This window comes from Anaerovorax odorimutans, from assembly GCF_024459955.1.
GTDB lineage: Bacteria > Bacillota > Clostridia > Peptostreptococcales > Anaerovoracaceae > Hominibacterium > Hominibacterium odorimutans_A.
Genome location: NZ_JANFXK010000002.1, coordinates 1 through 115,343 on the forward strand (window position 1 = coordinate 1; position 115,343 = coordinate 115,343).

Here is a 115,343-nt window from a genome sequence, read left to right on the forward strand (position 1 = left end):
GCAGGGCTTCTTCGTTGATGTCGATCAGCAGGATTTTCTCCACGTCGCTGGTCTCGACGAAATCATAGATGGCGGACAGGCTCTGCCTGCCGGCCCCTCCTGTTATTGCTGCTTTCATTTTTCTTACCTCCTTACAGTCGCATCCCGACTATGGTTTTGATTCTCCGGAAATCACCTACTTAAAACCGCAAAACCTGTGCCAAAATCCAGCTCACATCTAAATTCTCCTGATGCTCCTATAGTTTCAACACTCTTTAACACTGGATAACAAAAAAATTCGCGCAAAAGTAAAATTTTACATGCGCAGGCGCATGTTTATTATGCTTCTGTGCATAATAAACAGTAATCTTTGCCAAAAATTCGTTTGTTTTCCCGGCAATATACGGGATTCAGGCATGGCATGCATTTTGCGTAATATATACTCGAACCAACACTCATACGAAACATAATGGGAGGTGCCTTTTATGAAAATTGCTTCCACGGAAGAATCCATAGAGTCCTTTGTTCAGGATGTTCTGAAACCTTACCGCAAGCTGAGTATCCATCTTGCGGAACAATCGCCGTATAGCGACCACTTTTCTGCAGATTATGATGAGAAGATCGACTGTCTTGTTCATCTGAAAAAGACAGCTCTCGGTTTGATCTGCCGCCAGGACTGCAAGGTATCCATTGAAGCCGACCGTCTCAACAAATGCATTGACCTTTTTGTCGAGGCTATTGATCTGCAGGCGCAGAGACTTCTTCATATGAAAAAAGCGCATGGGCGCTTCAATGGATCGGAACGGGATTATCAGGAACAAAGCCAGCGTTTCCTCACTGCCATGAGCACGCAGCTGGCGGCCCTTAAAAAGGATATAAAAAAAGAAGGCAACCCTTCCAACTGACGTGTTTTTTCCTCTTTAACGCAAGAAAAAAGCTTCGGCGGACCAATGCGGCCCTGCCGAAGCTTTTTTCTTTTATTTACACGTTGATATCCAGTTCCGTAAGTTTTCTGTAAAGGGTCGCTCTGGAAAGGCCCAGCTCTTTGGCTACGGTGTCCTTTGCGTTTCCGCTGCTGCCGTATTTTTTCAGCTTGCGGGTGATAATTTCCTTTTCATAGCGTTTTACCTGCTCGGACAGAGGCAGGTTGGTATCCTGAAATTTCATGATGCTGTCTTCATTGCGCAGCAGTCTTGTGGGCACTTCGTCCATGCCGATGGTGTCTCCAAAGGCCATGTTGGTTCCATACTCCACTGCGTTTTCCAGCTCCCTGACATTTCCCGGCCAGTCGTGATTCACGTAAAGCTCTTCGACCTCTTTTGTAAAGCCAGTGATTTTGCGGTTCATGAAGGTATTGTACTTTCTCAGGAAATGGTACATCAGCAGCTTGATATCATCCCGCCGTTCCCGCAGAGGCGGTATTGTCAGCGGAATAACGCTGAGTCTGTAATACAGGTCCTCACGGAAGTTTCCCTCGCGGATCATGCCCTCCAAATCTTTGTTGGTGGCTGCGATTACCCGCACATCCACAATGATATTCTTATTGCCGCCGACCCGCTCAAAGCGCATGTTCTGCAGCACATGGAGAATCTTTACCTGCAGGTGGGGCGGCATGTCGCCGATTTCATCCAGGAAGATCGTTCCGCCATTGGCCAGCTCGAACTTTCCGGCCTTGCCCTTATCATTGGCGCCTGTGAACGCGCCCTTTTCATAGCCGAACAGTTCACTTTCCAGCAGGTTCTCCGGGATTGCCCCGCAGTTTACCGTTACGAATGGGCCTTCTCCCCTCGGGCTGGCATAGTGGATCGCCTTGGCAAACATCTCTTTTCCGGTTCCGCTTTCTCCGGTAATCAATACCGTTGAATTGCCTTTGGCCGTAATCATCGCCTGTTTTTTGGCTCGCTTTATCTCATCGCTGTTGCCAACAATATCATCAAGGGTGTTTTTCAGCGCACGGGTGTTGATATTATAAACTAATTTCTGAGCTTCCTCGATATCTCTAAAAGAGATAACCACTCCGCCCACCTCGTCGCCGGACATAAAGGGTTTGGCCGTTACGATGAAGTGGTGCTGCCCCCGGTCCGTCTTAAACATCTCTTCATTTTCCGTATAACCTCTGCCTGTCTCAATGACCTCCAGGGCCGGGGTGCCTGCCATAAACTCATTGATATGAGTTCCGATCAAATCGGTTTTTGTGGTCTTGAAGAGTGTGGCCGCCATGTTATTGCAATGTTTAATGTATCCGCCTTTGTCCAGAGCAAAGATTCCCTCGTGGGTCGTTTCCAGGACCGTAGACATTTCGTCTCTTGAAATCTCCACGTCTTCCAGAATTTCTTGCTGTGCTGCCTTTGCGGCTAAAAGATCGGCCATCTTTTCCACAAAAGTAACCATGCTTCTCTTCTTATCCAGCAGAATTCCCCTCTGCTCTTCCGTAAAGGCGACAAGTCCGATGACGCCTACGATCTTCTCCCCCATCTTAATGGGCGTACAGATCTCAGCCAGTTCGCCGAAATGCGTCTGGCCGCTCCCCATATCATCGTAATTTTCTTCGGCTTTCGCGTCTTCTATGTATTCTGTCACGCCGCTTCTGAGAACCCGGGCATACAGATAATTGCTGTCCAGTCGGCCGCTTTCTTCTTTCTTCCCGATCATAGCAGCGTAAATGCCCGTTCCGCCTAAGATCGTTAAGTCCGTATCGACGATCTCAACTTCAACACCAATGGCGATACTGATGGCTTCGGCCACCTGGGTAACGCTATTGGAAATTTCTTCTAATATGGACATCGCTTTCTCCTTTATAATTCACATATAACTCCAACATTATTATACCATGAAAGTTAAGATTTTAATATGGATTTTAAGATTTTTTCTCATTTGTAATACGTTGGAATATTCTTAACAGAAAAAGCCCTCCGCCCTCCCGGGTAAAAAGCCTATTTGCGATCGACAGTACGTACAATAAAATCGCCAAAATCAAATCCATGAAACCATTGAAAAAAGCGCATTCAGAGCTCATCGTCAAAGACCAGTCCCACTGCGCTTTCTCCCGATCAATATTCAAGATCAGTTCTGCGTTTCCGGTTCCATATCCACATGATTGTTGTCTTCTTCCGTCACTGCAGAACCGAGATTTACAGAGTATTTTTCCAGTTCTAATATGATATTATTGATTTCCGCCATCTTTTCAGGGGACAATTTTTCACTCACCGCAAGGTGGGTATTGTAAAGAATTCCTTCCAGCCTTCTGTGGATGTCGGAGATATTCTTTTTGATGCTTTCCAGAGCCTCGCTGTCCATCGCGTCCTGCATCGCCTGCTCTCTATTGACAATCTCATCCTTTTCCAGAACGAATTCGGAGTTGCCGGAAACAACGATCGGCTCATAGCCCAGCTTTTCCTTTACTGTCTTTGCAAAGTCATCCTTTGACTCCTGCTCCCCGTGAACCAGGAAGATATGCTTTGGCTCCTTCTCAAAGCCTGCCAGCCAGGCCAGCAGCCCGTCTCTGTCCGCATGACCGGAGAAACCTTCCAGGTTGCAGATCTCTGCGTTGACCTTAATTTGTTCACCGAAGAGAGTCACTTCCTCCGCGCCTTCCACCAGGAGTCTGCCCAGAGTGCCTTCCGCCTGGTAGCCCACAAAGATTACGCTGGATCTGGCATCCCACAGATTATGCTTCAGATGGTGGCGGATTCGTCCCGCGTCGCACATGCCGCTGGCCGATATGATCACCTTGGGATGACGGTCGTTATTCAAATAAACCGATTCCTCTGTGCTTCTTGTGAATTTAAGGTTTTTGAAGTCCAGCGGATTGTCTCCCGTTGTGATGATTTCTTTCATTTCCTCATCAAAAACCTGGGCGTTTTTCCGAAAGACCTCCGTGGCCGTTGTAGCCATTGGGCTGTCTACGTATACCATGAGGTTTTCCAGGTCGCGGCGGTATTTTTCATCGTTGTAAAAACGGCTGAATTCATAGATCAGTTCCTGGGTTCTGCCCACTGCGAAGGACGGAATCACAACTGTCCCTCCTCTCCTGGCAGTCTTCACTACAATATCCATCAAATTCTTCACGTCCATGGAATTCTGCGGGTGAAGGCGATTGCCGTAGGTGGTTTCCATGATGACATAATCGGCCTTTTTAATGATCGTCGGGTCCCGGAGGATCGGACGGTCCATTACGCCCAGATCACCGGAGAATACAATTTTAGAAACATTGTCTCCTTCCGTTACCCACAGCTCTGTGATCGCCGAGCCCAGGATGTGGCCCGCGTCATTGAACACGATACGCATCTCCGGGTTCAGTTCAATGAGCTGATCGTAGAGCACAGGTTTTATGTATTTGAGCGATTCCTCCGCGTCGCTGACCGTATAGAGAGGAGCAATCGGCGGCCGTCCCGCCCGTTCGTTCTTGCGGTTTTTCCATTCGGTTTCTTTTTCATGTATGTAGCCGCTGTCTCTGAGCATGACTTCCAGCAGATCCGCCGTAGCGTCGGTACAGTAGATATCTCCCCGAAATCCCCGCTTCACAAGGAGGGGAATTCTGCCGCAGTGGTCGATATGCGCATGGCTGAGGACCACGTAATCAATCTCGGACGCATCAAATGGAAACGGCTCATGATTCATCGCCTCCATCGCTTTTCCGCCCTGGAACTGGCCGCAGTCCAGGAGGACCTTGTGATTCTCCGTTGTTATCAGATGACAGGAGCCGGTGACGCCTGACGATGCTCCGCAAAATTGTATTTTCATAAATATAAACCACCTTTCTGCGAAAGGCACCGATGGGGTTATGAAACACTTTGAATTCCATCTTCCTTTCGCTCTTTTTTGTGTTATCCTCCTCTTGTAGGATACTGGCATACTACACAACCTGTGGAGGTGAGTGGCGGGGCTGTATAGCGGCAACCCCGCATAAATATATAGGTCGATCATCCGTTAAGGTATCAATGAATGGCGCAAAAACGTAGCCCGTAAACTTATCTCTTCCGAAGTTGACTCGATTTCGCCGGATGACCAGTCCCTGCCAGCCCTACTACTATTTTTGTAGGAGGTACTCTATGTTTAAAATCTTTCGCAAAAACTGTTGTGGGCTCGATGTCCACAAAACCTGGATTTATGCCTGCGTCGGCATTACCGATTCCAACGGCCTCACCGAGTACAAACAAGCCCGCTTTTCTTCCTTTTCCAAAGGTCTCAATGAATTAGCTGCTTGGCTTGCCAAATACTCCTGTACCGAAATCTGCATGGAATCTACTGGCAAGTATTGGATCCCTGTCTTTAATGTCCTTGAAAAGACCTGCTTTGTCACCCTTGCCCATCCCAAGTATACGAAACCTCAAAAGGGCAATAAAACCGACCGCAAAGATGCTAAATGGATCTGTGACTTATTTATGTGTGATATGGTCAAACCCAGCTTCATCCCATCTCCTGAAATCCGTAATCTACGCGACCTGATCCGCTACCGGACCAAACTTACAAATATGCTGACCGGTGAGAAGAACCGCGCACAAAACTGTCTGACTGTTTCCAATCTCAAACTGGATGATGTTTTCAGTGATGTATTCGGGAAATCTTCCAGGTCCATCACCAACTACATACTCGACCATCCAGGAGAAACGTTTGATGTTGCTCCCTTTGTCGATGGACGCTGTAAGACACCCGTTTCTGAAATACAGGCCGCGGTTGATGGAGCGATTTCTCCTGAACAGGTCGTCAAGCTTCGCCAATGTCTCGCACACATTGATGAGCTTGAAGCCCACAGGAAGGAAATCGAGCAGGAAATACTTCTACTTGCGGAACCTTTCTCCGTTGTTTTGGACTTACTTTACACGCTTCCTGGGTTAAATAGGAATCCGATGACCGCGATTGCCATTCTCTCTGAGATTGGTCCCGACATGTCGGTGTTTCCGTCATCTAAAAACCTCGTTTCCTGGGCTGGCTGCTGTCCACGTAATGGCCAAAGCGACAATCGAGTCAAATCCAGACGTATTTCCCGTGCCGGGTGTTATTTGAAACCTCTTCTTGTTCAAGTTGCCAATGCCCTGATCAAATCAAAAAAGCACCCTGAATTTAAAGAGAGGTATCACAGAATCAAATCCCATCGTGGACATAAAAAGGCTATCATCGCCGTTTGTAAAATGCTCCTGACCGCTATCTGGAACATGTTAAGCAAACTGGAGCCTTACAATCCACAGGGATTCTTAGAGCACAGACCTGTCAACGAGAAAAAAGTTTTAACTAAGTCGCAGGCTCTTGAACTTTTCAGACTTAGAGGATATACCATTACAGATGATTAATGCTTATTATATCTAAGTCCGTTTCGATAACTTTTAGTTATTGCCACCCATTAATTTGTGAGCGGCTTGTTTGCTATGCTCTTTTTTATTGGTTTACCTCTACTTCTTTGTTTCAAACTTAGGACCTCCCTTTTTTATAAGGTTTCAACTTATATCGCTTAATGCTAATATTATATACCCTATTCCCGTAAAGAACAACACAAAACAACCCCGGGGAATCGCTCCGCCGGGGCTGTCCGTATGTTTTGGGAAGGTAGGTTTTCTTTTATAACAGGAATCCGAAGGCAATAAAGAGAATGATCGCCATTGCCGCTGAGATTGCTGCGTATGGAAGCTGGGAAAGGGCATGATCCAGATTTTCCATTTTGCATGCCTGAGATGTCAGAGCCGTACAGTCTGAGTAGAAGCACGCATGGCTGCCAAAGGTGCCGCCTGAAAGAATCGCGCCCAGTACCAGAAGTTCGTTGGTACCGATGGCTGCTGCCAGAGGAACTAAGATGGGTACGGTGATTGCCGGTATCCCCCAGTTGCTCCCTGTAACAAAGGCCAGTCCCGCAACTACGATAAAGGCAATTGCCGGGAAGAGTCCGGCGCTCATGTATGGCAGTACCGCATTTATTACGTAGGCAGGAAGCCCGATTTCGTCCAGCGCCGTTTTCATAGTCAGGGCGCAGGCGATGATAAACAGCATCGGAGTCATGGAGGCGAAGCCGTTGACGAAGGCGTCTCCAAACTCGGTAAAGGTCAAAGTTTTCGATGGAAGATACATCACAAGGGCCACCAGAATCGCGGCAATCAGTCCGTATAGCACTTCACTCGTAACAACCGCCACTCCAATGAGAACCAGCATGGGAATCAGAAAGTTCATAATTTTTCCGTCCTGCTCTTCCAGTTCTTCCTGGCTCAGAACTCTTTCTGACAGATTGAACTTTTCACTCTGCTTTGAATAAACATTTCCGCCGTCCGCGACTCTCTGATAGGCTTTTTTCATGGTCCCCAGTTTGGGAACAACTCCATAGATGGCCAGCGGAACTACGATCAAAGCGGTGATCGCATAGAAAATGAAGGGCATGGAATGGATATAAATCGACATTCCGTCACCGTATTGCTGCAGTTCTTTCTGGTCAGAGAAAATACCCGCGAAGAAAATCGCCCAGGTGGACAGAGGCAGCAGTACGCATACCGGCGCTCCTGTGGATGCCGTCACATAGGCAAACATTTCTCTGGGGATCTTCTGCCTGTCGCATACGCCTCTCATTGCAGAAGTCAGCGTCATGATGTTAAGGGCGTCATCCATAAATACAATAATTCCTAAGAAGAAGGTCGTCATCAGAGATTTCTCCGGTTTGTTCGCCAGCCTCTCCACAATTTTCGAAAACCCAAAAGTTCCCTTTGACTTTTCGAAAAGCATGACCAGGCTTCCGAACAAACCCATAGTGACAAGCATCGAAGCGTTGTCCGAAATCGTAAAATATAATGCTTCCAGATAAGCCGGAATAAATCCGATGCCTTTTGATACTACAAAGGCAAGTACTCCGCCTATAATCAGCGGTTCAATCGTTCTCTTCGTCAATAGCGCCATAACGATTACTACAAGCGGCGGTACCAACGTCAATAATCCATAATCTACAGCCTGTTCCAAGTCATTCACCTCATTTCATCGGAGCCGGCCGTTTTCAAAGGCGGCCGGCTCCTTATGCCGCAATACAAGCTATCCTTCAATACATTCTTCTTTCCATTTGTACGGGTATCCCGTATCCATCATCCGCTTCAGGAAATCTTCCGGATCCAGCTGATCGGAGAATATGATTCCTTTATCCAGCTGTGTATCGCCAAGGATGATTGTGCCGATTGCCAGAGGCAGCGCTACATATACCAGCGCAGTGCCGTATAGTTTTTTCAGTTCCGGACCAGGAGCGTTCATCTTCGGACAGTTTGCCTTGTAAGTAACCTTTTTGCCGTCCTTCTGTCCCGATACTTCTACAATCAACTCGATGAAAGCTGTTTTGTCCGCTTCCGCAAGCTGTTCGTCGGTGGCGCCGAATATATTGTTCTGTGGAGGCGGTACCATTGCGGAGATTACATCAATGGGAGCGACTTCCACGCCGCCTACGTTCACCTTTTCCTGTGAGCACAGTCCTGACGCGTAGAACATGGCCGGCTGGTACATCAGGTAATATTTAAAGTCCAGATCCTTTACGCCTTTAAACGTTGAAGGCATGCTGTAGATTTCTTCGTGAGAATGGTGAGTTACAGGCAGTGTTCCCACAGGTTCAGGGAAGTCGCACATTTCCAACCCGCCAAATGGTTCATATTTAACGAACTTACCATCTTCCAGGGCGTATGTAGGGCTGGCGCAGTCCACCAGTGCCTGCTTTGGAGACCATCCCGGATTCCATGGGCGCAGCACCCAATCATATGGCGCTTCGTTGGGCAATACTGTAGCTTTACCGATTCTCATCTTGATGCTGTCCACCTGATCCAGCTTATTGGCGAATTTTCTGGCCAGCACATTGGTCATTCCCGGAGCAAAGCCGCATCCGAACAGTGCGGTAAGCCCTGCTTCCTTAAACTCTTTATACAGGGTCAGTTCTTCAATCGGCCGTCCTTCTAAAAATTCATCCCAGTATGGGTCGTCAAAAGCGGTATTAATATAGTTGGCTTTTGCCTTGAGAGCGCCCTTCATAACATAGGTCACCATCCACGGCATTACCATATCCACAACCACATCAACGCCTTCCGCTGCTCTTGCCACATCTTCCGGGTCAGTGGCGTTTACGGCTCCGGTCTTTACCTTTGGGCTGCCGATTTGTTTTGCTACGGCCTGAGCCGTTTCCTCTTTCAGATCAACCAGACGAATTTCCTCAACTGCGTCCTGTCTTGCGAGTATCGATGCGCACGCACCGCCCTGTCCTCCTGCACCTACGATTAAAACTTTCATTATTTGAATCCTCCTTTTCTTATCCCTGGTAAGGGTAATCCTTATACTTTGTATCGCGATGCCTATATATAACGCAAGGACCGTGCCATCTTGCCTTCAACCCTTGTAAACGTTTAAATTTCAACATTTATAAAATTTGTCTTTTAAAGCACAGAAAAAAACGGCGTAAAAAAACAGGAAATTGTTTCATCTCTGAAACCCCTTCCTGTTTTTTCCGAAAATCGCTCTTTTTTGTTTCATTTTTAAAATAAACTGTTTCATAAATGAAACTCTCACTCGATATGATACTTTTTCAGCCTCCTGGACAGCGTTGACTTATTCATCTTCAGAGCCCTGGCTACATCGCTGGCCCGCTTGCATTTGTTCATCATGGACTCCAAAATATATTTTTCGTATTCTTCCAGAAGCTCCTCCATACTTTTATCTCCCGTTACTACCTCCGTTGTCGCTGTGGTTTCAATGGGAATTCCGATCGCTCGCTCCACCTGAAATTTTGTGATCCTGTCACCGTCAAAGCTAATCATGATTCGTTCTATAACGTTTTCCAGTTCCCGGATATTTCCCGGCCACTGAAAGCGCTGCAAAACTTCGACAGCCTCTTTGGCAATGCTTTTATTTAATTTATATTTTTGATTAAACTGACGAACAAAATACAAGGTCAGCGCTTTGATGTCCTTCTTTCTTCCCCGCAAGGGCAGAAGCTCCAGGGGCATGATATTCAGCCGGTAATAAAGATCACCTCGGAAGGTGCCCTCTTCAATGGCTTTTTTCAGGTCCCGGTTGGTGGCCACGATCAGCCGGATATCGAGGGGAATGGTCTTGGAACCTCCGACCCGCATAATTTCTCTCTCCTGCAGAACTCTCAGCAGTTTTGACTGCAGATGGATCGGCATTTCTCCAATCTCATCTAAAAAGAGCGTGCCGTTATTGGCCATCTCGAACAAGCCCATTTTGCCATTCTTATCCGCTCCGGTAAAAGCGCCGCTCTCGTAGCCGAACAGTTCCGATTCCATGAGGTTTTCGGGGATTGCCGCGCAATTGACTTTAATAAAAGGCTTGCCAACCCGCTTGCTGTTCTCGTAGATGAAGTTGGCAAACACTTCCTTTCCGGTTCCCGATTCTCCGGTCAAAAGCACAGTAGCGTCCAGTTTGGCAATGCGCATGGCCTTCTCCGCCAGCAGCTTGGACTCTTCATCCTCGGCAATCATATTTCCCCACATAATAATATTCTGGCGCTTTAAGTATTCGATTTCCTCTTTAATTTTTACATGGTCCTTATCCTTTTCCTTTAACAGCTCTTTCAGGGTAAGGGTTTCTGTAATATCGCGCTCCGTACATATCACCAGTTCGATTTTGCCGTCGCGGTAAAGGGGTGTCCCTGTCACATAGACCTGATCCCCGTCACCCAAACTCTGAATGATCTCTTCCTCCTTACCGCTTTCCAGTGTCTTGAGGGTGATGGAATCGGCTATAAACCCCATCTCTTCCAGTTCCTTCATGTTTTTTCCCAAAACCTCTCCCCGGGTAAGACCTCCCGTCTTACAGGATTCGTTATTAAGAAAAAGGGTGTTTCCCTTGCCGTCTGTGATATATACGCCCACTTTCAGGCAGTTGAGTATATCTAAAAGCGCATTATAATTGTCCTTGATAAACTTTTTATACATGATAAAATCTCCTTACCTTCTCGTCATTGCCGCTTTATTTCCGCTGCTTTGTCCTGTATTTTTATTCTATAATAGTTTAAACATTTCGTCAATTTGTTCGAAATTCAGGCACCGTAATATGGTGCAAAGGGGAGGAGGCGCTTTCACACTATAATTTGCGAAAGCGAATCCGGCACTTTTTGTAATAAAATATGTAAAAAGCGGATCTTTTTTCAACGTTTCGCAGCTTCACCAGCAAATTTCGGATGAGAATTCCCGGTAAACAAAACGGCATTCCCGATAAATCCACTCTTTTCGTCCGCTTTCAGGACAGCTGAGCGCAAAAAGCGCCAGGGCGGCGAAGCAGCGAGGGGCATCATTCAGGACCACAGGGTTGGCGGCGGAGATGAGAGTCCTTCGGAACCGCATGGGCTGCATCCCAAACGCCACGATAAAAAAACGGAGCCTGCCGTCTCAGATATTTCAACCTGAAGCGGCGGCTCCATTTTATGCTTTCCATATGCCGTTCGTTTTCTAATTACTTAGTTTTCAGCTTATCTCCGGCCGCTTTGCTGTCTTTAGCCATTTGTATAATATCTCTTCCGCCGAGGATTGCCAGCATGAAAATCATGAGGCCGCCGACGATAAAGGACATCCATACCATTGTGATTCCCAGGCCCTGGTTTGCGAAGCCCAGAGACAGAACATAGTGTCCCAGGAAGATGACTGCGATGACAACCCAGAATACCTTCCAGCCAGTGGTATTGGCGCAGAGCCAGCCGAATATGCCTTTTCTCTGCGGTTTATCTTCTTCTGCGATCAGCTTGCTTGCCTGCATCTCATCGCCGAGAACTTTGTAGTTGGTGGCTTTGGCCATTTCATAATCCGGTTTTGTGGCCAGGCTGACGATTACCATCAGAGGAATGGAAACCGCTACACCTACGTGAACCGCATGAAGTCCGAATACCAGACCGCCCGGGCTGCCTGTGGTGGCCCATGCGTACATTGCCCAGCAGAGGGCTACTACGCCGCCGCCTATGGTCGCAGCCAAAGCGCCTGCCGTTGTGGAACGTTTCCAGAACCATGCGCTCATGGTTGTCGCAAACAGTCCGGAAAGACCGATGGCCTGTGCCAGAGCCCACAGCGGAACCAGAATCGGCAGCCAGAGCGCACTGGCAATACCGATAGCAACAACAACGATCAAAGAAATTCTGCTGGCGAACAATACCTGTTTGTCCGTAGCGTTCTTATTGATGATCTTCTGATAGATATCTCTTGTAAGGATTGTTACACCGTTCATAGCGAAGGACGATCCGCAGGAGATAATGGTCATCATAAGTCCCGTCAGGATCAGTACGCCTACCGCCGTGTTGGAGAAGTTAATTGTAAACCATGCGTACAGGGAGTCTCCTGCCAGTCCGTCCGGCATTGAGAATTTGCCGATGGTCACGCCTACCAGAATGGCCATGCCGCTGAGGAACGGCAGCACGTTGTAGTAAGAGCCGCCCAGTACAGCCAGCATACCGTTGGAGCTTACTCTTGGAGATTCTCCCACATAAGCCCACATGTACATCCATGGGTCCGCCAGATAGAACAGGCCCAGGGTCAGAGCGTATACTGTAAAGGTTGAAGTATCAATTGCCCAGAAGTTGGTAAAGCTCTTGGGCAGCACGTCGTAAAAGGCCACGCTGACCGCATTCGGATCACCGATTACTTTGAACGCCACGAGCGCGAAAAGAATAATGCCCGCAGCCTGCAGAATAGACTGGAACCACTGGGTAATCAGCGCGGAATACTGCCCTGCCGTGATCAGATACAGCAGAATGATAACCGAGGAAACTACTACGCCGAACTCTGTGCTCGTACCGAACACGACCTTCATAGAAACGGAAATCGCTAAAAATTGCATGCCTGTCAGGATCGCAGGTCTTGTGAGGGAAACGATCGCAGAAGGCACCCGGAGTTTTTCTCCGTATCTGGCGCAGATAAAGTCTGAGATCGTAACCGCATTGGTCTTTCTTCCGAAGTAGTTCAGTCTCCTTGAGAATAAAAGTATAAAAATTACGCTTCCGGTAACAACGAAGAGGGATGCCCACATTTCAGATATACCGGAGTTATAGCCGTTTCCCACATATCCGGAAACGCTGGCGCCTCCCACATAGCCGCCCAAGTAAGCTGTGGCCAGCAGCCAGAACGGTGCTTTTCTTCCCGCCAGGAGGAAGTCATCGGAGGTTGTGGCAAGCCGTTTGAACCACATACCGGCTCCGATGAATGCGATAACCAGTATGACCAGTACCACGAGTGATATTGTGACTGTTGTATTCATTTTTCTCTCCTTTCTTATAAATTACCTGTACTTTGCCATAACGTCTTCATTGAGATGGATCGGTGGCTCGTAATCGTCCGGCAGCAGACATTTGTACGTGCGGCCTTCCATCCTCTCATCAAATTCGGCCTTTGCTCTTGCCAGCAGATCTTCATCGCACAGCAGGTCCACCGCTGACAGAGAAATTACCTTCGCTGCCGTATCCAGACTCTTCTGTCCCATGGTATCCGCTGCGCATCTGGCAACGCCCCAGTGGTGCCAGCCGCAGTTTTCCATGCCCATGGCAATCCACGGTGAAGCGTACGGCGCGTTCCAGCTGAATTCGGAAGTGTCGCAGACTACCGTATATCCGCCCTCAAACGGAGAGATTTCTTTCGGCAATCCGGTTTCCGGCGTACCCAGCTCTCTCTGTATTGCCCTGGCTTTTTCATGCTCCTCTTCGGTAAAATCGGGAGGTCCTACCATCTGAAGATTTTTATGTACGGCTTCCGCAAGGGCTTTGTTGGGGATCTTGTGGTGGGTGGCGGTAATCAGCTCCGTCTCCACTTCCGTCTCCGTAGCCAACGCCGCGCCTTCCGCGCACTTGGTAATTCTCGCAAGAGCGTTCTGAGCGTCCTCCGTGGTTATGAATCTGCCGATATACCAGGCTGTCGTCACATCGGGGACCACGCTTGGAAATTCCGGACCGGTATTGGTCAGGGTGTAATTAATCGTATTAGCCGCATCCGGCGGACATCCCGGATAGATATGCTCCCGCATCAGCTCTACGCCGTGTGCCTGGAGCATGGCCGCATCGAGGGCGCTCCGCCCGTGCCACGGGGAGTTCCCATGGGAGGTTCTTCCCTTAAAATGATATTTGACGCTGAAATACGCGCAGCAGCTGTCATAGTTGGCTTTGGTGTAAGACCATGGATGCCAGTCTAAAAAAGCGTCGAATCCGTCAAAACATCCGGCCTTGCCCATGAATGGCTTTCCAAGGCACAGCTCCTCTGCCGGAGTTCCCAGAACCTTGACCGTTCCCTTGAGTCCGAATTCCTCCATGGCATTCTTGATGGCAACCGCGGCCTTTACGCCGCCTGCGCCCAGCAGATTGTGACCGCAGCCCTGCCCGGGAGCACCCTCAACGACCGGTTCCTTTTTCAGGGAATCCTCTTTCTGGGAAAGACCCGGAAGCGCATCGTATTCCGCGTTTATGCCGATAACGGGTCTGCCTTCACCATAGCTGGCAATAAAGGCGGTGGGCATGCCTGCCGCGCCCCGCTGAACCTGAAAGCCGTTTTCTTCAAGCAGATCCATCAGCACTGCTGACGACTGGAATTCCTGCATGGACAGTTCCGGCGTGCTCCAGATCTTATGCTCCGCCTCGTAAAAAGCGTCTGTGTTCTCTTCATTCCATCTGATTAGATAGTCTTTGATCTTGTTTAATTCACTCACTTGATGACTCCTTTCCTTTCAACTTACGATCTTAATCAGCGCAATATGTATGCCAAACAAGATTTTCCACTTTTTCAGATTCTTGCAAATTGCCTGAAAATACAGGGCTGGAGCTATTTTTAAAAAAGCTTCCGGCCCCTGCGCTTCATTCAAATTATCTTTCTTTTTAATTCATATTCGACTGACTTAAGTCAAAAAGACTCAAACTGTTTCCTTATCCAGCTTTAGCAGAACATCAGCAGTCAGCTCCGCACCTGATACCAGGTCCTCCCATTTTGTATCTTCCTGCGGACAATGACTCATTCCCTTGATGCTGGGGACAAAAATCATACCTGTGGGAATGATTTCGTTGATAAACACAGCGTCATGACCCGCCCCGGAAATAATCTTCATCGCAGACAATCCCTTTTCCGCCGCCGCTTCCTCCACGCAGCGAACGATGGTCTCGTTGAAAATTGCCGGCTTTGCCCGCCAGTACTGCTCAATTTCCGCAGTGGTGCCCAGTTCGGCGCAGGTCTTATGGATGATATCCTTTGTCTGTTTCTCCAGCTCCGCCATGCCTTCGTCTGTGTGATACCGCAGGTCAATGCTGAAATATACGCTTCCCGGCACAATATTTTTGCTGGCTGGCTGGGCATTGATAATGCCGTTTGTGATTACCGCCGGTTCTCCAAAGTCAATGCAGTTCTTGCGGATTCGCGAAATAGCCTCCGCCGCGGCAACCAGCGCGTCCTTTCTGTGGGACATGGGCGTTGTTCCCGCATGGTTGGCCTCTCCTGAGATGGTTACGTCAAGTCCCGTGATGCCCAGGGCCCCTGTAACGATGCCGCAGGAAATTCCTTTGGCGTCCAGCACCGGTCCCTGTTCGATATGGGGTTCCAGATAGGCCTTTGCTTTTGTCAGCCTGTTTTCTTTATCTCCTTTGTAACCGATCCGCTTCAGTTCATCTTCGTAACGGATTCCCTCCGTATCCTGCCGGTCGTATACCCACTGGGCTGTAAACTGCCCGGCGTTGGTACCGCTGGCCAGCATGGGCGGAACGAATCTGGCGCCTTCTTCATTGGTCCAGTCGGCCACCATCAGATCGCTGTCAAACTCCGCTCCGCTTTCCTTTATGGTCAGGATGGCTTCCAACCCGGCCATTACGCCGAAAAAGCCGTCGTACCTTCCGCCGTTGGGCTGGGTGTCCATATGCGACCCCACACAGATGGGCAGCGCCTTTTCATCCCTTCCCTTCATCACGCCGTAGATAGTTCCCATGTCGTCGACCCGCACGGACATGCCGGCCTCCTCCATCCATGAAACCAGCAGGTCTCTCGCTTCCTTGTCCGCGTCGGACAGGGCCAGCCGCATCATGCCATCCTCCTCAGTTACCGCGATGCTGTTGATCCTCTCCATTCTCTCTTTCAGCCTCTCTTCGTTTATACGCATCTTTTAAGTCTCTCCTTTCAGAATTTTGATTTGCCCTATTTATTTCGCAACATCTGTGCCAGATCCCACCCGCTTTTGCGTCAAGTATTCTGAAAATACTAAGAAATAAAGGCTTAAACGAATTAAAAAAGAGCTGTATGCGAAACGATTACATTTGCATACAGCTCTTCGTAATTCCAGTCTGAATTAATACAATTCAATTCTGACTTTCTTTTATGTACTTTTTAATTCTGCGATATGCGGTGGACTGACTGATTCCCAGAACCTCTGCCACTTTATAGCTGCTCTTATACTGTTCATAGGCTTTGATAATGATATCCTTTTCCACCTCCTCAACGGTTTTATTGAGGGCGTCTTTCTTACCGTTTTCCTGTGTCATCCCATCCTGCTCCAGACTGAGAACCCATCCGGATTCATTGGTGACAACCATCCGTTCGATATAGTTTTCCAGTTCCCGCACATTTCCTCGCCAGTCATGATTCATGATAAAATGCATGGTCTCTTCGTCCATTTTCATTTTTTTGTTGTATTTCTTCATGTATATATCTAAAAAATGCTGGGTAATTGCTCCCAAATCGTCCCGTCTTTCCCGCAAAGGCGGTATATAGATGGGGATCACGTTGATCCGGTAATAGAGATCCGAACGGAAGGTTCCCCGTTCCACCTCCAGCTCCAGAGCACGGTTGCTGGCGGCAATGATTCTGGTATCAATGGGAATTTCCCTCGTTCCCCCTACTCTTGTCAGCTTTTTGGTCTGAAGGAAATGAAGGATCTTCACCTGGAGCATCAGCGGCAGTTCGCTGATCTCGTCCAAAAACAACGTGCCCCCGTCGCTCAGCTCGATGAGTCCGGGTTTGCCCTTCTTGTCAGCCCCTGTAAATGCTCCGCTCTCATAGCCGAAGAGCTCCGATTCCAGCAGGTTTTCCGGTATGGCTCCGCAATTGATGCTGACCATTCGTTTTTCCGCCCGGTTGCTGGTCTCATGGATATAGGCCGCCAGAACCCCTTTCCCCACTCCCGTTTCTCCGGTTATGAGCACATTGGACTCCGTATTTTTAATGACGTCGGCCAAAGCCAGGACTTCCTTCATGGCCTTGCTTTCGGCGATGATCTCCTTCTTTTCTTTTTTATGCTCGCGATTTTCGCACTTCTCTTTCCCGCGCATATAACGGGTAAGGGAGTTCATTTCATCCACCTTGACCGCATTGGTGACCACCCGGAAGAGTGTGCCGTTTTCATCAAAGACCGGCACGCCGGTTACGGCCATGCGCTTGACATCGCGAATGTCCTGCAGCACGGAGATGGGGCGCTTTTCTATAAGGGTCAGAAGGCATACGGAGGGCCTGAATATACCGTCGCTGTCCAGGTCCGCCACGTTCTTTCCCAGCACCTCATGGCGGCTCATTTTAACCATTTTCTCGTAGGATTTGTTAACTCTGAGGCATTCGCCGTCAGCGTCGCAGACGAAAAAGCTGTTGGGGGATTCTTCGAAGATCATGTTCAGTTCCTTACTGGATTCAAAGATAACGTCCAATGCGGCCAGCAGCTCTTCCTCTGTCTGCGGGCTTTTTTGTATTTTCGATTTTTCGTATTGGGCGATACCGATGTTCTCCAAAGCTTTCATGTAGTTCTCTACTTTTACCTTGATTTTTTCAAACAGACTTTGCTCCATATCATTATCTCCTTTGAGTTCATGCTAAACGAGGATCCTATTTTTGTCAAGGCGGCTGCTTTTTCATGGGCGCGCTCAAAAAACAGGAAAGCACCCCTGATGAGGTGCGATCCCGTTGTGTATGGTAACTTTGTGTGAAGATTACTCGTAATGATGTTTGATTGCGATATCTACCGGATTTCTTCCGTCTTTCCATTTGATCTCTCCCGGTGTGATGCATTCCTGTACAGGACATACATTGATACACAGGTGGCATCCTACGCAGTTGTCATTGAGTTCCGGCCTTCTCTTTTCTTCATTCCAGTCGATAGCCTGATGTGCGCCGTCATAGCAGGAAACATAACATCTTCCGCAGCCGATGCACTTATCTTCATTAAAGTCAGGCAGAATTTTAAAGTCACGGTTCAGGTCTTCCGCAGGGATGATATTCGGCAGTGCGCAGCCGATGAAGTCATCCAGTTTATTGTAACCCCTCTCGTCCATAAAGTGCATGAGGCCGTTTGCCATGTCTTCTACGATTCGATAGCCATACTGCATGATCGCAGTGGTGACCTGAACGTTTCTGCATCCCAGAGCCAGGAATTCCGCAGCGTCTCTCCATGTTTCGATACCGCCGATACCGGAAATTTCCAGATCCTTAAGCTTTTCATTCTGCAGCATCTGAGCGATGAATCTCAGCGCAATCGGTTTAACTGCCGCGCCGGAGTAGCCGGAAATGGATGATTTGCCGTTTACTACAGGCATGGCTGTCATATTTTCAAAATCAATGTTGGTGATGGACTTAATCGTATTGATCGCCGATACGGATGCTGCTCCGCCTTCGATCGCCGCGATGGCCGGCTCTTCCATGTTCTTGCAGTTAGGAGTCATCTTAGCGATGAACGGGAGCTTTGTGCTCTCAGAAACTGCCTTGGAATAGGATCTTACCAGCTCAACGTTGGTTCCTACATCAGACCCCATATCGTGGCTGGTCATCTGAGGACAGGAGAAGTTTCCTTCAATCAGGTCCGCTTCAGCCTGCTCCGCCATCTTGGCCAAGTCTCTCCATTCCTGCTCGTTGCTTCCCATGATGGAAGCTACCATGATTTTTTCCGGATAAGCTCTCTTGAGCTTACGCATATTTTCAAAGTTCAGTTCCGTCGGCTTGTCGGAGATCTGCTCCATATTTTTAAAGCCAACCCACGGAAGCCCTTCTTTATTCACGTTATCGAATCTGGGTGAGCATTCGTCAGCAACGAAGATACCTACGGTCTTGTAAAATACGCCGCCCCATCCTTCATCAAAACTCTTCGCGACCATCTCGTAGTTACTTCCAACCGGTGAGCTTGAAAGGAAGAACGGATTTTCGCATTCAACACCTAAATAGTTTATAGATAAATCTTTTTTAACTGCCATCCTACTTCACTCCTTTCTTCTCAAGATATGCAATCATAGAGGCCGCGGCTTCTTTTCCTGCCGCTACTGCTTCTACGACTGTCTTGCCGCCGTTTACGATATCACCGGCCGCAAAATAGTTCTCTTGATCGGTCTTGCCTTCCGAAGCCGCGTCGATGGTTCCTTTATCGGTCAGTTTAACCGGAGCGATCTTGCTCATATCTTCCGGTCCCTGTCCTGTGGCAAATACAATGGTATCCGCTGATACCTGCATTTCCGCGTTTTCATCGCGGAATCCTTTGAATACGGCAGTTTCCAGTTTGCCGTTTCCTTTGAGAGCCTTAGGTGCCATTCCGGTAGTAACGCCGATGCCCAGTTCCAGAGCATACTGGAATTCGGTCATATTTCCGGGAGCCTCTTCCAAGGTTCTTCTGTAAACGATTCTTACGTCTTCCGCTCCGAGAAGCTTTGCGGTTACCGCGCAGTCAACGGTTACGTCGCCGCCGCCCACAACAACCACTTTCTTGCCCGGATCAAAGGCTTCTTTCTTTGTCTTTGCTTCCTTCAGGAAATCAGCTGCCGCGTAAACGCCTTTCAGTTCTTTTCCTTCGATGTCCGGAATCTTGGTGGCCCAGAGGCCGGTTCCGATGAAAACCGCGTCGTAACCTTTAAGGTCATCCGCTTTTACATCCTTGCCAAACTCGAAGTTTACGCCCAGTCCCTTTACCTGATCGATGTCATGGTCTATGACAGCCTGAGGCAGTCTGCTGGGAACGATTCCATATGTAAGCACGCCGCCGGCTTTCTCTTCTCTTTCGAAGATGGTAACCGGATATCCGGCTTTCGCCAGTTCCGCAGCGCAGGCCAGTGACGCAGGGCCAGCACCGACACAGGCGATTTTCGCGGCCTTTTTCTCGGCAGGCGCTTCCAGTGTCTTCATATTGAATATTTCTTCCTGCTCGATGGCGTATCTCTGCAGCTTTCCGATTTCGATCGGACGGTCGATGCCGCATCTGGAGCAGGCTTCTTCGCACAGTCTGTCGTACGGGCAAACTCGTGCACAGGTTCCGCCTAAAATGTTATTTTCTCTGATGGTTTCGGCGGCACCTTTTACGTTTCTAAAACGAATTGAACGGATAAACTTCGCAGGGTCCGTTCCTGCCGGACAGCCTTCGCTGCACGGTGCGTCGTGACACAACAGACATCTTGAGGCTTCTTCCATAGCGGTTCTATGGTTGAACCCGCTTACAGCTTCTGCGGTGTACTTTGCTTTTACTACTTTACTCAATTTACATTCCTCCTTACCGCTTCGCTTCTTTCCTGGGAAAAAAGAGCTGCATCCTCTATGGCTTTTTGGGTCAATGAAAATGCAGCTTTATTAATTTCTAGGTTACCCGAATTCAGTCGGGTTCCTTTGCTAACAGATCGAATTGACTTGGACTATTCAAAATCCTCATCAGCTTTCAGCATTGCGTTGAGCAGCACGGTGGCGCCGCTTGCGCAGTGTTCCGGCTTTGCGTATTCCGGTTCGCAATGGGACAGTCCGTCTTTCGTCTGAACGAAAATCATGGTAGTCGGCAGCATGTAAGCTACGAACTGAGCGTCATGACCCGCTCCCGAATGGATCATCTGATGGGAAACGCCCGCTTCTTCAGCCGCTGCTTTCACGTAATTTACCAGCTTTTCATTCCAGTAAACGGTGTCACGTTTCCAGTTTTCTTTGATTTCACAGTCGCATCCGGCCCATTTCATGGTGGCGATCTTCTTTACGATATCCATTACCTGTTCCAGAACCTTCGGATCTTCATGTCTTACATCCAGAGAGAATTCAACTTCATCCGGAATTACCGTATGTATGCATGGATGGCAATGGATTTCACCGGTGGTGTAAACCAGTTCAGGTCTTCCCAGCTTATCCACTTCATCATGGAGGTAAATCAGTGCCTGTGACGCAGCGTAAAGGGCGTCATGTCTCTTGTTCATCGGGAAGGTGCCCGCATGAGCCGCGAAACCGGTAAACTTCAAGGAATAGTTGAACATACCCAAAACGCAGTCTACTACGCCTACATCGTTTCCTGCTTCTTCAAGAATCGGGCCCTGTTCAATATGTGTCTCGAAGTTGCACAGATATCTGTCCGGGCTGAGACGATATTTTTTGTCTCCCTTGTATCCCGAAGCTTCCAGTGCTTCGCCAAAGGTCTCGGCGCTGCCCTCATGAGCCTCCATAGCCTTTGAAGCCATCATGTTGTCATATTTGAAATTTTTAGCGATCTCAGGAGGAAGATATTCGTTGCATACGATACCGGAAACCATCATTGCCGGCGGATACAGGGAACCCTCTTCGTTTGTCCAGATCATCGCTGTGAGCGGATGCTTATGGGGAATGTTCTGTTCCGCTACGGTTTCCAGAACTTCCATGGCGCTCATTACGCCTAAGATACCGTCATAGTTACCGCCGTTTTTAACGGAATCCACATGGGAACCGGATACGATTCTCTTGGCATTGGGATCAGTTCCTGGCAGAGTAGCATAGATATTGGCGACATCATCAATTTCGATTTCGGCGCCGATTGCCTTCATTCTTTTAAGAAACTCTTCTCTTGCCAGCTTAGCTTCCGGTGACAGAGAATATCTGGTAATTCCACCGTGCCCGGCATCACCATATTTACTGAATGTCTTAATTTTATCAGTCATTCTGTCTAAACTACAAGTATACATAATCTTCGTCCTCCTTTATATATTTAAAAAATATTAGTTACCATACAGTAGATCTGTGCAATCGGTTACTGTAACCGGTTACATTTAATAATATATCATATATTCAGAAAATTGCAAGAGTTTTTTACCAATCCAGTTTTAATTTTTTTGCCGGACAGACAAAGGTGCAGAGGCCGCAGCCTGTGCAGAGCTCCTTATCCACATATATGTTGCCGTCGTTTTTGGATATCGCCCCATACATGCATGTATGAATACAAAGTGTGCAGTCCGCCGTACAGGGTACGCCGCTGGCCGTACTGGTGGCCGGTTCTATTTTGATTTCATCAAAGGATTTGAGATTCCTGAGGGCCTTGCCTTTTATTCTGGCTACGGAGTCGATCTGTTTTTCTTCCGCCCAGCGCTGCAGATCCTCTATGATTTCTGTCAGGGCATCGGGTCCTCTGAGCATGATCGCCGTACCCACCTGCACGGCCGATGCTCCCAGCATGATGTATTCCAGCGCGTTCTCATATCCGTTGATGCCTCCGATTCCGCAGATGGGAATATCCACCGTCTGGGCGATGGTAGCCACGGACGCCAGTCCCAGCGGCCGGATCGGTCCGCCGGAGTATCCTCCGTAGGTGGCCAGGGACGGCTTTCCGGTTTCAATGTCCACACTTAGGATACACCTTATGGTATTGATGGCGCTCACTCCGCTGGCTCCCCCTTTTTTAGCGGCTTTTGCCACGGAAGAAATGTTGGTCGTATTCTGGGAAAGCTTGACGATTACCGGAAGCTTCACGTTGGATACGACTTCTTTAGTCATTTCGAAAACAGTTTCAGGATTTGAAGCCATAACCTCCAGGGACTCCCACATGGGGTTGGATACGCTGATCTCAATGGCGTCGGCACCGAACTTTTCCAGCTTGGTTGCCAGATAAGCAAGCTCCGAAGGGGTATGGGCGGAGATGCTGGCGATTACCACGCCTCCCGCGCTTTTGGCGATCTCCATTTCCCGTTCCCAGCCTTCTATCTGTATATCGCTGTAAAGCCTTATATTTTGAGCGCCCATCCCATCGTAAGCGATGCGCGGGCGCACATCCAGGAGCGTGTCGCTGACTACGCTTTCCGTCACTACCGCGCCGGCTCCCGCCTTGATCAGACGCCGGATGCTTTCGCCGTCTCTGCTCCAGGGTCCTGCCGCTGCCATCACCGGAGTTTTCATTCTCAATCCTAAAAATTCTGTCTTCATCATCAAAACATTTCTCCAATTCTCTCTTTATGACCGCTGGATTTTCGAATCTTCAGCTTGGACTGAAGCAAAATCGTCTTCGGTTCCGCGTTTTCTTCCTCTTCACCCTCTATAATATCGAACAGCAGCCGTGCCCCGTATACGCCCATCTTATGGAACGGTACCTCTACGGTTGTCAGCTTGGGTTCTACGAGATTGGACATTCTCACATTGTCAAATCCCATCACTGCCATATCCTCCGGGATGCTGAGCCCCTTGTCTCTGATCGCGTCCATAGCCCCGAAGGCAATGTAGTCGCTGCTGGCAAAGATCGCTCTGGGGGGTTCTTTCATCTCCGCCAGTTTTTTGGCTCCCAGATAGCCCCCTTCAATGGAATTCTCCACCTCCCGCAGATAGTCTCTCGCAAAGGGCAGGTCCGCTTCCTTCAGAGCCTTCTTGTACCCGGCGATTTTGTATTCATTTTCCACCCGTGGATCGGTCCCGTAGAGCATGGCGATTTTTTCATGGCCGCTGTCCAGCAGATGTTTTATTGCTTTTTTTGACGCCTGCTGGCAGTCGATGCTCACCATATGCAGGCCCGGGTTATTTTTGTGCTCACCGATCAGGACCACGGGAATTTTCTGCTCCTGCACCAGCTGAAAATCCTCTGCTTCCAGGGAGGAGCAGATAAAGATGATCCCATCCACCCGCCTCTTAATCAATTGGTCAAGGTAGCGTTTTTCTTTGGCTGCGTCGTTTTCCACATTGCACATCAGAGCGATATACTCTTTCTGATGCGCCACGTCCTCCACTCCCTTGGCGATCTCCATATGTACGGAATTAAGTATATGCGGAATCATAAGGCCAATGGTACCGGTCTTATTGAAATTGAGCCCCCGCGCGAACCAGTTGGGGGTATATTCAGTCTCCGCGATAATTTTTTCAATCTTTTCTCTGGTCTTCGGTGCCACGTTTTCCGGATGGTTCAGTACCCTGGAAACGGTCGCTACAGAGACACCGGCTTGTTTCGCAATGTGTCGTATATTCATTTAAAGCTCCTGTATTCGGTATGTGTTTTATCAACTCCGTGCTCATTATTTTACTGTGATTCTGTACATAAAGAAAAGCCTGATCTCAGCCAGGCCTTTTACATTTCTTTCAAACATATCTGTATAAGGTCCTCCCTTTCCGGTAAAATCCCGGTCATCGGGCCGATCTCCGACAGAATGAAAGCAGTTCCAGTCCCATATCGGCGGCTAAGATCCTAATACCCTTGTCTTAAATGTTGCTTCATTTATAGTTTTCAGAATATTACTATAATAATTATCGCACGTTATGAAACCGTTTTCAATAGAAATCTCAAAATTTTTTCAGTTTTTTTGATACTAGTTACATCTTCAAGAGATCGTCTGCGGCTCCCAGTGCCGCTACAGCGCCGTCTGCGGCCGCTGTAACAATCTGCCGCACCTCTTTGGTTCTCAGATCGCCGGCTATGAACACTCCCGGCACATTGGTCCTGCAATCCTCACCTGCCACCACATAACCTTCTTTTGTCATTTCCACCTGTCCGTTCAGGAATCCGCTGTCCGCTTCATAGCCGATGGCAACGAATACGGCGCTGACTTTCAGAACCTGACCGTCACTCAGCACCGCTTCACTGACAGCATTCTCTCCGCGTATCTCCGACACGCTGGTTCCATATATGGTCCGAATATTTTCTTTCTTTTCCACTCCGGCTTTCAGCTTTTCTTCCCCTTTCAGGCTGTCTTTTCTGCATACAATGGTAATGGTTTTGCAGTAAGCGGACATGTAAAGGGCATCTTCCATGGCCGTATTGCCGCCTCCCACTACCACCACGTCCTTTCCGGTAAAAAAGCGTCCGTCACAGATGGCGCAGTAGGAAACGCCCCTTCCGGCAAAGGTCTCTTCTCCCGGGCATCCCAGCTTCCTTCTTTTCAGTCCTGCCGCAATAATGAGCGCCTTGCCCTGATACGTACCGCTGCCTGTTGCTACGGTTCTGCTTTCGGCCTCCAGGCTCTTTACTTCTTCCATTTTAATAATGCCGCCCAGGGAAGTGAGCTGCTGATACATTTTTTCAGCAAAATCCGGGCCTGTCACCGATGGAACTGCCGGATAGTTTTCGATCTCAGCCGATAAAATCGTCTGCCCTCCCCAGGAAGCCTTATCCAGGATCAGAGTCTCAAGTCCCGAACGAATGGCGTAAATTCCCGCCGAAAGCCCCGCCGGTCCGGCGCCTATAATAATCACATCATACATTGTTTTTCCCTCCTCTTCATCTTATAAAGCTTATTGTACCCGCTATAAAAAGGTTTTAACGATTTTTATCTTGACATTGGGAATTGCTTCTGCTAATATTGTTAGAGTTCTAACAATATAGAGAAAAGAGTTTGTTTTATGAAAAACATAGGCAAGATCATTCATGTCATTGACGTGAAGCTGAAACGTAAAATCGATCGGCTCGCGGATGAATACAATCTGACGCTGATCCAGTTCATTGCCATGGAGCGGATCTATTTGTCATCAAAGGAAGGCGATGTATATCAGCGCGATCTGGAAATGGCCCTGGACGTGCGCAGATCTACCGTATCCAATGTCCTGGGGATACTGGAAAACAAGGGCTACCTGCTCCGTGAAAGCGTTCCCTGCGACGCACGGCTGAAAAAGCTGGTATTGACTGCCGAAGGCGAATCCGTCTACCGGGAGTTCAAGCAGCGCCTGGAGCAGGATGAAGCGAAAGACTTTCAGGTATTTACAGACGAGGAGGCGGAAACCCTGATGCGGCTTTTAAAGCGTTTGTCAGAAACGATCAAATGAATGTATCCGGGAATACATTCATTTCTTTTGCCTAAATAGTTCGATATCTAACTTTTAAAAAGGGGGAATTTATATAATGTCCGATATAACACTTAATAAAGAAGAAAACAAGATGGGGGTCATGCCCGTCAACAGGCTGCTGGTCACTATGGCGCTGCCCATGGTCATTTCCATGCTGGTACAGGCACTATACAATGTGGTGGACAGCATCTTCGTAGCCATGATCAGTGAAAACGCGCTGACTGCGGTTTCTCTGGCTTTTCCCATTCAGAATCTGCTCATAGCCGTGGGCAGCGGCGTAGGCGTCGGAATCAATGCTCTTCTTTCCAGAGCTTTGGGGCAGAAGGATCAGCCAAAGGTCAACAAAGTAGCCATGCAGGGGGTCTTTCTTATCGCCCTGTGTTATCTGGTTTTTCTGATCTTTTCCTTTACAGGGACAGGCCTGTTCATGAGAGCACAGACCGATATTGCTGAGATTCTGGATTACGGGGAAATCTATCTTCGCATTTGCTGTGCCGCGTCCTTCGGCCTGTTCTTCCAGTTTACCTTTGAAAGGCTGCTCCAGTCCACGGGCCGTACCTTTTACACTATGATTACACAGGGAACCGGGGCTGTCATCAATATTATCCTGGACCCGATTCTGATCTTCGGCCTTTTGGGGATGCCCAAAATGGGCGTGGCCGGAGCGGCTCTGGCTACGGTCATCGGACAGATTGCTGCCGCCTGCCTGGCTCTGCTTTTCAACTTTAAGAAGAACCATGACATCACCCTGAAATTCAGCAACATCCGTCCCGACCGCCGCATCCTGCTGAGCATTCTGTACATCGGCATACCGTCTATTTTAATGATGGCCATCAGCTCGATCATGACCTTTGGCCTCAATAAAATTCTCATCGCCTTCAGCTCAACGGCAGTAGCCGTCTTCGGTGTATATTTCAAGCTTCAGAGCTTTATCTTCATGCCGATCTTCGGGCTCAACAACGGAATGGTTCCCATCGTTGCCTATAATTACGGTGCTGGCAAGGAAAAACGTATCCATCGCACCATCCGATACGCGGCCTGCTATGCCATAGGGATCATGTGTCTGGGCGTCATTCTCTTCCAGGCGATTCCCGGGCCTCTGCTGCAGCTGTTCAGCGCCTCGGACAATATGCTTTCCATGGGCGTCCCGGCGCTGCGGATCATTTCTGTCCATTTTGTCCTCGCCGGATTTTCCATCATTGCCAGCTCCGTATGCCAGGCCCTGGGAACGAGTGTCTACAGTCTGATTATATCTTTGATCCGGCAACTAATTGTACTGCTCCCCGCGGCATACCTGCTGTCCCTGACTGGAAACGTCAATGCTGTGTGGTGGGCCTTCCCCATCGCAGAGTTGGTAGCGGTTGTACTGTGCGCGATTTTCCTCAAAAAAACGCTGAAGCAGGTAAAACGAACCCTGCAGAGTTCCGAGGTTTAGGCCGCGGACCCGGATACCGTAAAACGGGGCTGTCGCATTGGTTTTTCTATTCCTTGATGCGACAGCCCCGTTTTAGTTTCTATTATTTTATTGATTTACTGCTTCGTCTTCCCAGCTGAGAATTTCACCGGATACCGCGTCGATCTCAAAGTCGTACTCTCTGTCTTTATAGATAATCTCTCCCTCGTATTCCTGACGTCCGTCATCTCTGTCCAGTTTGAACTTAGTGATATCAGACTCCTTGGCCCCGTCTACCTTTTTAAGGGCGATCTCCTTGGCTTTCTGTTCTCCAATCAGATTCTGCTGACTTTCTGAAGTCGCTGCCGCAGTAGTTTCCGCAGCCGCGGATGACGGCTCAGTCTGCTGCTGGCTGTCGTTATTTCCGGAAGAACATCCTGCGATCATCAGTACGGCTACAACTGCCGCTAAGAGTAATGCAAATTTCTTTTTCATAATTCCATCTCCTTTCTTTATCCTATTGTGTACCATTATGTTACATTCTATAAATGAAAGGATTATTAAAATTTTCTCTTTATTTTGCGTTTATCAGATTCGCAGTGATCTCCAGCAGGAACTGAGCTCCCAAAACCAGATCCTTTTCCGAGGTGTTTTCCTGAGGAACATGGCTTCTGCCGCCCAGACTCGGTACGAAAATCATCCCGGTTTTAGCGTGCCTGGCAATCATACAGGCATCATGAACAGCGCCGCTGTCCATCACCTGATGGGGAATTCCCTTTGCCTCCGCCAGACTCTTCATTCTTTCAATAAGCTCCGGGTCCAGCCGAAGCGGCTTTGAGGAAGATGTTTTATTGATCCGACATGCCACGCCTCTTTCCGTGCTGATCTCTTTGATGCGGGCAATAATACGTTCCATGTATTTCAGGATCTTTTCGTTGTCGCTGTCCCTTACTTCCAGGGTAAACCATGCTTTTTCCGGTATTACGTTGGAACAGTCGGGCTCTGCGTGTATCCGCCCCACCGTTACTACGCTGCGGCCATCCGGTCTGACGATTTCTTCGGCCGCTAAAATACACTGGGATGCCGCGCAGAGCGCGTCCTTCCGGTCGATCATCGGGGTCGCGCCCGCATGATTCCCCACACCGGTAAGCTCCACCTCAATGACTTGCATGCCGAAAATGGCATCCACAATTCCCAGCGGAAGCCCTTTTCTTTCAAGCACCGGTCCCTGTTCAATATGCAGCTCCAGCATTGCCGCCACCTCTGAAAAATCCCATACAACGTCTTCTATCTCCGAAAGGGACGGTTCTTCCAAAATCCTTCTCAGAGAAACACCTTCGTCATTTTTCAGCTTATCCAGATCAGCCTCTCCATAGTCCCCGGCGATGAATTTACTGCCGGTCATGGTAGAGCCGAAGTTGGAGCCCTCTTCTTCCGCAAAGACGGCCAGTTCCAGATTCATACCAAGCTCACAGTCCTTCAGCGCTCTCAGCACCGCAAGTCCGCCGGTGACGCCATATATGCCGTCCAGCCAGCCGCCGTTCCGCACAGTATCCACGTGAGAACCGATGACCACGCGTTTTCTCCCCTGCCGATTCTGAGGCATACTGATCCGCACGTTTTTCAGGGCGTCGGTTTTTATATCGCAGCCCAGCAGCCTCGCCTGTCTAAAAATATATTCTCTGGCTTTCCGATCGTTTTCCCCGTAAGAAAACCGGGTAACGCCGTTTCCCGGCGTGTCGGTAAATTCTTTCAGAGTCAGGAGATCTTCCAGCAGCTGATCTCCGTTAACCTTCATAAGCAGCGCCAAACGGTTTGCCAGGCACGAATTTGCCCTGACCCTTCTGTCCTACATAATTGCCGTTGTCTACGATCTTCATGCCTCTGAGGAATACGGTCTCAGGACGTCCCTTCTGTTCAAAGCCTTCAAACGGGCTGTAATCAACGCCTTCCAGGTTGGTCTTTGCGCTCATGACTCCGCGGTATTCCGGATCGAACACTACGATGTCCGCGTCGTAGCCCACGTCAATATGGCCTTTGGTATCCAAACCGTTGATCTTAGCCGGCATGGTCGAGAACAGGTCCACCAGTCTTGACCTTGAAAGCTTGCCTTCGCATACGCCGTAGGTCCAGAGGATGTTCAGACGGTTCTGCAGGCTCGGTGCTCCATTGGGGATATCCGCAAAAGATTTTCCCTCGCCGAAGCCCATGTGTTTCTGCTCCGCGAAATCGAATCCGCAGTGGTCAGAACTGATGGCATTGAGCCACTTTCTGTCCACGGCCTGCCACAGTGCCTGACGGTGCTCCGCCGTACGAAGCGCAGGGGAGCAGACGTATTTTGCCCCTTCGAAATTCGGACGCGCCAGGTCTTCCGTATCCAGCACCAGATAATGGGCGCAGGTTTCACCGAAGACAGCCTGTCCCCGGTTATAGGCCTGCTTAATCTCTTCCAGAGCTTCTCTGCAGGTCACATGCACCACATAGAGCGGCGCTCCGGCCAATTCTGCCAGATAGATGGCTCTTCTGGTCGCTTCCGCCTCTACCACCGGAGGTCTGGAAACAGCATGGTAATACGGTTCTGTCTTGCCTTCCGCGATCAGCTGCTTTGTCAGCACGTCGATCATATCCGCGTTTTCCGCATGGACCATAATGGTAATCCCCGCTTCTTTTCCCTTACGGAGCGCTTTTAGGATAGCATCATCGTCCGCATGGAAGAACATCCCTTTATATGCCATGAACAGCTTCATGGTCGGGTATCCCGCTTCGGCCAGTTTGGGGATTTCTTCGATTACTTCGTCTCTTGGGTCGGTCATAACACTGTGGAATCCATAATCCACCATAGCGATTCCGTCCGCGTCGGAAGCTTTGTACGCTTCCAGCGTTTCGATCAAACCTTTGCCTTTTTCCTGGTTGACGAATTCGATCAAAGTCGTGGTTCCGCCTACCGCAGCAGCATTGGAAGTCTCAAAGCCCCTTACTTTGCTGCCATTATAGGTAAAGGAGAAATGCACATGCTGATCAACACCGCCGGGCAGGACGTATTTGCCGGTTGCGTCAATGACTTCATCATCCGGTCTGTTTCCCAGTCTTGCGCCAATGGCAATGATCTTTCCCTTTGCCATATACACATCGCCTTTGAATTCATTTTCCGCAGTAACAATTGTCCCATTTTTAATTAATGTTCCCATAGTCGGTTCCTCCTTCTTCATCATATCCACATTTTAACACGGAATTTTTAAGAAAGGTAGTGTTTTCTAAAAATTCCAAAAAAGAGAAGCCCTGCAGTTTGATAGTCTGCAAGGCTTACTGTCTCGGTAAATCCATCTATTTTATCTGGCTAAAATCTATTCCGCGTCTTCAACCGTTACTTTTTTCATCACCTGCGGCTCAGTGGGTTTATCGTTGAATCCGGTCTGAACGTTAACGATTTTATCTGCCGCGTCCATGCCTTCCGTGATCTTTCCAAAGGCAGCGTACTGGCCGTCCAGATGGGGAGAAGTGGCTACCATGATGAAGAACTGTGATCCCGCGGAATCCGGGTCCATTGCCCTCGCCATGGACAAAACGCCCCTTTCATGGGCCAGATCATTGGTAAAGCCATTGGCAGTGAACTCACCCTTGATGCTGTATCCCGGTCCGCCCATTCCGGTACCGTCCGGGCAGCCGCCCTGGATCATGAATCCCGGGATGACTCTGTGGAAAGTAAGTCCGTCATAGAACCCCTCTCCTGCCAGCTTTTCAAAATTGGCTACCGTTTCCGGCGCGATATCCGGGTAAAGCTCTCCCTTCATAACGTCGCCGTTTTCCATTTCGATTGTTACGATTTTCATAATCATTTTCTCCTTTGCTTATGCAAAATTTCCGTCTTCAGCGGATTAAAAAATCACTCTCTTATCTTAAATGCGTTATAGCCGTAATAGTCCTCTTCCAGGAACCTCCAAAGTTCGTCCTTCAAGTATTCCGGATAGAGCACCTCCAGGTGGCACATCTCTTCCCGGGACATAAAGCGGACCTCTCTCAGCACCTGAGAATCTGAATCAAATTCCGGATCCGACCCCAGTTCCAGCGTCCCGCCTTCCAGCTCCGCTAAGAAAAAGTTCACAAAGCGCTGGCCTCGTTTTTCAGAAACCTCTTCCACGTGCCAGATGAGTTTTCCCATCTTTACCCGCAGTCCCGTTTCCTCCAGCACTTCCCGCGCGCCGGCCTGACTGGAATTCTCGCCTTCTTCCACTCCGCCGCCGGGTACCATCCAGATATCTCTGCCCTCATGATGCTGCCGCACCATGAGAACTCTCTTTTTATCATCCAGTATAACTACTCTTACGCCGCCTACCCACATACTACTGCTCCTACTATTGCCATCAAGATGGTGATCTTAATGGGACTCACTTTGAACTTCCCTGCCAGAATCAAGGTCACAACGAAAATCGCGCAGGGAATCGGGTTAATATAAGAAAGGGGATTCGTAAAGACCTTTGTTGAAAAAAGCGTTCCATTGACAAGGGATGTTTCGGCCACGAAGATAGCTGCCGCGCCGATCAGTCCCACTGTCACAGGCCGGATTCCCAGAAAAGCGCCTTCCAGCCCCTTGCTTTCTTTGAACTTCTCCATAAATTTCATTACGATCAGGATCAGTACAAAGGAAGGCAGGCACACGCCCAACGTGGCGGTCATGGCCCCGGGAACACCCGCGTAGTTGAATCCCACATAAGTAGCCGCATTGACTGCGATCGGTCCCGGCGTCACCTGGGACAGAGCCACCAGATTGGAAAACTCGTGGGCCGACATGATCCCGAAATCCTGGACGCTCTGAAAAATCAGCGGCAGCATGGCAAGTCCGCCGCCAAAGCTGAACAAGCCGATTCGGAAAAACATGGAAAACAGATATGCGTAAATCATTTTTCCGCCCTCCTGTGTTCACGAATAGTCAGATACAGGATTCCGGCGACTGCCCCGACAATGATTGCCCAGAGAGCTGTAATTCGAAAAACGGCAATGGCAAGGAACGCCAGTATCGCCAGCGTCCATGCAAAGGGGTCCCTGAGAACCTGTTTTCCCAGCTTGCATGCCGATACGATGACCAGCCCGCACACAGCGGCTTTTACCCCGGTGAACGCGCCTTCAACGTATCGGTTCTGGCCCACGGTGCCCAGCAGGCTCACCACTGCGATGATAATCAAAAAGGAAGGAAGGATTACCCCAAGGGTAGCCGCCAGAGACCCTGTGAGCCCCCGCCGGCGCCTTCCGATATAAGTGGCGCTGTTGATGGCAATAACGCCCGGCATGGCCTGGCTGACCGCAAGGCAGTCTATCATGTCTTCCGCGTCCATCCACTTTTTATCTTCTACCGCCACCTTCTGGATCAAAGGCAGCATAGCCATTCCCCCGCCGATGGTGAAAAGGCCGATTTTAAAAAACTCCCAAAAGAGGCTCGCATGTTCTTTAATTGCCTTCTTTTTACTCTCCGCCATTATTTACCCTCGATCCGTTTAACTTTTGCCAGATGCCAGTTCATTTTTACTGCGATCAGCCGCACTGCCAGGGTCACGCCAAAGCAGATATACATGGATACCCGTCCCTGATTCAGCAAATGATAGGCACCCATAAAGACCGCGGCTCCAAGGATACAGGCCACAGCATAGACCTCTTTTCTGAAAACAAAAGGAATCTCTTTTACGAAAACATCCCTCAGTATGCCTCCGCCGGTTCCTGTCAGGACCGCCAGAGTTATGACTACGAAGGGCATATACACATCGTGAGTCAGGGCCGCCTCTGCGCCGATGGCTGTAAAGGCCGCCAGGCCAATGGCATCAAAGAATAAAATAATATTTTGATATTTGACAAATTTTTTGTAAAACAGGATCACTACAGCGGCGGTCGCAATGCTGATCAGCACGTAGAGCGGATTTTCCAGTGCCAGGGGCAGAGGCAGGTCGATGAGGAGATCCCTCAGTATACCTCCGCCCACCGCAGTGATAATCGCCAGAAACACGATCCCATAATAGTCCAGCTCTTTTTCAATGGCAACCAATGCACCGGAAACGGCAAAAGCCACAGTGCCGATGATTTCCATCAAAGAAAGAAACTCCATTTATTTCTCCTTGTTAACGATTTCGATTGTTCTTGCGATGCCTTCATCCGCAGAGATTTCCTCTTTGTCGGCATCCCTTCTCAGCTTATATTCAATCGTTTTATCCGCAGCGCCTCTTCCTACGGTGATGCGGACCGGAATTCCCAGCAGATCCGCGTCTTTGAATTTGACGCCCGGACGCTCTTTCCTGTCGTCCAGCAGCACTTCCACGCCGGCTGCCGCCAGCTCATTATAGATGTGCTCAGCCAGGTCCGCCTGCGTTTGGTCATCCGGCTTCATAACGGTAATGATCGCATGGTACGGAGCCACGGACATCGGCCATATGATGCCGTTCTCGTCATGATGCTGTTCTACCACAGCCGCCAGTGTACGGGTGACGCCGATTCCGTAACAGCCCATCACGATCGGCTGTTCCTTCTGGTTTTCATCTTTATAAGTAGCGCCCATGGATTCGCTGTACTTGGTCCCCAGCTTGAACACCTGACCCACTTCAATGCCGCGGGCGTGTTTAATCGGCGCGCCGCATACCGGACAGGGATCTCCCTCTTTGAGCGTCTTTATATCGGTTATGATATCGGCCTTGTAGTCTCTGCCATAATTTACGTTTTTCAGGTGATAGTCCGTTTTGCAGGCTCCGGCGCAGAGATTCCTGAGTCCCGGCAGCTCGCTGTCCACAACGATGGTGCAGTCATGGAGCCTTGTCGGTCCCGTGAAGCCTCCGACGCAGCCGGTAGCCGCGCCCATCTTTTCTTCATCGGCAAATTCAATGGAATGTTCCGGGATTTTCAGAGCGTTGATTAATTTGGTCATGTTCAGCTCCCTGTCGCCTCTGACAAAAGCGGCCACATAGCCGTTTTCTTTTTCCTCTTCATCATAGGTGACAAACAGCAGGGCCTTGATGGTTTCATCCTGACCGATTCCCAGAAAATCAGCCACCTCTTCGATGGTCTTGGTTCCGGGAGTATGAACTTCTTCCAGCGGCAGTTCCTCAGCGGAGGATGCCGGAGCGTCCACACATTCGGCCCGCTCTACCGTGGCTGCCATCTGACATTTCTCACAGTAAGCGATCTCACTTTCCCCTACTTCCGAAAGAGCCGTAAACTCATGGGAATTGCTTCCCCCGATGGCTCCCGTATCCGCCTCTACCGGTCTGAAAGTCAGACCGCAGCGGGTAAATATCTTTTCATAGGCCGCGTACATTTCTTCATAGCTGCGGTCCAGCCCGGCCTGATCCCTGTCAAAGGAATAGGCATCCTTCATAATGAATTCCCTGCTTCTCATCAATCCGAAACGAGGGCGGGCCTCATCCCTGTACTTGGTCTGAATCTGATACAGGTTCAGCGGCAGCTGTCTGTAAGAGGACACATCGCTGCGGATAATATCGGTGAATATCTCCTCATGTGTCGGTCCTAAGCAGAAATCTCTGCCGTTCCTGTCCTTCAGACGCCACAGCTCCGGTCCGTACGCGAACCATCTGCCGGATTCCTCCCAAAGCTCCGCCGGCTGCACGGCCGACATATGGATCTCCTGCCCTCCGGCCTGATCCATTTCCTGGCGGATGATATCTTCGATTTTGCGGATCGATCTCCAGCCCAGGGGCATAAAGCCATAGACACCGGAAACAAGTTTGCGTATCATACCGGTCCGAAGCAGCAGGATATGGCTCGGTATTTCTGCTTCATTAGGTACTTCTCTCAGGGTCTTCAAATGCATTTTCGATAGTCTCATTTTTTTGCTTTATCTCCTTTTTCCATTTATCTGTAGAGCAGGCAGACCGCCTGCGCGGCAATTCCCTCTTCCCGTCCGACGAACCCCAGTTTTTCCGTGGTGGTCCCTTTTATATTGACCCGGCTTTCTTCTATTTCAAGAGTTCTGGCGATGTTTTTTCTCATATCGTTTATATACGATTTAATTTTCGGACGCTGGGCCATCACAGTGATGTCCACGTTGCTGATGCCGTAAAATTCTTCATCGATGAGCTTTTTCACTTTTTCGAGGAGCTTCATACTGGAAACGCCTTTATATGCCGGATCCGTATCGGGGAAGTGTCCGCCGATATCTCCGAGAGCCGCGGCCCCCAGCAGCGCGTCCATCAGCGCATGGACCAGAACATCTGCGTCGGAATGACCCAAAAGCCCTTTTTCAAAGGGGATTTCCACACCGCCCAGAATCAGCGGGCGGCCTTCTGTCAGCTGATGCACATCGAATCCTGTCCCTACTCTGCTTTCCATAGGCATATCCTCTTTCGTTGTAATCTTTATATTTCCATACTGGCCCATCACCAGTTCCACGGGCTGGCCGATCCGTTCTACCAGACTGGCGTCATCCGTACCGTAGTATCCGTCGGCAAAGGCCTGCTCGTAAGCTTCCATTAAAATAGACTTTTTAAAGCCCTGCGGCGTCTGCACGGAATACAGATGCTCCCGTTCGATATTACAGCTTTTCGTGCCCTCACCCTGACGGATGCTGTTTTTGACGGGCACACAGGCTATAGCGGCCCCTACGCCGCCGGCAGCCTGTACCACATAATTTATAGTTTCCTGACTGACAAAAGGCCTGGCGCCGTCATGAACCAACACGTATTCTACGCCGGGACGACAGCGATTAACCTCCTGCAAAGCTTTATATACGGAGTCCTGCCGTTCTTTGCCGCCTTCGACTACGGAAACCACTTTATCCAGGCCAAAGTCTTCTTTCATCTGCAGACATTGCGGTATATAGTCTTTGTTGGTAACGATAAAAATGTAATCAATGTACGGATTGCTGCAAAAAGCCCTTACTGCTTTCAGCAGGATCGGCTCTCCCCCGATCTTCAGATACTGCTTGGGGATGCCGCTGCCCATTCGTTTTCCCAGTCCCGCGGCAGCAATGACCGCGGCTGTTTTCTTATTATTGTACATTTGCGGTCTCCTCCTACTTTACGCGAGGCTTTGCAAATATCATTCGCCCTGCGGCTGTCTGCAGCACGCTGGTTACCAGTACCTTAATCGTCTTTCCGATATAGCGTCTGCCTTCTTCCACTACGATCATCGTACCGTCGTCCAGATAAGCCACTGCCTGATTGTTTTCTTTTCCTTCTTTCACCAGGAACAGAGTCATCTCTTCTCCCGGCAGCACCACAGGCTTCAGCGTATTGGCCAGTTCATTGATGTTGAGCACGTCCACACCCTTAATCCCGGCCACTTTATTCAGGTTAAAGTCATTGGTTACCACCTTGCCGTTCATAATCTGAGCCAGTTTGAGAAGCTTGACATCCACTTCCGGAATCTCGTCCAGCGCTTTTTCCGAGGCAGTATTATAGATCTCGATTCCGTAATCGCTCTGAATCTTATTGAGTATGTCCAGCCCGCGGCGTCCGCGGTTTCTTTTCAGCGAATCGGATGAGTCGGCAATATGCCTCAGTTCCACCAGAACAAATTCCGGGATGACGATAGGTCCCTCGATGAAGCCGGTCTTCATGATATCGGCGATTCTGCCGTCTATGATAACACTGGTATCGAAGATCTTCGGCGTAGCATCGTGTTTGCCTTTGCTTTTGCCGCCTGCGTCCCCCGCTTTCCTGGATGCGAACCAGGCCGTGCGGATGTCCGAACCTTTTCTCGTGGCAATAACCACACCCAAAAATCCCAGTACAAAGTAAGTAACGATATTCAGCACTACATCTACGAGAGGATTCAGAACTCCTACATAGATCCTGCTGATCAGATAGGCGATGACCAGTCCTGCGATCAGGCCTACCGTTCCCATGACGATATCGTTGGTGGAAATCTTCTGCAGATCCGTTTCAATATTGTCGGCAACCTTGCTGCTCTGTTTTCCCAGCGTAGGTGTGAGCCTGAAAAATATTAATCCAAAAATAAGTGCGCATAAAGCCACAACACAGATTTCCTGTGTATTGGACAGATGAATCTTGTCCCCATAGTCGGAAAGTCCGACCAAAAACTTCGCCAATAAAAATACACCATAGCCTACTATGGCGCCTACGATAGTAAAAACGACCCTCATTAATTTTCTCAGCATCCCTTCACCTCCTTTCCCCATATTCGGTATAGCATGCGCTTAAAGCGCGGCCCGCAGGCCTTATTAACGGAGCCTGATAAATTATACAGCTTCGTCAATAAGGATGTCGGCCCTGGCCGTATCCATGCCACCTGCCAAAACCATTTCGCTCAGCAGGATCTGTCTTGCATTGGTAAGCATCTTTTTTTCCCCTGTGGACAGCTTTTTCTCTCTGTCCGTACGAGTGAGGTTTCTTACAACCTCCGCTACCTCGACCGCATCTCCGGTCTTGAGTTTTTCCATGTTTTCGCGGTACCGCCGGTTCCAGTTGTGAGGCATCTCCGAAGATACGTCAGCCAGTACGGAAAGGACCGTCTTGATCTCTTCCGCGCTGATGATGTTTCTTACGCCGATTTCATCGCTGGAATCTACCGGTATCATGATCTTCATGTCACCGCAAGGCACTTTCAGGACGTAGTACTCTCTCTGCTCACCGAGGATCTCTTTTTCTTCAATTTGCTCGATCACCCCGGCACCATGCATTGGATATACAATTTTGTCTCCTATGGTATACATACTATTTACCTCCAGTCTACACCTAGTATTAAGTATAAGTCACCCCGAACATGTCTGTCAAGTAAATAAATTGTTAATTTTATCATAAGGATTTTTGACTGTCAACCAAAATTTTAATCAAAATTCCCGGAAGTTTTAAAATAATTATGTTACAATAACTACAAAGCTATCACACAGGAGTCACAAATTATCGGTATTCTGTAGGATAGAAATTCAAAATCGGGGAGGAGACTGTCTATGTCAAAAATATTAGTGGTAGACGACGAGCAGAAAATACGGGAGGTCATTCGTGAATATTCGGAGTTCAACGGATTCGAAGTTACGGAGGCCGCCGACGGCATGACTGCCGTAGGGCTTTGCAAGCTCAATGATTACGATCTGATTATTATGGATATTATGATGCCGAAGCTGGATGGGTTTACGGCCTGCAAGGAAATCAAAAAAATCAAGGACATTCCCATCATCATGCTGTCGGCCAGAAGCGAAGAATACGATAAACTGTTCGGCTTTGAACTGGGAATTGACGATTACGTAGTCAAGCCTTTCAGCCCCAAGGAGCTGATGGCCCGGGTAAACGCTGTGCTTTCCAGACGCAAGGGAGGCGCGCCCACGCAGCCCCAGGTGCTTGAATTCGGCGGACTGTGCATCAATATTGCCGCCAGAACGGTCACCGTGGACGGCGAAAAGGTGGAGCTGACGCCAAAGGAATACGATCTGCTGTTCTATCTGGTGGAAAACAGAAATATCGCTCTTTCCCGGGACAAACTCCTGTCCGACATATGGGGATACGACTTTTTCGGAGACGACCGTACCATCGATACCCATATAAAAAATCTCAGAAACAATCTTGGAAAATATCGTGACTATATCGTCACACTCAGAGGAGTGGGTTATAAATTTGAAGTTTAAAATTGATACAAACAGCATTAAATTCAAAGTATGCTTATATTTTATCGTATTTGCCGTATTGCTCATGCTGGTGCTGTGGACCCTGCAGGTGCTGTTTCTCAATACCTTTTATGTGACCATGAAGAAGGCTAAGACAGAAAAGGTGGTCACCAATATTGAGAAGGCTTATGCCGAGGATGATGTCAGTACCTTTTATGCGAATCTGTCCGAACTGGCCGAGTCCGTGGATATGACAATTTACGTCACTCACTTGGGCGGCGCGCCGTTCTTCATGTATTACCGGGAAAACTCGCTCCGGGATTACAGCCAGGAGATGCTGCGGGTAAGACAGGAAATGGAATTAAAGCATCAGACCTCCGTACAACTCCCCATTGGCAACGGCAAGGATTCCAAGCGGCTACTGGCCTGCGGAAGCCTGCTTTTATCCAACGGCAACAAGCCGGATCTGATCGCCTACGTCTTTTCACCGCTGTGGCCGGTTTCCACAACCATTGAAATTCTGACCAACCAGCTGGCTTATGTCACGGCCATATCCCTCGCTCTGGCGCTGGTTTTGTCGATTTATCTCGCCACCCGCATCACCACGCCGATTCGGGATATCACTAAGTCGGCAGGAAAGCTTGCCCAGGGCCAGTACGGGGTCGTCTTTAAGGGCGGCCATTATTCGGAGCTGAACAATCTGGCCGATACTCTGACCCGTGCTTCTATTGAATTGGAGAAATCCTCCATGCTGCAGAAGGATCTGATTGCCAATGTTTCTCATGATCTGCGGACGCCCCTTACCATGGTCAAGTCCTATGCGGAAATGATTCGGGATCTGTCCGGCGATAATCCCCAGAAGAGAAACGCCCATCTGCAGGTCATCATCGATGAAGCGGACAGGCTTAATCTTTTGGTAAACGATATGCTGACTCTTTCCCGAATGCAGTCAGGGGTCATTGTCATAGAAAGAACCCACTTCAATATCAAGGAAGTGGTGGAAGGCATTCTGCTGTCCTACAAGCTTTTGATGGAGGAGGACGGCTACAGGATCACTCTGGACTGCCGCGACGATATTATTGTCGATGCGGACCCGGAGAGAATGAAGCAGGTTTTCTCTAATCTGATTAATAACGCGCTTAAGTTCTGCGGCGACGATAAGACCGTCAACGTGATTATTAAGAAAAGGGGCCGCCATGTGCTGTGCCAGATACAGGATCACGGAGTCGGCATACCGGCGGACGAGCTGCCCCACATCTGGGAGCGTTACTACAAGGCAAGCTCCAATATGGTTCGCTCTACTACCGGAACCGGATTAGGTCTGTCCATTGTCAAGGAGATCCTCTCCCTGCACAAAGCCAACTATGGAGTGAACAGCACCCTGGGAGAAGGGACTACCTTCTGGTTCGAGCTGGACGTTGCCCTGAAGTAACGGGCATCCTGGCATTACTTAATAAAAGCGCGGACAACTTTCGTTTTCCACTCTGCATACGGGCCGTAGCGGAACGGAAGGTCAATCCAGGTTTTCTTATCGACCAGACTCTTGTAATGGGTGAAGGTATCAAAACCGGTTTTTCCGTGATAAGCGCCCATACCGCTTTCACCCACGCCTCCAAAGCCCATTTGCGTTGAGGCCAAATGAATAATCGTATCATTGATGCATCCGCCCCCAAAAGCGATTTCCGCGGTGACTCTGTCTTTGACAGACTTTCTCCGCGTGAACAAATAGAGCGCCAGCGGGGTAGGATGCATTTCTATAGTCTCCATGGCTTCTCCTATGGTATCGAATTCCAGTACCGGCAGGATCGGACCGAAGATCTCCTCCTGCATGACCGGGCTTTCCATGGTCACATCCGTGAGAACCGTAGGTTCGATTCGCCGGCTGTCGTCGTATCCTCCGCCGATGCGTGCGTTTTCGCCTTCTATCAGCCCCAGCAGCCTTTGGAAATGTTTTTCATTTATGATATTGCCGTAATCGGGGTTGTTGAGAGGCATCTGCCCGAATTGGGAGCAGATCGCATCTTCAATATAAAAGAGCAGCTCCTCCTTTACGGATCTGTGTACCAAAAGATAATCGGGAGCAACACAGGTCTGTCCCAGATTGAGGAACTTGCCGAACACCAGCCGTTTAGCCGCCAGCGGCAGGTTTGCCGTCTCATCCACGATACAGGGGCTCTTGCCTCCCAGCTCCAGAGACACCGGAGTCAGATGCTTGGCTGCTTTTTCCATAACCAGGCGGCCTACCGTTTTGCCGCCGGTAAAAAATATGTAATCAAATTTCTCCTCCAGCAATTGGCTGTTGGCCTCTCTGCCGCCTTCCACCACGGTCACCAGCTCCGGCGGGAAGGTCTTGGCGATCAGCTCCGCCATAATCCTGCTGGTATTGGCCGAAGCGTTTCCCGGCTTGAGTACGGCCGTGTTGCCCGCTGCCAGGGCATCGACCAGAGGCGCCATGGTCAGAAGGAACGGATAATTCCACGGACTCATAATCAATACGGTCCCATATGGACAGGGCTTGACGTAGCTTCTGGAATGAAACTGGACCAGGGGCGTCCTCACCCGTTTTTCTCTGGCAAGGGACTGGACATGCTTCTGCATGTATGAGATTTCCTCAAGGACCATGCCCACCTCGCTCATATAACCTTCGGAAGCGCTTTTTCCCAGATCCTTTCGCAATGCTTCCAGAATGTCGTATTCCATCTCCCGGATGTTCTTCTTTAAAGCTCCCAGCATAGCCTTTCTTGCGGCTGTGCTGCCGGTAGCGCCCGATTTAAAATAAGCTTTCTGCCTCTTTACGATCTTCTCTATATCTGCCATTTACTTCACCCGAATTTCGATTTCTTTTCCTTCTTCATACCCGTCCAGCGCTTTTACCGCACCGATGACAACATTTTTCAGCGTATTCTTTACGAATGGAACCATAGGAATTTCCACTCCGTCTATGGTAAGAATCACATCCGCCTCTTCCTTTTCTCTGGCTGTCGCCTTTTCAATTAAATCGGCCATTTTTTCTACCTCCTCTAAACAGTTTATCACCGGAAGCTTTCCGTAGCGGTTCAGCTTTCCGGAAATGATCCCCGACACGGCGATCACGTTATCCGTCATGCGTTTTTCCAGATCTTCCTCTGTGGCTCCTGTGAGAATCGCAGGGCAGTCAGCTCCGCTGTCCCCTTCAAGAATGACAAAGTCCTCCTTGTAGTATTTCAGCACCGCGTCAATTTCCATTCTCCGTGAAAAGAGAATGTCCGTTTCCTTTTCTCCCAGGGCGGTTACCCGCTCAGCGCCCGCTTTGGCGTGCTTGTAGGTGTCTGTATCGGGATGGTCCATCGTAAATCCCTGATAATGGATATCTTTTACCGTGCCTACGCTATAGCCCCGTCTCCGCAGCTCTTTTATGATCTGCGTGACCGTAGTGGTCTTTCCCGTCTTGGAAAACCCTTTTACCATAATGACTCTCATTGACATCTCTCCTTAAATCAGCAGTTCTCCGGCGATAAATTTTCTGGTCAGTTCATTTTTCGGTGCTGCCAGTATCTGCTGTGCGTTTCCTTCCTCGATCAGTTTTCCGCCTTTTAGGAACAGGCATCGATCGCAGGTTCTGCGGGCCTGCGCCAGATTATGTGTAATCAGTACAACCGTAGTTTTTTCCTCTTCGTTGATTTTTATCAGCATTTTTTCAATTTCCGCCGTAGTGGCCGGATCGATATTGGCCGTGGGCTCATCCAGCAGCAGCAGCCTCGGATGAAAGGACAGCGCCCGGGCCAGGGCCACCTTCTGGGTTTCCCCTCCCGACAGTTTCCAGGCTTTTTTCTTTCTCATCCCGGTGAGATTCAGCTCCTCGCAGAGAAAACCAACCCGTTCTTCAATTTTTTCCTCGGCCCATCCCCGCAGCTTGAGAGGATAGGCGATATTTTTCTCCACCGTGGCGGAAATCAAATAGGGCGTCTGGAAAACCAGTGTGATCGCTTCCCCGGGGATCCGCGCTTCCCCGTTATAATAGATTTTCCCCGAAGTCGCCTGATCCAACCCGGCGATGAGATTGAGCAGCGTGCTTTTCCCCGCTCCATTGGGTCCGATGATCCCGGTTCTGCTGCCGCTTTTGATCGATCCGTGTTCCAGGTCCAGTACAGTTTTTCCCTCATAGGCCCGTGTCAAATGTTCAAAGCTCAGTTCCATGCCATCCCTCCTATCTGCTTTCCCGTTCTTGAAAATTATACAGTATGGCATTTACCAGAAACGACAGCACCAGCAGGATGATGCCCACAGCTATGGCCCGGTCATAATTCCCCATCCCTTTAAGTTCGGATATATAGGTGGTCATAACCCGCGTCTGCCCTTTAATATTGCCGCCTACGATCATCACGGCACCCACCTCGGAAATCGCACGGCCAAATCCGGTAACCACCGCCGTGGTAATTCCCACCCGCATCTCGTAAATCAGCAGCTTCATGCGTGCCAGAGGCTCCGCTCCCAGCGTTATACCCAGGCGATTGACCACCGGCGCTTTTTCTTTCACCATATTGTAAGTCAGACCAATGATAATCGGCGTAACCAGACAGATCTGCGCGATAATCATAGCGGTCACCGTATAATTAAGCTGCAGGCTTCCCAGGGGGCCTCTGCGCATCAGAATTAAGAAGACCGTCAGACCCGCGATAACCGGAGGCAGACTCATGAAGGTATAAATCAATCTGACGATAATTCCTTTTCCTTTGAATTGATGGGTTCCCAGCAGAATCCCCAGGGGGATTCCCAGGCAGGTGGAAAAAACCACCGAAAAGCAGGAAACGTAAAGCGAGAGACCGACAATCTCAAAAATTTCTCTGTCCCCCGAAAAAATCAGTTTAAAAGCTTCGATAATTCCATGTCCAATTGCATCCATAAATTATCCTTTCACAAATCAGTCACATTATATCAAAAAAGGACAGGAATGTCTCCTGTCCTTTGCTTGTCAAACCAATTATTTTGCATTTGGAACGAACAGAGCTTCTCCGTACTCTTCTGTGCCGTATTCTCCGATCAGCTTCTGTGTATCCTTGGAAACGATCCATGTCTGGAAGGCTTTTGCGCCCTCAGCGTTGATGTTTTCGTTCTTTTCAGGGTTTACACAGATAACGCCGTATTGGTTATTGAGCACGCCGCTGGGGTCTTTTTCGCAGACGATCTTCAGCTGTGTGTTCTTTCCTACGTTCAGCCAGGTTGCTCTGTCAGAAAGGGTGTAACCGGTCTTTTCATCGGTCATAGTGATTACATCGCCCATTCCTGCGGCAGCCTCCACGTACCAGTCGCCTTTCGGCTGAATCTTGGCTTTTTCCCAGATGGAAAGCTCTTTCTTATGAGTACCGGAATCATCGGCTCTGGATACGAAAGTCTTCTTCTGATCCTTGATCGCAGTAAACGCCTTAATTGCGTCTTCCTTTGAATTCTTTTCGATGGCAGCAGGGTCATCCTTTGGTCCCAGAACAACGAAATCGTTGTACATAACGTCCAGTCTTCCGTCTTTATCCGCGTGCCCGCCTTCAACATATTCCTTTTCAGCAGCCGGTGAATGTACCAGCAGAACGTCAGCTTCGCCCTTTTCGCCCATAGCCATAGCTTCGCCGGAGCCTACGGAAATAACGTCCACTTTATATCCGCTTTCTTTTTCAAATTCCGGCAGAATTGCGTCCAGAAGTCCGCTGTCCTTGGTGCTGGTAGTCGTAGCCAGAATCAGCTTTGGATTGGCCGGTTCTTTGGCCGCCTCTTTGTCGTCTCCGCTGCCGCAGGCGCCCAGCACTAATGCTGTGGAAAGCACCATCATCAGGGCAAGCACGCTTGCAAAAATTCTTTTCTTACTTCTCATGTTTCTCCTCCTCAGTAACATATAATAATAACTTATACAAAAACAGAACAGTAAAAAAGCCTTTCATCGCAATTGAATGAAAGGCTATATTCTGTATTTTGACATACATCATATTCCTTTCCACACTGGGAGGCCAGAGAGTTTCCCCAAAGACCCTAAACGGTCAAGTGCCGTTCGCTCTATAGATGAGCGGTTAGGCTGTATTGACTCGGAACAATTTTTTATTCATTTGTTATAAGTCGATGATCTCGTACTCTTGATTGAGCAGATCAATGGTCAAAAGTCTGTTTCGCAGCACCTGGGGTTTCCCCAGAAGAAGTTTTACCGTCTCCGCCACCTCAACCGCCGCAACCATCGCAGGAGTAAAGCTGGGATTGCCGGTCTCCTGTTCCGCGCCTTTATTGGCTCCCGGCGGGTAAATCTTGTCAAAGAATTCATCACCGGGCCATATGACGGACACTTGTCCGTGCCAACCCGCAATGGCACCGTGAATCAGGGGAATATTCTGCTCCCTGCAGCTCTTTTCCAATATCCGCCTGCTGGGGATGTTGTCCAGAGCGTCCACGACAGCGTTATAGCGGCCGGTCACGATTCCTTTTACATTTTCCTCGTTGATATAGTAGCAGAGGGGATGAACCTCCACCTCTGAATTTACGGTCTTGATTCGTTCCTGAGCGATCAGCGCTTTATGTCTTCCAAGCGTTCGTTCGGTGGATAAAAGCTGGCGGTTCAAGTTACTGGCGCAGAAAACATCTCCGTCCACAGCAGTAACATGACCCACGCCCAATCTGGCCAGGCCCTCGATCACATGGCCTCCCAGGCCGCCGCATCCGGCCACCAAAACCCACGAAGCTTTCAGCTTATCATTTTCCTCGGGCGTAATCGTACCGATATTTCTCTCATATCTGTCTGGGATTATCATTCAATGATCCTTCTTACTGTAAGTATATCTCTATAGGTAGCACTGCTAATTTTGATTCCATCCGTCGGGTTGCTGGCATGGACAATCTTACCGCCGCCCATATACAGCGCCACATGCCCGCTGTAGCAAATGATGTCTCCCGGTTTCGCCTGGCTGTAAGATACTCCCCTTCCGCAGGAACGCTGCGCACTGGAAGAGTGGGGCAGCGAAATGCCGAATTTGGCGTATACGCTCATGGTGAACCCGGAACAGTCCGTGCCGTGGGTCAGACTGGAACCCCCATATACATATGGGTTGCCTACGAATTGCAGTGCATAGTCCACAACCGCCTGCCCCTTATTGCTCGAAGCCGGAGGCTTCGTTGGTTTCGATGGTTCCTTTGTTGGCTTAGTCGTTGGTTTTTCCGTAGTTGGCTTGGTTGTCGGTTTTTCTGTTGTTGGTTTGGTCGTCGGCTTTTCTGTCGTCGCTTTTGTCGGCTTTGTACTCTCTGTCGAAGGCACAGCAGCAGTCGAAGGCTGTGTCGCCTTGCTCGGCTCTTTCTCAGCAGCCGCGACTACCGGTACAGTCTGCTGCTCTTCAGGCTTGTCCTGTTTTTCCGCAGATGTCGGTTCCGTGGCCGGCTCTGTCTGAGCTTCCGATGTCGGTTTCTCCGTCTCCTTTGCCTTTGCGGCAGTCAGCACCGCATCGTCTTTGACAGTATCGTCGCCTTTTGCTACCACCATCGCCACGGGCTGGCGCGTCACTTTTTCTGATACCACTTCTTCGGACATCACGTTTCCGTTAACCCGAACTACCTGGCTGGTAATCAGCTTGCCGCCCTCCTGACCCTGGGTAATGATTTTCTTTTCGTCTTTATCCAGTTTATTATCAATCCGGTATTCGGTCTGATAAGCGATCTTTTCCGTTCTGGATACCTGATCCACTGTGGTTACGCTCACCAAAGGCTGACCAGCCGCAGCAGCGGTGACAATCTGCTCTACGGCATCATCAGCCGCAGTTACATTGATTGTCTTTCCCGAGCGCTTCAGATCTTTTTTCTCAACGCTCATTGCCGGGGAAAGGCTGGTAGCTCCTGCCTTTGTATTGGCGGTACTGTATTTCTCCTTGATGCCGTCTATGACGGCCTGTCCCTCTTTTTGGCTGGCAACGACAAATGCCTCTTTGTCGCCTATCTTTACCGCCCACGGCTCCTGTATCCTGGAACCGTCATCCGAAACAGCGTAAGGCTTTGTCATCTGCAGAAAGCTGCATACTCCCAGGATCAGAACTACAAGAGCCAGTCCTGCCACAGCGATCTTCAGCATTTTCTTTCTGTCCTCTGTAATCGTCGTTCTCATAATCCCCTGCCTTTTTTATTCAATGATTCTTCTTACTGTAATTATTTTTTTGTAAGTCGCGCTGCTTACCTTGATACCTGTGCTTGGCGTGCTGGCATGGACAATCTTGCCGTTCCCGATATAGATGGCCACGTGACCCGCATAGCAGATGATATCGCCGGGCCTTGCTTCACTGTAGGGCACTTCCTTGCCGCATGAACGCTGCGCACTGGAAGAATGAGGAAGCGAAACTCCGAATTTCGCATATACGCTCATGGTAAACCCGGAGCAGTCTGTTCCGTTGGTAAGGCTGGTTCCTCCGTACACATACGGATTGCCTACAAACTGCAGGGCATAATTGACTACTTCTTTTCCCGAACCTCTTCCCATGGCGGCTCCGCCTCTGGAAACGACCTGCGACGCCTTGCTGGCCGTCATGGTCTTGGTTCCCTTTTCAATGACTTTGGCGACAGGCTCCTGGTCGATAGTAGTAGCTACGACCTTTTCGGCAACCGGCTGACCGTTTTGCTTGGTCACCTGGCTGACAATCGTCTTCTTTCCCTTTTTGCCTTTTGTCGCTACCTTTTCTTCGCCTCTGTAAAGCTTATCACTTTCTTTGTATTCCGTCTTATAATCGATGGCTTCTGTTTTCGCCACCTCTTCGGTAGTGGTCACAGTAACGATCGGCTCGGCCGTCTGATTGGCCGCGACAATCTGAGCCACCGCGTCGTCCGCATCAACGACGGTCGGCGATTCATCGCCTCTCTGTAGCTCCTTTTCCACTACGGCAACTTCCGGAGACAGGGTCGTAGACTCCTTTTTTGTATTCTCCGTAACATAGCTGTTCTTTATCCCCTCGATAACAGCCTTTCCTTCTTTTTCGCTGGCAACAACGAAAGCTTCGTTATCGCCTACTTTTACCACCCAAGGTTCTTCTACTTTCACGCCATCTTCCGACACTGCGAAAGGTTTTGTGAACTGTAGGAACGCGCACACACCTAAAACAATTACGACGATCGCCAGCCCGATGACTGCGACCTCCATCTTACGGTTAAATTTTCCCAGGTGTTTTTCAAACATATTACCCTTCCTTGTGTGTTCCAGCAACAACGGACCTGCCGATCAGCCTCCCGATATTCTCGAGTAAGCCTTCAGCTCATCCCCTGGCGACAGCCGGTCATAGATCATGACGCGCATGCCATTGACTGCCACGAACCCAAAACTGGGGATTTCTTTGTAATTGATACCTACCGTCTGCAACGCTTCGTCACAGGTACAGTTATCCGGCACTTCTACCTTCCGCTCTTTATCCTGGCCGAAGTATTTTTTAAGAGTGCCCCTGAGCGTGATTGTGATCTCCATAATTCCTCCTTGTAAAAAAGAGTGTAGGATATTATCCAAACACTCTTTTATTATACATCATTTTTGCTGCGGCAAAAAGCCACTTTTTGAAGTTTTTTGCTTTACAGCAGTGAGGCGATCAATTCTTCCGGCATCATACCGTTTTCATCCCAGCCCATTACGTCATAATACTGGCTGAGCATATCGTCGAATACTTCCTGCGGAATTACCTGTCCTTTTGCCGGACCATTCTGCAGAGCTTCCGTTACGACACGCTTTGGAACGGTATCGTTCTTTCTGTCAAAGCCTTCTCTCTGGTTGAACGCGCGTCCGATATTGATGACGCGGCGTCCGATCTTGCTCATATCTTCTACTGTCCATTCTACGCCTGTTACCATGGTCAGGAGTTCCGCCATGATTTCATAAGTAATGCTTCCCCAGAAGTCGCAGATGCACAGGGAGAACTTAATAGCGTTAAATTCGGCCAGGTCGTAGACCAGCTGTCCTTTGTTCTCGCCGGTATATGGAGGCGCAGCAGCTTCGAATACTTCCAGATTCGGCGCATAGGAACGCATGTGGCAGGCTCCTCTGTCGGATACGGCATAGGATACGGACATCGCCCAGGAACCACGCGGCTCATACTGCGGATATTCCAGACCCTTAACCTGCATTGCGAATTCGGTGCCGCCGAACTTTTCGGAAGCTCTCTTTGTACCGAGAGCCAGATCCGCGCCAACGCCTTCGTTCTTCGCAATCAGTTCCAGATAATGGATCATCTTATCGGCTTCTCCGAATTTGATGCCGAAATCGTGGATTCCCTTTTCGGTCATTTCCATAGCCCAGATAATCGTGTCGCCGGCACTGATGGTATCCAGTCCCATATTGTCAGCCACTTCGTTGAATTTTACGATCTTTTCCGGATCGCGGATACCCGCGTTCGGGCCTGCTACGGATATGGACTCGTATTCCGGTCCTTCACAGATGGCGTCGCCGATCTTGAGGAAGTTTCCGCAGCCCAGGCCGCAGCTTCCGCAGCCGCGCTTTCCGACTCTGTACTTTTTCAGTACATCGCCGTTGTATTCGGTCCATTTTTCATCGGTTGTATCGGAGAAGTTCTTCCAAGGAAGGATTCCGCCGTCGTTGCAGGCCTCCAGGAATGCGGTTGTACCATCGTGAAAGATAAAGTCATTGTCTTCCGTCACCACGTTTTCGCGGAGAAGTTCGACGATTCTCTTAGTTGTATTTTCAATATCGTTTACCTTTACGCCGCCTGTTCCGCGGATAACGATAGCTTTCATGTTCTTGGAACCCATTACGGCTCCGATTCCGCCTCTTCCGGCCTGTCTGTAATAGTCGGAGTTGATGCAGGCCATGATATTCAGGTTTTCGCCGGCAGGTCCGATGGACATGATGCTGTAGTCGGTTCCATATTTTTTGGACAGGATGTCTTCTGCCTCATGGGAACCCAGACCCCACAGATCGGATGCGTCCATAAAGCGGATCTTTCCGTCTTCGATGAGCACGTATCCCGGCTTATCCAGTTTTCCTTCAAAGATGACCATGTCATAGCCGGCAAATTTAAGTTTAATGCCGACGTGTCCTCCGATGGAACAGTCGTTCATCGTTCCGGTAGCCGGTGATTTTGCCGCTACGGACAGTTTTCCGGAGCAAGGTACCGGAGTTCCGGTCAGCGGGCCGGTCGTCAGGAACAGTTTGTTTTCCGGTCCCAGCGGATCGATTCCCGGATCCAGTTCTTCATACATATAACGGATAGCCAGACCCTTTGAACCCACATATTTTCTTGCAAAGTCCATGCGGAGCGGTTCGAAGGATACGCCTTTTTTCGTCAGGTCAATTCTTAAAACTTTATTCTGATACCCAAGCATTGTTTTATTCTCAGTCATGATTATCCTCCTCCCTACTCAAATGTCAGTGCGTTCTGCGGACAAGTTTTAACACACATCGGATCGCCCTTGCAGGTGTCACAGATGTAAGCCTTTTCGTCTCTGATACGCACGACTTTCTTCGGACATTTATCCGCGCAGGCTCCGCAGCCGATGCACTGATCCATATCCACCTCTATGTATTCGCCGATCTTGATCGCATCTACAGGACACGCTTTCGCGCACATTCCGCATAAAATGCAGTAATTGTCATGATACTTCAGGTTGCCATTGTCATAGCAGGTCTCAATAAAGATTCTCGCCTTGGAAGGAACATATTCGCCTTCCTTCATCGCTGAGCAGACCTGAGCGCAAAGCTGGCAGCCGATACACGTCTCCTTTTTAAACTTCAGTCGCTTCATTTTTTCCTCTTCCTTTCAACATTTAGCATAAATCCCACAAACAAAAAATGCAAAGTCAGTCTCTCCGCGGCTTGCGGGCCTTTAAGACTCTCCTTTGCACAATGGCAGGCAGCAAAATCGCTTTTGCTACCCTGACGTTCTCGCTGGCACGGAGTGTCATACGAAAATCGGAGTTATTTAATTTGTCGCTTTATAGTTTTGATTATAACCCAGTTTCTCCTTGATTGTCAATTATTCGTCAATTCCTTTTTCTGTATAATCTTGCTGTATTTTCTATGTTTTTTTGTTCAATTTATTGACAATGAATTTGCGTAGGAGTACATTATACTATAATAAGAATATTCTGAATTTATTCTCCGATTTTTATTTGACGGAAACCTTGGCTATTGTGGAAAAGGCCCTGCCGCCGGTAAAAACGTCAGGGTATGCGGAGTAATCGGCATGCCTGCCATTATGCAAAGGAGACATCGTCCGCAGTGATGTCCTTTTGCTTTTTTTGTGGGCATCATATCGGTCGAAAGATTTTGTAAGCGAATGAATTGTAAGAAGGAGGTGAATCGGTTTTTATATAAACCGAAAATATTATGGCAAAGACAATGGTATTGCAGCCGGAAAAATGTCTGGGCTGCAAAACATGTGAACTGGTCTGTTCCTTTAACAGAACCAAAGAGTTCAACCCGCAGCGGTCCGCAGTCTCCGTAATTCCTTATGACGCGGCAATGATCTGCGTACCGATCATGTGCACACAGTGCGAGGATGCCTGCTGTGCGGAAATCTGTCCTGTTTCAGCCATTGAACGAAACGCAGACGGCGCGATGATCGTCGATCAGAAAAAATGCATTGGCTGCAAGATGTGTATTTCCGCCTGTCCTCTGGGCAATATGGCCCTGGACAGCACTGGTGTTTTTAAATGCGACCTGTGCGGCGGTGATCCCCAGTGCGCAAAATTCTGTCCGTCGGGAGCCATCGCTTTCAAAGAGGCGATGCCTTCATCTCTGCTAAAGAGGAAAGCTCTGGCAGAGAAATTTAAAGATGTTTTGGGAGAGGAGGCGCTGTAATGTACGGATATGCAGGAAAACTGCTGAGGGTGGATCTGACGTCGGGCAGCATTCAGGAAGAACTGCTGGATATGGCCCTTGCGAAAAAATATTTGGGAGGCCGCGGCCTGGGTACCAAAATCTATATGGATGAAACCGGTCCTCATGCCGACCCGTTCTCCCCTGAAAATCAACTGATACTTATGACCGGCCCGCTGACCGGCACCTTTGCTCCCAGCTCAGGAAGACTGATGTGGATCAGCAAAGCTCCCCTGACCGGCACCATTGGCTGTGCCAATTCCGGCGGCTATTTCGGGCCGGAACTAAAATATGCCGGATATGACGGAATTATTTTCAGCGGCGCTGCCAAAGCCCCTGTCTACCTTTATATAAAGGCTGACACCTTCGAACTGCGCGGCGCGGAGGATCTGTGGGGAAAGACCGTATTTGAAACGACTGACCTGCTCAGAGAATCTACGGACATCGATGCCAAGGTCTGCTGCATCGGTCCTGCCGGAGAAAAGAAAATTCTCTATGCGTCCATCATGAACGATAAAAACAGGGCGGCCGGCAGAGGCGGACTGGGTGCGGTAATGGGCAGCAAAAATCTGAAAGCCATTGTTGTAAAGGGGTCCGGCGGCCTTACGGTGGCCGATGACGAAGGTTTTATGGAGGCCTGCACAAAAGCCCGTCAGATCCTGGCGGATAACCCTGTCACAGGAGAAGGGCTGGCAGCCTACGGAACAGAAATCTTAGTCAACATCATCAACGGTTCGGGGGCCATGCCGCAGCATAACTGGCGCGATGGCGCAGTATACAAAGATGCTGAGGACATCTCCGGCGAAGCACTTGTGGAAAAATATCTGGTGCGGAATAAAGGCTGTCAGGGCTGTCCGATTGCCTGCGGCCGTGTCACAAAAGTCAAGGAGGGACCTTTTGCCTCCTCCGGCGAAGGCCCGGAATATGAAGCAGCCTGGGCTCTGGGCGCTTCCTGCGGCATAAACGATCTGGCCGCTATCTGCAAGGTAAATTTCCTCTGCAACGAGTACGGTCTGGATCCGATCACACTGGGTTCAACCTTTGCCTGTGCCATGGAGCTGGTGGACGACGGTTACCTGGACAAAAAAGAACTGGGCGGCGATCTCGTCTTTGGCAACGCGCAGAGCATCGTAGATTTCACTATGAAAACAATCAATCGTGAAGGTTTTGGCGATCTGCTGGCTCAGGGCTCTTATCGTCTGGCGGAAAAATTCGGTCATCCTGAGCTGTCCATGTCTGTTAAAAAACAGGAAATGCCTGCCTACGACGGACGGAGCATGCAGGGGATCGGCCTGGAATACGCCACTTCCAACAGAGGCGGATGCCATGTCCGCGGCTATATGACCTCGCCGGAAATCCTGGGAATTCCAGAAAAAATGGATCCCCTGGTTACGGAGGGAAAAGCCGCTACCCTGAAAGTCTTTCAGGATCTGACGGCAGTGGTGGATTCCATCGGTATCTGCCTGTTTACTACCTTTGGTATCGGACTTGCCGAAATCGCTCCTATGGTTCGCACGGCTCTTGGCTGGGATATCTCCGACGAGGATCTTTTGAAAACCGGCGACCGCATCTGGACGCTGGAGCGTCAGTACAATCTGAAAGAAGGGTTCACCCGTCAGGACGATCAGCTGCCTCCTCGCCTTTACGATGAACCGATCCCCGAAGGCGCAGCCAAGGGGCAGGTCAGCCATGTACCGGAAATGCTGGACGAATACTACCAGCTGCGCGGTTACGATCAAAACGGCGTTCCGACCAAAGAAAAGCTCTCGGAACTGGAGCTAAGTGAATGATCGTTAAATATTTTGCCTATTACCGGCAGGACACCGGGTGCAAGGAAGAAAAGCTCGACCTTGCACCCATAACTGCCCTTGAGCTCCTGAGATATCTCGGCCGGCGCCACGGAAAAAAGTTTGCCGATCGGGTCCTTTATCACGAGGGCGAGGACATCGATCATCAGGTTATTTTTCTTCTCAATGGCAGAAACATCGATTTTCTGCAGGGGCCTGCGACGGTCATTCAGGAAACGGATCAGGTATACCTATTCCCCCGCATTGCCGGAGGATGATGAAAGGATGTGGAAATTTGGATAAGGAAATGAAAACAATCGACGAGGTGCTGAAGGAATTTCCCCCCGAAGAACGATTTTCTCTGGCGATCCTTCAGGCTCTTCAGCGGGAATACGGGTATATTTCCGCCGATAGTCTGACGCAGGCTGCCGGTTACCTGGATGTTCCCATATCGCAGCTGTTTTCAATGGCTACCTTTTATAAGGCTCTCAGCCTGCAGAAGAAAGGAAAAATTATCCTCAAAATATGTGACGGCACTGCCTGTCACATCCGGGGAAGCCAGAGCATCCTCAATGAAATCCAGCGTGCGCTGCGTATCAACGCCGGAGAAACCACGGAAGACGGACTCTTTTCGCTGGAAACAGTCAACTGCGTAGGCTCCTGCGCCATTGCGCCGGTAGTGGTCTGCGGCGAAACTTTCCATGGAAACATGACTCCGCAGAAGGCCAGAGAATTACTTGACGGAGAAACATCTGCGGAAAAGGAGGCGAACACATGATGAGGGAGATTCTGATCTGCTGCGATACCGGCTGTCTGGTTCACGGAGCCAGGGAAGTGGCCGGCGAATTCCTGCGAAACAGCCAGGGGATGGATGTCAGCATCAAGCCTGTCGCAAAAAAGGTCGGATGCAACGGGCTTTGCCAGCTGGGGCCGGTGGTGACAATACTGCCCGATAATATTACCTACTACCGTGTCCAGCCGGAGGATACGCAGGAAATACTGGACAGTCTGGGCGCCCATCCGGTGGAGCGCCTGCTCTATATGGATGACGACGGCCAGCCCCACACTGACCGCTCGGCCAATCCGTTCTATGCGACACAGCATAAAGTTGCTCTGCGCAATACCGGAATTATAGATCCGGCTTCACTGGATGATTATCTTAAGCGCGACGGCTATAAAGGTCTGCGGAAAGCCCTTGCGCTGACACCCGCACAAGTCATTGAAGAGGTTCGCGTCAGTGGTCTCAGAGGCCGGGGCGGAGCGGGCTTTCCCACCGCAGTCAAATGGAAATCATGCAGTGAGGCTCCCGGAGATGTGAAATACATGCTCTGCAACGGCGATGAAGGCGATCCCGGAGCCTTTATGGATCGGAGCATCATGGAAGGCGATCCCCACACTGTCCTGGAGGGCCTTGTGATCGGCGCCTACGCAATTGGAGCCCATCAGGGCTTTCTCTATATCCGCGATGAATATGATCTGGCTCTGGCTCACATGAAAACGGCCATCGAAGATGCCAGGGCACATGGATTTTTAGGGAAAAATATTCAAAACAGCGGCTTTGATTTTGACTGTGAGATTGTCCGCGGCGGCGGAGCTTTCGTCTGCGGCGAGTCTTCGGCTCTGATGACTTCTATCGAAGGAAAAGTAGGCGAACCCCGGGTCAAATATATCCGTTCCGTAGAAAAGGGTCTGTTTGAAAAGCCAACGGTTCTAAATAATGTGGAAACCCTGGCTAATATTCCCTATATTCTTTTAAATGGCGGCGAAAAATTTGCTGAGCTGGGGACGGACAGCAGCAAAGGAACGAAGGTTTTCTCTCTCGTAGGAAAAGTCCAGCGAACGGGACTTGTGGAGGTCCCCATGGGAGTCACGCTGCGCCACTTGATCTTCGATATCGGCGGCGGAGTTAAGGACGGCGGAAAGTTCAAGGGCGTTCAGACCGGAGGCCCGTCGGGCGGCTGTATTCCGGAAAAAATGCTGGATCTTGAGATTGACTTCGATTCGCTGAAGGAAAGCGGCTCCATGATGGGTTCCGGCGGCATGATCGTTATGGATGATACCACATGCATGGTGGAGCTGGCCCGCTATTACCTCAATTTCCTGGCTGGCGAATCCTGCGGAAAATGTACGCCCTGCCGCGAAGGGCTCCGGTGTATGCTGGATATTCTGACGCGAATTACCGAAGGCCGCGGGACTATGGACGACCTGGATCTGTTGGAGGACCTGGCTTACACGGCCAAAGAGGCTTCTCTCTGTGAACTGGGAAGAACAGCTGCCAATCCGGTTATGTCGACGCTGCGGTATTTTCGGGATGAATACGAAGCTCATATTAAAGACAAGCGGTGTCCGGCCGGCGTTTGTACGGCGCTGATCCGTTACCGGATTGATCCCGATGCCTGTAAAAGCTGCGGCCTTTGCGGCAAAGAATGCCCTGCAGCGGCCATTTCAGGTGTTTCCGGCTCACCCTTTTCCATTGATCCTGATGCCTGCATCAAATGCGGCAACTGCAGGAATGTCTGCAAGTTCAGCGCAATTATCGTAGAATAGGAGGTCGTCTATTATGAAGCTGTTGATTGATAAAACAGAAATACCTGCCTTACCGGGCGATACGATTATGGACGCTGCCAGACGGGCCGGAATATTCATTCCTGGGCTGTGCTGGAATGAGGCTTCTGAGAAAAGCCACTGCTGCAGGCTGTGCATGGTTGAGGTTATGGATAGAGGCAAGGAAAAACTTGTCGCTGCCTGTGCTTTTAAGGTAAAGGATCTGATGGAGGTGACGACGGATTCGCCGCGCATCGCCAGAATCCGTAAAACCATGCTGCGGCTGCTCTATACGCAGGCCCCGGATAATCCGGCAATTGTAGAGCTGATGGACCGTTACGGTATCGCTGCCGAACCAGCCCTGCCCGTCAGGGACAATACCCAATGCATCCTCTGCCGGCTGTGCGTTTCCAATTGCGGCGCCCTGGGTGCTTCTGCCATCAGCGCTGTGGACCGGGGAATCACAAAACGTATTGACACGCCCTACGGCGCTCCTTCTCCGGACTGCATCGGCTGCGGCGCCTGCGCGGATATTTGTCCGACCAACTGTATTGAGGTGGAGGATACGCCCGAATATCGCAAGATCTGGAATCAAGAATTTGCCTGGGCCAGATGCAGCTGCTGCGGCGCTATTATCACAACCGAAGCCCATTATCAGGCTTCCAATCCGCCCGGGGCTCCGGTCCTGTGCCCAACCTGCAAGAAAAAGGCCATGGGCGATGTATTTGCGGAAAGCTTGGGCGAAAGGGTTTAAAAGGACAAGGGTATATTAACGAAAAAGATAGCTGGCAGTAGGCATATAAACTGTCAGCTATCTTTTTATCATATCAGTTCGTGAAAAGTTCCATTCTGTTTTTCCATCGAGAGATCGTATCATAAGGCCTTAATCTCCTCAACGCTCATCTTTGTAACCTTCGAAATTTCCTCCAATGGTCTGCCCAGCTTTTTCAGCTCTGCAGCCATTGCTTTGCGTTCTTCCTCTCTGGCCTCCTGCAACTCCAGCAGTCTCTCCTCATACGCGTTCATGTATTTCACTCCAATCTCCTCGCTGGATCGGATTTGTTCGATTTTTTCCTGCATCTTCAGAATCTTTCCGCTGGAAGAGTTCTCCGCCACTTCTTTGGACGTCTCTTCAAAATATCGCAGCAGAGCGATCAGCTCTTCGCTGACGCCCGCAGGGTCGGCTCCCCTGGTGTTTAGGAAAATCCTGGCGGCTCCATCGTCCAGTTGCAGCCCGGGCACTTCCTCGCAGGCCATGCGGAAGGTGTAACGGTACAGTCCCTTGCCGAACAGGTCAAAGGGCATGATCATAATGATGTACACGTCGTTCATCCTGTTGTATTCGATGTCCCCTGACTCCAGCAGCTTGCTGTCGATGAGTCCGTTATACAGCCGTGTCCGTCTGGGCAGGTTGTGGGTGTTCTTCTTCTGCACTTCCGCATCGTAAATAGCTTCGTCCTCATCCATGGCCCACACGTCCATGCGGATCTGGCGGCTCCAGGCCGCCCGGCGGCCTTCCTTTTCAGTCTGGGGCAGATGTTTCAGCACCACGTCCCTTCCCAGAATGATTTCCAGCATATCCTGCAGAATTTCCGGGTCCTCCACGGCTTCGGCAAACAAAAATCGATCCAGTAAATTTAAATCCTTCAGTTCCTTCTTTTTCTCCAATTTCTTTCTCCTTTTAGTATACCAGTTTGCTCGGTGAAGGCAAGAAAATCTTCTGTACCGCACATGAAACACAGGTCATTGAATACCATTTATTTACATGTAATATTTTACCATTTAGCTACTGCTGCGTCAAGCATTTATAAACGGGTTTTTTGACATAGAAAAAAGCAGGCTTTTATTACCTGCTTTTAAAACATACGCTCCCTTGCGGAGAAAAAATCCATTTTCTCCGCATCGCTTTTTTCATTCACTTTTTCTTACAGTCCGTATTCTGCCGCCAGCTTCTTAAATCCCGGCAGGGAATTAACAATCGTCTCATAAGAAACGCAATAGGCCAGCCTTACATATCCCGGACCGGCAAAGGCACTGCCCGCCACCATCAGGATATTGTATTTTTTGGCTGCCTCGCAGAATTCCGCTTCATTCTCCACAGGCGACTTCACGAACAAATAGAAAGCACCCTGGGGCATGATGCATTCGAATCCACATTCTTTGAGTCCCTCGTAAAGGGCTTTTCTGTTTTTATCGTAGTAGCTGAGATCCACCTTCGCATCCACGCATCTACCGATGACCTTCTGCTGCAGAGAAGGCGCATTGACGCATCCGATGATCCGGTTGGCGTTGGACGCGGTATCGAATACCAGCTCACTGTCTTCCAATTCGTCAGGAATGACCAGATAGCCAATTCGCTCACCCGGCAGCGACAGGGATTTGCTGTAGGAGTAAGCGACAATCGTGTTATCGTAATACTTCGTCACATAGGGCACCTGAATTCCGTCATAAGCCAGTTCCCGATACGGTTCATCGGCAATGATGAAGATTGTGCGTCCCAGTTCCTGCTGTTTTTTCTCCAAAATAGCCGCAATACCCTTAATGGTTTCCTCAGAATAAACGACACCCGTTGGATTGTGAGGCGAATTGATGAGAACGACTCTCGTTTTATCGGTAATACACGATTCGAAAGCCGCAAGATCCGGCTGGAAGGTGGACTTATCCGTTTGCGCCTGGACCACAACTCCGTCATAATTATTGACATACCAGTTGTATTCCAGGAAATACGGAGCAAAGATCACCACTTCTTCTCCGGGGTTGAGAATCGTCTTCAGGGCGACATTTAACCCGCTGGCCGCGCCTACAGTCATAAGAATATTCTTCATGGAGAAATTGGTTCCCTGGGTCTTATTGATATGCTGTGCGATAGTTTCGCGCACATCTTCAAATCCGGCGTTGCTCATGTATCCGTGAAGGATCAGGTCCGGTTCTTCCTTTACGATATCGCAGATCGCCTGATTGACTTCCGGAGGAGTCGGGGCGTCCGGATTTCCCAGACTGAAATCATAAACTTTATCACGGCCGTATTTGGCGCGCATCTTATCGCCTTCTTCAAACATGGTTCGGATGGCCGAATTGTTCTCCATCAAAGGCTTCATTTTTTCTGCAATCATTTTTTCATCTCCTCTAAAACATCCTATAGTTTCAGGCCCTTTGCCAGGTTGCAGACAAAGTCCTGTACATTGGTAACGATCCCTTTGGCCGCCAGACTTCCTCTGTCTCCCAGTTTGTTGACCGCAAACTCGGAGGTATCGATTGTGTAAAAGTAGATCTGTCTGATGGTGCCGTCCGGCATTACCCGGAAGTTAGGGGTCATATTGCCGGTGGCAATGGTATGGAGTACCGTAGCCATGCCAATAACAGTAGTTGCTTTACGGACATGGCTTCTTACTGCGTCCTGGCCAACATATGTATGCTCGTACACCTCTGGCAGCGGTCCGTCGTCCCGCAGCGAACCGTTGAGAACAAACGGTACATTGTGCTTCACGCAGCTGTATATGATTCCGTCCTTAATCTTTTCCTTTTCGAGGAAAGCCGGGATGGAGCCGTAGAGGTTTACTCTGTTTATAGTGTCGATATGGTTGTAATGTCCGTTAAAGTGCGGTCTCTGGGTGCGGATATCCTGTCCCAGGGCCGTACCCAGAAGTCCGGCTTCCAGATCGTGCGTCGCCAGAGCATTTCCGGCTAACAGCGCGTCTACGTAGCCTTCGGCCACCAGCTTGGAAAAGGCTTCCCGCGCCTCATAATCAAAGGCACAGGCAGGCCCCAGTACCCAGACTACATATCCGTGTTTTTTCTCATGCTTTAAAAGCTCGATCAGCTGTTCATAATCATAGGAAAAGGCTGTCTCGCGGCTGCGGCTCTGGCGGAAGGAAAAGGGCGTATCCTTATTTTCTTCCTGCTCAAAGCAGTCGGCATGGACATAAATGCCTTCCTCACAATCCTCGGTCCTGCCCACTACAATCCGGTCTCCCTGCTTAATATTGCGAAACTCTCTCACATGGATTTTTCCCTCTTCGTAAACAGCTACGCAGTCCATGCGGGATTCCTCTGCCAGAATCCATTTGCCGTCTATTTTGAAATACTCAGGAAAAATCGAAGTCGCATGAAAGTTCTGAGGAGCTGTCATATCCTTCGGTGCCAGCCTCAGCACCGCGTCCGGAGCACGGTCAAATTTTTCCAGAGTAAAGTCAGGTTCCTTATATTCTCGTAATTTAAAGGCCATAAAATCTATTCTCCCTTGCTATATTAAAATTTTGTTGTCTTGACGGAATCAAATTCTTCCGCTACTTCCTGCGGCAGCCTGCTGCACAGACTGACAATAATAATCACTGCCGTGGAGGCGATGAATCCGGGAATAATTTCATAGATATCGAAGATACCGCCTTCCAGGTTATACCAAAGAAGATCCACAACGCCTCCGGTAATCATACCCGCGATGGCGCCCGGGAGGGTCATCCTTCTCCAGAAAAGGGCAAAAAGGATCAGGGGTCCAAAAGCGGAACCGAATCCGCCCCACGCACAGGACACGAGCCCGAATACGGAGCTATCGGGATCAATGGCTATGGTAATGGCAATGGCGGAAATAATTACAACCGTCAACCTGCTGACCCAGACGATTTCGGGGCCGTCCGTATCCTTTTTAAAAAGCGTAGCATAGAGATCCCGCGAAACAGACGACGCGGACACCAATAGCTGTGAGCTGGCCGTACTCATGATAGCCGCCAGAATGGCAATTAAAAGAACCCCTGCGATGACCGGATTAAACATGGTATTGATCATGGACATGTAAATTGTCTCCCCATCGCTGAGGTTTGGCATGAATGCCTTGCCCACGACACCGATGACAATAGCGGCGGTCAGGGTGATTGCTACCCAAATCATAGCGATCACTCTCGATTTGCGGATCATGTCAGGATTCTCAATGGCCATAAAACGCACCAAAATATGGGGCTGCCCAAAATAGCCCAATCCCCATCCAAGGGCCGAAGCCAAAAGCAGTCCGTTAATATGTCCGGAAATCTGCGGAAAGAATCCCAGAGACTCAGGAGTCAACTGGGCCAGACGCAAAGAAACATCGTCGATGCCTCCCATGGAAATCACTGCGATGATCGGTACGATAATCAATGCGAAAAACATAATGGTTCCCTGAATCGTATCCGTCCAGCAAACGGCGGTAAAGCCTCCCAGCGCCGTATATGCCAAAATAATCGCCGCGCACACGATCATTCCCGCCTTATAATCCATTCCGAAAATGGTATTGAACAGCTTTCCTCCGGCAGCGAACTGAGAGGAAGTATAGACTAGAAAGAAAATAACAATGAAAATACCGGAAACGATCCTTAAAATATGTTTTTTATCGCGAAACCGATTTTCAAAGAAATCCGGAATTGTAAGGGCATTTCCCGCCACCTGGGTGTATTTTCTCAGCCGCTTGGCCACGAAGAGCCAGTTGAGATATGTACCGATAAACAGGCCGATCGCAGTCCAGATGGCCTCCGAAGTCCCCGTATAAACCACATAAGCCATGCCTGGCACTCCGGTTAAAAGCCACCCGCTCATATCAGAGGCCTGGGCGGACATGGCAGTTACCCAACTGCCAAGCTTGCGGCCGCCCAGAATATATTCCGACAGACTATCCGTTTTGCTGTAATGTTTTACTCCGATTGCCACCATAACCCCCAAATAAATGATGAATATGGCGGCGATGATCACTGTACTCAAAATATTGCTCCTTTATTTTGTAATTTTATCTACGCCCATATATGATCTCAAAGCCTCCGGAATCACAACAGAACCGTCGGCCTGCTGATAGTTTTCCAAGATAGCCGCAACCGTTCTTCCTACGGCCAGACCTGATCCATTGAGCGTATGCACAAATTCCGGCTTACCCTTTTCCTGCGGTCTGAAACGGATGTTTCCTCTTCTGGCCTGATAGCTTTCAAAGTTGCTGCAGGATGAAATTTCCACATATCTGCCATAGCTCGGCATCCACACTTCGATATCGTAGGTCATTGCGGAAGAAAAGCCCAGGTCGCCGGTGGAAAGTCTTACTACCCGGTAAGGAATATCCAGCTTCTGCAGAACCTCCTCTGCAGCGTTAGTCAGGAGTTCCAACTCTTTGTAGGACTCATCCGGATGGACGAATTTAACCAGCTCCACCTTATTAAACTGGTGCTGGCGGATCAAACCTCTGGTATCCCTTCCGGCGGAACCGGCTTCCTTTCGGAAACAAGGCGTATATGCCGTATAGTAAACAGGCAGTTCGTCGTAACTGAGGATTTCGTTCATTCTCAGGTTAGTAACCGGTACTTCCGCAGTGGGAATCAGGAAAAAGTCCTTAGCCGGCACGTGGAACATATCGTCTTCAAATTTCGGAAGCTGTCCCGTTCCTGTCATGGCATCCCTGTTGACCATAAACGGCGGCAGAATTTCCGTAAATCCGTGCTCCTTTGTATGGAGGTCCAGCATAAAGTTGATGACCGAACGCTCTAACCTTGCGCCCAGGCCTTTATATACGGTGAATCTCGTGCCGGAGATCTTCGCTGCTCTTTCAAAGTCCAAAATATCCAGCTCCTGTCCCACGTCCCAGTGAGCCTTCTCTTCAAAGTCAAACTTTCTCGGTTCGCCCCATTTGCGCAGCTCTACGTTGTCGCTGTCATCAGCGCCCACCTGCACGTCCTTGTAAGGGGTATTGGGAATATTAAGGAGCGCGGTCCGCAGCTTTTCTTCCACTTCGCTCACCTCGGCGTCCAGAGCTTTGATTTCCTCGGAAAGGCTTTTCAGCTCTTTCATCAGCTCGCTGGGGTCCTCTCCGGCTTTTTTCATCTTCGGAATCTGCTTGGAAGCGGTACTCTGCTGGTTTTTCATCTGTTCTACTTTGGCCAGAGTTTCCCGCCTCTTTTTATCGTATTCCAGTACTTTATCGATTCCGAAATCTCCCTGTCCTCTGGACTCAACCGCTTTTTTTACGTTTTCAAAATCTTCTCTTATTCTCTTAATGTCTAACATAGCTCACTCCTAAAATAAATTTTTCTTATATATTATGTATAAATCCGTTAACTCTTTTACTTTTTCCTGCATCTCGATCTGCAGGCCGGAGGCCGTCTCAAAATCCCGTTTGTCCAGCGCCCGGACGATTCTTGTGAGCAGGCACTGTTCGTTGAGCTTATCCCTTCCCAGCAGATTTCGAATCGTATTGATCTTTTCCCAATATACCACATCGTAATCCACGCAGTCGCTGTCATCGTGGCATTTGACACAGTGACGAATCAGATCCATGGTATTGGGCACGATTCGGTTATGGAGCTCCGTAGCCCATTGTGCTACGATGGCTTCTTTATAGGATTCCAGCGTGATCGGAGTCATCACGTCATTTCTCTGGAAAACTTTCAGCTTTTCCGGATGGTCCGCAAAGGCACAGATGTTTTCCCAGACTGTACGCGGTACCCTTCCGAACAGCTCGTTTCTTTCCTGCTCCGTATATTCTTCGAAAACGTCCCGTTCGCTTCTGTAGAGCCGATCTTTTTCCAAATAGAAATCTTCCTGACCGTACTCCTTGGATATGGAGGCTTCCAGCTCTTTTGGCGTCTTTTTCGCCTCCAGAGCGGCCTTGATTCCATCCAGCATAGCCATGTAAGAAGATGCCAGAATCAGGTAGGTATTACTTTTCGGGTTGGGCGCCCTCAGCTCAAAGCGGGTAGCCAGCGGGTTGGCCACGTCCCGTACAAGCCCTACCAGTACCGTTCTGTTTCTGGATGGCATCTCCACGCCGTGGCCCAGGGAAGTAACGACGCAGACCGGAGCTTCGTAGCCCGGCTTCAGCCGGTTAAAAGCATCGTTGGTGGCGCTTACGAAGGGATTGACCACTTCATAGTTTTTCAGGATTCCCATCAGAGCGCCAAAGCCGATCGGACTGAGGAATTCCGCTTTCATATCCTTGGCAGAGAAAAGGTTCACTCTGCGCCCGTCTTTCAGCTTAGCCGCAAGTCCCATATGGGTATGCTCCCCGCTTCCGGCCACACCTTCCATCGGCTTAGCCATGAAGGTTACTTCCAGACCGTGCATTCTGAAAATGTCGCGCACTACATATTTAACCTGGTTTTCGTTGTCCGCCGCCTGAATAGCGGTGGAAAACTTCCAGTCGATCTCCAGCTGTTCCATTACATGGTCGTAATTTCCCGAGTTTCCGATCTTGGCCTTGACTCCGCCCACCTCTTTGTGGCCCATTTCCATCTCAAATCCGTATTTATCGAGAACCAGCATAACTTCTTCCAGAGCCGTCCTAACCGGTCCGATGGTTCGCTTCCAATACTGTTCTTTGAGGATCTGTGCCGTGGAAAGCTGTTCCCGGTCGGCTTCATCATCCGGAGTTTTAACCCAGAATTCCAGTTCAGTGGCTGCTGTAATCTCCAGCTTTTCAATCTCATCGGCGCTGTCTATGGCCAAATGTTCGAAAACATATGGGTTTTCCTTGATGATCTGAAGCAATTCCTTTTTAAAATTGATGATCGCGTCGCGCAGAATCACTCTCGACCCTACTTCCGCCACATCGTTATGAATCAAAAAGGATGGAATACGGAGTGTTCCCACCGGAAGACCCGTTTCCCTGTCCACATGCTTGAAATTGTGGTCTACATACCAGTTTACCTCCGTATCTGGAATGATGTCCACTTTTGCGTTATTTAATTCTGCAATCTTCGGCAGGACTACGCTGGACCCGTCCGTCTGCACTCCGGAGTGAAGGAATTTTTCCATATCCTCGATAAAGAGATCCACCGGGATCTTTTCATCCGTATCGTGCCCTCCGATGTCCAAACCTACCAGGGAAACGAAGCGAACTTCGGGATGTGCCCGAAGAAGGCTGGTTATCTCCTCTGCCGAGTGATTCTCCGCCGGTATGGTAAACAGCATCTTATCCAAGTCGAAATCTAACATGTAAACAATACTCCTTTCAGATTTATGGTTCTCAAACAGGCTAGGACATCCCCTTTACAAGATCTGCAAAAAGAATGTCCTCTAAAACCCTTACTTATTCTAATAAAACTGGAATCTTATTTCTCAGATTCTTGTTCTTGTGCTGGCGGAGCTAACAGGTTCAGATATTTCTGCAACTCATCCAGGTACTGGCCATACTTGGCCCAGTCGCCATCTTTTTGTGCTTTTTCAGCATTAGTAAATGCTTCCTGCGCCTTGGCGGCCAGCTCAGCCTGACTCAATGCGTCGTCGGTTTTCTGATCACCCTGTTGTGCCTGCGCGTCGCTGCTGCCCGGACTCTCTTTGGCGCTTCCTTCACCGAACAGGGAATTGAGCGCTTCGGTCAGGGTGGTTTCGTACGCGATCTGATCGCCGTAAGCCACGATAACTCGTTTTACTTCCGGAATACTGGAGTTCTTAGCTTCCAGATATACCGGTTCTACATAGAGCAGGGAATCCTCAATCGGTATAACGAACATATTGCCCCTGCTGTAGTTGGACCCGGCCGAATCCCACAGCGAGAACTCTTTGGAGATCTCCGTATTCTGGTCGATCTGGGCTTCGATCTGCATCGGGCCGTAAATGATCTTGCTCTTTGGCAGCTGATAGAGGACAAGTTGTCCGTAATTCTCGCCGTCATTTCGCGCCACCAGAAGGCCGGTCATGTTTTTCTTATCCTTTGGCGTATACGGGATCGAGTTGACGAATTCCGCGCTCTTTTCTCCCGGAAGCTTCATGATATAGTAGTTCGGCGTCATGGCCGTTTCCTTTGTACCGTAGATCTCATCGGCAACGTCCCACATATCTTCCTTCTGATAGAACACCTTCACGTCGGTCATGTGGTACTTCTTGTATACGTTGGCCTGAATATTAAACAGCACGTTCGGATAACGGATGTGCGCCTGCAGAGATTCCGGCATTTCTTTAAAGTCTTTGAAAAGCTTCGGATAAATCTCTTTAAAGGTATTGGCAATCGGGTCTTTGTCGTCCACCAGATAGTAATTGGTGGTTCCGTTGTAAGCATCGATTACGACTTTAACCGAGTTGCGGATATAGTTGGTATTGTTGGTTTCGTCAAACGGCTCCGAATACGGATATCTGGTGCTTGTAGTATAGGCATCCAGCATCCAGTAAAGGTTTCCGTCCGCTGTGACGATATAAGGATCGCTGTCGTATTCCAGATACGGCATGATCTTCTGCACTCTGTCCTCGATGTTTCGATTAATCACGATCTTAGAATCGCTGGTAATGTTGCTGGAAACCAGCAGCTTGAGACTCCGTTCGCGAATCGAGAACATCATTTTGTTCAGCATATTCAGTTTGATTCCGGCGTCTCCCTTATAAGTGGAATATTTATTGTTGTCGCCGTCCGGATAGTCAAACTCTTCTTCATTGGTGTTTGCCAAAATATAATTGTCGGTCTTTTCTCCGAAGTAGATTTCCGGTCTGTTGATCTGGATTTCCTGTACGTCGGATACCGGCGGGATGCTGTCGATCAGCATATCCGGCTGTCCGCTGGAAGTAACCTTATCGACTCTGGAGAGAGTCAGCCCATACCCGTGGGTGTATTTGATATGCTTGTTCAGCCAGGTGTCACTGATCTTTTCTTCATCGATTTCTCTGGCTGACTGGAAGGTCTGTGTATATTCGCCGTTTACCATATAGCGGTCTACATCGACATCGTTGAAGGTATAGTATTGTCTGATACTCTGTGTCTGGTTGTAGAATTTTTCCGCAGGCTCGTAGTCATTGATACGAATGTTGGAGATAGTCTCCATATTATTGGTAATATCGTCGCCACTCAGGTCATTGTTGGCAGCAAACGGCTTGACCGTCACCTCGCCCAAATCGTAGGCATATCTGGTGTACTCGATATTCCGCTCCAAATATTTGCTTTCCTTATTGATTTCATCAGGCGACACCACCAGATTCTGGATCAAGGTGCCTGCGCCCGCTCCGATCAAACCTACAACGATCATGATAACAGGAACGATTACGGCTGTTTTAAACTTTCTCTTGGAGATGCCGATAGCAAATGCAATAGCGGCCACTATCGAAAGAACCATCAAAATCCGGTATACCCAAAGCGTAATGTTGACATCTCTAAAGCCAGCGCCGTAAACGGCACCGGTGTGTCCATACAGGAGATCAAACTGCTTCAGGAAGAAGTTTACGGCAACCATGACAAAGAACAGGATGCCGACAATAATCAGCTGCTTTTCCGCTATGCTGATAAGATGCATCACGTTTTTATCATCGAACTGCTTTTTCCGCCTCGGAGCACGGTTGACATTTGCCTTTTTCCCGGTAAAAGCTTCCCCGAATTTCCCGAACATGTCGGTAACATTGTCAAATCCGGTCCTTGGCCCGTCATTCATGCCGCCGCCAAACGGCTCTTCCTCTGCGGGTTCCTCTTTTTCTTCAAAGAACTGAGGGGTCCGTACGGAAAGAAGCACTGCGTAGTAAAGCAGCGTAAGAATCGCAAAGGCAATGATAACACCGATCAGTATCTGGTTCAGTTCCTTGATAAAAGCAAGCTTAAACACATAGAACGATACGTCGAGGTTAAACAGAGGGTCAGAAATATCAAACCCCGTACTGTTGGCAAATTTAAGAATTTCAAACCACAGCTGCGTCACGGAAACAAAAGTGACCAGTACGGCGAAAACGATCGCCATTCCCCATGAAATCAGGTTAAGTCTCTTATGGTTCGTCTGCTCTGTGGATTCCACCTTTTTGAAATATCCCCGTTTGAGGAATTTCAAATAGATATACGCCAGGAATGTTATAACGATAAATGTAGGTATTCCAATTTCCAGCTGAGTAATCAGCTTTTTAAGGAATACGCTTACATATCCCAATTCCCTGAACCATAAAAAGTCCGTAATAAACCCAATAAGACTCAGGAACAATACGATGAGCACCAGGATAGCGATAATGATCCCTTTAATGCCCAGTTTTTTCTTTTTCAAATCAGTTCCTCCCTTTTATTCATACTGCATATGTAAAGGTTAAATTTCATAGCTGGCCACGACTTTCATGGTTTCGTTATCAGGCTGCATCTCGTAGATTTTTTTTGTTTTGGAATTTTCTTTGCTGCCGCCGTGATTATCAGTCACTTTTTCGGAAACCCAGACAAAGTAGGAACTTCCCGCCTGTCTGATCTCTCCAATCCGGAGAGTCTTAAAAGTTTCTTTCATGCCTTGTTTGCCCAGCTTTTTGACCTCTTTATAAAGATCCGTTCCTTCCTGCATTAAGTTGAGAACACTGGTGTCGTTATTGTTGATCAGGTTTACTTTCTGCGAGTCATATGCGATTATGGCTCCTACGATGGCCTGATCGTAATAGACCTGTTTGTTCTCGGCATCCTTGTACCAAGTAACATCCGCCAGTTTTTGGGTCAGGTTCAGATCCTGGTTTTCATATTTTTTATCGGGATCAAATTTTAAATCCGCGTCATATTCGATTGTCTCAACATTACCGTCTTTATTCTTCCCCATTTCGGCCTGAATAAGCGTCGTTTTATCGTCCAGAGGCTCTGTCCGGATATCTTCCTTCTCCATAGCCCATGTGTATTCTGCATCGTTGCCGGTAAAGAGATGAATTACCTTGTTGAGCTGGCTGTCAATAAATTTCGCCGCTCCGCTGTTAGGAGCCGTCAGCTTGATAACAACGCCGGCCACTTCCATTACCAGCAGAAGGATTAGAATAACCAGACAGATCTTCAGCGCGATTCTGCCTTTTCCGCCCCCTTCTTCCTCATCTTCATCGTCTTCGTCTTCAAATTCCGCAGGTTCGCTCAGGCTGGTCTGCTCGGCCGCCTCGCTGATATCTTCCGCCGGGTTGAAGTCCGCCGGGAAAATCATCGTCTCATCCAGAGGCTGCTGTTCCGGCTCTGTCTGACCGCTGAGGATGTCGGCAACCGACTCTTCCGTCATAATCAGCGTTTCATCTGTCACCGGCATTGGTTCCGCAACAGGTTTTTCTGCCTCCGGCGCAGGCTCTTCATCTGCCATCAGGTCATCAATGGAGAAAAGCTCAGCCGGAATTTCATCCAGCTCTTCTGCGGAACGCGGCAGTTCCGGTTCCTCGGAGATATCCTGCAGCTCCTCCAGAATGTCAATGGTCTCTGCGGGTTCTTCCGGCATGGTTCCTGCGATTATCGGTTCTTCTTCATCTATATGTCCCAGGAAGTCCGGCAGGTCTAAATCAATCTGTTCTTCCGCCGGTGCGGCATCAGGGATCTCAATCTGAGGTTCCGCCTGCCCTGCAGCTTCTGCTGCTGCCGCTGCTCTGTCGCGCTGCACGATTTCGGATGCCGTAGCCATTCCTGCCAGAATCGCAGCTTTGTCAACGGCTTTTGTCTTTTCCGGGATTGGCGCTTCCTCTGTTTTAGGTTCGCTTTCTTTCAGCGCATCCTCAAGGGATTGCTGTCCAAAGAAGGTTTCTCTGGCTCTCACCATCTCTGAAATATGGTTGAGCGGGTCTTCTTCCGCAGCCTTGGCCGCTGCTGCTTTGGCTTCCGCCTCCGCCTTAGCGCGCGCCGCAGCTTCTTCTCTGGCTCTTGCTTCCGCCTCTGCTCTTGCTTTGGCTTCCGCAGCAGCTCTCGCTTCCGCCTCTGCTTTTGCCTTGGCTTCTGCTTCCGCTTTGGCCCGTGCCTCCGCTTCCGCCTGCATCCTTGCGGCCTGCTCTGCCAGTTTGGCTTCCGCCTCCGCTCTGGCAGCCTCTGCCTTCTCTTCGGCAGCCCTCATCGCTGCTTCCGCTTCCGCTCTTGCCGCCGCTCTTTCCTGTTCTCTCTCAGCGGCCTCCTGTGCGGCTCTGGCATCGGCGGCGCGTTTGGCCTCCTCTTCCAGTCTGAGACGGGCTGCTTCCTCCGCAGCCTGAGCCTTGGCCAGCGCTTCCGCTTCCTCCTTGGCTTTGGCCTCTGCTTCCGCTTTGGCTTTGGCTTTTTCTTCCTCTATGATTCTGGCCGCTTCTTCTCTGGCCTTTTTTTCTGCCTCAGCAGCCTCTATGCGATCCAGCACATCGGTCTCGATCGGTTTCGGCTCATAACCCTTCACGACGCCTTCGGACTCAAAGAGTTCTTCCATCGGGTCCTCTGGTTTTCTTGCGGCAAATTTTTCTTCCGATGCCGCCGCGGCCGTATTCATTTCCTCTGCGAGTATATTCCCGGATTTTATCTTTTCATACTCGCGATCCAGAAGTTTTTGAAATTCTTCGTTTTTCTTGTTAAATGTAAAGAACTTGTCAATCTGTTCCGATTGTTTTCTCGCTTCGTCAGCCTTGCTGTCCAGACCCCCGAAAAGTTCTTCTTCCAGGCTGGACGCGGCCTGGGGCTTCTGCGTCTCTTCCGTCGCTGCTGCCGGCTGTTCCGGCGTTTCAGCGTTCGGCTGCCACTTGGTATCGGCCGGGGTAAACACCTCCGGTGCAGGTTCTGCGGCCGGCTGTGAATCTGTCTGAGCCGTTTTTTCCGCACTGGAAGCCTCGGCTTCCTGTCTTGCCGAATCCAGCTCTTCCGGGCTCATGGACCAGTTAAAGTCAATATCCTCTGTCTTTTCCACCCTCATTCCCGGGAAAGTCGTATGTATATTCCAGTCAAAATCCTCAACTGGTATTTTTGATTTTTCATCTTCCGATTCCGATTTAGATGCCGAAGAGTCCGGATTGAGGTCTATCCCAAGATCAAGGGATTTAAAATCGAATGGTTCAAACAAAGGAGACTTTTCTTCCGGCTGCCCTTCAGCCTGTGACTGTGGAGCCTCTTCCCCTGTGCTCGCAACCAGGTTTTCCGGTTTATCGTTTTCGCTTGCCAAAATTGTTTTTTCTCCACAGGAACTGCAAAACTTATCCCCGTCTGCCAATTTTTGTCCACAATTTCTACAATACATAAGTTCCTCCTCTGCTTGTTACTCTTTAATAAGTAATTCAAGATCTTCCTTTGTATAGATTTTTCCGCTCTTCCCAATATTATATATTGACGTTGCGGGCGTTTCGCTGCCCTTGTCCAAAGTTTCTTCTCGCAGGCCGTCAGGCTCAATTTCCTCTGCGGGCGCTGTCTCCGAAACATCAGCGGTCTGTATCATTTCTGGCTGCTGTGAGGATTCCGCCGGAGTATTTTCCTGTTCGTTCTTCTCTTCCCCCGGTTCCTTTTCCCCTTCGGATGTTTTTATGCCGCTGTCTTCCCTCGGCGGCGGTTCCGGTTCACGGCTTTCTTTCCGTGGCATCTGCGTCTCCTGCACGTTTTTCGGCTGATCCGCCGCAGGCGTTCGCTGTGCGGCCGCGGCCGCCTCCTGCCTGATCCTAATGGTTAAAGCCTTCTCCACTGCGGCCAGACGCTTTTCGATATTTTCCAGAGTGCTGAGCTCTATGGCGGACTGTTTTCGCCATAGGATCAAAGCGATTACTAAAATCAGCAGAATCACGACAGCAGCTACTGCAAGTATCGGTAAAGCTATTGTAGTCATGCTAAAGTCTCCTATTTTTAAGATATCCCGGTCTCTGATTCCGTCTTGGCGTACTTCACCGAGATTATAACTTTTAATATTATACTACAAAGTTAAAACAATAGCAAACACAACAGTAGAGAAATGGCCCAGGAATTTGCAAACGCAAAAAGAGCGGGTATTCCCGCTCCGATAGGAAGTAGAGATATCCTGCTCTTTTTTGCCGCAAGAACGTAAGAATTAGTACTCGGATCTTTCAGATCTGTTGTTCTGGTTCTTTTCGTTGTTGAAACGGTTGTTCTGTGAATTTTTTTCGTTTCTTTCACTTCTCTCGCTTCTGTTCTGGTTGTTGTTCTGGTTGTTATTGTTGTTGCTGTTGTTCTGGTTGTTGTTGTTTTGGTTGTTTTTCATTTCTCATCCCTCCTCGATTATTATTTTGTTCCGGCCATGCCTTTTGTATGTGCGGTAAAAAGAGGAATTTTTTAATAGTTTACCGGCAGTAAAAAGGATGATACTATATGGGTATAGTAATTACGATTGCATATTAGCCGCAGCAATAAAGGAAGGTGTATAAAATTGAAGTTCATTCGTACTATTTGTACAGCGCTTATCGCCGTTATGCTTTTTTCGTCTTTTTCAGCCCCTGTTCTGGCTGAGACGATTCCCGCTGAAGTTCAGGGAAGCTCTGCCGCTCAAAACGCAAAGCAAAAGGTTATTACAGAATTTGAGGGATTAGCCCCGGACGTGAAACAGCAGACAATTATTATTGGCTCAGAAGATACTCCCCATCTTCCCGGGGAGTTAAAAGCCCTCCTTGAAGGCAGCTCCGAGTTTATCTCTGTAAGTGCCCTTTGGAAATCTCAGCCGGATTTCGCCGCCGATCGGGCAGGTACTTATGTTTATACGCCTGAAATTTCTTCCGATTATCAGATTGACGCCGCAGCCGTTCTGCCGTCCATTCGCATAAAAGTTATAAAAGCAAACACCACGCTTTCCCAGCTCCCGGGAACGCTGAAAAAGAAGTCGCGTCAGACGCTTTCTCAGGGTATTACCGTCTCGCCCGCTTACGGCAGGCCGGTACAGCTGCAAATGTACCAGAACGGCCAGTGGGTGACAAAAAAGACCTTTACCCTCAGTAATTCCAAAAGCGCATCGCTTACCGCCGATTTTCCCAATGACTGGTGGAAGGTCACTTCCTCCGCATGGCGTTTTTTCATCCCTGAAAGCAAGGAAGGCAATGCTCTCACTAGCAGCAGTATAACCGTAAATACGCTGCGATATTACCAAAATCCATCGAAATATATTCAGATTCAGGATAAGATTACCCTCAGACACTCCGGCGCTTATAAATTGAAAGTCGGTTACATGGGCCTCAAAGTTCAGAAGGTCAATCGTTATTTTCGAATCGGGAACAAATATTGGCCGCGCTATACGTCGCAGACAAAACGAAAGGTAAAAGCTTTTCAAAAGCGAAAAAAACTTAAAGCCACCGGAGTTGTGGATAAGAAAACCTGGATGAAAATGGGCTTTTCCGAAAGCTCCTGGTCCAGCCTTGGCGCCTATGTGTCGCCTATAAAAGTAAATCCGTCCAGCACCAAGAAGGATCATATTGAGGCCATGATCAGTACGGCCAAAAAGTATCTGGGTACCAATTACGTGGTTGGCGCTTCCGGTAAACCCGGGCAGGGTGCGGATTGTTCCGGCCTGGTTATGCAGGCGCTCTATGCCGCCGGTGTAGATCCCTATCCGGTCAGCTGCGTGAGACATTCCAAGCCTGGCTATGAATTTGAATCAAGGAACATATGGAAGAACAAAAAGCTTAAAACCGTTCCCTATACAAAGAAACAGCGCGGCGATCTGATCTTTTACAGAGGCCGCAGCGGCGCTATCAACCATATCGCCATTTATCTGGGAGGCGGAAAGGTCATCGAGTCCTGGCCCAACAAGGTTGTGATCCGGCCTGTAAAGAACAGCCGCCGCAACCGGATTAAAGGGGTGAAACGGGTGTTTAACTAGAAATATGTTAAGAACAAAAAAAATCAACTGGATAGATGGGACGCCGGTCGGAATCAGTATATACAGTGTACAGTCTTTATCAACACAACTGCAAAGCGATTTGCTGGAAATCGTTCTCTGCGTACACGGGAGCGTAAAGTTCTCGTATGGTTATGAAGACTTCATTTATTCTATGTTATGTTTCTCATCCTGGCCTGCGGGGCATTTTCGGGAATGATGATTATTTCTCAGGCATCATCAATCGCTATGAATCTGGTCGGTATGAATGCCTTATCTGCAAGTGTGGCAGTGTCAATCTTGGCGCTTTTCAATACGCTGGGCCGCTTGCTCGCAGGGATAGTTTCAGACAAAATAGGCCGCGCACGTACGTTACTGATCGCAGCTGTGTTATCCATTATCGGCCTGCTGAGTTTATTCTTCAGCCATTATGAAAATTTCTTTTCTTTTTACTTCGGAATATCGATCAGCGGAATTTGTTTTGGTTCTTTTATGGGCGTTTTTCCAGGCTTTACAACCGATCACTTTGGCAGCAAAAATAATAGCGTGAATTATGGGATTATGTTCATAGGGTTTGCTTCTGCCGGTTTCTTTGGGCCAGTTATCATGAATGTAACCTATACCGCTTGCGGCACCTATCAAGTGGCGTTTTTAATAGCAATGTTGTTAAACATAATTGTAAGCGTATTAATTTATGTATATCGGGCTATAATGGCTCGACAATATTAAAAAGAAGCTCTTGCGTCACACCATTGACATTTGCAAAAGCGGATACTAGAATTTAAGGAAAACAAGTCCGTTTTTACAGTCAGGCCGTTCCATCATGAAAGGAAGTTTATGAAAGCTTTCCATAATAACCAAACATTAGTCGGCTGCGCAAGTGCTTTTATATGTGAAATATTATTTGGGCTGAGTTATTTATTTACCAAGCAGGCCATCGCTTCGGCCAGTGGCGCAGCTTTGCTGAGCTGGCGTTTTTTGGTCGCTCTTGCAGTCATGAGTCTTTTTCTGCTTGTTGGGATCATAAAAATTGATATTCGCGGAAAGCGGCTCCGCCCCTTATTTCTAATTGCCCTTTTTCAGCCAGTGATCTATTTTGTGGCGGAAACGGCAGGCATCAGTGCCACGACAGCATCGGAAAGCGGTTCGTTTTTAGCCTGTATTCCGATCGTAACGTTAGTGGCTTCTTCGTTATTTTTGAAGAAAAAACCACAGCCAATGCAGGCCGTTGGGATATGTGTAACTCTCTCTGGCGTTCTCTGCTGTGTGCTGGCAAAGGGGATGGATGCCTCATTTTCACCCTTTGGCTATTTGATGCTGTGCCTGGCAGTGGTATCCTACAGCTTATACTGTGTTTTTGTTGAAAAGAGTGTTGATTTCTCAGATATAGAAAAAACGTATGTTATGGTCGCTGCAGGCGCGATTGTCTTTACTGCGATCGCCATCGCACAGAATATATCCGCAGGAACGCTCGTGGAGTATATAAAGCTGCCGCTTACGAATCGCGACTTTCTACAAGCCATTCTCTACCAGGGACTGGGCTGTTCTGTGGTGGCTTTCTTTTTATCTAACGTAGCGATCGCAAATATCGGCACAAACCGAACGGCGTCTTTTGTCGGCATATCTACAGCAGTGTCCATTTTAGCCGGTGTGTTTATATTGAACGAAAGTTTTTCTCCTGTTCAGGCGGCTGGCACCATTTTGATTATCGGCGGCGTATACCTGGCTAATGCTGCTTTGAAAGGGAGGTAGTCAGTTTTATCCCCGCACTTTTGTCAAAAAATAAGAAAACCCAGAAACGTGTAATTTCTGGGTTTTTTGGTACACCATCAGGGGTTCGAACCCTGGACACCCTGATTAAGAGTCAGGTGCTCTGCCAGCTGAGCTAATGGTGCATATAAACGATCGGGGACCTAATTTTTTAGTAGAGCATGTCTGCTTTTCCCAAACTCGCAAGACTGATTATACAATATTAAAATTCCTATTGCAAGTACTTTTTTGTAATTATAAAAATTTATCGGATATAAAGTTTCACACAGACTCTCCATACTGCCGCTGTTTCGTACGGAGCGTTCCCATGTCAGCCACAGAAAGCTTGATATACTGTCGCCGCACCGACATTTAGGCACAAAAAAAAAAATCCGCAAGCGGCGTAATCTTTCTCAAAAACGTAGATAATACCGATCGCTACTTCCTTCCTACACCTTTACTCCCCGTAAAGTTTTCGTCTTTACACCTCCGTTCTTCGGAATTCTCGTCTACCGCTACGCTTCCGCTCCGGCGACCTATAACTTACTTTTCCTTTGACTTCGGTTCCTAAAGTTTCCACTTTACCAAAATTCCTTTTTCTGCCTTTGACCACCCGGCCAGCATCGAAAGGCGTGTTCCTCAGTTTTGCAATCGGTATTATCTCTTTGTTGACTCATTCTGCACTTCTGGTGGACTCACCCTCTTTCTTTCATCAAAGCCACTTGACCTTAACTTATTTATTTCAAAAGCTAGTAGAGATTTTCATCTTTCGATTTCATTTCTCTTTCTTTGCTTTTCTTGTTTGTATTATAGCATCAAAAAAACATCATTGCAAGAATTTTCTGATATTTTTTGAAAATTTTTTTCTTTTATGTTTTTCGGTATGACGAAAATCCTCTAAAAGACCATCCCTGCCGAGGTTCTTTCACCATTCTGTGCCTGGCGGCAATGGAAAATCGAAGCCTTTTTTAGAAAGATGCATATTTGTTCAACAGCGGGTTCATTTCAGCTTTGATGTTGAAGTATTTCCAAGTTTTACGGGTTCTGCTCCTGTTCAAAGCTGTACATTGGTCGAGTTTCTGTGCTGACAAGCTCTGTATCCTTGAAAAACCCTCAACAAGAGCCCAGTTTTTCGCTGCATGTTGATAAAAGGTAAATTTCCTCAACAAAAAAGAGAGCCGGCAGCTCTCTTTCAGTTCGAAATAATTAATCGTGGCATTTATGTCCTTCTCCGTGGTGTGAGCACTGAATGGTCGGATCATAGACCAGATTTCCGGCTAAAAGGCTTTCAACCTGTTCATCAACCTTCCCGCTCACGCCCGGCAGTACGCGAATATTCAGCTCAGCCAGAGCTGTCTTGGCACCGCCGCCGATCCCTCCGCAGATGACCGTATCCACACCGGCATCTTTGAGGAATCCTGCCAGACTCCCATGCCCCTTCCCTCCGGTGGATACAACCTTGCTGGAAGTAACTTTTCCGTCTTCTACATCATAGATCTTGAACTCAGACGTCTGTCCGAAATGCTGAAAAACCTGTTCATTTTCGTAAGTAACTGCAACTTTCATCCTGATGGCCTCCTTTTTTGCAACACCTTTTACCGCCCTGCGGGCAGATACTGTAATTGCCCCCCTGTATTACGAGGGGCCTGCCGTCAACCAAAGATTCCGCCAACTTTTTTCGGGCAGAATTATACACTGCCTGCACGGTGGTCCTCGCCACGCCCATCTGCGTAGAACAGTTCTCCTGATTGTATCCCAGATAGTCAATCAGGCGAATCGTCTCATATTCATCAAGTGTCATCACAACGCTTTCATCTGCGGCATCTCCATCCAGCGGCCCGAAATTACATCGTTTCGGAAGACCGCAGATCTTTCTGCATTTTTTAGGTCTTGGCATGGGAACCTCCTTGGTTTCTGACTTATGTCAATTATAGTCCAGTTTCTGACTTATGTCAATTATATTTATATGTTTTTTGGAATACAGGATGCCAGGCATTGGGTATCTGCTGGAAAATTAAGCAAATTAAAAAGGAGGCTGTTCACATTTCATGCCAGCCTCCTGTAAAGTATAAAATACGATCATATCAATAAAATAAATATTAAGATAAATAATTACGCTTCCATTCTATCCAGCTTGGATAGTTCCTCTTTTTCCAAAACCGTATAAGCCACTTTCCCGACCAGAGTCTGCGGCAGCTTATCCCGGTACTCAAATTCGTACGGCATCGCGTATTTGGCGATGTTTCTGGCACAGTGTTCTTCGATATCCCGCTGGACCTCCGGCGTCGGCTTGACGCCCCTCTTCAGCACGATAAAAGCCTTCACTTTCTGCACCTTATATGGGTCCGGTACGCCGATTACCGTGCACATCAGCACGTACTTATTCGCGTCAATGATGTTTTCCAGCTGAGACGGGTAGATGGAATAGCCCGAGGAAATAATCATCCTTTTCAGCCTTTGTTTGTAATAGATAAAGCCTTCTTCGTCCATCGTGCCCAGGTCGCCGGTATGAAGCCAGATTCTTCCGTCCTCATGGCGCTGCAGAGTCGATTCGGTCTCTTCGGGGTCTTCCAGATATCCCTTCATAACCGTAGGACCGCTGATGCAGATCTCCCCTTCGTCTCCATAAGGGACTTCCATTTTTGTGCTGGCCTTGACGATTTTATAATAGGTATCCGGAAACGGAATTCCGATGCTCCCCTCTTTATAAAACTCCTTCGGGGTCAGGCAGCTGGCAGTAACGCACTCCGTCGTTCCATAGCCCTCCCGTATCTGAACCGGTGCGTTGTGATCCCGCAGAAACTGGTCCACTTTCTTTTTCAGTTCGATGGAAAGGGAATCTCCTCCTGAGAAAACGCCTTCCAGGCAGGAAAGATCCACACCTTTCATGTTTTTATTTCTCAGCAGAGCCTCAAAGAGCGTCGGCACCCCGGCTATGTAGTTGGGCTTGACGGTCCGCAGCAGCTTGGCATAGGTCTCTACGCTGAATTGAGGGACCAGGGCGCAGGTACAGCCGTGAATCATCATTGTATGGATACATACGCCCAGTCCGAATCCATGGAACATAGGCATGATCGCCAGCATTTTATGCCCGGTAATGATACAGTCTCCCGCTGCGCCGGTCTGCATCGCCAGGGCGTTGAAGTTCAGGTTGGTAAGGATGATGCCCTTTGTTTTTCCCGTTGTCCCGCCGCTGTACAGAATTGCCGCCTCATCGCCGCCCTTGCGTACCGCCCGGAAATTTTCGGGAAAGGAATCCCCGATCCGCATAAATTCCGTATAGGAAATCACATCGTCTCTCTCGGGAATCTTTTTTATTTTTCTGCCCTTCGTCAGCTTGAATCCCAGCCTGGTTATGCCCGACAGCTCCGTAGCTATAGACGCCACAATAATGTGCTTCAGCTCAGGCGTATTATGACGCACCTTTTCCACTTTGGGGTAAAACGCGTCCAGCACGAGGATTGCAGTGCTATGGGAGTGATTAAGATAAAATTCGATCTCGCCTTCCGCAGACAGCGGGTGGACCATATTGGCCAGAGCGCCCATCCGGTTGATGGCGTAGAACATGGTCACAGCCTGCGGGGTATTGGGCATACAGATGGTAACCCGGTCGTTCTCTTTGACGCCCAGAGCCAGCAAAGCTTTCGCGCATTGATCCACTTCCGAGAGGAACCTGCGATAAGTAACTGACTTTCCCATGAATTCATACGCAATTACATTCTCATGATTTTCTGCGTTTTTTTCTATCAGATCGATCATGGAAAGATCGGGATAATCCAGTGTCTCCGGCACATTGCGGTAAGATGCCAGCCAAGGCGCCTTCGGTACTTTAGCATTCATAATTTGTTTCCTCCTTTACCGGTCTTTCCAGCATTTTCGGATTCGAAAGAATCTTTTCCAGCAGCTTCACGGATCTGGCAAAGTAAAATCCGTCCGCGATCCTTTCATCCAGCGTAACACCCAGATCGACCACATCTCTGGTCCGCAGCTCCCCATCCTCTCCTATGATCTGAGCTTTATGGACGGTTCCAATGGCGATGAGCAGAGAATTGGTCCCGTAGTTGTTCAGATGATGATAAACCGAACTGCATCCGATACTGCCCAGATTGGTCAGCATCACGGTTGAATAATTGGGATCGCCGTCACAGATAAAAGCCGGCATTTTTCCATGGAAGTCCAGAAACCGGAAAACAGCCATTAAAATCCGCATCAAAAACCGCGGCAGTTTGGCAAGGGTACCCAGAATCTGGTCCATATCGTTCTTGCCCTCGTCCTTTCTCAGTTTGCTGGAATCTCCGATGATCTTTCTGCTCACATCTTCAAGAGTCATCTCATCTTCCACTCTCAGCGTCATCAGCGACTCTTCCGCTCCGTCCTGAAATTTTCGTTTAACGACAAAGGAGATGGTCAGCTCGTTTCGGTCGTAAAATCGTTTGCCTGCGATAAAACGATTCAGAAGCGGCCTTTTATATATGGTTTTCGCAACCGCCATAACGATCGTATGAAAAATCGTCGTCTTATATTCGGCATCCGGTCCGTTTTTTTCTTCCAGATACCGCATTAAATTCGTTATATCAATCTGCTCTTGTATGTACACTTCCGCATCGCATCTGTTGGGCATGAGATGCGGCATAATGGCATGCACTCCATCGACATCCCGGACCCGGTATCCGTCCCGCCTGTCTCCTCTTTGCTTCTTTTGCTTTGGCATGCGCGTTCTCCTCCCCTGCTGAAATTCCCACACAATATTTTACATCTACTTACTCAATGTTTTATTATATTAACTTTTTTACTTTTTTTCAACTTTTTTCGAAACGGCAGCGGCAGCCGCGATTCTTAAAAGTTTATTAAATAGGTCCGAAAAGCGCTGCGATTGTGATATAATATCTCCTGCATTTAACTTTGAAAAAGGAGGACAAGGCATGGATACTTTCCAGAACATAATGGCCGTCATGGGGCCGTATTACACGGCTGCCGTCAGATGGGTCTTTGTGCTTCTTGCTATTTTTATACTGGTAAAATCAATCAAGTCATTGCTGCAGGCAAAAAACCCTTCCGAGATATGGGCATATATCGGAGGGCCCGACGGGTCTTCCACCCCGCTGAAGCATTGGGAAAACGTGATCGGCCGCGCTTCCAGCGCCGACATTGTTGTGAATCTCAACAGCATTTCCCGCAATCACGGAACACTGGTACGTGATGCCAAGGGTACCTGGAGATACAATGATCTTCATTCGAAAAACGGTTCTTACATAAACGGGGTCCGGGTAAAGAAAACAATGCCTCTGCGTCCGGGCGACGTGCTGACTCTCGGAGGCTCCAATTTTTCGCTGATTCCTGTGAGCCTGCAGGAAAAACAGCAGAATATTCAAAAGCGAAAGAGAAAAAGCCGCCCGGTATCTCCCTGGACATCGCTCATCGCGCTTACTGTTTTTCAGGTGCTGATGGTGATTCAGTTCAAGGTCGCATACGGCGAAGACTGTCCCGCGTCCATACCGACCTCTATTTTCGGACTGTGCATTGTGATGTGGGTCTATTTTCTGCTCATGCGTTCTTTCCGGCGGATTGCCTTTGAGATGGAAACGATCGCTTTCTTTCTTTCCACTTTGAGCCTGGCCGCCACTGCCGTGCATACCGGCAACACCATGAAACAGCTGATCTGCATCATTCTGGGCGTGGTGCTGTTCTTTTTGCTGTGCTGGTTTCTGCGGGACCTGAACCGCTCCAAGGAAGTTCGTATGCTGATTTTAGGAGTCGGCGTGGTTTTGATGCTGGCAACACTGCTCTTCGGCACTGTCCACGGGGGAGCGAAAAACTGGATTGAATTGGGCGGACTTTCCGTCCAGCCGGCGGAGCTGGTGAAGATATCTTTCATCATTGCCGGCGCAGCCACTCTGGATGAGCTGTACGAAAAGGGCAATCTGACCATATTCATGATATTTTCCGGCTTCTGCATGGGCTGTCTGGCCCTGATGAGCGACTTCGGCGGAGCAGCGATTTTTTTCGTAACATTCCTGGTAATCGCCTTCCTGCGAAGCGGTGATTTTTCCAAGCTGATTCTCATTGTCGGAGCTGTGGCCCTGGCAGGCATGCTGGTCCTCACTTTAAAACCACATGTGCGGCAGCGGTTTGCCACATGGGGACATGTCTGGGACGATCCCATGGGGCGCGGTTATCAGCAGACGCGGGCCATGTCGGCTGTTTCCAGCGGCGGCCTGCCCGGAGTAGGCGCCGGGAAGGGCTGGTTTCACTCCACAGCGGCTTCTGATACGGACCTGGTGTTCTCTCTCCTTTCGGAGGAATGGGGCCTTATTATCGCCATTCTGGCGGTTCTCTGCATCGTAACGCTTGGCGTTTTCGCAGTGCGGTCCATTATCGCAGGCCGTTCCGCCTATTACAGTATCGCAGCCTGCGCGGCTACATCGCTGTTTATTTTCCAGACAATCCTCAATGTTTTCGGTGCCTTGGATCTTCTGCCCTTCACTGGGGTAACCTTTCCCTTCGTTTCCAGCGGCGGCACCAGTATGATTGTGTCGTGGGGACTGCTGGCCTTCCTCAAGGCGGCCGATACCAGGCAGAATGCCAGCTTCGCTGTCCGATTGGACGATAAGAAGGAAGGAGGTCTGGCCTCATGAAGAAGATAGAAAGACGGGCAATCATGTGCCTGCTTCTGGCCGGCGTTCTGGTGATCGGTCTGGGCGTCTTCTGTTTTCGCTACGTGAAAGATGGAAGCGACTGGGCCACATATACAGCCAACAAGCAGATCTATAACGATAAGGGAAAGCTGAAAATCGGATCTCTTTACGATAGAAACGGAAAGCTCCTCCTGACCAATACCAGCGGAAAGATGCAGTTCAGCGATACTGCCAGCATCCGTAAAGCCAACGTTCATCTGACCGGAGATAAAAGCGGCAATATCGCTACCGGCGCCAATAAAGTCCTCGCCGATAAGATGGCCGGCTATAATCTGCTTACCGGAACCTACTCGATGCTGGGTAAAGGCCGGAATGTGAACCTGAGCATTGACGCGGACATATGCGATACCGCTAATAAAGCCCTCGCCGGACGTAAGGGCACGGTGGGCGTTTATAATTACAAAACCGGAGAAATTATCTGTCTGGTCAGTTCGCCTAATTACGATCCGACCAATCCGCCAAAGGTGGATTCCGATGATAAGTCAGGGATTTATCTCAATCGCTTTTTTACAGCAACCTTTACCCCCGGTTCCATATTTAAGCTGGTGACAGCGGCGGCTTCCATCGAAAACCTTTCCGATTACGCAACCTGGGATTACACTTGTACCGGAAGACAGTCCTACGGCGGCTCGGACCGGGTTACCTGTCAGGAACCGCACGGCAATGTTAATCTGGAAAAAGCCTTGGCCGTGTCCTGCAACTGCTACTTCGGCAAGCTGGCAGAAAAGGTCGGCGGGGAAAAGATGGCGGAATACGCGGAGAAAACAGGTCTGACGGTCAGCAGAGATGTAAACGGAATTTCCACTGCCAAGGGAACATTTGAATTTCCTAAAAGCGGCGGGGTTGAGCTGGCCTGGGCCGGAATCGGACAGCATAAGGATCTGGTAAATCCATGTACCATGATGACCTACATGGGCGCTATCGCAAACGGCGGCCGAGCGGTTCAGCCCAAGATACTCCACAGTGTTAAATTCAGTACCGGAATCCCGGCAAGCCTGCCCTGGAAATCCTGGACCAAACGGATGATCGAGGAAGATACGGCCACGATCCTGCAGAACATGATGCGCAACAATGTAGAGGATAATTATGGAACGGATAACTTCCCCGGGCTGAATATCTGCGCAAAATCCGGCACCGCGGAAGTGGGAACAAACAAACGGCCCAACGCCTGGTTCACCGGTTTTCTGAGGGATGAGGACCATCCGTACGCTTTCATCGTACTGGTTGAAAACGGCGGCTTCGGCAGCCAGGTATCCGGAAGCATCGCCAACAAGGTGCTGCAGGAAGTGGTAGAAAAATATTAATGTTCCTCTGTCGACTTCGGGCAAGCTGAACCCGAGGTGGCGGATCGGATTTGATATTCATTGTGAAAAAAGAGCAGGGTGCCGAAATTGGCAGGTCCTGCTCTTTTCATGATTTATTCGTTAGGTCTTCATATCCAGCGGAAACGTTTCAGGGGTTGCACTGGCGGATCGCGATCAGCCGGCCGCAATTGTGGCGGCAGAGGCCCCTAAGTCCCGATTATCAATGTGGGCAAGAAAACGGCATAATTTTGATAGTTTCACAGTAGTTCTGAAAGATTAACACTAGCTGAATATCAATGGGCCGTATTCTATGACGCTATTTTGATACTTTTTCCAAAATCTTATCGCATTCGTTCCTGAAAATATCCTTTGGCTTTTAACTAACTGTCTGTTTTGATATTCAACCTTATTTTTCAATGGAACACCAGGCAAAACTGTCATTTTTTCGCACCTTTCGAAAGCGGCATGATATTTGCTTATTTTGGATGCGAGCTGCGGTAGCTTTTCGCCAAAATCAGCAATGGTTACCTGTTGGATATGGTGTTGCGGCAAGCTGTGGCCTTATGAAAAGCCGCCCCAAAGGGCAATTGCTATTTTCATCAACACTCAGCAAAAAACCAGGTTCTTGTTGACCTTTTTTCAAGGATACAGAGCATAAGAGGGCAGAAACTCGATCAATATGCGGTTTCGAACGGTCGCAAAGACCGCAAACCTTGGAAATACATCAACAACAAAGCCAAAATAAATCCGCTGTTGAACAACTTTGCACATCACCCCAAAACCCCTTCATACATCTTACAGATATCGTTCCGTTACGATGAAAATCCGGTCTTTTCTGGTTCGCTGCCCTACTTCGCGGAGAAAGGCTTTTCCCTTTCCCCGGAGCACCAGCTTGTCCCCCTCTTTTACCTGAAAATCCGTCTTTTCCGCCTGCATGCTGTTGACGAATACCAGCCCGGAACGGATGGCTTCACAGGCTTTGGCTCTGGAAAGAGAAAATGCCGAAGCGGTCACGTTATCCAGCCTCAGAGACGCCACCGTATCCTTCTGCATTACGGTGCGCACCTCCGGCACCCGCAGTTCCTGCAGGGGTACGGCTTCCAGTTGCAGGCTGGTTCTGCCTGCCTTTCCGTAATTGAAAAGCAGAAAATTCCGTATCTCCTCCAGCACGATGATGTCCGCTCCTGTTTCGCTGGTGAGAATATCGCCGATCATCTCCCGTTTTATGCCCAGCCCGGTCAGCGACCCCAGATAATCCCGATGGGTCAGTTTCCTTCCTCCTGACGGTGCCTGCGCCCGGATGACCGTGAGAGGATGGCTTTCTTCCAGCACCGCATAGTCGGGCAAAAAAATGGCGATCGTTCTCTCCGCATCTTCATAGCCGCCGAAAAACGTCCATGATACATCCTGATTACTCCTGCCCAACTCCCGCAGACGGCTTTCCACCAGCGCTCTCTGGCGCAGATCCAGAAATCCGGTATTGGTAACCATATATTGGCGGGCGCATTGTTGCAGCTTATCCTCGGCTGCCGCCAAAAGCATTTTGTCCTCTTTGCTCTCCTTCATAGCTATTTGTATTCCACCTTCACTGTATCGTCCACAACCTGTATCCAGGTAACCCCCACGTTCAGCTTCATTTCCTTGCCGTCCTTATCCGCGAAAATCGTCGGGGAATCCAGATCCTTTCTCGACCACGTGCCTTCCACGGCAACTCCGTTGGTAAAAAGCACCGCGTCGCCTCCTGCGGTCATATTGATCTTCAGTCGTCCTTTTTGGTCCAGAACCTTGGATTTTACCTTCTGTACCAGAATGTTTCTGGTCGTGATCTGCTTTCCGGTCTCTTTATCTGTATATTCGCTGCCGCCGACGGATTTTTTATACAGGCCCGTTTTCTGATCATATTTATAATTGTTTTTGTTTACCCGATAGTCAATATTGATGTCCACAGCGGATGCTCCCTGCTGGCTCTCTCCGTCGCCCAGGAATTGAAAGCTGCGGGGCTCCTGCTTTTCATCCCATCCTTCTTTTTTGATGGTTTTCCAGACATCCTGACCCGTAGTATAGGAATTATGGGGTGCGTGTCTGTCTGAAGAACGATAAAAGATGCTGTTGTAGCTGAAAGCGCTGATGTATGGGATCACACCTGATTCCAGATATTTCTTTGCCTGAGGGCTCCATCCGTGATGGACGAAAACCGCTTTGTATTCCCTGGCCATGTCGATAAAATACGGTCTGGCACTGCGGGAAGGTCCGATTTTCTTCGGCACCTTGCTGTAATAGATCGGCTCCAGACGGCTGGACCCGCCTTCTACCGGAAATTCATAAACAATATCGGCCATGGAAATCCCCGACTGCGGTCTTGCCAGACCGGAATCGTTATCTGTGGAGAGGATGAACGGCCTTGACGGAAGCTCCGTAACCAGCTCTCCGGTCAGTGGATTTGTCCTGGGAGATTTTATTTCCGGCCAGTCGCTGGAAAGTCCTCCAAAGAGGGCAAATATCGCAGTTCCGCCGCCTATTACCAGGACGGCCAGCACGATCAGTATGATTTTCATACTGCTTTTTTTCTTGTTTCTTCTTTTATTTTTGTCTGAACGCATTTTATCTTTCCCTTTCCGTTCTTTTTTGCTATATTATATATTATAACAGTAAAAAGCAATTAAGAAAGGACAAATTGTTATGAAATACTCTTACATCCCACGGGGAGTCTGCTCGACCAAGCTGGACTTCGAATTAGACGGCGAAATCGTTAAAAACGTGCAGTTCAGCGGCGGCTGCAACGGCAATCTGAAAGCGATTTCAACTTTAGTGGAGGGCATGCCCGTCGATGAGGTCACAAAAAAGCTTTCCGGTATCAGCTGCGGAATGAAAAACACATCCTGCACCGATCAGCTGGCCACGGCTTTGAAAAAAGCGCTGGAAGAAAATAAAGATAAGGAAGGAGCCAAATAAGGCTCCTTTTTAAAATGGCGCCAGGAGTCCTGCTCTGAGCAGCGCCAGCGATACGACAAAGAGAGAAAGCACCAGAGTCAGCAGTACCTTATCCCGCATCCGCAGAAAAGGAAGCTGATTTTGCTCTCTCTTTCCTTTTATGTAGATCAGAGTCCCCGGCGCATATAAAAGGGCTGAGGTCATCAAAGCTTCCGGACCCCCGGAATAGATCAGCCATAATCCGTACAGAACACCTGCCCCAGCGGCCATCCGGCCTCCGGCAGGTGTTTTTATGCGTTCTCCGGTCAGCTGCCAGTAATAAAGGGCCGTAAGCAGATAAGGAATCACCATCATGGTGGTGGAAATCGTATAAAAGATCTGATAGGTCGAAGCACTTTTATATACGATAATCAGAAACAGCTGAATCAAAGCTCCCGTGATTATCAGCGCTGCTGCCGGTGATCCGGAACGCCCCGCAGCCGTAAAAATCCGGCAGAAAGACCCCTTGGCCGCTGCTTCATATGCACATTCTGCGGAAATAATCGTGTGCCCCAGCGTCGCGCCCAAAAGAGAAAGAATGACACCGGCATTAATCAGGTTTCCTCCCCAGGGCCCGACAACCTGACACATGACATCGGCCAGCGGCGGGTTTCCCAGCTGCGCCAGCTGGCCCCTTGTCATGACGCCCATACTGAGCGCGGAAATCATTATATAGATCAGCAGGACGCATAAATAGGATATGACCGTCGCCCTGCCCGCATCTTTTGGATTCCTCGCCCTGCCGGAGATGACGACCGCCCCTTCCACTCCGATGAAGGCCCACGCCGTAGTGTAAGTGGTAGCCATTACTTGGCTGCCGAAGGGCAGTCCGGTATCCTCTCCCATAAAATTGGCAAAGAAAATCCGCGGGTCAAAGGCTTTCATGAAGATAACCGCCATTATAAAGAGAAAAATCGGTATCAGTTTGGCAAAGGTGACCAGAAGGTTGATAAAGGCCGCAGCCTTCATTCCCCTCAGCACCAAAAGCACGGACAGCCAGGTAACCGCTGAGGCTCCTATGATGGAAAGGAGGTTGTTTCCCGCTCCGAATACCGGAAAAAAATGGCCCAGTGCCGCGAACATAAGGGTGGCGAAGGAGACATTCCCCAGAAAATTGCTGATCCAATAGCCCCAGGCTGAATTAAACCCGGCGTAATCGCCAAAACCGGCCCTTGCATAGCTGTAAATTCCGCCTGTCAGCTCCGGCCTGATTTCGCTGAGATGGTAAAAACAAATCACCAGCGCCAGCATCCCCAGTCCGCATAGGAGCCAGCCTGTAAGAACAGCCGCAGTCCCGGCTCCGGCCGCAGCCATATCCCCCGACAGACTGAAAGCACCGCTGGCGATGGTGCTCCCCACTGCGATGCCCGTCAGTTTAAAACAGCTCAGCTGCTGTCCATGATTCAAATCCTGTTTCATAAATATGCTCCTCTCTCTGGGAGCATATGCGGCGGGACGGGTTCTCTTGCCTTGAAAGTTAATATTCTTTTGACCATACGGTCTATACATAGTTGCGAAAAGATATGGTATAATAGGACATATTGCATTTTGAACGGAGTATCTTATGGGAAATTTTTTAGCAAAAATATTTGTAAAGGATTACAAAAACACCAGCGACCCCAAGGTGAGGGAGCGCTACGGAAAATTTGCGGGAATCGTGGGGATTATCTCCAACGCGATCCTCTGCACAATGAAGATTATTGTCGGTCTGATAGCGGGAAGTATCGCCATTGTGGCAGACGGAATCAACAACCTGGCCGATGCCTCTTCCTCGGTCATCACCCTCATTGGCTTCAAGCTGGCAGCAGCGCCGGAGGATAAAACCCACCCTTACGGCCATGCCCGCATCGAATATCTGACCGGCCTTTTCATATCTGTGCTGATTATCGTCCTGGGACTGCAGCTTCTCAATTCATCGTTCCGAAAAGTCCTCCATCCGGACCCGCTGTCTTTCAGCTATACGACAGTCATTATCCTGCTTGTGGCGATTGTCATAAAGATCTGGCAGGCTCTGTTCAATATGGGAATCGGGAAGAAAATCAATTCCGTAGCCCTGATGGCAACGGGAGCGGACAGCCGCAACGATGTAATATCCACTGCCGCCGTGCTGGTGAGCATTATTATCGGAAAAATTTTCAGCATCCAGCTGGACGGCTATATGGGCTGCCTGGTGGCCCTGTTTATCATCTGGTCGGGAATACAGCTGATCCGCGAAACATCCAGTCCGCTGCTCGGTGAAGCACCAGATGAAGATCTGGTGCGCGCCATCGAGGAAGGCGTTCTCTCCCATAAAGGAGTCATCGGTATTCACGATCTGGTTGTGCATAATTACGGGCCGGGGAAAATTTTTGCTTCGATTCACATTGAGGTGGATGCCAAGGGCGATATGCTGGAAAGCCACGACATGATCGATAATATCGAGCGGTATATCAAAGACTCGCTCCATATCGAATTCACTGCGCACATGGACCCGGTCGAGCTGGACAACCCTCTGATCAGCAGACTTTATAAGGAAATCATCCAAACCATCAAACCCCTTCCCGGCGTCCACAGCATCCATGATCTGCGGATCGTTCCCGGCAAGACCCATACGAATATCATCTTTGACGCGGTTTTGACTCCATCCTGTCAGATGTCCAAGGATGAAGTGACGGAGCTGATCAGCGCCAGGGTCAAGCAGATCGACCCCACTTATTTTACCGTAATCACCTTTGATAAGGCTTACACCGAGGTATAAGAGAAAGGAATCGCTCATGAAAATTTCCACCAAAGGCCGCTATGCGCTCCGCTTTATGCTGGATCTGGCTATTTACGGCGGCGATGAATACGTTTCACTGCGGGAAATCTCCGCCCGGCAGGATATTTCTCTGAAATATCTGGAGCAGATCGTTTCCCTGTTCAATAAAAACGGCTTTCTCAAAAGCGTCCGCGGCCCCCAGGGCGGTTACAGGCTGGCCAAAGTCCCCGAGGAATATACAGTGGGAGATATTCTGCGAACGACGGAAGGTCCTCTGGCCCCGGTGGCATGTCTTGAAACACCGGAAAATGACTGCCCCCGCAGCAGCAGCTGCGGAACGCTCCCCTTCTGGACCGGGCTCTACAATGCGATCAACGATTATGTGGACAGCGTAACCCTGGCTGACCTGTGCGAAAATCAGAGAGCCGCGGGCAACAACGATTTTTGTATCTAAGAATTTGAATAAAATAAGTTTGAAAATCTCTGTTGACAAAGCAGGGATTTTATATTATGATCATTTCATACTAAATCTATAGGAATTATATGAAATTAACATACCCAGTACCAGGAGGAAAAAAACATGGCAGAAACGAAATACAGATTTGAAACTTTACAGCTGCACGTAGGACAGGAGGAAGCGGATCCTGCTACCGACTCGCGGGCAGTTCCCATTTATCAGACAACATCCTATGTTTTCAAGGATTCGGCGCAGGCTGCTGCCAGATTCAGCCTTGCCGAAGGCGGAAATATTTACGGCCGTCTGACCAATTCAACGCAGGAGGTCTTTGAAAAGAGGATCGCAGCGCTCGAGGGCGGATCTGCTGCCCTGGCAGTAGCTTCCGGAGCCGCGGCCATTACCTATACGTTTCAGAATCTGGCCCACGCCGGCGATCATATCGTCGCTGCTAAGACGATTTACGGCGGCACCTACAATCTTCTGGAACACACCCTGCCGGAATTCGGCATTTCCACTACCTTTGTGGACCCTGACGACAGCGGGGCTTTTGAAAGGGCTCTGCAGGACAATACGAAAGCGATCTTCATTGAAACCATCGGAAACCCCAACGCAACCCTGATCGACATTGAGGCAGTCGCCCGGATTGCTCACAAATATCAGATTCCACTGGTTGTGGACAACACCTTCGCCACTCCATTTTTGCTCAGGCCCATCGAATTGGGAGCAGATATTGTAGTTCATTCCGCCACCAAATTCATCGGCGGCCACGGCACTGCACTGGGCGGCGTAATCGTGGACAGCGGCAGATTCGACTGGGAAGCCAGCGGTAAATTTCCGCAGCTTACCGAGCCTACGGCCTGCTATCACGGCGTCAGCTTTACCAAGGCAGCAGGAGCGGCAGCCTTTGTCACCCGCATCCGCGCCGTTCTCCTTCGGGATATGGGAGCTACATTGGCGCCTCTTCACGCGTTTCTGTTTCTCCAGGGACTGGAAACCCTGTCGCTGAGAGTTGAGCGCCATGTGGAAAATACGCTAAAAGTCGTGGAGTTTCTCAATAAACATCCTATGGTAGCATCTGTCAACCATCCGTCCCTTACGGATCACCCGCATCATGCGCTTTATGAGCGGTACTTTCCTAAGGGCGGTGCCTCCATCTTCACCTTTGATATCAAGGGCGGAGAAAAAGAAGCCCATGCTTTCATAGACAGCCTGAAAATCTTTTCGCTGCTGGCAAATGTGGCGGATGTCAAATCTCTGGTCATCCACCCTGCCAGCACGACCCACTCCCAGCTCAACGAGCAGGAAATGAAGGAACAGGGAATCAGCCCGGCAACGATCCGCTTATCCATTGGAACCGAACACATTGATGATATTATAGATGACCTCTCACAGGCATTGAAAGGAGCAGAAACACTATGAAAATATACAGAAAAATGACTGAGTTGATCGGCAATACGCCGCTTTTGGAAGTTTCCCGATTCAGTCGGGAGAACAATCTTGACACGCCGCTTTTGGCAAAGCTGGAATACTTCAATCCGGCCGGCAGCGTCAAGGACCGAATCGCCAAAAATATGATTGAAAAGGCGGAGGAGGACGGGCTGCTGAAAGATGGATCCGTAATCATCGAGCCCACCAGCGGCAATACCGGAATCGGTCTGGCCGCTGCCGCTGCCGCAAAGGGCTATGAGGTGATCCTCACCATGCCGGAAACGATGAGTGTGGAAAGACGCAAGCTTCTCACAGCCTATGGCGCCCAGCTGGTTCTGACCGATGGGGCAAAGGGAATGAAAGGCGCCATCGCAAAGGCGGAGGAGCTGGCTGCGCAGACGGAAAACAGCTTTGTTCCAAGCCAGTTTTCCAATCAGTACAACCCCTCGGCCCACGAGGCCACTACCGGGCCCGAAATCTGGCAGGACACCGATGGACAGGTGGATATCTTTGTCGCCGGAATTGGCACCGGCGGTACCATTACGGGAACCGGGCGCTATCTGAAAGCGCAGAACCCCAAGATCAAACTGGTTGCCGTTGAGCCTTCGGCCTCTCCGATCCTTTCCAAAGGAATCGCCGGCCCCCATAAGATCCAGGGAATCGGCGCCGGCTTCGTACCGGAGGTGCTGGATACGCAGATCTATGATGAAGTTCTCACGGTCAATAACGAGGATGCCTTCCAGGCAGCCAGAACGCTGGCAAAAACAGAAGGAGTTCTCGTAGGAATCTCTTCCGGTGCCGCTCTGTCCGCTGCGGTTCAACTGGGAAAACGGGAGGAAAATAAAGACAAGAACATTGTCGTTCTGCTGCCGGATACCGGAGAACGTTATCTCACTACAGAGCTCTTTAAATAGGAGAATGCCGCTCGTCTCCTATTCGTAGATCTTATTGGAGATCACATATTCCGCATGATCGGCAGATGCCAGCTTGCGGGCGAGGATACCGCTGTCAACGGTCCAGACGGCCAGCTTATGGCCGCATTTATGAATCCTTGCCATCAGCCCTGACGACAGAATCGTATATTTGGCAGAGATCCCTGTAATCCCTGCCTTTTTATATTGCAAAAGCTTTTCCGTCTTTAGCAGGCCCGGCTTTTTCACTAAATACAGAAGCTCCGTATTTTCCTTAATATGAGGCAGCAGCCGATACAGGGAATGAAGGTTAAAGCTTTGCAGAACCGCAGGCCGGTCCGGCAGCTTTTGGTAAAGGAGACGGGTCAAATGCTCTGCAGTTTCCTCGGGAATGGCGTTGTGCTCATCCTCCGGCTCTCTGCTTTTGACCTCAATGACCGGTATGGCCCCGCCCGTCTTGAGAACATCCAAGTACTCTTCAAAACAGGGAATGGGCACCGCGCCCCCGTACCGGGCAATATTTTTTCCCCGTGTAATGGGATACTCGGACAGCTCGCTTCTGGTCAGCTTGGTAATCCGCACGTTGAGTCCGCACATTCGGGACAGGTTTTCATCGTGCATGACCATCAATTCCGGCCCGCGTCCGTCCCTCTTCGCCTCCCAGACATCACATTCAACGGCCCCAAATCCCCGCTTCACCGCCGCTTCAAAGGCCGGTATGGAGTTCTCCGGTGCGGTGCTGCTGTAGCCCCTATGGGCCGCGTATATGGTTTTTGACATATTGATGTCCCTTTCCTTTGAAAAAAGCCTGCCCCATGGACTGAGGCAGACTCTCGTTTACTTAAATACTTTTTTATTGGAAATTACATAATCTACATGATCGATCGCTGCCAGCCGATATGCGAGAGTTGTGTCATCCACTGTCCACACACCCACTTTCAGACCATATGCCTTTGCATTGTCGATAACGGAAGGAGTGGCGATGGTGTATCGCATACAGACACCGGAAAGCCCCGCTTCTTTGTATTGTGCGAAGTCCGCGCTTTCCACCTCATCTTCCGAGCTTGTCAGATAGAGGAAGGTCAGATCCAAACCTAGATATTCCTCTTTTTCCGCCGCTTTCATTACCTTCAAAACAGAGGCCATGTTAAAGCTCTGGAATACTGCGTTTCTATTGAGCTCAGCTTCTTTCAGCTGCTTCAGCAACTCTTCCGCAGCTGGATCCGTAAGGGTCTTGCCTTTGATTTCAATGACCGGCGTAGCGCTGTTGCCCTTGAAGGTTTCCAGATATCGCTCATAGGACGGTATTTCCTGTGCGCCGTATTTGCCGATATTGTTCCCGTTTATGATTGGGTAGTGGCTCAGTTCTTCCGGGTTCAACCTGGTAATCAGCTTGTTGATACCGCACATTTTAGCAAGGTTCTCATCGTGCATAATCATAAGACCCGGGATTTCTTTGGGAAGCTCAGGCTCGGGATCGCCGCCTTCACCCTCACCTTCACCATCCTGCCCCTCGTTCAAAATCTCGGCAGTCCGGGAATTTTTCGGAGTTCTGTCTTCCACATATGGAATCGTGCTTTCCTCCGCCGGCGTGGTTCTGGCAATAGACGCCGCCTTCTTTTCAATAACAGGATTTTCGTTAGGATCAATACCTTCCGTTTCCCATACGTCGCATTCGATCCCGCCGAAACCATGGTTTACGGCCTCCCTAAAGGCAGCCAGCGTATTTTCCGGTGCGATGCTGCTGTAGCCCCTGTGACCTACAAAGGTTGCTGAACTTCGCGGCGGGAGTACAACGTTGACTTTAAAAGATCCCTTTTTTCCGGTGCCGTCCTTGGCCGTAGCAGTTATTGTCGCAGTTCCTTCCTTTACTCCGGTAATGGTTCCGGAGGAGGATACTTTGGCAACGGAAGACTTGCTGGATTTCCAGGTGACGGATTTATAGGATGCGGAGCTGGGTGAGACCTTCGCTGTCAGCTTTATCTTTGATCCGCCTTTTCCAATGTAGTCCTGGCCGGAAATGGAAACCTTGCTTACCTTCGTTCCTACAATTACTTTATACTTAGCGTATTTTCCCGATCCATCTCTGGCCTTTGCGGTGATGTAAGCCGTGCCCTTCTTCTTTGCCTTTACCGTGCCTTTCGATGATACGGATGCCACCGAAGACTTGCTGGAAGACCAGGAAATCCTCTTATTGCTGGCATTTGAAGGTTTTACGGACACCTTAAAGGTTTTTTTCGATCCCTTTTTCATGACATAGGTGCTGGTCACGTTTGTATATTTCACCGATGAAACCTTGGTTCCCACTGTGACTTTCACCCGGTCCTTTTTTCTCGATCCGTCTCTGGCCGTTACTGTAATATATGCGGTTCCCTTCTTCTTTGCCTTAAGGACGCCTTTTTTCGATACGGAAACCACCGACGGGCGGCTGGACTTGTATTTCACCTTTTTATTTTTCGCTTTTTTCGGCTTCACCGACACTTTCAGCGTCTTTTTCTCACCTTTCTTTAAAGTCAGATAAGTTCCCACATTGGTGAAGGACACGGATTTTACCTTTTTCTTTGACGCAGCGAAAGCCGCCTGCGGGACAGCCAGCTGCATAATTAAAACCAAAATGATAAATGCGATAAGCGCGCATCTTTTCTTTGCCGTTCTTTGGTGCATTTTTGAATACCTCGTATAAACTGCGTGTGAATTATAACCTACAGTTATTATATCACGCTCCCCGCAGCATAGCAATCTCCCTGGCGTATCCATCCAGCTCATTTGGCGTTTCCAGAATAAACGGCAGCTCCTTCAGTTTTGGGTGATTGACGATCTTAGCAATTGTCTCCACACCCAAATGGCCCTCTCCAATTTTAGCGTGACGGTCCTTATGGGCACCCAGCGGATTCTGGCTGTCGTTGATGTGCATGGCATGGAGCTTTTCCAGTCCTATAACACGGTCGAACTCGTCGAGCACCCCGTCCAGATCATGAATGATATCGTATCCGGCATCGCTGACGTGGCAGGAGTCCATGCATACACCAACCTTGTCTTTCAGCTCTACCCGCTCTATAATCTCGGCCAGCTCCTCGAAGCGGCTTCCCACCTCGCTGCCTTTGCCGGCCATTGTCTCCAGCAACACGATGGTACTCTGCTCCGGCTTCAGAATCTGATTGAGCAGCTCCGCAATCATACGAATACCTTCTTCCACACCCTGCCCTACGTGGCTGCCCGGGTGAAAATTATAATAATTTCCCGGCGTATATTCCATCCGCTCCATATCCTCACTCATCGCCATAAATGCGAAATTGCGCACCTTCGGATCCTTGGAACAGGGATTAAGCGTATACGGGGCATGGGCCACCAGCTTTCCAAAATCGTTCTCCTTCAAGATCGTCAGTAAACGATCCACGTCCGCCTGGTCGATGGCCTTCGCCTTTCCTCCACGGGGATTTCTCGTAAAAAAAGCAAAGGTATTGGCCCCGATCTTCAAAGCATCCTTACCCATATTCTCATAGCCTTTCGCAGCTGATAAATGACATCCTATCGTTAACATCTCATTTCTCCTTTTCATAAGTATACCCCTATAATACCACATTCCCAGAAAAACTAACGCCCACTTCCCAACCACCCAAAAATGTTCTATAATATACGAGCGGAGTCGAGTATATTTCAACGAACGCTTCCCTACGGCAACGCCGGTTCAAATCATAGCGTTCGTTATAATCTCGAGCAACGTCGAGTATACCAAAATGCAATCACAAAAAAGGGAGAAGGATTATGCAGCACGAAATAGCCAGAAAGCGCGATCTGCTCCGGCCCAACGGAACCCTGTCCGAAGCCGGCTACGCAACGAGTCTCATATTAGACTATGATCGTTCTGCCATTAAGGCCAACAAATTTCGTATAAAAGAATGGGATTATTACCTGGTTGCCAACCAGGATTTTGCTGTGGCCCTGACCATTGCCGACAATTCCTACATGGGCCTGGACAGCATTTCTTTCATTGATTTTCGCAAGCCGTACCAGCATACGAAAAACTCGATTCGTCTGTTTCCCATGGGCCGCACGAGGATGCCGGAAACATCGGAAATGGGCTATACGGAAAGCTTCTGCAAGAATCATTTTATCTCCTTTCGCAAGGAAAAGGACAGGCGTTTTCTGAAGTTTCATATGGACAATTTTTATGATCATAAAACTCTGGACGGAGAAATTTCCCTGGAGGACCACAAGGGAGATGCCATGGTCATCGCCACTCCTTTTGTCGAAGATCCCCTGGCGTTTTACTACAATCAAAAGATAAACTGCATGGCTGCGAAAGGCTATGTCAATCTGGGGGACAAGTCGCATATCTTCCATCCCGACGATTCTTTCGGCGTTCTTGATTGGGGAAGGGGCGTATGGACTTATAAAAACACTTGGTACTGGGGCAGCGCCTCCGGCCTGCTGGATGGCACGCCTTTTGGCTTTAACATCGGATGCGGGTTCGGCGACGATTCGGAAGCTACGGAAAACATGCTGTTCTACGGTCATAAGGCGCACAAGCTGTCCAGGGTGACCTTTAATATTCCCACGGTGAACGGTACGGACAACTACCTGGAGCCCTGGTTTTTTACCAGTGATGACGACCGTTTCAAAATGATCTTTCAGCCCATTATCGACCGGGCGGCCAAGACAAACCTGGGAATTTTGTGCAGCGATCAACACCAGGTATTCGGACGATACACCGGCCGGGTGGTTCTGGATGACGGAACCGTGCTCACAATAAAAGACCTCCTCGGTTTTGCCGAGAAAGTCTTTAATAAGTGGTAACATTAGATTTCTTTAATCAGATTGACCATTTCGATGGCAGTGGAGGCAGCTTCACTGCCTTTGTTTCCTGCTTTTGTTCCGGCTCTCTCAATTGCCTGTTCGATGGTATCCACGGTCAGCACACCGAAGACAACCGGAATTTCGCTTTCCAGGCCTACTGCGGCAATTCCTTTGGATACTTCTGCGCTGACATATTCGAAGTGAGCCGTAGCTCCGCGAATTACCGCTCCCAGACAGATCACGGCATCATACTTTCCGCTCCCGGCCATCTTTTTTGCGATAAGGGGGATCTCAAATGCTCCCGGCACCCAGGCCACACTGATATTATCTTCTTCCATCCCGTGACGCCGCAGCGTATCGATTGCCCCTGACAGCAGTTTGCTGCCGATAAACTCGTTGAACCTTCCCACAACAATTCCCACTTTCAGCCCCTGGGCAATTAAATTTCCTTCTAAAACTTTCATTCCTTTTCCTCCTTAGCAAGAATGGAGCACGTGGCCCATTTTTTCTTTCTTTGTCTGCATATAAAATTCGCTTTCCGGTTTGATATCGGTTTCAATAGGAACGCGTTCCGTTACATCGATGCCGTAGCTTTCAAGACCGTGGATCTTATCCGGATTATTGGTCATGACCCGCAGAGTAGTGGCACCCAGATCCTCCAGGATCTGTGCTCCCACCGTATAATCGCGAAGATCCGCATCAAAGCCCAAAGCGATGTTTGCTTCAACGGTATCCATTCCCTCATCCTGAAGAGCATAGGCCTTCAGTTTGTTAATGAGGCCGATTCCGCGGCCCTCCTGTCTCAGATAAACCATAATCCCGCGGCCTTCTCTGGCGATCATGCGCATGGCTGCGTCGTACTGGTCTCCGCAGTCGCATCTGGCGCTGCCTAAAGCATCTCCGGTCAGACATTCGGAATGAACCCGCACCAGCACCGGCTCGCCGTCGGACACGTCACCCATTACCATAGCCACATGGTGCTCCCCATTGAGTTTGTTAATATAGCCGTAGATTCGGAATTGCCCGTATTTTGTGGGGAAATCCGCTTCCACAACCCGCTCCATAATCTTATCGTGGCGCTTTCTGTAGGCGATCAGATCCTTGATGGTAATAAAGGTCATATTGTGTTCCTTTGCCAGTTCCATCAGTTCTGTTCTTCTCATCATGGTTCCGTCTTCCCGCATAATTTCGCAGCAAAGTCCGCACTCTTTCAGTCCCGCAAGACGCATCAGATCGACCGTTGCCTCCGTATGGCCCTCCCGCTCCAGGACGCCCTTTGCCTTGGCTTCCAGAGGAAACATGTGGCCCGGACGCCGAAAATCGCATGGCTGCGCATTATCATCGGCACATTTTACAGCTGTCACGGATCGTTCGTGGGCGGAAATACCGGTGGTGGTATCCACATGGTCGATGGAGACAGTAAAGGCCGTCGCATGATTGTCCGTGTTATTATCCACCATCTGGGCCAATCCCAGCTTCTGGGTCATCTGCGCGCTCATAGGCATACAGATCAGACCTTTTCCATAACAAGCCATGAAGTTTACGTTTTCCGGGGTAGCAAATTCGGCCGCACAGATAAAATCGCCCTCGTTTTCCCGGTCCGGATCATCTGTGCATACAATAATTTTGCCCTGTCGCAAATCCTCCAAAGCCTGTTCAATCGTTCCAAAGTTACTCATTTTCGTCCTCCTAAAATCCGTTTTTCTGTAGAAACTCCAAGTCAATGCCGCTCTTTTCCGGCGCCTCCCCGGCAGGCTGCATCAGCCGTTCCATGTATTTGGCTATGATATCGGTTTCCAAATTGACCGTATCGCCTGCTTTTTTCTCCAGCAGGGTAGTTTCCGCTCCCGTATGGGGAATGATGGAAACTTGAAAACCGCTGCTTGTAAGGGCTGCCACAGTTAAGCTGATGCCGTCAATGGCGATGGAACCTTTCTCTGCAATATACCTGCGCAGCCTGGCATCGCAGTCTATGGTTACCCACACAGCGTTTCCTTCTCGTTTGAGACTGGTGACATTCCCTGTATCGTCGATATGACCGCTGACAATATGGCCTCCAAAGCGGCCATCGGCAGCCATGGCCCGTTCCAGATTGACACGGCTCCCTTTTGCCAGTCCTGCCAGGCTGCTGCGCCTCAAAGTTTCGGCCATCACATCGACAGAAAAAGAGGATGCGTCAAACTGTGTTACTGTCAGGCAAACGCCATTGACCGCAATGCTGTCACCCAGATGAACATCTTCCAGAATTCTTTTTGCCTGAATTCTCATGCTTCCGCGTCCGTGCTCCAGCAGATGCCCAACCTCTTCTATGATTCCTGTGAACATATTTCGTTATTTCCTTTCCGGCACTGCCTGGATCATCAGGTCATCGCCGATTTTCTGTATTTCTAAATCCTTCAGGCTGATAGCCTGGGACATTTTTTCAAATCCTTCTCCTTCTACCGGGGTCTTTGCCTTCCGCCCTCCGATAATTTTGGGAGCGATAAAGGAAACGACCCGGTCTACAATCCCCGCTTTCAGTGCCGCTTCATTGAGGGTGCCCCCGCCTTCCAGCAGAATACTGTCAATTCCCCTGTCTCCCAGATGTGTCATCAGATCTTCCAAATCTACTTGACCATTCTTGCTTTTGACAATCAAGACCCTTTCTCCCAACCGTTTCCTTTTTTCAGAATCGCAGTCTGCTGTCGCTGCGATGATATAGTTTTCATCCTTCAAGACTTTGGCAGTAAGCGGAATCCGCAAATGGCTGTCCACAATGATCCGCAGCGGATCCCGTCCGCCTTCCAGCCGGCAGGTCAGCTCAGGATCATCGGCGAGCACTGTGCCGATTCCCACCATGATTCCGGTCAAGCTGTTCCGCATCTCCTGTACGATTCTGCGGGCCTCATCTCCGCTGACCCACTTGGAGTCACCCGTGTGGGAGGCAATCTTTCCGTCCAGCGTCATGGCCGTTTTCATGACTACGAAAGGTTTCCCGGCGGTTATGTATTTCAGAAAGATTTCATTGATGCTCCGGCATTCCTCTTCCAGAATGCCCATCTCCACTTCAATCCCGGCTTTTTCCATCATCTGAAGTCCCTGGCCCGCTACCAGCGGGTTGGGATCGGCCGTTCCCACATAAACCTTTTTAATGCCCTTTTCAATAATTGTTTTGGCACATGGCGGTGTCTTTCCGTAATGGGAGCACGGTTCCAAAGTCACGTACATTTCCGCGCCCCGGACATCATGACCTTCGCGGGCCGCATCTTCAAACGCATTGATTTCCGCATGGTTTTCCCCGCACTTCTTGTGCCAGCCTTCACCGATGATGCGGCCGCCTTTCACAATCACCGCACCCACCAGCGGATTGGGAGAAGTTCTTCCCCGCCCCTGCTGCGCCAATTCCAGTGCATAACGCATATATTCCTCTTTCGTCATATTCTCACCTCCTCAAAAAGAAAAACTCCGACATCAAATTCGGAGTTCTGTTATCTTAATCAAACCAGCCTGTGATAATTAAAAACCCTGAGAAAAAAATTCTCAGGGTAAATTTGCATATCAAAAAGCCGTTTCATCTTCTCTCATCCAGACTTTACTGTCGGCACCGGAATCTCACCAGTTCATGCGCAAACGCGCTCGCGGGCTGTACCGCCGGTATGGAATTTCACCAAACCCCGAAGACCTGTTATTAAATTTGTATTTAATTATAGACCTTTCCTGCGAATTGTCAAGAAAAATTTTGATTGACTCCGCACAGCCGGACACTTTCGTGCCGGCCGCACATCGTCTTAAACACAATACACACACCTTATGTAATTTATGCTGCGTGAAGCACCTTTCAGGGAACAAACAGTTCCGGTAACGAATCCTCATTTTTTTGAAGAGTTACGCACTTTCCAGTATTCCCGCGGCCTCCCAAGCAGCTGGCAGCACAAGTTTTCATTTAAATGGGCTATTCTTATTTGACCTGCGACCAGGATGCTTCTTTGGGGCCAATGGTCGCGAGATTTGCCGGCAAAATTAAAAGTTGGTCGCAAGCTCAAAACCATTCTCTGCGCTCTGTTGTATCCCGGCTCCTGGATGAATTCTGGTAATTCGGCCAATTCTTTCAGGAAGGAATGTCTGTCTAGTTTCATACGATAACGTACGAAAGCATTTCCGGAGCTTTCATCAAAGAAAAGAAGTCAAAGCGGATCTTTTTTCAACGTTTCTTGCCCTCGCTGGTCAAGCTTAAGTGGAAATCCCCAAAAAATAAATCCGTAAAGCCTGCAAACCCACAAGTTTCGTCCGCTCCAGTCCAATTTTAAGGCAAAAAGCGCCGGGCAGTTTTCCCGCGGGACAATTTGTAAGTTATGCCCTTTCTTCCGATTGGAGGCGGCTTCGCCGTAAGGTGCAATATGTGGAAAGATGCTCAACGCAGCTCGCATTTATGCGATATTGCCCCTATTGAAACGGCTTCGCCGCAAAGTACAATATACGCGAAAGATGCTCGACGCTGCTCGCATCTTATAGCCCTTTGGGCGGATTGATACGGCTTCGCCGTGAGGTACAAAACGCTGAAAGATGCTCGACGTAGCTCGCATCTTATAAAATAGTATACCCCCCCCCCGACCATATTTTGTCAATGTTTTTTTGAGAGGGGGGATTCAACTTTCGGAAGACTTTGTGCTGGCCTGATTGCACACAAAAGCAAGCTGTCCGCAATGGGTGTGGCTGCAGCTTGCTTTTGTTCTGAATGTTTTCTGTCTTCTTTTGTCTCGAAAAGCCTATGGCGTTAAACTCCACCACAAAGCGGGGACCCAGGACCAGCCCGCAAAGCAGTTTTTTCTATTCCATGGAATATGCGCCTTCCAGCGAGAACACGGTTTCCTCGCAGATGTTTGTGGCATAGTCGGCGATCCGCTCCAGGTGGGCGGCTACAAATGCGAACATAATGGACAGACGTGCATTTTTCGCATCGCTGGCAGCGACTCCGATCTGTTCTTCGTAAATATCACGGAACAATTCGTCCACATCTTCATCGGCCCGCCATACTTTGCGGGCCAGCTTGAGATCCCGGTCCAGAAAAGCGCGGATTGCATTCTTGACCATGCTGGCCGCCAGATCTGCCATTCTGGGCAGGTCAATTAATTCTTTATAATATTCCTCGCGCTCCATACGAACAGCGTACTTAGCCAGATCTTCGCAGTGGTCCCCGATCCGTTCCAAATCCGTAACCATTTTCATGATGGAGATACAGTAGCGCAGATCACTGGCCAGAGGCTGCTGGGTGGCGAGAAACATATAACACATCTCATTGATCTCATCGTCCATATCGTCAATGATCTCGTCATTGTCAATGATGGCCCTTGCCAAATCCATATCTTTTTCTTTTATCGCTTTAATGGAATCGACGATGGCTTTTTCCACTTCCTCGGTCATCTTTGTAACTTTATCATTAATTGCGACCAGTTCCTGGTCCATTTTCGGTCTTGGCGTCATAGTTTCCTCCTTTAGCCGAATCTTCCGGTTATATATTCTTCCGTCTTAGGGTTGGACGGATTGGTAAAGATTTTTTCCGTATCATCAATTTCCAGGATCTCGCCGTTGAGGAAAAAGGCGGTCCGATTAGATATTCTCGCGGCCTGCTGCATATTATGGGTGACAATGATGATCGAGTATTTACCGACCAGTTCTTGGATCAGGGCCTCGATCTTAGTGGTCGCCACCGGGTCCAGGGCGGAAGTCGGCTCATCCATGAGAATGACTTCCGGCTCCACTGACAGACATCTGGCGATACAGAGTCTCTGCTGCTGGCCTCCGGAAAGTCCAATTGCCGATTTATTGAGTCGATCTTTTACTTCTTCCCACAGCCCCACTTCCCGCAGGGTTTTCTCTACAATTTTATCCAGCTTGTCTTTGTTCTTTTCCCCGTGGATCTTCGGCCCATAAGTGATATTTTCATAGATGGTCTTGGGAAAAGGGTTCGGCTTTTGGAAAACCATACCCGCCCGTTTGCGCAGATCGATAAGATCATAATCCTTGCCGTAGATATCCTCGCCATCAAAGAGGATGCTCCCTTCAATTCTGCATCCTTCCACCAAATCATTCATTCGGTTCAGGGTCCGCAGAAAAGTCGATTTACCGCAGCCGGAAGGCCCGATCAGGGCTGTAATATCCTTTTCGTAGATATCAATATCTATTTTTTTCAGGGCCTGGAAGGTTCCGTAATAGAGATCCAGATCCCGGATTTCAAACTTTTTTTCTTTTTCCGCCATTTGTTACTCCTTCGCTAACTTACCGCTGATGTAATTGGCAAGCGTGTTGATAATCAGTACGATAATGATAAGCAGTGCCGCGGTGGCATAGGTCTTTTCATCCGAAAGTCCCTCGGAAGCCAGCGTATACAAGTGTACTGCCATGGTTCTCGTCGAATCGAAAACCGATACCGGAAGTTTCAGCGATCCGCCTACGGTAAGCATGACGGCGGCTGTTTCTCCGATGGCCCTTCCGATTCCCAGAATCAGCCCGGTCAAAACCCCGGATTTACAGCAGGGCAGCACTACCTTTTTTACGGTTTCCCATTTGGTAGCGCCCAGCGCCAGACTGCCTTCCCGGTAAGAAACCGGAACTGTTTTCAGCGATTCTTCTGTGGAACGGATCAGCGTTGGCAGAATCATCATGGATAGGGTCAGCCCGCCGGAAATGACCGACCAGCCCATACCTAAAAATACAACGAAGAAGGCAAAGCCGAAGAGACCGAAGATGACTGACGGTATTCCAGCCAGGACCTCTGTAAAGAATCTAATTATGTTTATTAGCTTCCCCTTCTTCGCGTATTCCGAAAAATAGATCGCTGCCGCCACTCCGATGGGCGTAGCGATAATGATGGATACCAGGGTCACATACAGCGTACCTATGATGACGGGAAAAATCCCGCCTTCTTTACCCATCATTCTGGGAGAATCCGTAAGAAACTCCAGCGATATATTGGGAATTCCTCTGACGAGGATGAATCCTATGATAAGAATCAATACCCCCAGGGTTATGGCAGCTACCAGGCCGATCAGCCCGAAATAGCCTTTGCTTTTTACATTCTTGTTCATGCTGTCATACCCCCGAATTTCCTCATGATTGCCTGCGCAATGGAGTTGAGTATCACAATAATTACAAAGAGAATAATGCCGATAGCAAACAGCGCGCTTTGGTGCTCCGGTGTGGCATAGGACATTTCCATAGCAATGGTTCCCGTCAGCGTAGCCGCTGAATCCAACGGACTGCCCGGTATCTGAGCCATGTTTCCCGTAATCAGTAGCACCGCCATAGTTTCTCCAATAGCCCTGCCCATCGCCAAAATGATCGAGGAAAAAATGCCCGATTTGGCAGCCGGAAGGATTACTTTTGTAATGGTCTCCCTCTTATCCGCCCCCAGGGCCAGAGAAGCTTCCCGGAATTCTCTGGGCACTGCGGATATGGAGTTTTCCGAAATGCTCACAATGGTTGGAAGAATCATGATCGCAAGTATGATCGCCCCCGCCAGCACACTGAATCCGCTGCTGGAAGCATCCGGATTTATCTTCTGCACCAGAGGCAGGATATACTCTCTGATAACCGGAACGATGACCGCCAAGCCGAAGAACCCATATACCACAGAGGGAATCCCCGCCAGCAGTTCAATGGCTGCTTTGAAAAGCCTTGCCGACCGCTTTTTCAACATTTCCGCAAGGAATACGGCGCAGCCCAGTCCGGTGGGAATACCGATAATCAATGCTCCCAGCGTCACACCCAGGGTACCTGCGATCAGCGGCAGAATCCCATATTGGCCGCCGGTCGGCCTCCAGTTTTCCCCGAAGATGAAGTTAAATACGCCGTAGCTTTTCAAAACCGGAAAGCCGGAACTGAATATGAATATCGTAATAAGCGCAACGGCCAGAGTGGAGACCGCCGCACATATCAGAATTATTTTTTCAATCGCTTTTTCTCTCGTCTTCATGGTTATGCCCTTTTAGTTTACAGGGATAAAGCCGTTTTCCTCTACGATTTTCTGGCCTTCCGCCCCTGTGGCATACTCGATAAATGCTTTTGCCGTATCGCTCATTTCACTGTTGACAACATAGACGAACGGTCTCTGAATCTTGTAGTCGCCGGACAGTACGTTGTCTACCGTAGCCTCTATTCCCTCAACCTTTACTGTTTTTACGCTGTCATCCAGTGCTCCCAGAGATACGTAGCCGATGGAATCAGGAGTGCTGCCGACGGTTTTCTTTACAGCTCCTGTGGACGGCTGAACCAGCGCGTCTTTGGTGGTTTTATCCGTTTCCTTTCCTGCGTCATCCTTTTCCAGTACGCCGGTAATCTCTGTGAAAGCGCCTCTTGTTCCTGAGCCTTCTTCTCTGGATACAACTGTAATTGGCTTGTCATCTCCGCCTACTTCTTTCCAGTTTGCGATTTTTCCTGTGTATATATCCTTGATCTGCTCCAGTGTCAGGTCATTTACTTTTACGTCCTTGTTGACTACCACTGCCACGCCGTCCTTGGCTACGACATATTCGTCCGCCACGGAAGCTTTTTCTTCATCCTTCACTTCCCTTGAAAGCGCACCAATATCGGCAATTTTTTCTTCTATGGATTTGATGCCTTGGCCGGAACCTCCACCCTGAACCTCAACGGTTACATCCGGATTGCTGTCCATATATGCCTCGGCTACTGCCTCTGAAAGGGGCTGAACAGATGTGGAGCCCGCGATTACGACACTTCCTTTATCCGCCGCTGCGTCTTTGCTGTCCCCGCCGCTTCCGCATCCTGCCATTCCCAGCGATGTTACCAAAACTGCCGCAGCAAGCAAACCGGTTAATAGTTTCTTTTTCATGTTCTTGATCCTTCTTTCTTTTTTATTTTTATCATCCTTTTCGTTTTTACAAGTTTAGTTTAACCGGCTTTTGTTAAACCTATTTTAAGAAAAGCGTTAGATTTGGGTTAATTATGTTAAATGGATGTAAAATGCGCGGTTCATTTTAGGGATTCTGTTAAGACTGTGATTATGGTATAATCAATAAACGTTATGATGCGCAGAAAGGAGCTTATTATGAATATGAAAAAGAAATGGCTATGCCTGTTGTCAGCCCTTTTGATTGTCTTTTCTCTGGCGGCCTGCGGCAGCGATTCTTCTGAGACTTCCGACAAGGGAAAGAGCGATTTTGAATCTTTTATGGCCGTGCAGAAAAACATGGAAAACATCAAGGATATGGAATTCAAAATGAGTATGGATGCCGAGGTGCCTTCGGATCAGGGCGATTATAATATGAAAATGAGCGGCACCGGAAAAGAGATTAAGAAATCCAATACCGATATTCAGATGGAAATGGACTATAAAATGAACGCGGCCGGTACGGATATGAGCGGGACTATGTACATGAAGGATCAGGCGCTTTACATGGAGTTCATGGGACAGAAGGTAAAGATGGATACTTCCAATGAGATGAATTCTCTGATGAATGTGGATACGGAAGATATATTTGCCATCACAAAGGATATGGTTTCGGATCTGAAGGTCAGTGAGGACGGCGGCGACACAGTCTACAAGTTTACCTTGGATCCCAGCAAAGCTCTGGACTATGTTTCCAAGAACGTAGCCGGCGCCAAAGGCATTTCGGAAGCACAGAAAAATACCACATTTGACAAAATGAATGTGACGGTTCTCGCAGACAAAAACAATATGGCCAAAAAGGTGGATATGGATTTTTCCATGACAACAAAAGCAAATGATGAGACGATTACTATGAATTATAAGATGACGATGGAATATCTAAGCATCAATACCGATCTTAAGATCGACTTCCCGGATTTCAAGGATTATCAGGAGATGACGGTTTAGCTGTTATGGGAGTTGAAGGAGCCGCGGGCTGCGGCTCCTTTTTGATTGTGGCTTTTCAATTGGTAGAGGGTGAAAATATTTTTTTATCCAGATTTGGTAAAAAAGCTGCCTTTATGGATAAAAGTTGTGGGCTGGAGGGGTCTGTTTTGAGGTTTTTTCCTTCAAGCAGGCCGATTTTCGAAAAATCAGCGGTGGAAACCGTTGCAAAAGTATCCATTTTTCGCTATTTTCTGTGTAATATGGGTACAGTCAATTCTTTGTCCCTTTACATTCCCAAGTAGCGACCAGATTAGCCCCTGTGTCAGCGATATTTTCCGCAACCAGCTGCCCTACTGAAACGGGCGCCGCGACCTTCACTTTTTTTACGGCCTTCATTACCTTGAATATATCCCCTTTATCCACGGGCCGATCGGTTTTCACCGATATGACGGGCTGGCTCCCGCCTTCCAGCTTCACGACTGTGGTCACGATTCTTTGGGGATTTTCAATTTCCTTCCGGGCAAAATCCGCGCCCTTTTCACACTGGTTTCCCGACACTGAAAAGGGTTCCGTATCCACCTGCATGATACAGCCCTTTGGACAGATCGTGCAGATCATATTCCCCCTTGCGCCGGTCAGCTCTCTTTCTTCGGCAGGCGGGAAGCATGCCGGGCATCTGCCCGTTCCCAGGTACGCCGCCGCCCGCTTTCCCGTTTCCATGGCCTCATTGGTGACATGATCCACCAGATCGTGAACCAAGTGGGCATTGCCGCAGATAAAGAGTCCGTCTTCCGGTTCAAGCCTTGCGCACACCTCCAGCTCCGGTATCAGGCCTGCGGCCACCAGCAGAGTGTCGCAGGGGATGTATTCCTTTCTCGTCAGATCCGGTTTTCCATCCCTGCCGAAGGGCGCTATGGAAACGCCTTTCAGCCTTTCATAACCGTGTGTGGAAACCGCCGTCCAGCCGTAGCGCATTGGAATATTATAGTCTTTTACGCACTGTACGATGTTTCTCGCCAGACCGGTGGCCTCCTGTCCCAGAATCATTTTCACCCGGATTCCTTCCAGCGTCATGCGTCTTGCCATAATCAGGCCGATATCGCCGGAACCCAGGATGACAGCACTCTTTCCGGGCAGATAGTTTTTCATGTTCATCATCAGCTGCGCCGAGCCTGCCGTAAAAATTCCCGCAGGACGGCTTCCCGGTATCAGCATCTGCGGCAGAGTTCTCTCCCTGCACCCGGTCGCGATGATTACCGCATCCGCTTTTAAAACCTCCGCTCCGGAATCAGCGCTGACGCAATTGACCTTCCATCCTTTTTCAACGGAAAGCACCGTAGTATCTGTGCGGACATCGATCCCTGCGGCTTTTACTTTTTCAGCCCACAGGCACGCGTATTCGCCGCCGGTATAGTCCGTCTGATAAATCTGGGTGCCGAATCCATTATGGATGCACTGGGGCAGCACCCCGCCCAGGTAGGGATGGCGCTCCAAAAGCAGGACTTCTGGTATTCCCTGCTCTTTAGCGGAAACAGCCGCTGCCATTCCTGCGGGACCGCCTCCGATTACAACAATTCTCATTACCTCAGCCTCCCTTTTACAACCGAACTTTTGGGCCCGTTTTTGCAAACTTTCTCAGGAGGAACGTTCCACTGCCGGCAGAGAATATCAATAATCTGGGGCGTGCAGAAACCGCCCTGACACCTGCCCATGCCCGTCCGCAGCCGCTTTTTCAGACCGTTGAGATTATGTGGCGGCAATGGAGAATTCAGAACCGATCGAATATCGCCTTCGGTAATGCCTTCGCAGCGACAGACAGCATTTCCATAAGCGGGGTCCTCCGCCAGCAGCCGTTTCTGCGTTTCCCTGTCTGCTTTGAGGAAAAGGGGCTTGGCTCGGTAGATAGGATTAAAGTCCCGATTCTCTTCCTGCCTGAGTCCGCTATCGAAAAGAAGTCCGGTAATTTTATCCGCCAGGTAGGGGGAAGCGGTCATGCCCGGATTTTTAATTCCCAATGCGCTGACAAAATTGCGCCCGCTGGTGCGCACGACGAAATCCTTTTCTTCCTTGGGTACATTTTCAATATTGGCACGTACTCCGGCAAAGGAAGCAATCACATTACCCAGATCCAGGCCGGGCAGGATCTTCTTCGCCACATGGGTGATATGGTCGTGCCCTTTTTGAGAAGTTTCCGTGCATTGGTAGCTTCTGACCTTATAGGAGGTCGGTCCGGCCAGCATATTGCCGTCCGTTGTCGGCGCCAGCAGCGTGCCCTTTTCGTCATGCTCCTGCGCCTGATAGATCACATGTTTTATGGGAGATGGGGTGTCGAAGACCAGATATTCCCCGCGTTTGGGCTTTATAATCAGATCCCGCGGGCGCACAAAGCGCTCCAGGTCAGCTGCCCCTTCTCCCGACGTATTGACAATATAGTCCGCCGTAATCGTGCCTCGATTGGTATGTATCCGGTAGAAATCTCCGCAGTCCTCGATGTTTTCCGCCGCAGTGTCAAACTGGAAAGCCACACCGTTTTCCACTGCGTTGAGGGCCGTATGCAGAACCAATTTGAAAGGTGATATGATCCCGGTAGTGGGAGCATACATGGCTGCGATGACTTTCTCCGAGAGGGCCGGTTCCAGCCTCCTGGCTTCATCCCCGCTGATCATCTCCATGCCCTCCACGCCATTTTTGCGGCCCTTCTTCATCTTTTCTTCGATCTGCTCGATTCCTTCTTCGTGAAAAGCCACAAAAAGTGAGCCCACGTATTCCATGGGCACGTCCAGATCCCTGCACAGGGCCTGATGCATACGGTTTCCCCTGGCGCAGGAAATTCCCTTGAGACTGCCGCCCCGCGGATGAAATCCTGCGTACAGTACGCCCGAATTGGCTTTCGTAGCCCCTTCCCCGATGTCCGGCTCCTTGTCTATGACCAGCACCGAAAGCCGGTATCTGGAAAGCTGCCTTGCTGTCAGGCAGCCCAGAATACCGGCTCCGATAATTACCACATCGTATTTCATTTAGATTACCTCGATTTCATCTCCCGCTTTTACAGTTCCCTCCTGTAAAACTTTGATGAAAATGCCTTCCCGCGGCATAACGCAGTCGCCGGCCAATTCCCGGATCGCGCAGCCCTGGTGGCACTCTTTTCCGATCTGGGTTACTTCGCCGACCGCCTCGCCGATTTTCAGCTTGGTACCTATCGGCAGGGTGAACAGCTCGATTCCCTCGGTCAAAATATTTTCTGCAAAATCACCGCTTTTAAGTTCAAAGTTCAGCGCTTTCTGGACTTTGGCAACACTTTCGGCAGCCAGCAGGCTGACCTGTCTGTGCCAATTTCCCGCATGGGCGTCGCCCACGATCCCGTGATCGATCTTTAATTCCGCGCTTTCTACCGGATGTTTTTGCTCTCCCTTTTTTTCGCTGATACAAACAGCTTTTACTTTAGCCATGATGATGACCCTCCTTACTATGTTTGTGCATCTCCGCGCAGTCGTGGGACCGGCCCCTCAGCACATCGATTCCGTGTTTAATTGGTTTAATGACTGCGGCCAGACATTCTTTTGCCGCCTTTTCGCTTCCCGGTAGGTTGACGATCAGCGTACCGCTCCGCAGTCCCGCCTCGGCTCTGGAAAGCATGCCCATGGGCGTGATCTTCATGCTTTCGGCCCGCATGGCTTCGGGGATTCCCCTCACTTCGCGGTCCGCCACCGCATGGGTCGCCTCCGGGGTCACGTCCCGCTTGGAAAACCCGGTGCCGCCGGTTGTCATGACCAGACACACGTCCAGTTCGTCGGCGCATTTCATCAATTCCCTCTTTATGGTTTCAAAATCGTCGGGAATGATGTTGGTGTAAACCACGTCCCAGCCATTTTCCTTCAGCATTTCGCAGACCGCCGGTCCGCTGGTGTCCTTTCGCAGTCCCTGTGAGCCCTTATCACTCATGGTGATGACTGCTGCTGTATAGCTCATGTTACTCCTCCTTTAAAACTCTCTGCCGGTCAGAAATTTTCGGATATTTCTGTGCAGAATTTTATCGATCGTATTTGATACAAACCCTTTTTTGCCATTTTATGTTCCAGATCGCAAGTTTCGCAAGGGATGGCCACATAAAAATGTGCTATTTCATCGAAAAACAACTGCATATACGGCCTTTTGGAACAAAAATCAGCAGCTTTGTAGCATTGTAGCCTCAATACTGCGCAAACAAATCACATCGTTTTGCCTCAGTGCGCTTTTTTATGTGGACATTCGCCTGAAAATGACGCCTCCGGAACATAAATCGTCTAATTGCGATGCAATAAGACTTTTTCCCCGCCTAAACAGGCAATTTTCGTCACTGCCCGGCTATCCCTTCCAGACAAAGTCGCCGCTCTTGCCGCCGCTCTTGCTGACCAGATGCACCTGGTCGATGACCATATCCTTCTGGACAGCCTTGCACATGTCATAAATGGTAAGCGCTGCTATGGAAACAGCCGAAAGCGCTTCCATCTCTACGCCGGTAACACCCGAACACTTCACTTCGCTCATGATCTCAATCGCTAAGTCTTCTTCATTATAATTGAAGGTGATGTTGACGCCGTTGATCATGATCGGGTGGCACATGGGTATGATTTCGGAAGTTTTTTTCGCTCCCATGATCCCGGCCACCTGAGCCGTTCCCAACACGTCGCCTTTTTTCATGCCGCCGCTCTTAATTAAATCAAAGCATTCCCGGTTAACCAGGACTCTTCCTGTGGCGACCGCTGTCCGCACTGTGGTGTCCTTGCCGCCTACGTCCACCATTTTAGCCCGACCGTCCTCGTTGAAATGTGAAAAATCCGCCATTTTTATCCTCCTATCTGGTTCATATCTCTGCCTGCCTTGCTGGGGCTATCCGCGCCCAGCTCCTCCCGCTTCTGCGGCTTGTCCATGATCGCGCCGCGAAGGGTCTCTTCCATCTGATCGGTGTCCAGCCCCTTGAGGGAAATCTCCTGATCGGAGTGGAGACAGGGCTTAAGTTTTCCATCCGCTGTCAGCCGGATCTTATTGCATCCTTCGCAGAACTCACAGCTGACCGGTCGGATCAGGCCTACGCGCCCTGCTGCGCCCGGCAGCGCGTAAAGTCGGGCAACGCCCTCTTCCCGATTGAGGGAGTGAAGCTGCGGCACCCGTTCCAGCACCGTCTCACAGCTGACGAACTGCGCCCGGTCGAATCCAATTCCTCCGCCGATGGGCATTAATTCTATGAAACGCACCTCGATGGGCTGCTCCTTTGTCAGATTGACGAAATCCTCCACTTCATCATCGTTAAAGCCCCCCATGAGTACGTTGTTGATTTTGATCTTGGAGAATCCCGCATCCTCAGCCGCTTTCAAGCCGGCCAGAGCGTCCTCCAGCTCACCGATCCTGGTGATATAGCGGAATTTCTCCGGATTCAGGGTGTCCAGACTGATATTGAGCCGGGAAACGCCCGCCGCTTTTAAATCCCTGGCGAATTTGGGAAGCAGAGTGCCGTTGGTCGTTATGCATACCTCTTCAATCCCCGGGATGTCGGCTATGGCTCCGCACAGATGAACAATGCCCCGTTTGACCAGCGGCTCACCGCCGGTGATGCGTATTTTACGGATGCCCAGCCGGGCCGCCGCCTCCACCGCCATAATGGTTTCCTCAGCCGTCATCATTGCCTCATGGGCTTTTTTCGCGATTCCTTCTTCCGGCATGCAGTAACGGCAGCGCAGATTGCACAATTCCGTAACCGATACCCGCATATAGTTAATATCTCTGTTATAGTTATCTCTCATTTATTTCTCCAAATATTTATTCCGTAAGCAGAAAGTCGATGGCATTGATAATCCGGATACCTTCCGTTAAAAGTTTGTAGTATCAATGCTATAAACTTTTATTTTTTTCACTTTTATAGCATTTATGTTTGCTTCTTCGACCCCATCTTTCTCCGGCTGTCCCTCAGCCCGCGGATTCCCAGAGCCACTGCCGCTGCCGCCAGTACCGCTGCGACAAAGACCAGATAAATGGGATTGGTTTCTTTTCTCACGTCATTGCTGAAGGTGGCAGTATTGGCGTTTCTTTTCAGCAGCTTGTTGATAGGGTCTTTGTATTCCTCTTTTTTCTTTTGATCCTTTTCCAAGCGGTTGTTTTTATTGTCCGCATCCTTGTCGTTTTTCTGGGCCATCAGCGCTGCCATCCGCTCTCCCCTGGCCTCCGCTTTCTCAGCTTCCGTAGCCGTACTGCCGGCCATAACGAAGGCGCTCAGCTTCTTCCGTTTGAAGATCTGAGTTCCGTTGGATTTGACGGAATTCACTTTGCTGAGGCTGCCCTTGCTGCCCACGGCGTAAACCGTACTGCTTTTCTGACTGATATCGTCATTGATGGGCATCTGTACTTCCACATTCTTCGTCGGTTGGATCTTACTGTCTCCCTGATAAAACTGGATTCGGTAGTAGACCGCCTCCGTCTCTTTTTCGGAAAGGCTCCTTTTGATCGATTTATAATCGCTGGTTTCCTTTCCCATCTGTCTGACAAAGAGCTTGGCATCGTCGGGCAGAGAATCCACAGGCGCTATTACATAGATACCCGTTATTTTATCGTAAAACACTTTTTGTTCTTCCTGGACCTTGGAAGCTTTTACCTCTGTCATGGCATCGTCCAGCGCCTCGATCTCGTCGTTGATTTCATTTTGAGGCGTGTACTGGTCCATCTCCCTGGCAATTTCGATCTCCTCGCCCAGGTTCTCCACTTCGATGCGTCCGTACTGGCCGATGTCGATACCGACATTGGCTTTTGCTTTGGCGTACAGCGTTTTCGCTTCTTTCAGCTTGGCTTCCAGCTTGGAGATATTGGCCTTTTGCGGCTTATCGCTCTTTGCGATTTCTATCATCGCCTCTAAATCCTTGATCATGGAATCGATCATTTTATCGGCCTCGGGCTGCAGCTTTGTTTTGACATTCTTCTCCGCTTTTTCATTGAGATCCGCCAGCAGCAGCCGCAGCTGCTTGATGTTGGAACGCTTGTATTTTCCGGCCTTCAAATCCTTATCGGTGACGGAATTGAGGAAACTCTGCGCCGCATCGGCTTTCTTTTCCCACCTGCTGAGATCCGCATAGGTCTGGACGGAAAAGCGCATGGGCACCCGGTTGACCGTATAGCCTTTTCCATCCTTCTTCTTGTGCCAGCTGGAAATAAACTCGTACTCCTTATCCTTCTGCTCATTATACCGTTTTTTCTCAGCAGAGGTAAGGCCCTCGTCCGTCTGCTGGATATAGCCGGTGGTATTGCCGTCTTCGTCCTCCGCCAGCACCAGGGTAATACCGTTTTGGGCCTGCATGCCTCTGAGAAATCCGAATTCATACTTGCAGCCCGGTTCCAGCTCAAAACCTTTAATTTCGAATGCCTTACAGGTTCCCTTTCCCGATGGGTCTACGCCAAGCTCATTGCCGTTGACAGTTGTCCTGCTCACATATTGCTCAAAGTTTGGGATCGCGTCACCATTCTTATAGGCAAAGAGATAAATTTTTCCGTAAGCAATCCAGTCGGTTTTTGAAGAATAAGGATTGCGGTCAGTCATGGCATAAAAAGTATAGTTGGATCCGTCGCTCTTCTTCGCGTCCAGATAGTCCACGCCGTTTTCCACGCCGCTGTATTTGACCTCCGGGCCGCTGTTGTTGTAGACGCTATGGAGCCAGTGGGTACCTTTTTCCGTATCCACAAGGTAGCCCCTCGGAGTAAAGGGGTTTTTACCCTGGCCGCTGGTGCCGAATTCCCAGGTCTCGCCAAAAACCGGACCGGCAGTCAGGCCCAGCAGCATGATTAAAATCAGAACCATCCCGGTTATCCGGGAAAACTTTCGCATTTTTTCCTCCATTTATGATATCATAGTTTTTAACAGCAAATTCAAAGGAGTTTCACCATGTTAAAACACAGCAAACGCCACCTCATTTCACTGACCGTCTGTCTGCTCCTGCTCTTGACCGCATCTCCGGCCTTCGCGGAAGGCGGCGACGGTACCGGCGGCGGAAACGGGCAGAACCGCGACATTCCTCTGACGCTGAAAAGCGCCTCAATCGCCGATGGGGCCGAGGACGTTGCCGTCAACGAAACCATACAGCTCAACTTCAACAAAAACATCTGCAACGTAACGGTGCTTGCCAATAATAAAAAGTGTTTTCATCTGGCCGATGAGGACGGAAACGCCGTATCCATCCGGCTGATCTTCCCCGACAATCAGGTGCAAAAGGACTACCGGCGGGAAGTTTTCATTCAGCCTGCCGCAGACCTTAAGAAAAGCAGCAAGTACCGGGTCTCTGTGGACAGCACAGTCAAGGCCAAGAATGGAATGACCATTGATAACGCCCACACATTCACCTTTACCACTGGCAGCAGCAGGACGGATAAAGAGAACAACGTCCTGAAAAAGCTGGGCGAAAACGTCATTACTTACGAAACCGCCTACGGCGAGACCGCCGATTCGGTCCCTGTGGACAAGTCCGGTCTTGCGGACAGTTCTCAGAGCCCGGAGCCGAATACCGGCTCCATCGCTAAAATCGCAGCCATCATTTTAATCCTTGTGGTCATCGGCTTTACCATCGTTTTCATCGTCCTCAGACGTAGAAAAGAATAAATTTCATCAGAAATTTCCTGCCCCTCTTTGAGGAGGCGTAGATATGGCTCCCTGCCTTTACAGCGTAGCGGGCCATTTTTTTATGCTCTTCCTCCGAGAGGTCTCCTTCGCCAAAGCGAACCTTGTTTACCATTCTCAGGAATTCCGCAAAGCGGATCTCCGTCACAGCATCATAGGCCGCCGAGATTTCTTCCAGCTTATCATAGGGGTTGGCAGGCAGCGGATGTTTATCAAAGGCCATAACCTTCCCCACGTAGCGGTACATCGCATAAACCTGCGCGTCCGTCCGCACAGTTCCGAAAGAGGCAAGAAGTTTGCGGATTCGCCACCTTCCCAGAATCTCGTAGACCGCAATCAGCAGCAATACCGCCAGCAGAACGAACCAAAGCGGATTGATGGTTTTCTTTTCATCCTCCTGCTTTTCCTGAGGCTGATTGTCCTCCGGAACCTGGTCCTCGTAATTCTTCTTGGTATCTTCCTTGAT

At 49.4% G+C, this 115,343-nt stretch carries 101 protein-coding genes, 1 tRNA gene, 1 pseudogene and 3 riboswitches (1 of these 106 running past the window's edge); of the genes and pseudogenes, 25 read left to right on the plus strand and 78 right to left on the minus strand.

Annotated features, from left to right (window positions below):
- Positions 1-464: 464 nt before the first annotated feature.
- A complete protein-coding gene (locus tag NE619_RS02255) occupies positions 465-884 on the plus strand; it encodes a hypothetical protein (RefSeq protein WP_256130739.1) in 420 nt (139 codons plus the stop codon).
- A gap of 76 nt (positions 885-960) precedes the next feature.
- On the opposite strand, the gene NE619_RS02265 is transcribed toward NE619_RS02255, so the two are convergent.
- On the minus strand, positions 961-2,763 hold the full coding sequence (locus NE619_RS02265) for a sigma 54-interacting transcriptional regulator (protein WP_305146555.1): 1,803 nt from the start codon (positions 2,761-2,763) through the stop codon (positions 961-963).
- 279 nt (positions 2,764-3,042) lie between these two features.
- The gene (locus NE619_RS02270) at positions 3,043-4,722 is read right to left on the minus strand and encodes an MBL fold metallo-hydrolase RNA specificity domain-containing protein (protein ID WP_256130740.1); all 1,680 of its coding nucleotides are present in this window, start codon (positions 4,720-4,722) and stop codon (positions 3,043-3,045) included.
- Positions 4,723-5,030: 308 nt separating this feature from the next.
- Here NE619_RS02270 and NE619_RS02275 point away from each other — a divergent pair, with 308 nt between their 5' ends.
- The gene (locus NE619_RS02275; protein WP_256130741.1) at positions 5,031-6,269 is read left to right on the plus strand and encodes an IS110 family transposase; all 1,239 of its coding nucleotides are present in this window, start codon (positions 5,031-5,033) and stop codon (positions 6,267-6,269) included.
- A 265-nt stretch (positions 6,270-6,534) separates the two neighbouring features.
- Here NE619_RS02275 and NE619_RS02280 read toward each other — a convergent pair whose 3' ends face one another.
- The 13 genes from NE619_RS02280 to NE619_RS02340 all read right to left on the minus strand — a co-directional run bounded on the left by NE619_RS02280 (position 6,535) and on the right by NE619_RS02340 (position 25,295).
- The gene (locus NE619_RS02280; protein ID WP_256130742.1) at positions 6,535-7,911 is read right to left on the minus strand and encodes a Na+/H+ antiporter NhaC family protein; all 1,377 of its coding nucleotides are present in this window, start codon (positions 7,909-7,911) and stop codon (positions 6,535-6,537) included.
- A gap of 69 nt (positions 7,912-7,980) precedes the next feature.
- Positions 7,981-9,210, minus strand: coding sequence for a saccharopine dehydrogenase family protein (locus NE619_RS02285; protein ID WP_256130743.1), 1,230 nt, complete (start codon positions 9,208-9,210; stop codon positions 7,981-7,983).
- Positions 9,211-9,482: 272 nt separating this feature from the next.
- Positions 9,483-10,874, minus strand: coding sequence for a sigma-54 interaction domain-containing protein (locus NE619_RS02290; protein ID WP_256130744.1), 1,392 nt, complete (start codon positions 10,872-10,874; stop codon positions 9,483-9,485).
- Between the two features lie 517 nt (positions 10,875-11,391).
- Positions 11,392-13,179 carry a sodium:solute symporter family protein gene (locus NE619_RS02295; RefSeq protein WP_256130745.1) on the minus strand — a complete coding sequence of 596 codons (1,788 nt, stop codon included), beginning with the start codon at positions 13,177-13,179 and terminating at the stop codon, positions 11,392-11,394.
- Positions 13,180-13,200: 21 nt separating this feature from the next.
- Positions 13,201-14,613 (minus strand): amidohydrolase, encoded by a 1,413-nt coding sequence (locus tag NE619_RS02300; RefSeq protein ID WP_256130746.1) that lies wholly within the window; start codon positions 14,611-14,613, stop codon positions 13,201-13,203.
- A gap of 201 nt (positions 14,614-14,814) precedes the next feature.
- Positions 14,815-16,044 carry a Zn-dependent hydrolase gene (locus NE619_RS02305; RefSeq protein ID WP_256130747.1) on the minus strand — a complete coding sequence of 410 codons (1,230 nt, stop codon included), beginning with the start codon at positions 16,042-16,044 and terminating at the stop codon, positions 14,815-14,817.
- A gap of 196 nt (positions 16,045-16,240) precedes the next feature.
- Positions 16,241-17,716, minus strand: coding sequence for a sigma-54 interaction domain-containing protein (locus tag NE619_RS02310; RefSeq protein WP_256130748.1), 1,476 nt, complete (start codon positions 17,714-17,716; stop codon positions 16,241-16,243).
- Between the two features lie 141 nt (positions 17,717-17,857).
- Positions 17,858-19,111 carry an NAD-dependent dihydropyrimidine dehydrogenase subunit PreA gene (preA, locus tag NE619_RS02315; protein WP_256130749.1) on the minus strand — a complete coding sequence of 418 codons (1,254 nt, stop codon included), beginning with the start codon at positions 19,109-19,111 and terminating at the stop codon, positions 17,858-17,860.
- A 1-nt stretch (position 19,112) separates the two neighbouring features.
- Positions 19,113-20,378 (minus strand): FAD-dependent oxidoreductase, encoded by a 1,266-nt coding sequence (locus NE619_RS02320; protein ID WP_256130750.1) that lies wholly within the window; start codon positions 20,376-20,378, stop codon positions 19,113-19,115.
- 152 nt (positions 20,379-20,530) lie between these two features.
- On the minus strand, positions 20,531-21,808 hold the full coding sequence (locus NE619_RS02325) for a Zn-dependent hydrolase (RefSeq protein ID WP_256130751.1): 1,278 nt from the start codon (positions 21,806-21,808) through the stop codon (positions 20,531-20,533).
- 124 nt (positions 21,809-21,932) lie between these two features.
- A complete protein-coding gene (locus tag NE619_RS02330; protein WP_256130752.1) occupies positions 21,933-23,042 on the minus strand; it encodes a nitronate monooxygenase in 1,110 nt (369 codons plus the stop codon).
- The gene (locus NE619_RS02335) at positions 23,042-24,067 is read right to left on the minus strand and encodes a LacI family DNA-binding transcriptional regulator (protein WP_256130753.1); all 1,026 of its coding nucleotides are present in this window, start codon (positions 24,065-24,067) and stop codon (positions 23,042-23,044) included. Before NE619_RS02335 ends, NE619_RS02330 begins: the two co-directional genes overlap by 1 nt.
- 340 nt (positions 24,068-24,407) lie before the next feature.
- Positions 24,408-25,295: an NAD(P)/FAD-dependent oxidoreductase gene (locus tag NE619_RS02340; protein ID WP_256130754.1), complete on the minus strand. Its 888-nt coding sequence runs from the start codon at positions 25,293-25,295 to the stop codon at positions 24,408-24,410.
- 138 nt (positions 25,296-25,433) lie between these two features.
- On the opposite strand from NE619_RS02340, the gene NE619_RS02345 reads away from it, so the two are divergent.
- Positions 25,434-25,853: a MarR family winged helix-turn-helix transcriptional regulator gene (locus NE619_RS02345; protein WP_256130755.1), complete on the plus strand. Its 420-nt coding sequence runs from the start codon at positions 25,434-25,436 to the stop codon at positions 25,851-25,853.
- Between the two features lie 76 nt (positions 25,854-25,929).
- Positions 25,930-27,309, plus strand: a complete 1,380-nt coding sequence (locus NE619_RS02350) for an MATE family efflux transporter (protein WP_256130756.1) — start codon at positions 25,930-25,932, stop codon at positions 27,307-27,309.
- Between the two features lie 87 nt (positions 27,310-27,396).
- Here the strand turns inward: NE619_RS02350 and NE619_RS02355 are convergent, their stop codons facing one another.
- The 13 genes and pseudogenes from NE619_RS02355 to NE619_RS02415 all read right to left on the minus strand — a co-directional run bounded on the left by NE619_RS02355 (position 27,397) and on the right by NE619_RS02415 (position 37,933).
- Positions 27,397-27,762 carry a PepSY domain-containing protein gene (locus NE619_RS02355; RefSeq protein ID WP_256130757.1) on the minus strand — a complete coding sequence of 122 codons (366 nt, stop codon included), beginning with the start codon at positions 27,760-27,762 and terminating at the stop codon, positions 27,397-27,399.
- A 79-nt stretch (positions 27,763-27,841) separates the two neighbouring features.
- Positions 27,842-29,065, minus strand: coding sequence for a M20 family metallo-hydrolase (locus NE619_RS02360; protein ID WP_256130758.1), 1,224 nt, complete (start codon positions 29,063-29,065; stop codon positions 27,842-27,844).
- The gene (gene hydA / locus NE619_RS02365; RefSeq protein WP_256130759.1) at positions 29,055-30,455 is read right to left on the minus strand and encodes a dihydropyrimidinase; all 1,401 of its coding nucleotides are present in this window, start codon (positions 30,453-30,455) and stop codon (positions 29,055-29,057) included. Before hydA ends, NE619_RS02360 begins: the two co-directional genes overlap by 11 nt.
- Positions 30,456-30,611: 156 nt before the next feature.
- Positions 30,612-31,103 carry a peptidylprolyl isomerase gene (locus tag NE619_RS02370; RefSeq protein ID WP_256130760.1) on the minus strand — a complete coding sequence of 164 codons (492 nt, stop codon included), beginning with the start codon at positions 31,101-31,103 and terminating at the stop codon, positions 30,612-30,614.
- A gap of 47 nt (positions 31,104-31,150) precedes the next feature.
- Positions 31,151-31,606: an NUDIX domain-containing protein gene (locus tag NE619_RS02375; RefSeq protein ID WP_256130761.1), complete on the minus strand. Its 456-nt coding sequence runs from the start codon at positions 31,604-31,606 to the stop codon at positions 31,151-31,153.
- Positions 31,597-32,166, minus strand: a complete 570-nt coding sequence (locus NE619_RS02380; RefSeq protein WP_256130762.1) for a chromate transporter — start codon at positions 32,164-32,166, stop codon at positions 31,597-31,599. The genes NE619_RS02375 and NE619_RS02380 overlap by 10 nt, the downstream gene beginning before the upstream one ends.
- On the minus strand, positions 32,163-32,738 hold the full coding sequence (locus NE619_RS02385) for a chromate transporter (RefSeq protein WP_256130763.1): 576 nt from the start codon (positions 32,736-32,738) through the stop codon (positions 32,163-32,165). The genes NE619_RS02380 and NE619_RS02385 overlap by 4 nt, the downstream gene beginning before the upstream one ends.
- Positions 32,738-33,358, minus strand: a complete 621-nt coding sequence (locus NE619_RS02390; protein ID WP_256130764.1) for a trimeric intracellular cation channel family protein — start codon at positions 33,356-33,358, stop codon at positions 32,738-32,740. Before NE619_RS02390 ends, NE619_RS02385 begins: the two co-directional genes overlap by 1 nt.
- Positions 33,359-35,086 (minus strand): proline--tRNA ligase, encoded by a 1,728-nt coding sequence (locus NE619_RS02395; RefSeq protein WP_256130765.1) that lies wholly within the window; start codon positions 35,084-35,086, stop codon positions 33,359-33,361. It abuts the gene before it with no gap.
- 26 nt (positions 35,087-35,112) lie between these two features.
- Positions 35,113-35,589, minus strand: a complete 477-nt coding sequence (gene ispF / locus NE619_RS19135) for a 2-C-methyl-D-erythritol 2,4-cyclodiphosphate synthase (protein ID WP_256130990.1) — start codon at positions 35,587-35,589, stop codon at positions 35,113-35,115.
- Between the two features lie 9 nt (positions 35,590-35,598).
- A pseudogene (ispD, locus tag NE619_RS19140) lies at positions 35,599-36,258 on the minus strand (2-C-methyl-D-erythritol 4-phosphate cytidylyltransferase); the annotation flags it as partial.
- A 13-nt stretch (positions 36,259-36,271) separates the two neighbouring features.
- Complete coding sequence (locus NE619_RS02410) at positions 36,272-37,378, minus strand: PIN/TRAM domain-containing protein (protein ID WP_256130766.1); 1,107 nt, start codon at positions 37,376-37,378, stop codon at positions 36,272-36,274.
- Positions 37,379-37,459: 81 nt separating this feature from the next.
- Positions 37,460-37,933, minus strand: coding sequence for a CarD family transcriptional regulator (locus NE619_RS02415; protein ID WP_256130767.1), 474 nt, complete (start codon positions 37,931-37,933; stop codon positions 37,460-37,462).
- A 237-nt stretch (positions 37,934-38,170) separates the two neighbouring features.
- On the opposite strand from NE619_RS02415, the gene NE619_RS02420 reads away from it, so the two are divergent.
- Positions 38,171-38,842 carry a response regulator transcription factor gene (locus NE619_RS02420; RefSeq protein WP_256130768.1) on the plus strand — a complete coding sequence of 224 codons (672 nt, stop codon included), beginning with the start codon at positions 38,171-38,173 and terminating at the stop codon, positions 38,840-38,842.
- Positions 38,832-40,253 (plus strand): sensor histidine kinase, encoded by a 1,422-nt coding sequence (locus NE619_RS02425; protein WP_256130769.1) that lies wholly within the window; start codon positions 38,832-38,834, stop codon positions 40,251-40,253. The genes NE619_RS02420 and NE619_RS02425 overlap by 11 nt, the downstream gene beginning before the upstream one ends.
- Positions 40,254-40,267: 14 nt before the next feature.
- On the opposite strand, the gene NE619_RS02430 is transcribed toward NE619_RS02425, so the two are convergent.
- From NE619_RS02430 to NE619_RS02480, 11 genes are all read right to left on the minus strand, one after another.
- On the minus strand, positions 40,268-41,638 hold the full coding sequence (locus NE619_RS02430; RefSeq protein WP_256130770.1) for an aldehyde dehydrogenase: 1,371 nt from the start codon (positions 41,636-41,638) through the stop codon (positions 40,268-40,270).
- A complete protein-coding gene (mobB, locus tag NE619_RS02435) occupies positions 41,639-42,280 on the minus strand; it encodes a molybdopterin-guanine dinucleotide biosynthesis protein B (protein ID WP_256130771.1) in 642 nt (213 codons plus the stop codon). It lies immediately after the preceding gene.
- Positions 42,281-42,292: 12 nt separating this feature from the next.
- Positions 42,293-42,997, minus strand: a complete 705-nt coding sequence (locus NE619_RS02440) for an energy-coupling factor ABC transporter ATP-binding protein (RefSeq protein ID WP_256130772.1) — start codon at positions 42,995-42,997, stop codon at positions 42,293-42,295.
- A gap of 10 nt (positions 42,998-43,007) precedes the next feature.
- Positions 43,008-43,703 (minus strand): ABC transporter permease, encoded by a 696-nt coding sequence (locus NE619_RS02445; protein ID WP_256130773.1) that lies wholly within the window; start codon positions 43,701-43,703, stop codon positions 43,008-43,010.
- A 78-nt stretch (positions 43,704-43,781) separates the two neighbouring features.
- Positions 43,782-44,663 carry a substrate-binding domain-containing protein gene (locus tag NE619_RS02450; RefSeq protein ID WP_256130774.1) on the minus strand — a complete coding sequence of 294 codons (882 nt, stop codon included), beginning with the start codon at positions 44,661-44,663 and terminating at the stop codon, positions 43,782-43,784.
- Positions 44,664-44,759: 96 nt separating this feature from the next.
- A riboswitch (molybdenum cofactor riboswitch) is annotated at positions 44,760-44,889 on the minus strand.
- A 6-nt stretch (positions 44,890-44,895) separates the two neighbouring features.
- Positions 44,896-45,585 carry a HesA/MoeB/ThiF family protein gene (locus NE619_RS02455; protein ID WP_256130775.1) on the minus strand — a complete coding sequence of 230 codons (690 nt, stop codon included), beginning with the start codon at positions 45,583-45,585 and terminating at the stop codon, positions 44,896-44,898.
- A complete protein-coding gene (locus NE619_RS02460) occupies positions 45,582-46,922 on the minus strand; it encodes an NlpC/P60 family protein (protein ID WP_256130776.1) in 1,341 nt (446 codons plus the stop codon). Before NE619_RS02460 ends, NE619_RS02455 begins: the two co-directional genes overlap by 4 nt.
- A gap of 15 nt (positions 46,923-46,937) precedes the next feature.
- On the minus strand, positions 46,938-47,981 hold the full coding sequence (locus NE619_RS02465) for an NlpC/P60 family protein (protein WP_330640651.1): 1,044 nt from the start codon (positions 47,979-47,981) through the stop codon (positions 46,938-46,940).
- A 42-nt stretch (positions 47,982-48,023) separates the two neighbouring features.
- Positions 48,024-48,263 carry a MoaD/ThiS family protein gene (locus tag NE619_RS02470; protein ID WP_256130777.1) on the minus strand — a complete coding sequence of 80 codons (240 nt, stop codon included), beginning with the start codon at positions 48,261-48,263 and terminating at the stop codon, positions 48,024-48,026.
- A gap of 101 nt (positions 48,264-48,364) precedes the next feature.
- Positions 48,365-50,146, minus strand: coding sequence for an aldehyde ferredoxin oxidoreductase family protein (locus NE619_RS02475; RefSeq protein WP_256130778.1), 1,782 nt, complete (start codon positions 50,144-50,146; stop codon positions 48,365-48,367).
- 14 nt (positions 50,147-50,160) lie between these two features.
- Complete coding sequence (locus tag NE619_RS02480) at positions 50,161-50,547, minus strand: 4Fe-4S binding protein (RefSeq protein WP_256130779.1); 387 nt, start codon at positions 50,545-50,547, stop codon at positions 50,161-50,163.
- 342 nt (positions 50,548-50,889) lie between these two features.
- Positions 50,890-51,027, plus strand: a riboswitch (molybdenum cofactor riboswitch).
- 104 nt (positions 51,028-51,131) lie between these two features.
- Between NE619_RS02480 and NE619_RS02485 the strand changes: the two genes are divergently transcribed.
- From NE619_RS02485 to NE619_RS02510, 6 genes are read left to right on the plus strand one after another with little or no spacing between them, the layout of a single operon-like run.
- Positions 51,132-51,605, plus strand: coding sequence for a 4Fe-4S dicluster domain-containing protein (locus NE619_RS02485; RefSeq protein WP_256130780.1), 474 nt, complete (start codon positions 51,132-51,134; stop codon positions 51,603-51,605).
- Complete coding sequence (locus NE619_RS02490) at positions 51,605-53,413, plus strand: aldehyde ferredoxin oxidoreductase family protein (protein ID WP_256130781.1); 1,809 nt, start codon at positions 51,605-51,607, stop codon at positions 53,411-53,413. Before NE619_RS02485 ends, NE619_RS02490 begins: the two co-directional genes overlap by 1 nt.
- Positions 53,410-53,688 carry a MoaD family protein gene (locus NE619_RS02495; RefSeq protein ID WP_256130782.1) on the plus strand — a complete coding sequence of 93 codons (279 nt, stop codon included), beginning with the start codon at positions 53,410-53,412 and terminating at the stop codon, positions 53,686-53,688. The genes NE619_RS02490 and NE619_RS02495 overlap by 4 nt, the downstream gene beginning before the upstream one ends.
- 17 nt (positions 53,689-53,705) lie before the next feature.
- The gene (locus NE619_RS02500) at positions 53,706-54,188 is read left to right on the plus strand and encodes a complex I 24 kDa subunit family protein (protein WP_256130784.1); all 483 of its coding nucleotides are present in this window, start codon (positions 53,706-53,708) and stop codon (positions 54,186-54,188) included.
- Positions 54,185-55,957, plus strand: coding sequence for an NADH-ubiquinone oxidoreductase-F iron-sulfur binding region domain-containing protein (locus NE619_RS02505; protein WP_305146557.1), 1,773 nt, complete (start codon positions 54,185-54,187; stop codon positions 55,955-55,957). The genes NE619_RS02500 and NE619_RS02505 overlap by 4 nt, the downstream gene beginning before the upstream one ends.
- A gap of 13 nt (positions 55,958-55,970) precedes the next feature.
- Positions 55,971-56,708, plus strand: a complete 738-nt coding sequence (locus NE619_RS02510; protein ID WP_256130785.1) for a 2Fe-2S iron-sulfur cluster-binding protein — start codon at positions 55,971-55,973, stop codon at positions 56,706-56,708.
- 119 nt (positions 56,709-56,827) lie between these two features.
- Here the strand turns inward: NE619_RS02510 and NE619_RS02515 are convergent, their stop codons facing one another.
- The 10 genes from NE619_RS02515 to NE619_RS02560 form a co-directional block, all read right to left on the minus strand.
- A complete protein-coding gene (locus NE619_RS02515) occupies positions 56,828-57,622 on the minus strand; it encodes an Rpn family recombination-promoting nuclease/putative transposase (RefSeq protein WP_256130786.1) in 795 nt (264 codons plus the stop codon).
- A 257-nt stretch (positions 57,623-57,879) separates the two neighbouring features.
- The gene (locus NE619_RS02520) at positions 57,880-59,067 is read right to left on the minus strand and encodes a pyridoxal phosphate-dependent aminotransferase (RefSeq protein ID WP_256130787.1); all 1,188 of its coding nucleotides are present in this window, start codon (positions 59,065-59,067) and stop codon (positions 57,880-57,882) included.
- Between the two features lie 23 nt (positions 59,068-59,090).
- Positions 59,091-60,179, minus strand: coding sequence for a hypothetical protein (locus NE619_RS02525; RefSeq protein ID WP_256130788.1), 1,089 nt, complete (start codon positions 60,177-60,179; stop codon positions 59,091-59,093).
- Positions 60,180-60,202: 23 nt separating this feature from the next.
- Positions 60,203-61,669: a sodium/proline symporter PutP gene (gene putP, locus NE619_RS02530; protein ID WP_330640662.1), complete on the minus strand. Its 1,467-nt coding sequence runs from the start codon at positions 61,667-61,669 to the stop codon at positions 60,203-60,205.
- Positions 61,670-61,690: 21 nt separating this feature from the next.
- Positions 61,691-62,965 carry a serine--tRNA ligase gene (gene serS, locus NE619_RS02535; protein ID WP_256130790.1) on the minus strand — a complete coding sequence of 425 codons (1,275 nt, stop codon included), beginning with the start codon at positions 62,963-62,965 and terminating at the stop codon, positions 61,691-61,693.
- Between the two features lie 9 nt (positions 62,966-62,974).
- A complete protein-coding gene (locus NE619_RS02540) occupies positions 62,975-64,891 on the minus strand; it encodes a glutamine synthetase (protein WP_256130791.1) in 1,917 nt (638 codons plus the stop codon).
- 116 nt (positions 64,892-65,007) lie between these two features.
- Positions 65,008-67,902: a UPF0182 family protein gene (locus tag NE619_RS02545; RefSeq protein ID WP_256130792.1), complete on the minus strand. Its 2,895-nt coding sequence runs from the start codon at positions 67,900-67,902 to the stop codon at positions 65,008-65,010.
- 39 nt (positions 67,903-67,941) lie between these two features.
- Entirely contained in the window at positions 67,942-70,818 is a 2,877-nt protein-coding gene (locus NE619_RS02550; protein WP_256130793.1) for a zinc ribbon domain-containing protein, read from the minus strand.
- An 18-nt stretch (positions 70,819-70,836) separates the two neighbouring features.
- Positions 70,837-71,394, minus strand: a complete 558-nt coding sequence (locus NE619_RS02555; protein ID WP_256130794.1) for a hypothetical protein — start codon at positions 71,392-71,394, stop codon at positions 70,837-70,839.
- 219 nt (positions 71,395-71,613) lie between these two features.
- Positions 71,614-71,784 carry a hypothetical protein gene (locus tag NE619_RS02560; protein WP_256130795.1) on the minus strand — a complete coding sequence of 57 codons (171 nt, stop codon included), beginning with the start codon at positions 71,782-71,784 and terminating at the stop codon, positions 71,614-71,616.
- Between the two features lie 165 nt (positions 71,785-71,949).
- Here NE619_RS02560 and NE619_RS02565 point away from each other — a divergent pair, with 165 nt between their 5' ends.
- The 3 genes from NE619_RS02565 (at position 71,950) to NE619_RS02575 (ending at position 75,138) form a co-directional block, all read left to right on the plus strand.
- A complete protein-coding gene (locus NE619_RS02565) occupies positions 71,950-73,389 on the plus strand; it encodes an NlpC/P60 family protein (RefSeq protein ID WP_256130796.1) in 1,440 nt (479 codons plus the stop codon).
- 177 nt (positions 73,390-73,566) lie between these two features.
- Positions 73,567-74,115, plus strand: a complete 549-nt coding sequence (locus NE619_RS02570) for an MFS transporter (RefSeq protein ID WP_256130797.1) — start codon at positions 73,567-73,569, stop codon at positions 74,113-74,115.
- Between the two features lie 108 nt (positions 74,116-74,223).
- Positions 74,224-75,138, plus strand: a complete 915-nt coding sequence (locus NE619_RS02575; protein WP_256130798.1) for a DMT family transporter — start codon at positions 74,224-74,226, stop codon at positions 75,136-75,138.
- Between the two features lie 67 nt (positions 75,139-75,205).
- Here the strand turns inward: NE619_RS02575 and NE619_RS02580 are convergent.
- The 5 genes from NE619_RS02580 to NE619_RS02600 all read right to left on the minus strand — a co-directional run bounded on the left by NE619_RS02580 (position 75,206) and on the right by NE619_RS02600 (position 79,846).
- Positions 75,206-75,281: transfer RNA gene (locus NE619_RS02580), tRNA-Lys, on the minus strand.
- Positions 75,282-76,341: 1,060 nt separating this feature from the next.
- Entirely contained in the window at positions 76,342-76,701 is a 360-nt protein-coding gene (locus NE619_RS02585; RefSeq protein ID WP_256130799.1) for a NifB/NifX family molybdenum-iron cluster-binding protein, read from the minus strand.
- Positions 76,673-77,032, minus strand: a complete 360-nt coding sequence (locus NE619_RS02590) for a DUF134 domain-containing protein (RefSeq protein ID WP_256130800.1) — start codon at positions 77,030-77,032, stop codon at positions 76,673-76,675. Before NE619_RS02590 ends, NE619_RS02585 begins: the two co-directional genes overlap by 29 nt.
- A gap of 215 nt (positions 77,033-77,247) precedes the next feature.
- Positions 77,248-78,975 carry an AMP-binding protein gene (locus tag NE619_RS02595; RefSeq protein WP_256130801.1) on the minus strand — a complete coding sequence of 576 codons (1,728 nt, stop codon included), beginning with the start codon at positions 78,973-78,975 and terminating at the stop codon, positions 77,248-77,250.
- Positions 78,965-79,846, minus strand: coding sequence for a 2-oxo acid dehydrogenase subunit E2 (locus NE619_RS02600; RefSeq protein WP_256130802.1), 882 nt, complete (start codon positions 79,844-79,846; stop codon positions 78,965-78,967). Before NE619_RS02600 ends, NE619_RS02595 begins: the two co-directional genes overlap by 11 nt.
- 211 nt (positions 79,847-80,057) lie before the next feature.
- On the opposite strand from NE619_RS02600, the gene NE619_RS02605 reads away from it, so the two are divergent.
- Both NE619_RS02605 and NE619_RS02610 read left to right on the plus strand, forming a co-directional pair.
- Positions 80,058-81,770: an FtsW/RodA/SpoVE family cell cycle protein gene (locus NE619_RS02605; protein WP_256130803.1), complete on the plus strand. Its 1,713-nt coding sequence runs from the start codon at positions 80,058-80,060 to the stop codon at positions 81,768-81,770.
- Positions 81,767-83,134, plus strand: coding sequence for a penicillin-binding transpeptidase domain-containing protein (locus NE619_RS02610; RefSeq protein ID WP_256130804.1), 1,368 nt, complete (start codon positions 81,767-81,769; stop codon positions 83,132-83,134). Before NE619_RS02605 ends, NE619_RS02610 begins: the two co-directional genes overlap by 4 nt.
- A gap of 795 nt (positions 83,135-83,929) precedes the next feature.
- Here the strand turns inward: NE619_RS02610 and NE619_RS02615 are convergent.
- Together NE619_RS02615 and NE619_RS02620 are read right to left on the minus strand one after the other, a co-directional pair.
- A complete protein-coding gene (locus NE619_RS02615; RefSeq protein ID WP_256130805.1) occupies positions 83,930-84,700 on the minus strand; it encodes an RNA-binding protein in 771 nt (256 codons plus the stop codon).
- Between the two features lie 2 nt (positions 84,701-84,702).
- A complete protein-coding gene (locus NE619_RS02620) occupies positions 84,703-85,689 on the minus strand; it encodes a DUF3048 domain-containing protein (protein ID WP_256130806.1) in 987 nt (328 codons plus the stop codon).
- Between the two features lie 124 nt (positions 85,690-85,813).
- Between NE619_RS02620 and NE619_RS02625 the strand changes: the two genes are divergently transcribed.
- Complete coding sequence (locus tag NE619_RS02625; RefSeq protein WP_256130807.1) at positions 85,814-86,086, plus strand: TIGR03905 family TSCPD domain-containing protein; 273 nt, start codon at positions 85,814-85,816, stop codon at positions 86,084-86,086.
- 9 nt (positions 86,087-86,095) lie between these two features.
- On the opposite strand, the gene NE619_RS02630 is transcribed toward NE619_RS02625, so the two are convergent.
- A complete protein-coding gene (locus NE619_RS02630; RefSeq protein ID WP_256130808.1) occupies positions 86,096-87,523 on the minus strand; it encodes a basic amino acid/polyamine antiporter in 1,428 nt (475 codons plus the stop codon).
- A gap of 145 nt (positions 87,524-87,668) precedes the next feature.
- Between NE619_RS02630 and NE619_RS02635 the strand changes: the two genes are divergently transcribed.
- From NE619_RS02635 to cysK, 4 genes are all read left to right on the plus strand, one after another.
- Entirely contained in the window at positions 87,669-88,841 is a 1,173-nt protein-coding gene (locus tag NE619_RS02635; RefSeq protein ID WP_256130809.1) for a cation diffusion facilitator family transporter, read from the plus strand.
- 16 nt (positions 88,842-88,857) lie between these two features.
- Complete coding sequence (locus tag NE619_RS02640) at positions 88,858-89,295, plus strand: RrF2 family transcriptional regulator (RefSeq protein ID WP_256130810.1); 438 nt, start codon at positions 88,858-88,860, stop codon at positions 89,293-89,295.
- Positions 89,296-89,421: 126 nt separating this feature from the next.
- Positions 89,422-90,717: an O-acetylhomoserine aminocarboxypropyltransferase/cysteine synthase family protein gene (locus NE619_RS02645; protein WP_256130811.1), complete on the plus strand. Its 1,296-nt coding sequence runs from the start codon at positions 89,422-89,424 to the stop codon at positions 90,715-90,717.
- The gene (gene cysK / locus NE619_RS02650) at positions 90,714-91,640 is read left to right on the plus strand and encodes a cysteine synthase A (RefSeq protein ID WP_256130812.1); all 927 of its coding nucleotides are present in this window, start codon (positions 90,714-90,716) and stop codon (positions 91,638-91,640) included. Before NE619_RS02645 ends, cysK begins: the two co-directional genes overlap by 4 nt.
- Positions 91,641-91,658: 18 nt before the next feature.
- On the opposite strand, the gene NE619_RS02655 is transcribed toward cysK, so the two are convergent.
- Genes NE619_RS02655 through NE619_RS02665 form a run of 3 tightly spaced genes read right to left on the minus strand, consistent with a single transcriptional unit; the run spans position 91,659 to position 95,178 of the window.
- The gene (locus NE619_RS02655) at positions 91,659-92,417 is read right to left on the minus strand and encodes a glycerophosphodiester phosphodiesterase (protein WP_256130813.1); all 759 of its coding nucleotides are present in this window, start codon (positions 92,415-92,417) and stop codon (positions 91,659-91,661) included.
- Between the two features lie 57 nt (positions 92,418-92,474).
- Complete coding sequence (locus tag NE619_RS02660; RefSeq protein WP_256130814.1) at positions 92,475-94,301, minus strand: Ig-like domain-containing protein; 1,827 nt, start codon at positions 94,299-94,301, stop codon at positions 92,475-92,477.
- 52 nt (positions 94,302-94,353) lie between these two features.
- Positions 94,354-95,178, minus strand: a complete 825-nt coding sequence (locus NE619_RS02665; RefSeq protein ID WP_256130815.1) for a deoxyribonuclease IV — start codon at positions 95,176-95,178, stop codon at positions 94,354-94,356.
- A gap of 224 nt (positions 95,179-95,402) precedes the next feature.
- Here NE619_RS02665 and NE619_RS02670 point away from each other — a divergent pair, with 224 nt between their 5' ends.
- Positions 95,403-96,434 (plus strand): DUF2804 domain-containing protein, encoded by a 1,032-nt coding sequence (locus NE619_RS02670; RefSeq protein WP_256130816.1) that lies wholly within the window; start codon positions 95,403-95,405, stop codon positions 96,432-96,434.
- A gap of 2 nt (positions 96,435-96,436) precedes the next feature.
- On the opposite strand, the gene ribE is transcribed toward NE619_RS02670, so the two are convergent.
- From ribE to NE619_RS02715, 9 genes are all read right to left on the minus strand, one after another.
- Entirely contained in the window at positions 96,437-96,898 is a 462-nt protein-coding gene (ribE, locus tag NE619_RS02675) for a 6,7-dimethyl-8-ribityllumazine synthase (RefSeq protein ID WP_256130817.1), read from the minus strand.
- A gap of 12 nt (positions 96,899-96,910) precedes the next feature.
- Complete coding sequence (locus tag NE619_RS02680) at positions 96,911-98,113, minus strand: bifunctional 3,4-dihydroxy-2-butanone-4-phosphate synthase/GTP cyclohydrolase II (RefSeq protein ID WP_256130818.1); 1,203 nt, start codon at positions 98,111-98,113, stop codon at positions 96,911-96,913.
- 10 nt (positions 98,114-98,123) lie between these two features.
- A complete protein-coding gene (locus tag NE619_RS02685) occupies positions 98,124-98,759 on the minus strand; it encodes a riboflavin synthase (RefSeq protein ID WP_256130819.1) in 636 nt (211 codons plus the stop codon).
- A 6-nt stretch (positions 98,760-98,765) separates the two neighbouring features.
- Positions 98,766-99,851: a bifunctional diaminohydroxyphosphoribosylaminopyrimidine deaminase/5-amino-6-(5-phosphoribosylamino)uracil reductase RibD gene (gene ribD, locus NE619_RS02690; protein ID WP_256130820.1), complete on the minus strand. Its 1,086-nt coding sequence runs from the start codon at positions 99,849-99,851 to the stop codon at positions 98,766-98,768.
- A gap of 131 nt (positions 99,852-99,982) precedes the next feature.
- A riboswitch (FMN riboswitch) is annotated at positions 99,983-100,099 on the minus strand.
- A 1,141-nt stretch (positions 100,100-101,240) separates the two neighbouring features.
- Positions 101,241-101,894: a phosphate signaling complex protein PhoU gene (gene phoU, locus NE619_RS02695; RefSeq protein WP_256130821.1), complete on the minus strand. Its 654-nt coding sequence runs from the start codon at positions 101,892-101,894 to the stop codon at positions 101,241-101,243.
- 11 nt (positions 101,895-101,905) lie between these two features.
- Positions 101,906-102,670, minus strand: coding sequence for a phosphate ABC transporter ATP-binding protein PstB (gene pstB / locus NE619_RS02700; protein WP_256130822.1), 765 nt, complete (start codon positions 102,668-102,670; stop codon positions 101,906-101,908).
- 3 nt (positions 102,671-102,673) lie between these two features.
- Complete coding sequence (pstA, locus tag NE619_RS02705; RefSeq protein ID WP_256130823.1) at positions 102,674-103,498, minus strand: phosphate ABC transporter permease PstA; 825 nt, start codon at positions 103,496-103,498, stop codon at positions 102,674-102,676.
- Complete coding sequence (gene pstC, locus NE619_RS02710; RefSeq protein WP_256130824.1) at positions 103,495-104,385, minus strand: phosphate ABC transporter permease subunit PstC; 891 nt, start codon at positions 104,383-104,385, stop codon at positions 103,495-103,497. Before pstC ends, pstA begins: the two co-directional genes overlap by 4 nt.
- A gap of 12 nt (positions 104,386-104,397) precedes the next feature.
- Entirely contained in the window at positions 104,398-105,261 is an 864-nt protein-coding gene (locus NE619_RS02715) for a phosphate ABC transporter substrate-binding protein (protein WP_256130825.1), read from the minus strand.
- A gap of 216 nt (positions 105,262-105,477) precedes the next feature.
- Here NE619_RS02715 and NE619_RS02720 point away from each other — a divergent pair, with 216 nt between their 5' ends.
- Complete coding sequence (locus NE619_RS02720; RefSeq protein ID WP_256130826.1) at positions 105,478-106,266, plus strand: DUF6612 family protein; 789 nt, start codon at positions 105,478-105,480, stop codon at positions 106,264-106,266.
- 55 nt (positions 106,267-106,321) lie between these two features.
- On the opposite strand, the gene NE619_RS02725 is transcribed toward NE619_RS02720, so the two are convergent.
- From NE619_RS02725 to NE619_RS02760, 8 genes are all read right to left on the minus strand, one after another.
- Positions 106,322-106,483, minus strand: coding sequence for a hypothetical protein (locus NE619_RS02725; RefSeq protein WP_256130827.1), 162 nt, complete (start codon positions 106,481-106,483; stop codon positions 106,322-106,324).
- Positions 106,484-106,515: 32 nt separating this feature from the next.
- Positions 106,516-107,826: a DUF1667 domain-containing protein gene (locus tag NE619_RS02730; protein ID WP_256130828.1), complete on the minus strand. Its 1,311-nt coding sequence runs from the start codon at positions 107,824-107,826 to the stop codon at positions 106,516-106,518.
- Positions 107,826-109,262, minus strand: a complete 1,437-nt coding sequence (locus NE619_RS02735; RefSeq protein WP_256130829.1) for an NAD(P)/FAD-dependent oxidoreductase — start codon at positions 109,260-109,262, stop codon at positions 107,826-107,828. The genes NE619_RS02730 and NE619_RS02735 overlap by 1 nt, the downstream gene beginning before the upstream one ends.
- Entirely contained in the window at positions 109,263-109,694 is a 432-nt protein-coding gene (locus NE619_RS02740) for an MOSC domain-containing protein (RefSeq protein WP_256130830.1), read from the minus strand.
- Positions 109,687-110,214 carry a MogA/MoaB family molybdenum cofactor biosynthesis protein gene (locus NE619_RS02745; RefSeq protein ID WP_256130831.1) on the minus strand — a complete coding sequence of 176 codons (528 nt, stop codon included), beginning with the start codon at positions 110,212-110,214 and terminating at the stop codon, positions 109,687-109,689. Before NE619_RS02745 ends, NE619_RS02740 begins: the two co-directional genes overlap by 8 nt.
- Positions 110,215-110,589: 375 nt before the next feature.
- Positions 110,590-111,069 carry a cyclic pyranopterin monophosphate synthase MoaC gene (moaC, locus tag NE619_RS02750; protein ID WP_256130832.1) on the minus strand — a complete coding sequence of 160 codons (480 nt, stop codon included), beginning with the start codon at positions 111,067-111,069 and terminating at the stop codon, positions 110,590-110,592.
- A gap of 2 nt (positions 111,070-111,071) precedes the next feature.
- Complete coding sequence (gene moaA, locus NE619_RS02755) at positions 111,072-112,025, minus strand: GTP 3',8-cyclase MoaA (RefSeq protein WP_256130833.1); 954 nt, start codon at positions 112,023-112,025, stop codon at positions 111,072-111,074.
- 122 nt (positions 112,026-112,147) lie between these two features.
- Positions 112,148-114,091: a hypothetical protein gene (locus NE619_RS02760; RefSeq protein ID WP_256130834.1), complete on the minus strand. Its 1,944-nt coding sequence runs from the start codon at positions 114,089-114,091 to the stop codon at positions 112,148-112,150.
- A 57-nt stretch (positions 114,092-114,148) separates the two neighbouring features.
- Between NE619_RS02760 and NE619_RS02765 the strand changes: the two genes are divergently transcribed.
- Complete coding sequence (locus NE619_RS02765) at positions 114,149-114,859, plus strand: Ig-like domain-containing protein (protein ID WP_256130835.1); 711 nt, start codon at positions 114,149-114,151, stop codon at positions 114,857-114,859.
- On the opposite strand, the gene NE619_RS02770 is transcribed toward NE619_RS02765, so the two are convergent.
- Positions 114,840-115,343, minus strand: partial view of a transglutaminase-like domain-containing protein gene (locus NE619_RS02770; protein ID WP_256130836.1) — the end only. Its footprint extends 1,881 nt past the window's final position; the window shows 504 of its 2,385 coding nt (coding positions 1,882-2,385); the start codon falls outside the window, past its right edge; it ends in the stop codon at positions 114,840-114,842. The two genes, NE619_RS02765 and NE619_RS02770, sit on opposite strands and share 20 nt — an antisense overlap.

Excerpts from the sequence above, each read along its gene's own strand:
- NE619_RS02725 (WP_256130827.1), bottom strand. The coding sequence starts at position 106,483 with ATGGATACTTTTGCAACGGTTTCCACCGCTGATTTTTCGAAAATCGGC.
- NE619_RS02625 (WP_256130807.1), top strand. The coding sequence starts at position 85,814 with ATGAAATACTCTTACATCCCACGGGGAGTCTGCTCGACCAAGCTGGAC.
- NE619_RS02610 (WP_256130804.1), top strand. The coding sequence starts at position 81,767 with ATGAAGAAGATAGAAAGACGGGCAATCATGTGCCTGCTTCTGGCCGGC.
- NE619_RS02270 (WP_256130740.1), bottom strand. The coding sequence starts at position 4,722 with ATGAAAATACAATTTTGCGGAGCATCGTCAGGCGTCACCGGCTCCTGT.
- NE619_RS02275 (WP_256130741.1), top strand. The coding sequence starts at position 5,031 with ATGTTTAAAATCTTTCGCAAAAACTGTTGTGGGCTCGATGTCCACAAA.
- NE619_RS02720 (WP_256130826.1), top strand. The coding sequence starts at position 105,478 with ATGAATATGAAAAAGAAATGGCTATGCCTGTTGTCAGCCCTTTTGATT.
- ribE (WP_256130817.1), bottom strand. The coding sequence starts at position 96,898 with ATGAAAGTTTTAGAAGGAAATTTAATTGCCCAGGGGCTGAAAGTGGGA.
- NE619_RS02485 (WP_256130780.1), top strand. The coding sequence starts at position 51,132 with ATGGCAAAGACAATGGTATTGCAGCCGGAAAAATGTCTGGGCTGCAAA.
- NE619_RS02430 (WP_256130770.1), bottom strand. The coding sequence starts at position 41,638 with ATGGCAGATATAGAGAAGATCGTAAAGAGGCAGAAAGCTTATTTTAAA.
- NE619_RS02760 (WP_256130834.1), bottom strand. The coding sequence starts at position 114,091 with ATGCGAAAGTTTTCCCGGATAACCGGGATGGTTCTGATTTTAATCATG.
- NE619_RS02605 (WP_256130803.1), top strand. The coding sequence starts at position 80,058 with ATGGATACTTTCCAGAACATAATGGCCGTCATGGGGCCGTATTACACG.
- NE619_RS02540 (WP_256130791.1), bottom strand. The coding sequence starts at position 64,891 with ATGTTAGATTTCGACTTGGATAAGATGCTGTTTACCATACCGGCGGAG.
- NE619_RS02410 (WP_256130766.1), bottom strand. The coding sequence starts at position 37,378 with ATGCTGAGAAAATTAATGAGGGTCGTTTTTACTATCGTAGGCGCCATA.
- serS (WP_256130790.1), bottom strand. The coding sequence starts at position 62,965 with ATGTTAGACATTAAGAGAATAAGAGAAGATTTTGAAAACGTAAAAAAA.
- NE619_RS02655 (WP_256130813.1), bottom strand. The coding sequence starts at position 92,417 with ATGTCAAAAACCATATACGCGGCCCATAGGGGCTACAGCAGCACCGCA.
- NE619_RS02590 (WP_256130800.1), bottom strand. The coding sequence starts at position 77,032 with ATGCCAAGACCTAAAAAATGCAGAAAGATCTGCGGTCTTCCGAAACGA.
- NE619_RS02415 (WP_256130767.1), bottom strand. The coding sequence starts at position 37,933 with ATGTATACCATAGGAGACAAAATTGTATATCCAATGCATGGTGCCGGG.
- NE619_RS02475 (WP_256130778.1), bottom strand. The coding sequence starts at position 50,146 with ATGACTGAGAATAAAACAATGCTTGGGTATCAGAATAAAGTTTTAAGA.
- NE619_RS02380 (WP_256130762.1), bottom strand. The coding sequence starts at position 32,166 with ATGATTTACGCATATCTGTTTTCCATGTTTTTCCGAATCGGCTTGTTC.
- pstB (WP_256130822.1), bottom strand. The coding sequence starts at position 102,670 with ATGGCGGAAAAAGAAAAAAAGTTTGAAATCCGGGATCTGGATCTCTAT.
- NE619_RS02285 (WP_256130743.1), bottom strand. The coding sequence starts at position 9,210 with ATGAAAGTTTTAATCGTAGGTGCAGGAGGACAGGGCGGTGCGTGCGCA.
- NE619_RS02640 (WP_256130810.1), top strand. The coding sequence starts at position 88,858 with ATGAAAATTTCCACCAAAGGCCGCTATGCGCTCCGCTTTATGCTGGAT.
- NE619_RS02525 (WP_256130788.1), bottom strand. The coding sequence starts at position 60,179 with ATGGCCTTTAAATTACGAGAATATAAGGAACCTGACTTTACTCTGGAA.
- NE619_RS02335 (WP_256130753.1), bottom strand. The coding sequence starts at position 24,067 with ATGAATATACGACACATTGCGAAACAAGCCGGTGTCTCTGTAGCGACC.
- NE619_RS02465 (WP_330640651.1), bottom strand. The coding sequence starts at position 47,981 with ATGTTTGAAAAACACCTGGGAAAATTTAACCGTAAGATGGAGGTCGCA.
- NE619_RS02370 (WP_256130760.1), bottom strand. The coding sequence starts at position 31,103 with ATGATTATGAAAATCGTAACAATCGAAATGGAAAACGGCGACGTTATG.
- NE619_RS02440 (WP_256130772.1), bottom strand. The coding sequence starts at position 42,997 with ATGGAACTGAGCTTTGAACATTTGACACGGGCCTATGAGGGAAAAACT.
- NE619_RS02265 (WP_305146555.1), bottom strand. The coding sequence starts at position 2,763 with ATGTCCATATTAGAAGAAATTTCCAATAGCGTTACCCAGGTGGCCGAA.
- NE619_RS02455 (WP_256130775.1), bottom strand. The coding sequence starts at position 45,585 with ATGATAATCCCAGACAGATATGAGAGAAATATCGGTACGATTACGCCC.
- ribD (WP_256130820.1), bottom strand. The coding sequence starts at position 99,851 with ATGACGAAAGAGGAATATATGCGTTATGCACTGGAATTGGCGCAGCAG.
- NE619_RS02340 (WP_256130754.1), bottom strand. The coding sequence starts at position 25,295 with ATGTATGATGTGATTATTATAGGCGCCGGACCGGCGGGGCTTTCGGCG.
- NE619_RS02595 (WP_256130801.1), bottom strand. The coding sequence starts at position 78,975 with ATGAATGCTAAAGTACCGAAGGCGCCTTGGCTGGCATCTTACCGCAAT.
- NE619_RS02630 (WP_256130808.1), bottom strand. The coding sequence starts at position 87,523 with ATGAAACAGGATTTGAATCATGGACAGCAGCTGAGCTGTTTTAAACTG.
- pstA (WP_256130823.1), bottom strand. The coding sequence starts at position 103,498 with ATGAACAAGAATGTAAAAAGCAAAGGCTATTTCGGGCTGATCGGCCTG.
- ispF (WP_256130990.1), bottom strand. The coding sequence starts at position 35,589 with ATGGAAAGCAGAGTAGGGACAGGATTCGATGTGCATCAGCTGACAGAA.
- moaA (WP_256130833.1), bottom strand. The coding sequence starts at position 112,025 with ATGAGAGATAACTATAACAGAGATATTAACTATATGCGGGTATCGGTT.
- NE619_RS02505 (WP_305146557.1), top strand. The coding sequence starts at position 54,185 with ATGATGAGGGAGATTCTGATCTGCTGCGATACCGGCTGTCTGGTTCAC.
- NE619_RS02290 (WP_256130744.1), bottom strand. The coding sequence starts at position 10,874 with ATGTATAAAAAGTTTATCAAGGACAATTATAATGCGCTTTTAGATATA.
- NE619_RS02685 (WP_256130819.1), bottom strand. The coding sequence starts at position 98,759 with ATGTTCACAGGAATCATAGAAGAGGTTGGGCATCTGCTGGAGCACGGA.
- NE619_RS02480 (WP_256130779.1), bottom strand. The coding sequence starts at position 50,547 with ATGAAGCGACTGAAGTTTAAAAAGGAGACGTGTATCGGCTGCCAGCTT.
- NE619_RS02375 (WP_256130761.1), bottom strand. The coding sequence starts at position 31,606 with ATGTGGGTAGGCGGCGTAAGAGTAGTTATACTGGATGATAAAAAGAGA.
- NE619_RS02460 (WP_256130776.1), bottom strand. The coding sequence starts at position 46,922 with ATGAGAACGACGATTACAGAGGACAGAAAGAAAATGCTGAAGATCGCT.
- NE619_RS02670 (WP_256130816.1), top strand. The coding sequence starts at position 95,403 with ATGCAGCACGAAATAGCCAGAAAGCGCGATCTGCTCCGGCCCAACGGA.
- phoU (WP_256130821.1), bottom strand. The coding sequence starts at position 101,894 with ATGACGCCAAGACCGAAAATGGACCAGGAACTGGTCGCAATTAATGAT.
- cysK (WP_256130812.1), top strand. The coding sequence starts at position 90,714 with ATGAAAATATACAGAAAAATGACTGAGTTGATCGGCAATACGCCGCTT.
- NE619_RS02680 (WP_256130818.1), bottom strand. The coding sequence starts at position 98,113 with ATGAGTAACTTTGGAACGATTGAACAGGCTTTGGAGGATTTGCGACAG.
- NE619_RS02450 (WP_256130774.1), bottom strand. The coding sequence starts at position 44,663 with ATGAGAAGTAAGAAAAGAATTTTTGCAAGCGTGCTTGCCCTGATGATG.
- NE619_RS02645 (WP_256130811.1), top strand. The coding sequence starts at position 89,422 with ATGGCAGAAACGAAATACAGATTTGAAACTTTACAGCTGCACGTAGGA.
- NE619_RS02620 (WP_256130806.1), bottom strand. The coding sequence starts at position 85,689 with ATGAAAATCATACTGATCGTGCTGGCCGTCCTGGTAATAGGCGGCGGA.
- pstC (WP_256130824.1), bottom strand. The coding sequence starts at position 104,385 with ATGAAGACGAGAGAAAAAGCGATTGAAAAAATAATTCTGATATGTGCG.
- NE619_RS02355 (WP_256130757.1), bottom strand. The coding sequence starts at position 27,762 with ATGAAAAAGAAATTTGCATTACTCTTAGCGGCAGTTGTAGCCGTACTG.
- NE619_RS02665 (WP_256130815.1), bottom strand. The coding sequence starts at position 95,178 with ATGTTAACGATAGGATGTCATTTATCAGCTGCGAAAGGCTATGAGAAT.
- mobB (WP_256130771.1), bottom strand. The coding sequence starts at position 42,280 with ATGAGAGTCATTATGGTAAAAGGGTTTTCCAAGACGGGAAAGACCACT.
- NE619_RS02470 (WP_256130777.1), bottom strand. The coding sequence starts at position 48,263 with ATGGAGATCACAATCACGCTCAGGGGCACTCTTAAAAAATACTTCGGC.
- NE619_RS02585 (WP_256130799.1), bottom strand. The coding sequence starts at position 76,701 with ATGAAAGTTGCAGTTACTTACGAAAATGAACAGGTTTTTCAGCATTTC.
- NE619_RS02520 (WP_256130787.1), bottom strand. The coding sequence starts at position 59,067 with ATGATTGCAGAAAAAATGAAGCCTTTGATGGAGAACAATTCGGCCATC.
- NE619_RS02310 (WP_256130748.1), bottom strand. The coding sequence starts at position 17,716 with ATGGAGCAAAGTCTGTTTGAAAAAATCAAGGTAAAAGTAGAGAACTAC.
- NE619_RS02495 (WP_256130782.1), top strand. The coding sequence starts at position 53,410 with ATGATCGTTAAATATTTTGCCTATTACCGGCAGGACACCGGGTGCAAG.
- NE619_RS02510 (WP_256130785.1), top strand. The coding sequence starts at position 55,971 with ATGAAGCTGTTGATTGATAAAACAGAAATACCTGCCTTACCGGGCGAT.
- NE619_RS02715 (WP_256130825.1), bottom strand. The coding sequence starts at position 105,261 with ATGAAAAAGAAACTATTAACCGGTTTGCTTGCTGCGGCAGTTTTGGTA.
- preA (WP_256130749.1), bottom strand. The coding sequence starts at position 19,111 with ATGGCAGTTAAAAAAGATTTATCTATAAACTATTTAGGTGTTGAATGC.
- NE619_RS02550 (WP_256130793.1), bottom strand. The coding sequence starts at position 70,818 with ATGTATTGTAGAAATTGTGGACAAAAATTGGCAGACGGGGATAAGTTT.
- moaC (WP_256130832.1), bottom strand. The coding sequence starts at position 111,069 with ATGGCGGATTTTTCACATTTCAACGAGGACGGTCGGGCTAAAATGGTG.
- NE619_RS02295 (WP_256130745.1), bottom strand. The coding sequence starts at position 13,179 with ATGAATACAACAGTCACAATATCACTCGTGGTACTGGTCATACTGGTT.
- NE619_RS02600 (WP_256130802.1), bottom strand. The coding sequence starts at position 79,846 with ATGCCAAAGCAAAAGAAGCAAAGAGGAGACAGGCGGGACGGATACCGG.
- NE619_RS02575 (WP_256130798.1), top strand. The coding sequence starts at position 74,224 with ATGAAAGCTTTCCATAATAACCAAACATTAGTCGGCTGCGCAAGTGCT.
- NE619_RS02420 (WP_256130768.1), top strand. The coding sequence starts at position 38,171 with ATGTCAAAAATATTAGTGGTAGACGACGAGCAGAAAATACGGGAGGTC.
- NE619_RS02740 (WP_256130830.1), bottom strand. The coding sequence starts at position 109,694 with ATGGCTAAAGTAAAAGCTGTTTGTATCAGCGAAAAAAAGGGAGAGCAA.
- NE619_RS02735 (WP_256130829.1), bottom strand. The coding sequence starts at position 109,262 with ATGAAATACGATGTGGTAATTATCGGAGCCGGTATTCTGGGCTGCCTG.
- NE619_RS02560 (WP_256130795.1), bottom strand. The coding sequence starts at position 71,784 with ATGAAAAACAACCAAAACAACAACAACCAGAACAACAGCAACAACAAT.
- NE619_RS02765 (WP_256130835.1), top strand. The coding sequence starts at position 114,149 with ATGTTAAAACACAGCAAACGCCACCTCATTTCACTGACCGTCTGTCTG.
- NE619_RS02660 (WP_256130814.1), bottom strand. The coding sequence starts at position 94,301 with ATGCACCAAAGAACGGCAAAGAAAAGATGCGCGCTTATCGCATTTATC.
- NE619_RS02745 (WP_256130831.1), bottom strand. The coding sequence starts at position 110,214 with ATGAGCTATACAGCAGCAGTCATCACCATGAGTGATAAGGGCTCACAG.
- NE619_RS02255 (WP_256130739.1), top strand. The coding sequence starts at position 465 with ATGAAAATTGCTTCCACGGAAGAATCCATAGAGTCCTTTGTTCAGGAT.
- NE619_RS02395 (WP_256130765.1), bottom strand. The coding sequence starts at position 35,086 with ATGAGACTATCGAAAATGCATTTGAAGACCCTGAGAGAAGTACCTAAT.
- NE619_RS02570 (WP_256130797.1), top strand. The coding sequence starts at position 73,567 with ATGTTTCTCATCCTGGCCTGCGGGGCATTTTCGGGAATGATGATTATT.
- hydA (WP_256130759.1), bottom strand. The coding sequence starts at position 30,455 with ATGGGAACATTAATTAAAAATGGGACAATTGTTACTGCGGAAAATGAA.
- NE619_RS02325 (WP_256130751.1), bottom strand. The coding sequence starts at position 21,808 with ATGTATACTTGTAGTTTAGACAGAATGACTGATAAAATTAAGACATTC.
- NE619_RS02360 (WP_256130758.1), bottom strand. The coding sequence starts at position 29,065 with ATGAAGGTTAACGGAGATCAGCTGCTGGAAGATCTCCTGACTCTGAAA.
- NE619_RS02350 (WP_256130756.1), top strand. The coding sequence starts at position 25,930 with ATGTCCGATATAACACTTAATAAAGAAGAAAACAAGATGGGGGTCATG.
- NE619_RS02385 (WP_256130763.1), bottom strand. The coding sequence starts at position 32,738 with ATGGCGGAGAGTAAAAAGAAGGCAATTAAAGAACATGCGAGCCTCTTT.
- NE619_RS02490 (WP_256130781.1), top strand. The coding sequence starts at position 51,605 with ATGTACGGATATGCAGGAAAACTGCTGAGGGTGGATCTGACGTCGGGC.
- NE619_RS02635 (WP_256130809.1), top strand. The coding sequence starts at position 87,669 with ATGGGAAATTTTTTAGCAAAAATATTTGTAAAGGATTACAAAAACACC.
- NE619_RS02615 (WP_256130805.1), bottom strand. The coding sequence starts at position 84,700 with ATGAAGGAGAGCAAAGAGGACAAAATGCTTTTGGCGGCAGCCGAGGAT.
- NE619_RS02390 (WP_256130764.1), bottom strand. The coding sequence starts at position 33,358 with ATGGAGTTTCTTTCTTTGATGGAAATCATCGGCACTGTGGCTTTTGCC.
- NE619_RS02555 (WP_256130794.1), bottom strand. The coding sequence starts at position 71,394 with ATGACTACAATAGCTTTACCGATACTTGCAGTAGCTGCTGTCGTGATT.
- NE619_RS02445 (WP_256130773.1), bottom strand. The coding sequence starts at position 43,703 with ATGGATGCAATTGGACATGGAATTATCGAAGCTTTTAAACTGATTTTT.
- NE619_RS02345 (WP_256130755.1), top strand. The coding sequence starts at position 25,434 with ATGAAAAACATAGGCAAGATCATTCATGTCATTGACGTGAAGCTGAAA.
- NE619_RS02305 (WP_256130747.1), bottom strand. The coding sequence starts at position 16,044 with ATGCGTATAAACGAAGAGAGGCTGAAAGAGAGAATGGAGAGGATCAAC.
- NE619_RS02730 (WP_256130828.1), bottom strand. The coding sequence starts at position 107,826 with ATGAGAATTGTTGTAATCGGAGGCGGTCCCGCAGGAATGGCAGCGGCT.
- NE619_RS02330 (WP_256130752.1), bottom strand. The coding sequence starts at position 23,042 with ATGATGAAGACAGAATTTTTAGGATTGAGAATGAAAACTCCGGTGATG.